The following is a 113937-nucleotide window of genomic DNA, read 5'->3' on the forward strand; positions in this document are numbered from 1 at the left end:
GCCGCCGCGCGGGCCGCCCCCCCCCCCCCCCCCCCCCCGGGCGCGCGGTCCCCCCGCCCCCACGACGAACGTCCTGATGACACCGAGCTTCGCGGGAATCCGCGATGCGTCGAAATGCGCGACCGTCCCGCCCGGTGTCGGACACATGTTCACGCTGGCGTAGAGCAGGCCGTCGGGCAGCGCATCGATGCCGAAGCGCGCACTGCCGTCGATCTTCGATGCGGCCTCGATACGCCGCAGCGGCTTGCCGATGATCGTGAACTGCGCCGGCAGTTTCAGATCCACCTTGCGCGGCATCGGCTGCCGCGCCGCCAGCGCCGTCAGTTCGCCGAAGCTCGCCGTGCGGCCCGACGGATGCGTGATCCTGCCGGCCACGACGCTGCAGTCGACCGCGCGCACGTCCCACTTCGCGGCGGCCGCGCTTACCAGCATCGCGCGCGCGGACGCGCCGGCCTCGCGCATCGGCGTCCACAGATCGTTGAGGCTTGACGAGCCGCCCGTCGTGTTCACGCCGAAATCGCGCGTGAACTTGCGCACCATCCAGACCGCGAGGCGCTTGATCTCGCCGTCATCGTCCGGGCGAAACCAGAGATCGTCGACGATGCTCTGCTGGTCGTTGTAGATCCCGTCGATCGGCCCGTTCTCGACCTTCACCTGCGGCCAGTCGGCGTCAAGTTCGTCGGCGAGCATCATCGCGAGGCCGGTGTGCACGCCCTGCCCCATCTCCGACTTGCACATCATGATGGTGACCGTGCTGTCGGCGGCGATCTTGACCCAGCCGTTCAGCGCGACCTGCGTGCCGGTCACGGGCAACGGCTTCGACGTCGTCAGACGCTGCGCCGGCGGCATCGCGCTCCAGCCGACGAGCAGGACACCCGCCGCGCCGGCACCACCGAGCAGGAAAGTTCTGCGCTTCATCATGCGGCGACCCGAGTGGAGTCCACGATAAAGGAGCGGCCCGATTCGCGCGGGGCGCCGTTTGTTCCGAACACTTATAGAACGTGCGAGCAGCGACGGGACTGAAATGCTTCATCTTAGTCCGTCCAGGCGCGGTTTCAGAGGCGCGCAGCAAGGTAATTGCAGCCGGTTACAACGGAATCCGGCGTGAATGAGCGCATCGACGTGACGCAACAGGCCCGAACGCAGCGGCTTCGCTGGATGATGCCCCCTCAGGCGGCGTCATCCCGCTTCGGAACAGCGGAGGTTCCACTGACGCAACGCGCGGATGTCGCGATCGAAGCCGAGAATGCTGATCGAGGCCGTATCGAGAACCAGATGCGCGCCGAGCGCCGCCGAATCGCCCATCCAGCAACCACCCAGTACGCGCAGGAAATGCGCATGCGAGAAGAGTGCGATGCGTCCCTGCATCGTCAGGAAACGCCCGATCAGCGCGCGGGCGCGCGCCTCCACCTGCACGAGGCTTTCGCCTTCGGGAATGGGCGAATCCCAGACAGACCAGCCCGGTACGGTCTCGCGGATCTCGGGCGTCGTCCGGCCTTCGTAGATGCCGTAGTCCCATTCGTGCAGATCCGGCTCGACCTCGGCACGCTCACCGAGGCCCGCCTCGCGACAGGTTTCGATCGCGCGCGACATCGGGCTCGTCAACACGCGGTCGAACGGCTGCGCGGCGAGCAGCGGGGCGAGCAGATGCGCCTGGCTGTGTCCGCGCTCCGTCAGCGCAATGTCGGTGCGGCCCGTGTGCTGGCCGGACAGGCTCCACGCAGTTTCGCCGTGCCGGATCAGCCAGAGTTCGACGTGTCCTTCGTAGCGCGGGTGAGTGGCAGTTGCAGTATTCATGGGAAAACTCTTCTGGACGGAAGGAGATCATCGGCGGCACGCGGTGACACAAGACGGCACATCCAGTGACACCGCAGGTTGACCGATTCTAAAGCGACCGGGCGACGCCCGCCGCCGTCAGGCACATGGCATGCGGCGTACGGCGCGATTTGTCCGGGGTGCCCGATAGCGTGCGCCATGCATTGATCGCGTGCTATGTTTCCGGTGATCCAGCGCCACCAGACCGCCCGCCTAGAAGGACACACCCCCGCTGATGGAGCACGCCTACTTCGAGTTGCTGCATTTTCTGACCGCGAATCCGTCATGGGCGCTGGCGGTCGTCGTGCTCGCCGCGTTCTTCGAAGCGATCGCCGTCATCGGCACGTTCGTGCCGGGCAGCACCGCGATGTTCATCGCCGGCGCGCTGGTGGGCACGGGCACGCTCAACCTCGGCTGGGTGCTGGTCTGCGCGATCGGCGGCGCCATCGCCGGCGACGCGGCCAGCTACTGGTTCGGCTGCCGTCACAAGACGACGATCGTGCGTCTGTGGCCGTTCAGCTCGCACCCCGGCATCCTGATCGCGGGCGAGAAATACTTCGAGAAACACGGCGCGAAGAGCGTTATCTTCGCGCGCTTCATCGCGCCGATACGGGCCATCGTGCCCGTCGTCGCGGGCATGATGGGCATGCCGCAACTGCGCTTTTTCGGGTTCAACATCCTGTCGGCGCTGCTCTGGGCGCCCGCGCATATCCTGCCCGGCGTGGTGTTCGGCGCTTCGCTCGAACTGGCGGGTGCGGTGTCGTTCCGGCTTGTGATCGTCGCGGCGATCTTCGTGGCGATCGGCTGGATGACGTTCAAGCTGACTGGCGTGCTCGTCTCGCACGCGCGCAACTGGACCGACGTGTCGCGCCAGCGCATGCTGCACTGGGCGAAGCACAACCCGCATGCGAGCGGCCGCCTCGTGCTGCGGGCGCTGAATCCGGACAACCCGGCCACGGGTCTGATCGTCGCCATTTCCATGCTGCTGCTGGTGGCGGGCGCGGTGTTCGTCTCCACGATGAACGACGTCGCGCGCGGCAATCCGCTGGTTCAGGTGGACATGTCCGTGTACCGGTTCCTGCGCTCGTTCCATGCCTCGTTCTACGACCGCGCGATCTTTCTGTTCTCGACGCTCGGCAGCGCGCTCACGCTGTCGATCCTCGCGCTTGCCGTCGTCATCTGGATGATCTTCGAGCGGCGCTGGCGCACGATCCTGTACTGGCTGATCGCCGTCGTGTTCTCCCAGGTGCTGATTCTCGCGATCCAGATTGCGGCACTCGGGCTGACGACGGCCTCCGTCGCTTCCAGCGTGCGGGCGTTTCCAAGCAATCACGTTGCCGGCGCCGTGGTCATCTACGGCTTTCTCGCGTTTCTGCTCGTGCGCCGCGTCGGCCTGCTCTCGCGGATTCTGGTGGCCACGACAACCGCGGCGATCGTAGCCGCGGTCGCGCTTTCGGGTCTGTATTCAGGGCTCTTTTCTTTTTCGGCCGCGCTCGGCGGCGCCGCGCTCGCCGCCATCTGGGTGTTTCTCGTGGCGCTGACCGCCGTCTGGCGGCATCCTTCAGACCCGCCCCCGCGACCGTTCATGCCGCTCGTGTTTCTTGTGCTGATTGGCCTCGCCGTCGTGGCGCAACTGGACGCCACCCGGCGCGATGAGTGGATGAATGCCGCGAAGCCGGCGCCGGCCATCGTCGTGACGACCGCTCAGTGGACCGACCGCATATGGCGCACGTTCTCGTGCTATCGCGCCGACATGGAAGGCGATCGCCATGAGCCGATCACGGTGCAATGGGCCGCCACCGCCGATCAGATACGCACGCAACTGCTAGATCGCGGCTGGGTGGCGGGCACGCCGCTTTCCGCGCGCAGCGTGCTCTCGCTTGTTTCGCCAGACGTGAGCGCCGTGGACCTGCCCGCGCTGCCGAAGCTGAACAACGGCGAACCGTCGACGCTCGTCTTCATCCGCCCCGATGCGGCCCGCGACCAGCGCGACGTCCTGCGATTCTGGCCGACGAATTACGCGATCGAGCATCGGCACGGCGTTGCGCCGACGCCGGTCTGGCTCGGCTCCGTGGTTCACGAACGGTTACGGCGCCCGACATGGCCGTTCAACGTGCTTCGTCCGGACCCGCGCATCGAACCGATGATCCTCGACCGGAGCACCACGTCGTCGTGGAGCGATCTGCAGATTGCAAGAAGCACGGGATGTAAGGGCGTGCCGGTAACGCTGGTCGCTTCGAGGGCGAGATGACGGCCTGGCCGGCCGCCATGCGCGGCGGCGGATCACGCGGCACAATAAGCAGGATTTAACGAACGGGCCGGTGTCCGTTCATCACAGGAGTCACAAGGTGGTCGAGTTTCCCGCAGCGGCGATTGCAACGTGGGGTGCGGCGGTGGTGTTCGGCAACGTGTTGCTGACGCGCCTCGGCGCGCCGCTGCCCGCGATTCCCGTGCTCATCTTTGCCGGTTCCGCGATCGGCAACGGGACGCTCTCGTTCACGCACATCCTGTTCGCCGCGGTGGCCGCCGCGATGCTCGGCGATTGCGTCTGGTTCAGCGCGGGGCGGCGCTTCGGGCATCGCCTCATCGAGGGTCTCACGCGTATCTCGCTGACGGTCGCAACCGGCGTGCGGCACGCGCGTGCGCTCTTCGAGCGCTTCGGCCTGCCTGTCGTCGCCATCTGCAAGTTCGTGCCGGGTCTCGCGCTCGTGACGCCGCCGCTGATGGGCACCACCTCCGTCGCCATTTCCGCGTATTTCGCGTGGGATGCCGCCGGCACGCTCGCGTGGGCCGCGTTCTGGCTGCTGGGCGGAGCGGTGTTCGAGCAGCAGCTGTCGAAGTTCATGGTTGTCGTCAGATCGCACGGCGCGACGATCTTCGACGTGATCGCCGCCGCCGCGGTGCTCTATGTTGCGTATCGCTGCTGGCAGCGCCTGAATTTTCGCAGGCGCATCGCGCATATGAAGGTTTCGCCCGAACAGCTCGACGCGATGATGCGCTCGCCGTCGCCGCCGGTCATCGTCGATGCGCGGCCGGAGTCGGTCCGCGACGAAGACCCGTGGCTCATCCCCGGCGCGCTGCTGCTCGATCTGCAATCCACCGAGCCGCTGCGCGCCAGGGTGCTCACGCGCGACGTGGTCGTGTATTGCTTCTGCGAAAACGATTCGACGTCGCGGAAAATGTGCGAGTACCTGCACAAGGAAGGTTTTTTTCACACGCGCTCGCTAACGGGCGGTCTCGACGCATGGCGTAGCTGCGGCTATCCGGTCAAGCCGATGCCACCTCGTATCGAGACGTTTCCCGCGGCGCTGGTGGGGACGTAGCGTCCTCGCAGGCCGTCGCCGTCAGCAGCACGGGAATCGACTTGGAGGTCGGCGTGCCGGCGCCATCGGCCACCGACGACAGCGGCACGAGCGGATTCGTCTCCGGGTAATACGCGCCGAGACAGCCGCGCGGAATGTCGTATTCGACCAGCAGGAATCCATTCACGCGACGCTCGATGCCGTCATCCCATACGCTCGTGATGTCGACGCGCCCGCCGGGCTTGAAACCCAGCATCGCGATGTCGTCCCGGTTCGCGAACAGCACGCGCCGCTGGCCGTACACACCACGGTAGCGGTCGTCGAGGCCGTAGATCGTCGTGTTGTACTGGTCGTGTGAACGTGTGGTCATCAGCGTCATCAGGCGCTCGCCGTAGAGCGCCCGCGCGCGGTGGACCGGCGTATCGAAGGAAATCGCGTGCACGATGAACCGCGCCTTGCCGCCCGGCGTGTTCCAGATGCGATCGCGTGCCGCGACGCCCAGATGAAAACCGCCTGGCTGCTTCAGCCGCTCGTTGTAACCGGTAAAGCCATCGATCACTTTCGCGATGCCGTCGCGGATCAATGCGTAATCGTCCGCGTGCGCGAGCCAGTCGACCTTCGCGCTGCCGAGCGTGGCGTGCGCCATGCGCGCGACGATCGCGATTTCCGACAGCAGATTCTCCGACGCCGGCTTGTTCATGCCGTACGAGATGTGGACCATGCTCATCGAATCCTCGACGCTCACGCCCTGCGCCACGCCCTTCTGCAGATCGATTTCGGTGCGGCCGAGCGTCGGCAGGATCAGCGCGTCCTGACCGTGCACGAGGTGGCTGCGGTTCAGCTTCGTCGTGATGTGTACCGTCAGCGCGCACGCGCGCATGGCGTCCCATGTGCGCGGCGTGTCCGGCGTCGCGATCGAGAAGTTGCCGCCCAGTCCGATGAACACCTTCACCCTGCCGTCGAGCATCGCCTGAATCGTGTTCACGACGTCGAGGCCGTGCTCGCGCGGTGGCTCGAAATCATAGCCTTCGCCGAGGCGGTCGAGGAACTGCTGCGTCGGCTGCTCCTCGATGCCGACCGTGCGGTCGCCCTGCACGTTCGAGTGGCCGCGCACCGGACACAGGCCCGCGCCGCGCCGGCCGATGTTGCCGCGCATCATCATCAGGTTCGACAGGATCTGCACCGTCGGCACGGAATTCTTGTGCTGCGTCAGGCCCATGCCCCACGTCGAGATCACCGCACGGCCTTTCACGTAGATATCGGCGAGCTTCAGCACGTCTTCGAACGGCACGCCCGATTCCGCGACGATCGCGTCCCAGCTTTCGGCGCGCAGGTCGTCCGCGAACGAATTGAAGCCAGCCGTGTGCTCCGCGATGAACTCGACGTCCAGCACGCGTTCCAGATTCGACGCGATGGCTTCGTCATCGAGTTCGATCACGCGCTTCGCGACGCCCTTGATCAGCGCGAAATCGCCGCCGACCTTCGGGCGAATAAAGACCGAACTGATTTTCGTGCTGCCCATCGTGATCATCTCGACCGGATGCTGCGGGCTCGCGAAACGCTCGAGGCCGCGTTCCTTCAGCGGATTGATCGATACGATGGTCGCACCGCGCTTCGCGCACTCGCGCAGTTCGCCGAGCATGCGCGGATGGTTCGTCGCGGGATTCTGGCCGAAGAGCAGCAGCGTGTCCGCATGCTCGAAGTCGTCCAGCGTCACCGTGCCCTTGCCGACGCCGACGGTGTGCGGCAAGCCGCGGCTCGTCGCCTCATGACACATGTTCGAGCAGTCGGGGAAGTTGTTCGTGCCGTACATGCGCACGAACAGCTGGTACAGAAACGCGGCTTCGTTGCTCGCGCGGCCTGACGTGTAGAACGCGGCGCGGTCGGGGTCGTCGAGCTGGTTCAGATGGCGGGCGATCAGGTCGAACGCGTCGTCCCACGAGATCGGCACGTAGCGGTCGCTGCTGGCAGCGTAGACGAGCGGATCGGTCAGGCGGCCGTGCTGCTCGAGTTCGAAGTCGGACTGCGTCATCAGGTCGGCCACCGTGAACTGCTCGAAGAGCGCAGGCGTGGCGCGCTTGCTGGTGGCTTCGGCGGCGACGGCTTTCACGCCGTTTTCGCAGAATTCGAACGTCGACGCATGTTCGCGATCCGGCCACGCGCAACCCGGGCAATCGAAGCCATCCGGCTGGTTCTGCGCGAGCAGCGTGCGATAGTTGCCGCCCGAGACCTTCTCCTTGAGAAGATTCAGCGCCACATATTTGAGTGCGCCCCAGCCTGCGGCGGGGTGCGTGTACGGCTCGATACGAGCTTCGGGTTTCTTCATGAACGTGTCGCCGGGTGGACGGATAAGCAGGCGGATGCGCCGATGAAGGGAAGCGTACTGTGTTCCAGAATGAACGCGGCACACAGAAATTGTGAAATTCGAGGAGTACAGTTGATGAAGTCCGGGCTACACTGGCGGCATTCCGTGCCTGGACTTTCTTCGCCGTGAAGCTTTACGAGAAACTCGCCGACGAAATCGAAACCGCCGTGCGCAACGGCGTCTTTGCGGCGGGCGAGCGCATTCCGTCGGTGCGGCAGGCCAGCCAGCAACATGGGGTGAGCATCAAGACGGTGCTACATGCGTATGCGCTGCTCGAAGGGCGCGGCGTGGTCGAAACGCGGCCGCAATCCGGCTACTTCGTGCGCGACATCGCCCGCACGCATGGCACGCTCGCGATGTCGCCGCAGGCGCCCGCTGTCGCTTCCGAGGTCGATGTGAGCCGGCTCGTGCTCTCCACGCTGCGCAGCATCCGCTCGAACGACGCGATGCCGCTCGGCTCGCCCTATCCCGATCCATCGCTCTTCCCGTGGCGCCGCATCAACCAGTACGCGAACGCGATTGCGCGACGGCACGCGAGCTGGAACCTGATGGACGACCTGCCGCCCGGCAATCCCGAACTGATCCGCCAGATCGCACGGCGTTACGCGGAAAACAGCGTGCCGGTCGATCCACGGGAAATCATCATTACCGTCGGCGCGACCGAGGCGATCAACCTCAGCCTGCAGGCGGTCGCGAAACCGGGCGACACCGTCGCCGTCGAATCGCCGACGTACTACGCGATGCTGCACGCGATCGAACGCCTCGGCATGCGTGCGATCGAAGTGCCGACGCATCCTGTCGAGGGCATCGATCTGGAAGCGCTTGCGCAGATCATCGCGCGCGAGAAGATCGCGGCGTGCATGGTCATGCCGAACTTCCAGAATCCGCTGGGCTTCCTGATGCCCGACGAGCGCAAGCGGCAACTGGTGGAACTGCTGGCCGCGCACGATATTCCGGCCATCGAAAACGATGTCTATCACGAGCTTTACTACGGCGAGGCCCGCCCTTCGACGCTCAAGCACTTCGACACGCGAGGGCTCGTTCTGCACTGCGCGTCGTTCTCAAAGAGTCTGACGGCTTCGTACCGGATCGGCTGGGCGATGCCCGGGCGTTATCGTGCGCAGGTCGAAAAGCTCAAGTTCCTGAATACGCTGACGACGCCTTCCGTGCCGCAGGTCGCCGTCGCCGACTATCTGCGTCAGGATGGCTACGACAGGCATCTGCGGCACGTACGTCGGGTGTATCGGCAACAGGCGCGCCTGATGACAGCCGCCGTGCAACGGTTTTTTCCAGCCGGCACGCGCACGTCGGCGCCGCAGGGCGGATATGTGCTGTGGGTGGAACTGCCGGAGCGCGTCGATTCAATGCGGCTCTATCAGGCCGCGCTCGCGCGCGGCATTACGATCGGGCCCGGCTACATGTTTTCGACGCGCAACGCGTTTCACCATTTCATCCGGCTGAACTACAGCTACGCATGGACGCCCGCGACGGAAACCGCACTGAAGACGCTCGGCGAACTCGTCGCGCAGATGGCTTGAGAGCACGCTAAAAAAACACAACGGAGACGCAGATGAACGATGAGATCGATCCCGCGCTGATTGCCGTGCTCACGCAACTATGGCGCGCCGCGCGGGAAACGCCGGAGCGTGCATGGTCGCTCGCGAAACTCTCCAAACAGGCGGGCCTGCCGATGAGCGGCTTGCGCCGTCAATTGACGGCGCTGGTCGACGGCGGGTTTGTCGAAACGACGTTCGATGAGGCGGGCACCGGCACGGCGCGTCTGAGCGATGCCGGACGCGCGTTGTGTGCCGGTCTGTTCGATACCTGAACCGGATAAATGTCATGACGCCGCGTCACAAGCCGTTCTTGCGAGAAAGGCCCGACTGCAGATTACCCGCAACCGGCCGGCTACCCATGCTCACGGCCGTACTGTTTCAGTTCCGCCAGCCGGCGCGGCGGGCCGCGTGTTCTTGATCCGGAATCGCAGACGGTTGCAATCACTCTTGACGTGTGCCGCGTAGGCTTGCGGATCACCGGCACGCAACGACTGATACTGCAAAAGCGTACGTTCCTGCTGGGTCCAGCCGTAATTCCAGTGGTAATCGAAATCCTTTGCATCAGGCATTGAAGCCCGCAGCTTCGCCTTGTAGCCCGCAACCTGATCGGCCGTGAACCCGCACAGCGCGCTTCCGAGATGCGCGCCGCGACCCGCCGCCTGAATGGCCTCATCGGTGCTGCGCACCTGGCCCCACGCGCCTGCCGAACATGCCGAGGCAATCAGCAACGCGGCAATCGTTACTCGTTGCGGATACATCATTCCGCCTCCGTTCGATGTGAAGTCCAGCATACTCCTTCAGCTTTCAGGAAACGGCATCGCCATGAATGTTGAACTGCTCGCTGAGTGCGGCATGCAGTGCGTCTGCCCGCTGCTGGAGACCGGATGTCCAGCCTGACGTCGTGCCGCAGAGTCGCTCGAGTTCGCGGCAGCGCTTCGCGAGCGCCGACTCCTGCACCACAAGGAATGCGCCCGCGCTGCTGTGCGCCCACTGACGCAACATCACGACGTCCTGACTTTCGATGATGCCGGCAAGCTTCGGCAGATCGGTCGCGAGATGGTCCTTGAGTATCGTCATGTAGCGTGACTTTTCATCGGCGGACATGGCGAGGGAAACGGACCCGTCATCGACACGCGCTGCGGGTGTTGCCGCCGGAGCCTCCGCTGGCGTCACTGTGCTCGCCGCAACAATCGCGCCGCTACGCACGAGTCCGAGCAGCGCCGTTTCCAGTTCCTTCAACGAAGCGGGCTTCGCGACGTACGCAGCGAAGCCGCGTTCCCGCCAGTCTTCGGCCTGCTCGCTGCTCGTCACCGCGCTGAACGCGAGAACCGGCACGTCCGGATGCGAGACGTGCAGTCTCGCCAGCAGTTCGTGTCCGTCCATCACGGGCATATGGATGTCGGTCAGCACGGCGTCCACTTCCATATTCTGGAGTGCGGCGAGCGCCTGTCGTCCGTCGCCGACGATGACCGGCCGGCAGCCCAGCGTATCGAGTTGCTCCGCGATCAGCGTCTGGTTGAGCGGATTGTCTTCAGCGACGAGGATGACAAGGCCATGCAGCGCCGCGTCGGGCGCTTCCACTTCGACAGGATGCTCGGACGTTGCCTCGACCTCGCCCGACGATTCGCTCAGCGCACGCTCGACGGTGGCGAGTATCGACCGGTGATTGAACGCGTTCACTTCGAACACGCCCTCGGCGTGACGCACCGCGCGATGATGTCCCGTACGCGTCATCCACACCACCGGCACAGCGCGCACCGCACGCAGCGCATCGATAGTGGCACGGTCGTACTCGCCGGTCACGATCATGAAGCTGGGTGTATTGGCGCGCAAAAACGCTTCGGCCGCGGGCTGCGCCAGCACGGTGTTCGTCAGCCAGCCGGCGCGCAACAGCCAGGTTTCCAGATACTTGCCGCTATCGCGTTCCTGACACAGGACCAGCGTCGTACCGCGCTGCACGGGCGCGGGCGCCTGCACATCGGCCGCGTCGTGCAGCGACACCAGCGGAATCATCACGGTAAACGCGGAGCCGACGCCGGGCACGCTTTCGACCGTGATATGGCCGCCCATCAGTTCGCACAGCCGCGCGCAGATAGACAGGCCGAGCCCGGTGCCGCCAAAGCGGCTCGACGTCGTCGCCTCCGCCTGAACGAACGGGCTGAAGATCCGCGATACCAGCACCGCGTCCATGCCGATCCCCGAATCGCACACGCGACACACGAGGATGTCGCGTTCCTGAACGTCGACCTGCATCTCGGCGCTAAACGTGATCTTTCCGCACGCCGTGAACTTGAACGCGTTGTTCAGCAGGTTATTGACGATCTGCGCGATGCGCGTCCGATCGCCGCGCAGCACCTTGTCGAGCGTCGCGGACAGATGCACGTAGAAGCGCACGGGCCGGTCCTGCACCATCGGCGCATAGGAAAGCGCGAGACTCTCCATGTCGTCGACCGGCCGGAACGTCTCTGCAACGAGCTTCAGTTCGCCCGCATCGATCTTTGAAAAATCGAGAATGTCGTTGACGATGCGGCGCAGCCCGTCGGCCGCCATCCCCAGCGCCCGCAGCCGTTGTTCATGCGCCCGCACACCCGGGCTTCGCGACAGCAGTTCGAGATTGCCCAGCAGCGCGTTGAGCGGCGTGCGGATCTCGTGACTCATCGAAGCGAAGAAGTTCGAGCGCGCGCGCATCATCGCTTCGGACGCCTGCTGCGCGGCACGAAGCTGCTGCTCGAGCGTCTGCTGCTCGGTGACATCGATGATCGCGCAGAACAGCACGTCCTCGCCGTCATAACGTGCGGGCGCGTAGGTAATCTGCAGGAACTGCGGCGCTGGATTGCCGGCTTCGGGCGGCCTCGCATGCACGATGAAACCGGCGATCTTCGCAATCGAGGAAGCCGGCACATCATGGCCGCCCTGCGCCCGAAACGCCGTGACGATGTGCGGCGGCAGCTTCGCCTCGCTTCCAGGCTGCAACAGCGCGACGGCCAGCTGGTTGAAGGTCAGCAGCGAATAGTCGCGTTGCCGGACAATGCACAATCCAACCGGCGTCGCGCTGACAAGAATGTGGTTGATCGTTTCGCTTTCGAGCGCGCGTTCCGTTTCAGCCTGCGACTGGCGAAGCAGGCGCAAGCCCCAGAACCGCGCCGTCAGCATGACGCCCGCGATCAGCACGAGTGCGAGCCCCGCGATCACCGTCAGCTGCACGCTGAGCGCGCCAAGCAAACCCGCGTACGAGACGAAGTACACGAGCGGGCCGAAACCGGGCTGCGTCGGCTCGACGAGCAGCACGCCCTCGCGCGAATAGACGAAGTGTCCGGACGTCACGCCGTTCGCGAGCCTGAGCAGGTGGCTGGACCGCTCGGCGGTGACGGCCGGCGACGACGCCACGAAGCGCCCGCCTTCGTTCAGCAAAAGGAGCGTGCCCGGGTCGGCCGGACGGGTCAGGCCGGTGAGGAAGGTTTCGACCGGAACGCTGGCGGCGACGAGCGTCGTGGGCGCGTCGTTTTCGTACACGGTCGTGACCGCTGTCATCACCTCGATGTTCTGCACGGGATCGACGTACGGGCCGATCCATACGCGCTCGCCAGGTGCCGGCACGGTGCGCCCCGTCTTCGACTGGAGTTGGCGCGTCAGCACGTCGCGCAACTGCGTCACCAGACTGACGTCGAGCGCGGATGGCTTGCCCGGCCCGGCTGCATCGAGGGCGGGAAGAATCACGCCATAGCTTTCGGCCACGCCCAGCAGATACGCGCGATGATCGAGACCGAACGCGAGTTGCGTGGCGAGCGTCGAGTCCGCGGATTCATACAGGCGGGCAAGCCGCTCATCCAGCGTGCTGCCCCACGCAGCGCGCGTGGCCGGCGGCGCCAGCACGTCGAAGTGCGCATCCGGCAGCTTGCCGAAACCGGTCGCGATGCCCGTCTCGCGCACCTGATCGGCGGCGCCGGCAGGCAACGGGCGCGGCGCCGCGATCGCGTCGTAGTAGCGGACGGTCAGCTCGGTGCGATGCAGGAACGAGCCTTCGCGCTCGAGCAGCGCGGAGACATCGGTCGCGTATTGCATGACGCGCCCGTGCCGATAGTCGAGATATCGCGCGGCGGCCAGCACGGCCACCAGGACCACCGACGCGACGACGATCGCCACCAGCGTGACGATCGTCGCGAAATAGAGATACCGTTGGCGCCGCGCGCTTCGGGCAACGGCCGCGAACGATTCAGCGAGCGAGTCCTGTGTGAGGTCGAGAATTTTCTGCATGACGCGGTCGTCAGATCAGTCCGTTCTCGTAGGCATAGCGGATGAGATCGGTGTTGGTCTGCAAGCCGAGCTTCTGCATCGCCATGGTCTTCTGGCTCGACACCGTGCTGACCGAGCGGCCCAGCTTGGTTGCGATTTCCGACAGCAGGGAGCCTTGCGCATAGAGCCGCACGACTTCGAGTTCGCGTGGCGTCAACTCGGTTGCGGGTGCGGCGTTGGCCGATGCCGAATCGAGCAGTGCACGGATCGAGGGCGAGTAGAAATGGCCGTCGCTGACGGTCACATGGATGCACGCGCGAACGGTTTCGTCGAGCTGGTCTTCCTTGCTGACGAAGGCGCGCGCACCCAGCTTCATCGCGCGCATGACGACGCCGGGGTTGGTCTGCGCGCTGACCACGACGATGCGCGTGTCGGGATAAAGACGCGACAGGCGCTTGAGCAGGTTGAAGCCGTCGATCGACGCGTCGCCGTGTCCCATGCTGAAGTCGGTCACGGCGACATCCGCTGGATTCTGCGCCAGCGCCTGCACCAGCTGGCTGCCGTTTGTGCACTCGCACACAACCTCGAAACCCGGTGCCCTTCTCAGGCAGTCCCGCAGGGCAACGACAATCAATGGATGATCGTCGGCAAGCGCGACGCGAATAGGCTTGACTGACATACCGTTGTTCCTTAGGACGACGGAGGGGAATGTGCTGGCTATTCTCGGAGGCAGTTTAGCCTTTTTATTAATCTTAGGAAATGTCTGATTCACAAATCTGAAATTGGCGAAGTTCTTTAGACTGCCGTTCACGGAATATCCGGTTTTACTGGAATATGAAGCGGGTAAGCGGGACGTTAAGAAATGTAATGGCCATCCCTCGCTGGAGTGATTTGCACGAGGTCGAACTCGCAAAAAGCGCCCCTCCGTTTTCAAGCCTGGCGGCCTCTGACGCCCGCACGGCTACCGGACTACATCGATAAAGATCGCCCGACACGTTATGTGCCGTGCATTCTCAATGGCACTCCTCGCCAGCGGTATCGTATTTTCCTTAAATTGGCGATCCGAATTTCAGATATTTCGCATAAAAGGCTGGCCGCGTTCCGCCTTATAGGACGGGCATCGGGTTATCAGCCGCCACGAATTACGATTGATCGGTGTGTCGAACTGACGCAACGCGTACGTAGCGGATGACGGCATCGCATTACAACGAATTGCCAGTCGGTGAGGCGCCAGGGCATCGATGCAGACGCTGAAGCGAAAGCAGAATTGATCTGATGGATCGGCGTTACTACCATCTCGACAGCACGTGGGGGACGGCTCAGGATGGATCTGTCAGCGCCCAGTAGTGTGGGCCGGCTGATCCAGGTAACAACGGCGTTTTAGCGGCCCGCCCAGGAATGGACGGGCTATTTTTTTGGTCGCCTGTCTCTGTCTGTCTCTGTCTGGCGCGGTCGGGACTCAGGCGCCGAACAGGTTCATCTGCCGGGCTGACGTGATCGCCGGTCGTTCGAGCGCGAGCAGACCCTGCTTGCGCTCGAGGCCGCCGGCGTATCCGGTCAGCTCGCCCGCGACCGAGAGCACGCGATGACACGGCACGATGATCGCCACCGGGTTGCGTCCGCTGGCGGCGCCGACGGCGCGCGCACTGTTGCCTTCGAGCCCGAGCCGGTCGGCGAGGCCGCCGTAGCTTTCGATGTGCCCATAGGGAATCTTCACGAGTTCGTGCCACACGCGCCGCTGGAACGCCGTACCTGACAGCTGCACATTGACCGTGAACACCTTGCGCTCGCCGGCGAAGTATTCGGCAAGCTCATCTTCGGTCTGGCGCAGTACATGCGCGATCTGGGTGTCGCGATTGTCGATACGCGCGTCGGGATAGTGCTTCTGGCCGACAAAATAGAGACCTGTAAGGGCGTCGCCTTCCGCACGCAGCAGGATGTCGCCGAACGGGCTCGCAATCAGGGTGCACTGCTTCATGGCTCTCTCATGGCTCTGGCAGCGGTTCCAGCTTCCATCAAAGGCTGCTTTCGGGCGCTTCCAGTTCTCATCACTCTAGCGCATCGTTCCGGCTCGCACCGCCCCCTGCCGCGAGCCGGGCGAGTTGGGCAAGAAGCGGATCGAACCGTCCGGGCGATTCCGCCCGACAGGGCGACGCCCCATCGCACAGCCCCGCGACACGACGATGACATCCGTACAGACGACCCGGGAAATGCAGGCACCGTGGCCGGGCACGCAAAAAGCCGGCCAGCCCGACGGACACTCGCGCTACACTGGCCTTGAACCGCGGCGCCGGGCTGCATGCGGTCCTTCGGGCAACGAAGCCGACGGCAGCGGGTGTCCGTGGGGATGGCCGCCCGGCGGACGAAGTTTGCCGCCAGCCCGTACAATGAATCGCTCAACAACGGAACGAGGACAATGTCGATGCGCACCACCGGCTCTTCCGGGGCAATGACCCTGCTCACCGAATACGACGACGCAACGGCGCGCGAACTTCGCTCGCTGCGCCTCGAATCGACTGAAGACGGCAAAGGCATTCTTCTGATCGAAGTCGATGAACGCAAGCCGGGAATCCACCGCGAAGTGCGTTACGAGATCACACCCGCGGAACTCATCGCAGCGATTCGCGCCCACGGCGCCGAATTGCCGGGTGAACAGCACAACCGTTAATTCACCCTGAACCGCCGGCACGGCGGGTTTCACCCCGGGCGGCAGCAGGCCCCGTACCTCGTGGTACGCGCCCCGCCTGGTACGTTCTTCAGCGGGGCCGGCCGGTACTGGCGGCGCCGCCGATCCTCGAAGGCAGACAATGGAATACGATCCGCAGAATGCGTTCGCCCGGATCCTGCGGGGCGAATTGCCCGGCATCCGCGTGTACGAAGACGAACTGACGGTCGCGATCATGGATATCATGCCGCAGGCCGATGGCCACGTACTCATCCTCTGCAAGGAGCCGGCCGCCGAAATTTTCGAGCTGTCGGAAGAAGGCGCGGCTGCCTGCATGCGGACAACCCGGCGGGTCGCGAAAGCGGTCAAGGCGGCCCTGAACCCACCCGGTGTGCTGATCGCCCAGTTCAACGGGCGCGCAGCCGGCCAGACCGTGCCGCACGTGCATTTCCACGTCATCCCGCGACGCGGGGGTGAAACGCTGAAACCGCACGGCACCGTGCCCGCGGACACCGAAAAACTTCGCGAGACCGCCGCGCTGATCGTTGCCGCCATGCCCGAAGGCGCTGTCTGACCGTCTGACCTTTTGAAACGGCGGTTCGTCCCCATCTGGCGCTGATGGCCGGTATGGAAACACGGCGGCCGCCTCTAGCGCCTCCAGCGGGCCGGGTGCGTCACGCGTCCGGCCCGCTGCGCTTCTCCGGCCTGGTGGCAGCCGGCCCGATCGTGAATTTCTTTTGTTTTCAAGTCACATTCCGGCACGCTTGCACGTCTCAAAAATGCGTCCATAATCCTTGAGTTACCTTCATTTCTGGCCGTAAGGCCGTGGATGTAAGCCGATGCTACATGACCTCGTCCAGCAGTACGGGCCGTTGCTGGTGTTTGCCAATGTGCTCGCCGCGTCGCTCGGGCTGCCTCTGCCCGCGATGCCGTCTCTCGTACTTTTTGGGGCAATGGCTGCGCTGCATCCGGGCTCCATCGGCGAACAACTGCTGCCGGTTCTGGTGCTGTCGATTTTCGCGACGCTGATTGGCGACAGCGCATGGTTCCTCGCCGGCCGCATCTACGGCGGCAACACGCTGAAGACGCTCTGCAAGCTTTCGCTGTCGCGCGATACGTGCGTGAAGAAGACCGAGCGCTTTTTCGGACGCTGGGGCGTGCGCGTGCTGGCCGTGGCCAAGTTCGTGCCGGGCCTGTCGATTGTCTCGGTGCCGATGGCCGGCGCGATGCGCGTGCCGTATCGCACGTTTCTGAGCTACGACAGCATCGGCGCGGCGCTGTGGTCCGGCGTCGGGTTGGCGATTGGTGCGCTGTTCGCGCCGCAGATCGACATGCTGTTTGCCGGTGCGAGCCGTCTTGGACGCATGACCGCGGTGGTCGTGGTCGCGCTGTTGCTGCTGTATGGCGCCTGGCGCTGGATCCGCCGGCGCCAGTTGATCAGGAAGCTGGCCACTGCCCGCATGGAAGTCGAGGAGCTCGACAAGCTGATCAGCGCGAATCAGACGCCCGTGCTTTTCGATATCCGCTCGCACGAAAAGCGCAAGCTCGATCCGTTCGTGATCCCGGGCTCGCAGTACGCCGACGAGCGTCAACTCTCGGAGATCATCGCGAAATATCCGCACGACCAGAAAGTAGTGATTTACTGCTCGTGCCCGAACGAGATTTCAGCGGCATGGATGGCGAAGCAGATGACCGAGGCCGGTTTCTCCGATGTCGTGCCGCTGCGTGGCGGCCTCGACGCCTGGCGCGATGCCGGCCGCCAGCTGGAGCCGCTGCCTGGCCCACCCGCCAGTCATGTCGACGACGCCGACATCGCACCGAAAGCGGCGTAACGCGCGGTCGCGCGACACCCACGGCGAGCCCGGCGCATCCGCGCTGGCACCGGCGCCGCATCACACAGAAAAGAGGAAGGAGCCGTCTGATGGCAGCGACTCAGGACAATGAAGGTCAGGCAATCGTAGCGGACGCACCGTTTTCGAACCTGAGCACCCGGCAGCACCAGATGTTCCCGGAACTCACCGACGCGGAAATCGACCGCCTGCGCAAATTCGGCGAAGTAACGCGCCGGGGCGCCGGTGAATATCTGTTTCTCACCGGCCAGACCGGCCCAGGCATGTTCGTGATCCTGTGCGGTGGCGTGCGGATAACCCGACGCGACGGACTTGGCCGCGAGTATCCGATAGTCGAACATGGCCGCGGCCAGTTCATGGCCGAGGTCGGGCAGCTATCCGGCAAGCCCGCGCTGGTCGACGGGTTGACGACGCGCCCCGTCGAGGTGCTGCTGATTCCGCCCGCGCGGCTGCGCGCGCTGATCGTCGCCGAGGCGGAACTGGGCGAGCGCATCATGCGCGCGCTGATTCTGCGCCGCGTCGCGCTGATCGAGAACGGCTCCGGCGGGCCGGTGCTGATCGGCAAGCGCAACGACCGCCGTCTTCTCGCGCTGGAAGGCTTCCTGTCCCGCAACGGTCATCCGCATTCGGTGATCGATGAACGCGACGAAGACGCGCTGCGGCTTATCGAGCAGTTCGCCGCGCGCCCCGAAGACCTGCCGCTCGTGATCTGTCCGGACGGCACGGTGCTGCATCATCCGAGCGATCCCGAACTGGCGACCGCGCTCGGCATGCTGCCCGAGCTCGACGCGTCGCATATCTACGACGTCGCGATTGTCGGCGCCGGTCCGGCCGGGCTCGCGACCGCCGTGTATGCCGCCTCCGAAGGCCTTTCGGTCATCGTGCTCGACAGCCGCGCACCTGGCGGCCAGGCGGGCGCCAGTTCGCGCATCGAAAATTACCTCGGCTTTCCGACCGGTATTTCCGGCCAGGCGCTGGCTGGCCGCGCGTTCGTGCAGGCGCAGAAATTCGGCGCGCACGTCGCGATTCCCGTGAAGGTGCGCGCGCTGCATTGCGACGAGCAACCGCACCGGCTGGATCTGGTGTGCGGCGGCAGCATCCTGTCGCGCACGGTGGTGATCGCGACGGGTGCGGTATACCGTCGCCCGCGGCTCGAAGGGCTCGAACGCTTCGAAGGTCGCGGCGCGTACTACTGGGCTTCGCCCGTCGAGGCGAAACTCTGCAAGCACGAAGAGATCGTGCTGGTCGGCGGCGGCAATTCGGCCGGACAGGGCATCGTCTATCTGGCGTCGCACGCAAAGCATGTACACGTGCTGATCCGCAAGAGCGGCTTCGAGTCGACGATGTCGCGTTACCTGATCGATCGTATTCGTTCGTTGCCGAATGTGACGGTGCATCCGCACGCCGAAATCGGCCACCTCGAAGCTGGCGAAAGCGGACTCACTTCGGTTGTCCTGAAGTCGCCGCTTCCGGACGGCACCGATCACTTCGACACGCGGCACCTGTTCCTCTTCACCGGTGCCGATCCGAACACCGAGTGGCTGCGCACCTGCGGGGTCGAACTCGACGCGAAGGGCTTCGTGCTGACAGGCATTGGTGCAGGCTCGGGCTGCGATCTGGCGACGACGGTCGAAGGCATCTACGCCATCGGCGACGCCCGCGCCGGGTCGACGAAGCGCGTGGCGGCCGCCGTCGGCGAAGGCGCGGCGGTGGTGGCGCAGATTCATCAGCTGCTCGCCGAGCGGGCCGGCGAAGCGATCGCGCTTGGCGCCTGAGCGAAGAGCACGCACCGCGTCTTGAAGACCGTCCCGCTTTCGGCTGCCCGCACGCTCCATCTGGCCGCTCAGGGTCTGCTCACGCCGCCGCGCCGCAAGGCGACGAAGGCGGACGTGCTGACGGCCATCCGCCGCATGGCGCAACTGCAGATCGACACGATTCATGTTGTCGCGCGCAGCCCGTATCTGGTGCTGTTCAGCCGCATCGGCGCATACGAACCGGGCTGGCTCGACGCGCATCTCGCCGGGGGCAGTCTCTTCGAATTCTGGTCGCACGAGGCGTGTTTCGTGCCGATCGAGGATTACGGCCTGCTGCGCCATCGCATGCTCGATCCGGCTGGCATGGGCTGGAAATACGCCGCCGGCTGGCACGCCCAGTACCGCGCCGACATCGATAACCTGCTCGATCACATCCGCCGCAACGGCCCCGTGCGCGCGGCGGATTTCGCGCGCGAAGGCGGCAAGGGCAACGGCTGGTGGGACTGGAAACCCGAGAAACGTCACCTGGAAGTGCTGTTCTCGACCGGTCAGCTGATGGTGTCGGCGCGTCACAATTTCCATCGCATCTACGATCTCACCGAGCGCGTGCTGCCCGGCTGGGACGACGCACGCGACCTGCAACCGGTCGAAGCCGTCGCGCGCGAGCTGCTGCTGCGCAGTTGCCGTGCGCTTGGCATCGCGCGCGCGGACTGGGTCGCGGATTATTACCGGCTGCCGCGCCGGCCGTACGTCGATGCACTCAGGGCGCTCGCCGACGAAGGCGAACTGATACCGGTACGCGTCGAAGGCTGGAAGCAGGACACGTTCGTGCATCGCGAGTTCGCGCCCTTGATCGACGATGCGGTCAGCGGCGCGCTCGCCTCGACGGTGACCACCGTGCTCTCGCCGTTCGACCCGGTCGTGTGGGACCGCAAGCGCGCCACCGCGCTGTTCGATTTCGACTACGCGATCGAGTGCTACACGCCAGCCGCGAAGCGCAAATTCGGCTATTTCGTGCTGCCTCTGCTAAGCCGCGGCAAGCTGGTGGGGCGCGTGGATGCGAAGGCGCATCGCACGGAAGGAGTGTTCGAGCTGAAATCGTTTCATCTCGAACCCGGCGTGCGCCTGAGCGGCCGGCTGACGAACGACCTGCGTCGCGCGCTACAGCGTTGCGCCGACTGGCACGGCACACCCGAACTGCGGTTCACGTCCGCGCCGAAGGAAGTGCTGGCGGCGTTCGATGCGCAAGCAAACCGACGCGACGAGATCAGTGAAACGCCGCCCACGCCATCGACAACGAAAACACGCCGGGCACAATCGACGCGCCGCGCTGCACTTTCGACGGATTGATCCACGCGAGTTTGCCGTTGCCGGGCGCCGCGCCAAAACCATCCGTCACGATTGCTGGAACATCGGCGGAACGATAGCGGAAAATAAAAACAGCTGGCATCGCGCCAGCCGTGTGCACACAGGAACAGCGCCGGTCTGAACGACCGGCGCACGGCGTGCGCGCCCTGGCGTTAGAGCCTGCCGCGCAGTTCGCGGGCGGTTTCGAGCAGACCCTGGTAGCCGGAGCGTGCATGCTCCGGCAGATCCGGATCGCCGACGAATGCGCCCAACGTTTCGATCAGGCTATACAGAATGCCCTTCGCCGCGCCCGCCGCGATACCGCCTGTCGACACCAGATGATCGACGTGGCTCACCGCTGCGTCGAGGTGCTCCAGATCCGGCCGCTCACCCGTTTCCTGCTTGTCCGATACTTCGCGCGTCATGATGGTCAATCGCTCCTGTTGAAGGACCCGTGGTAGATCTTTCATGTTGTTATATACCGATCGCACGCAGTCGTCCATCCGGCAAGCCCTGAACGTTGGGACGCCGGGGCGTCGGCCTGTCAGGGTGTCCAGCGATACGTCAGAAGTTCCGCGCGCGCATCGTCTTCGACCAGCACGACGTATTCGCCGCTCGCGCGCTGCACGGCGCGCAGACCGGGATACACAGCGACCCGGCACGACTTGCCGCCCACGTTGCGCGGCAGATGCAGCGCGGTGTCGTCGGGATAGTCGAAGCGGCTCATCGTGAACGCCTTGTACGACCATTCCTGTCCTGATCCGCGGTTGTAGTCGGGTGAAAAATGCTTCGAATAACTGAATATCTGATCGGGAGACGCCGGATCGAACGCGCCGTCATCGACGAACAGCAGCCCGTATAGTCGCCCGTTCACTGAGCGCGGGCTAGCGCGGTATAGCCCGCGCGAAACGGACAATGTCGGAGCGCGAACGCGGATGGCGCGCATGGCTCACTGAGCGCGAGAACGAAACGCATCCGGCTGCGAACCTCTGATTTTCGTTTCGATGATGACAAGGTGAACCGCGCCGGCCGGCGCGGTTCACCGGCCGCCGGCTCCCGGATATTCTCACCTTTCGTGGTCGAACGGATACCGTGACGCTCCCGAACTCTCTCACCTTCCCGCTCGCCCCGGGCATGCGTTGTGCATCTGTCGATCGTTCCTCCCGGCCAGCGACCGGGTACGATGTCTCTTTTGCCACCACCGGAGCCCGCGAACTTGCGACCTACCGAGTCCTCGGCACTCGATCTGCCTCTGCCATCGCGCAACTTTGCAACGACGCGCCGCATCCTGCTTGTCGTCCTCGCGGCAGCCGTGCTGATTCCGCTGGTCTGTCTGATCGGCTATGGCTATTACGACTACCAGCGCCGCGTCATCGACGCGAACGATGTAACCGATCGCCTTGTACGCGTGGCCCAGGAACACGCGCTGAAGGTGCTCGATCTGAATCACGAAATGGCGACGCGCATCGTCGATCTGCTCGGCGACAGCGGCGACGCCGAAATCCGCGCGCAGGAAGCGCCGATCCATCGGCGGCTCAGCATGATCGGCGGCGACTTCCCGCAGATCGCTGCGATTTCCATCTTCGGCGAGGAAGGCGATGTGCTCGCAACGAGCCGCTATTACCCGGTGCCGAAGGCGTCGGTAGCGAATCGCGACGACTTCCTTTCCGCACGCGCAATCCGGCCCGCGCCGTATTTCTCGTTACCGCTGCGCGGCATCATTGGCCAGGCGGACGTGTTCGTGACGGACATGGGCCGCACCTCCATGAAGGACGGCGGTTTTCTGGGTGTCGTTTCGATTGCGTTACAACGCAAATATTTCGCCGATTTCTACCGCGAACTCGTCAGCGACAATCCCGCTGTGACGATCGGCCTCTATCGCCGCGACGGCGGCACCCTGCTGCGCTATCCCGAAGGCAGGCCGGGCATCATGCCCGCCGCGAATACGCCGTTCACGACCGCGTTGCGCGACGGCCTGCTGTTCGGCCACCTTCGCATGACGTCGACGACCGACAACGCCGAACGTCTGCTGTCGTTTCGTCGCGTCGGCAACTATCCGGTTTATGTCGTGGCCGGCTATGCCACCGACGCGATCTTCAACGCGTGGTGGCGTCATGACCTGCTGATTGCGTCGATCACCGCGGTGCCGTGTTTTGCGGTGTGCATACTCGTGCTGTTCTCGCTGCGTCAGCTGCGCGCCGAACAGGTCGCATGGGAGCGCTGGCAGGCGGAAGTGGCGATGCGCCTGTCGGCGGAAGCGTCGAGCCGGCAAATGCGCCGGATGGGCGCGCTCGGCAATCTCGTCGCCAACGTCGCGCACGACTTCAACAATCTGCTGATGGTTGTCTCGACCAACATGGGGCTCGCGCGCCGCAAGGGCTTCAACAATCTCGAGAAAGAAGTGACGGCGGTCGAGCGTGCGACGCTTGGCGCGCAGTCGCTCGCGCGGCGCCTCCTGAGCGTCGCGCGCAAGCAGCCGCTCAAGCAGGAAGCCATCGACTTCGCCACCTGGATGCCGGCCGCCACGCACCTGATCCAGACGGCCGTCGGCGACAAGGTGCGGGTCAGTGTGCAGGCCGTGTCGGACCTGTGGCACGTCTTCGCCGACGCGACGGAACTCGAATTCGCGATCATCAACGTCGCGGTGAACGCGCGCGACGCGATGCCGCTTGGCGGACGCTTCGTCATTCGCGGGCAGAACGTACGCCTGACCGCGAGCGACACGCGCCTGCCCGATGGCGAATATGTCGTGATCTCGCTCACGGACGACGGCGAAGGCATGCCGGAAAGCGTGCTGAAACGCGCGTTCGAACCGCTCTTCACGACGAAGTTCAGTGGCGCCGGTACGGGCCTCGGTCTCGCGCAGGTGCTGGCTGCGTGCGAACAGGCTGGCGGCACGGCACGCATCGACAGCGTGCCGAAGCGCGGCACCACCGTGCGCCTGTACCTGCCTCGCTATCAGGGCGAGCAGGTTCCGGCGCGGCCTGTCGCGCCTGCCGCGCCGGCAACCGCCACCGCGATGCAGGGCGTCGTTCTGCTCGTCGAAGATAACGACGACGTGGCCGAGGGTGTCGCCGCGGTGCTGGAAGTGTTCGGGTGCAAGGTGCGCCACGAGTCCACTGCCGATGCCGCACTCGACGCGCTCAATGCCGGTGGAACCTTCGATCTCGTGCTGTCGGACATCCAGATGCCGGGCCGCCTGAGCGGGATCGATCTCGCCGAACGGATACAGCACACGTGGCCGGGTCAGCGCATCGCGTTGATGACCGGCTACGCCGACGAACTCGAACGCGCCCGGCACCTCGGCGTGCCGATTCTCGCCAAGCCGTTCGATATCGATGAACTGCGTGAACTGGTGGCGTGTACGCCTTGAGCGGGGTTTTCGTTTCGGGTGATTGAAGACTTCATGTGAGTACACACTTACGCTTTTAGTCTTTATTTCCGGGGCTTGTGCGCTGGGATTCTGGTTACGCGTCGGTGTGCTGCCGACGAGGCTTTATGCGCAAAAAGATTGCTGCCCGATGGGGTGCGGTGCATCGGGCTGGCCGGTCCGTAGAGCATGGCAGCACTCCAGACGCCTGATGTGCCGATGCCGCACACTCCCGAAAAACCTCACCTTATGGCCGTCTTCCGCCTCTCACAGGTGATGATCGGCAAGGGACACGGCACACCGCTCGCTCTGCCAGACGCGTGCGCGAAAGCGCGCCGCCGTCCTGCCGCTGCCTCTGCTTCGCCGCGCGCTGGCTGGCATCGCTCTAAACGCTGTCACCCTTTATCCATAAGGGTTTGAAGTCATCCCGCAGACAGCGAACCCAGGCCTGACGATCCCGTCCGCGAACCATGAAACGTGGTTCGTCCGGTCAGCCGGCTGCGTACATCAGCCGCGCCGCCCAGGCTGGATCAAGGCATCGTGCCGGCCTCCGCATTCCCCGCTCCCGAAAACCCTCACCGTTCGCCGCGAGGCGGTCTTCATGCACATTCACGCTTGCGGGTTCACCCTGCCGGGTGCCAGGATGCACGTGGTATTGGGACGCCGGCGCACGCCTGGACCGGCGTCCTTCTTCGCTGAAACACGCGCTCTTTGAGGAGATGTGCCGATGCAACCCGACGATCCGACGCTCCCGCCTGACCTTCCCCAGCACACCGACCAGCCTGACGACCCCGAACGCCGCCGCGTCCTGACCGGTCTCACGGCGGTCGGTATTGGCCTCGCACTGACAGGCTGCAAGACCGAACAGCTATCGGCGAGTGCCGGCGGCCCGCGTAGCACGGCCGACCTCCGGCTCGATGCCGCGCTCAATGACCAGGTTCGTCACATCGTCGTGATCTATGCGGAAAACCGCAGCTTCGCGAATCTGTACGGCAATTTCCCGGGCATCCTGCATCCGCTCGACGCGGTACCGGCCGATCACGCCGTGCAGCTCGACCGCGACGGCAAGACGCCGCTCGCGCAACTGCCAAAAATCTGGGGCGGTCTCGTGCCGCAGGCGCAGGAAGTGGATGGCAAGCGCTACATGATCGCGGAGCGCGACATCGTCGGTCTGCCGAACGGGCCGTTCCGTCTCGCCGACGCTGAGGGTGTACCACTGCCGAACGGCGTCATCACGCGCGATCTCGTGCATCGCTTCTATCAGAACCAGATGCAGATCAACGCGGGCCGCAACAACCAGTTTGTCGCGTGGGCGGATTCCGGCGGGCTCGTGATGGGCCATTACCGGAATTCGGCGGACTCGCTGCGTCTGTGGAATCTCGCGCAGCAATACACGCTGTGCGACAACTTCTTCATGGCCGCTTTCGGCGGTTCGTGGCTTAACCACATCTTCCTGATTTCGGCGCAGGCGCCGTTCTATCCGGATATCCACAACAGCCCCGCGAAGAAGCTTGTCTCGATAATCGAAGGCGACGACCCGACCGGCACGCGACTGAAACTCAGTGCGAAGTCCCCCGCGTCGGCACTCGAAGGGCCGCCGAAGTATGAAAACGACGGCCTCTTCACCGCGGACGGTTACGCCGTCAACACGATGGCGCCGCCCTACATGCCGAGCAACGTGCGTCCGGCCGAAGGCGGCGACCCGAATCTGGCTGATCCATCCAACCCGAAGGTGCTGCGGCCGCAGACGTACGCGACGATCGGCGACCGGCTGTCGGACAAGGGCGTGGACTGGGCGTGGTACAGCGGCGCGTGGCAGTACGCGCTCGACCATCAGGACACGGGCGCGGTGCCGGACTTCCAGTATCACCATCAGCCGTTCAACTACTTCGTGAATTTCGCGCCCGGCACGGATGCCCGCAGGCGTCATCTGCGCGACGCTGGCCTCGGCAACGATGCGTCGACAAACCATCTGATCGCCGACATCGACGCGGGGCGTCTGCCCGCTGTCACGTTCTACAAGCCGCAGGGCAACCTGAACATGCACGCGGGTTACGCCGATATCGAATCGGGCGACCGTCACATCACACAGGTCATCGAACATCTGCAGCGCAGCCCGCTGTGGCCGAATACGGTCGTGATCGTCACCCACGACGAGAACGGCGGCTGGTGGGACCCGGTCTCGCCGCCGAAAGGCGATCGCTGGGGTCCGGGCTCGCGCATTCCGGCGCTCGTCGTGTCGCCACTGGCGAAAAAAGGTTACGTCGATCACAGCCTGTACGACACCAACTCGATCCTGCGACTGATTACCCGCGTACACGGGCTCGCGCCACTGGACGGTGTGATTGCGCGTGACCGCGCGTTTGCGCAGAACGACAGGACGCCACCTGGCGATATGACCGCGGCACTCGATCTCGCGTAGCGGCTTGCGGGTTCGCCGCAGGCGGCCCGCAACGACTTTGCCTGTTCGATGACCGGGATACGGTTCCGGAGTTGATTCTGTAAAGTCCACGATAGACTTTTCGTCTATACTCGATGCCAGGCGGTCGCTTACCGGCGCGATCGCCATTTGCGACCTGTTGCGAGTGCGTATTTTCAATTCGAGGACGGAAGTCATGGAAATCAGGGAATTCGGTGTCGAACGCTGGATGGATCTCTACGAAAACCACTGCGAGTTGAATCTCGCGGAAACGTGCGTCGAGTCGTTGACGGTCGAGGAACTGCTGCGCATGTCCGGCCGGCAGGACAACATTCTTGACGAGATGCTGCCGCTCAAGCTGACGTACGGCGCCATCGACGGCACCGGGCGCCTGCGCTCAAACGTGGCGTCGCTATACGAACAGCAGAAGGTGCCGAACGTGCTGATCACGCACGGCGCGATCAGTGCGAATGCGCTGGTGTACGAGACGCTCGTCGAACCTGGCGACCATGTGATTTCCGTGCTGCCGACGTATCAGCAGCACTATTCGATTCCCGCGAGCTATGGCGCGAACGTCGACATCCTCGCGCTTCGCGAAGAGAACGGGTTCCTGCCCGACCTCGACGAACTGAAGCGCCTCGTCAAAAACAATACGCGCATTATCGCGATCAACAATCCGAACAATCCGACGGGTTCGTTGATGGACCGCGCCTTCCTCGAACGCTTCGTGGAAATCGCGCGTTCGTGCGGCGCCTGGGTGCTGTGCGACGAGGTCTATCGCGGCACCGATCAGGAAGGCGACGGTTTTACCGCGTCGATCGCCGACCTGTACGAGAAAGGGATCGGCACCGGCAGCATGTCGAAGACGTGGTCGCTCGCCGGCCTGCGCGTGGGCTGGATCGTCGCGCCGGTCGAACTGATCCACCGCGTGCAGATTCATCGCGACTACAACACCATCAGTGTCGGCATGCTGAACGATCTGTTCGCGAGCATTGCCCTCGAAAGCCGCGACGCGATCATCCGCCGCAGTCACGACATCCTGCGCACGAACCTGGCCATTCTCGACGCGTGGATCGCGAAAGAGCCCCTGCTCTCGTATGTCAAACCGAAGTCGGGCACGACGGCGCTCGTGCGGTTCGATCTCGACATGACGTCGCGCGATTTCTGCGTCGCGCTGCTTGAAAAAACCGGTGTGATGTTTACACCCGGTAGCGCGATGGACATGGAAGGCTATGTGCGCATCGGCTATACGAACAACCGCGAAGTGCTGGAAGCCGGGCTTGCGAAAGTGTCCGGGTTCCTGCGGGACATCGCGCGTTAGGGGTGACCGCGGCAATCGCGGATGCCGTTGTTTCCATCGATTGCTGCCAGTGTGCCGTCCCGGCGAAGACGCGTCACCCTGGCCGAACGGCCGGGTTTTCTTTCGCTCCGATCGCCGTTACGCTGTGTGTTCGACATTCGGGAGCCGGGTCATGCAACGTTTGAAAATTCCCGCCGTCTACATGCGCGGCGGCACCAGCAAAGGCGTGTTCTTTCGTGCGGACGTTCTGCCGCAGGATCCGCTCGCGCGGGACCAGCTGCTGCTGCGCATCACGGGCAGCCCCGATCGCTATGGCAAGCAGATCGATGGCATGGGCGGCGGCACGTCGAGCACCAGCAAGGTCGTTATTGTGTCGCGCTCGGCCCGCGCCGATAGCGATGTCGATTACTGGTTCGGCGCGGTGTCGATCGACACCGCGGTTATCGACTGGTCTGGAAACTGCGGCAATCTCTCGGCCGCGGTCGGGCCGTTCGCGATCAACGAGGGGCTGGTCGACGCGCCGGCCAACGGCATGGCAACCGTACGCATCTGGCAAGCCAATCTCGGCAAGCACATCATCGCGCATGTGCCCATGCACGATGGAGAACCGCTCGAGGCAGGCGATTTCGAACTCGACGGCATCGCGTTTTCCGGCGCGGAAATCAAACTCGAATTTATCGACCCGGCAGGCGATGAAGGTAAAAACGAAGCCAGCGCCAGTGGTCTGTTTCCAACCGGCGTGCGCATCCAGACGCTCGACGTACCTGGCGTTGGTGCGATCAGGGCGACGTTGATCAATGCGGGTAATCCCACTGTCTTTATCGATGCGTCAAGCCTCGGGCTCAGCGGCATCGAATTGCAGGCCGACATAAATCCGGACCGCTCGCTGCTGGACCGCGCGGAAGCCATCCGCGCGCACGGTGCGGTGGCGATGGGTTTGTCCGCGAGCGCGGACGAAGCAACCCGCCTGCGCCCCGCCACGCCCAAGCTGGCGTTTGTTGCACGCGCGGCATCCTACGTCGCGTCGGATGGCAAGGCGATTCGCCCCGATGAAATCGATCTCGTCACACGCATCTTCTCGATGGGTCAGTTGCATCACGCAATGACCGGCACGGGCGCGGTTGCGCTCGCCGTCGCGGCAGCGATTCCCGACACGATCGTAAGCCTGATTGCGCCGCCCGGTCCGGACGGCCTTGTGCGCTTCGGGCATCCGTCGGGCACGCTGACGGTCGGTGCCGAAGCCCACGAGGAAAACGGTGTGTGGATCGTGACAAAAGCAGTCGTCAGTCGTTCGGCGCGACGGTTAATGGAAGGCGTGGTGTGCGTGCCGGTCACCGGGAGCGTCGGGTGACCCGGGACGTGAAAATTCGTTGGGGGCCACAAAGGCGGGTAGGTCAGATCAGCGCATGAAGCGAACTGCGGCAAGAATCGGCCTCCCATTCGCAGGACTGTCCCGTCGCGCCGCCCCCGCCCGTATCATTCCCCGCAGGTCGTCGCATCCATCGCGGAATGCATCCCTGGCGAGGGAATTGAATCAATCCTCCTAAATTCATGGCGTTCGGCGCCGTTATACAATTCTCTGCCTCGCTCCGCGACCTCGTACGGAATGCGTTCCCATGCCGGCTAGTACATTTTCCGTTGAAGACGGCATTGTGTCTGCGTCGCCCGCAGCCAGCAATCTGGCAATACCGGCAGCTGACGCGCAGTGTCAGGCATTGACGCGCCTCGCGCGGGCTCATTTCGGCGTCGCAACCGCACTGGTTACCGTATCCCACGCTCATGGGCAGCGACTTCAGGCGCTCGACGGATTGCCGCCTGATGTGCTGCCGCCGAACCTGTCAGGTCCGCCGTTGCATGCAACCACGAAGACAGCCAAGGTGGTCGTCGTGCCAGATACATCGGATGACGAGCGTTTTGGCGGCGGACGAAGTGGCGGCGCCGCGCGCTGGCCGCGTTTTTACGCTACCTGCGGGCTGACGAGTGCCGACGGGCGCCACCTGGGCGCGCTGTACCTGCTGGATAAATTGCCTCGCAACCTCGATGACGCACAGCAGAATTTCCTGCGCGAACTGGCCGGGCTGATCGCCCACGGACTCGAACGCGAGCAGGCACTCGCCACGCTGCGTCACCGCGTCGGAAAACTGGAGGCCAGCGGGGAGCTCATGACGCTGGCGCTTGCCGGCAGCGAAACCGGCACCTGGGACCGCGATGTCGTCACGGGCAAAATCGACTACTCGCCTGCCTGGAAATCGATGCTCGGCTACGCGGAGCACGAGGTCAGCAACCGGATCGAAGACGCCTATCTTCGCGTGCATCCAGACGACCTCGCATACGTGCAGGCGACGATGCAAAGCCACTTCGAGAACAAAACCGACAGCTACGTGGTCGAGCACCGGATTCGCTGCAAGGACGGCAGCTACAAGTGGATCTGCAGCCGCGGCAAGGTAGTCGGGCGCGACAGCGATGGTCACGCACTGCGCATGGTCGGTACGTCGACCGACATTACTGCGTTGCGGGAGACAGCCGCGCAGCTACAGCAGTCCATCGAGATGGTCACGAATCTGACCAACGAGGTTCCGGGCATGGTCTTCCAGTACAGGCTGATGTCCGATGGACTTGCCTTCTTCCCCTATGCGAGCGAAGGAATCCGCAACATTTACGAGCTGACGCCGCAGCAGGCCGCGACGAGCGCGCAGACGATCGACGCGCTGATCGATGCACGCGATCGGGTCGCGTACCGGGAATCGCTTGAAGAATCGGCTGCGAGCCTGTTGCCGTGGCACCTGGAATACCGGGTGCGACTGCCGGAGCAAGGCTTGCGCTGGCGGCAAGGTGATGCACAGCCTCGACGGCTGGACGACGGCAGCACGCTGTGGCACGGCTTCATCACGGATGTGACCGATCGCAAGCACATCGAGGCGGAGTTACAGGAACTGGCAACCATCGATTTCCTGACGCAACTGCCCAATCGCCGCCACTTCATGGTCCAGAGCGAAGCGGAGCTGGCGCGCATCCGGCGCGCTGGCAGTAGCGTAGCCGCCGTACTGATGTTCGACCTGGACCACTTCAAGGCGCTCAACGACCGCTGGGGACACGCAGTTGGCGACAAAGCGCTCAGTCACTTCGCGGCACTGCTACGGGCCGAAGTGCGGGCCGGCGACATCGTAGGCCGCATCGGCGGTGAGGAATTCGCGATGGTGCTACCCAATACGGGTGCCGACGCGGCCATCACGCGCGCAGCATGTGTCCAGCAGCGTACCTCGCGAACCCCCATGCTGCATGGCGATGAGTTCATCGCGCTGACCGTCAGCATCGGCATCGACATCATGCGTACGTGCGACGTCGGCGTCGACCAGTCGCTGTCTCGCGGCGACAGGGCACTGTATCGCGCGAAGGAGCGGGGGCGGAACCGGATCGAGATTTATGGCGACCAGACCTGACAAAGATACATAAATATTGTGGTCGACGGCCTGTAAGTGGATGGTCCTGCCTTCGCCATGCATAGAGGCTCGACCGAGCGGAACGGGTCAACGCACACGGCGTTCGATCTTCTTCAGAGTGGCGGTTCGCGGTTAAGCGAGATATGCGGGTGTGCGAACGGCGGCTTCGGCCGGACACCTGCGCACCTGCTCGAATCGAGTAACGGCCGTTGCACCCTGGAAGCTCGACGGGTCGGAGAGGGTCGGCTACGGCTGACCGCATCGGGCAGTAGGCGGCCAATCTCAGCCGCTCACTGCTGCGCGCGCATGGTCACTCGAACGGCCACTCCGTGTGACGAGGCGGCCCTTCGACTGCCACAATAATCCATCTCTCACTGCTTGCCGGGGCTTGGCCGAACGTAAGCGCGTCCCCATCATCGTAGAGATTTAGTCGGTGAGTTTGGCTACTTTGGCGCCCACCAAATGAATGGTGGACAACTCTGCGCAATTCAAACGAAGCAAGCGGCCGAATTTTCGATCGAGTTCAAACGGCAGATCGTTGAGGCAACGCTCAAGCCGGGGCGTCGGCGGCGCCCAACCTATCGCTCGAGCGCGTAGTTGGTGCGCTGGCGAATACGCGCGAATCGGGAAATCACCAAAACTCTAGGCTAGGATGCCCTTGCCACCACAACCTAAAAAAGGAAGCTCGCCGATGGCCGTCGAGATCTCGTCCGATGCGGTGTCAGTGTATTTGCAACGCATCCGCGTTAATTTTCCCACGTTCCGGGCGTTCGGCAGCGGAGACCAGGGCGTCGACGCCACGGAGCGGGACTATAAGATGGAGCTTGTTCGACTTTTCCAAGAAGAGCTAGCGGGCTCCTTGTCGCAGTTCCCGGACGAACCGGCCGAGCAACGGCGGCTTGGCTTAAAGCTGGGCGAATTTTTTAAGCGGCGGTTGAGCGACGGCCAGTCACAGATATTGGTCAATTGGCGTTACTGGACCGCGCTCACGCGTCTCGACGGGGACGGTCAAAGCAAGCTCGCCGCGGCGGTGAGTGCGCTTTTGTATGGGAGGGACCCTATTGAGACGCGGGTCGACGCTTTTGTCCCGTTGCTCCAGGATCTGCTCGCTCGAGGTGGCGACAATCTGGAAGCCTGGCCGGCGAAATCCCGGATTCTCCCGACTTTCTTGCTGATGCTGTCGGACCATTGGCGTTATTGCATCGTCAAAACCGAAGAGTTCCGGCGCGCGGTCGAGGCGCTCGCCCGCGACAAGCTGCCCGCGCAGGCCATGACGGGCGAAGACTATCGGCGCCTGCTCGAATTTCTCGCGGCTCTTAAAGCCACTTTGGTCAATCACGGCCTACGGCCGCGCGACATGATCGACGTTCAAACGTTTATTTGGATCGGCGACGAAAAATACCAACTTGACTCGGAGGAGACCAAAAATGGGCGCGCGAAAAGCCCATCAGAAGTTGCTGCCGCGGCTTTGGTCGAGGATCTGGCGGAGTTGGAAAGCGAAGTTCCAGACATCACGGAACGAGACCAATTGACCAAAGCGCGGGTGGGACAGGGTCGGTTCCGCGCGGATGTCACGGCCCGATGGGGGCGGGGAGAAGCTTGCGCGCTCACGGGCATCGCGATCGACGAGATGCTCGTCGCCTCTCACATCAAACCGTGGCGCGACTCGTCAAACAGCGAACGGATGGATCCGATGAACGGCCTGTTGCTTGTGGCACACGCGGATCGTTTATTTGATCGGCATCTCATGAGCTTCAAGAAAGTCGGCGGGGACTACGTCAGCGTCGTTCATCCACGGCTGCGGCTAGACGCAAAAAGGGCTGGTATTGCCGAAGGCGTCAAGCTACAGATCACGCAATTGCGCTTGTCGGAAGAACGTCGTTTTGAACAATACATGAGCGAGCATTTCGGGAAGCATCTTGAACTGGTGGAGTCGGACAAAGCTAAAGGCCGATGAAGCCCGGTCCGGGCTGACGGACGGCCGCGCTGTTTGTCGAGGCCATACACGAATAGCGCACGCCCGAACGCTTGATCTGACGGCGGCAATTTACTGGAGAGTTTTTTTTGCGGCTGCAACAGCAAACTCATTTGCCGACGCCAAGCCGATGTTGAATGACGGCAAGACATCAGAAGCGGTCATTGACCATTGAAAGAGTCAGATGACCGAGAAGGGTCGAGATGCGCCTGATGTGTCCGGCGCCACGCGGCCAACAGGAGCCGACCTCGGTCAGCGATCCAATGGCCGCTCTCCAAAGCCCAATAGATATTGCGCTAGCCTTGGCGCGACCGACGACGTGATCGGGTTCCGTGTTGTGTATCTACGGCAGAGAGGAGGTGCTGGCGCCCCTCATCAAGAATTTCATCCGACAGCGCCGGGGCAATATCGGCCACAGCGCGCGAGAGCAGCAGCGTGCCAACCATCTGGCTGAACAGCGTGATCGCCTTGCTGCGACTGTCTTCTTTATTTCCATTCGTCTCTTCGATGACTCTCGTGAATTGTTCGAGGTTCACCGCGAGAGCTTCTGCGTATGCATCGCGCGCCACCTCGCCAAGTCGGCGGGCGTCGCCCACAAAACCCGACAAGGGACACCCCGCATCGATATCTGCGCGATGTTCGGGGGACAGGTACCACTGAATCCGTTGCTTGACCGGGTCGGCGTCGGCCGACCTCGCGTCTTCGATTATTGAAGCAAATGTATCCCCACCATCTTCCATGGCCTTGTCCACCACCGCGGCGACCAACGCGTCCTTTGATTTGAAGTGGTTGTAGAAGCCGCCCTGTGTAAATCCCGCCGCCTTCATCAACTCGGCGAGCCCGACCGCATCGACGCCACGCTCACGAAAGAGCTTCTCGGCGGCTGCCACGATCGCGTGCCGGTTTTCAATCGCCCGCTGCCTCGAAATACCCATCTTTTTCTCCTCGGCCAATCCCGACCCAATAAGATCCATCGAAAAATACAATGTCGATCACCATTGACATTGCCGTAACGCGCGTCCAGAATCCATCAAAATAACAATGTCATTCACCATTGTTTTAAGTATAGCCTTCTTTACCTGAATGTTCAGGCAGCAGGAGGCACAACAGCTTTACGACGCCTGACTGCGTCGTCCCCTGAGTCATGAAAGAGGCCTCTATATGGCAAAGACAACCCCTGAACAGAACAAGGCGCTCGTGCTGGAAGCGTTCGATACTCTGTTCAACAAACGCGATTACGTTGCAGCAGAGCACTTCTGGTCCGATAGCTACCTTCAGCACAGCGCCCATATCGCGCCGGGGCGCGAAGGCCTGTTCGATCTGATCCGCACGCTGCCCGATACCTTGCGCTACGAGAACCAGCTGATCGTAGCGGAGGGCGACTACGTCATCGCCCATGGCCGGTTCTCGGGAACGGGCAGACCCGCCGCGTGGATTGCAGCCGACGTCGTTCGCTTCGAAGACGGCAAGCTGGCCGAGCATTGGGACGTCCTGCAGGACGAAGCAACCAGCGCGGAATCCGCGAGCGGCCTGCCGATGTTCGGCGACCGGTTCGCTGCCTGAGCCCCAGGCACTGAAGCATTAACAAGGAAACGATCATGAAACTCACCGGAAACACAATCTTCATTACGGGCGGTGGCTCGGGCATTGGTCGCGGGCTGGCCGAGGCGCTCCACGCGCGCGGAAACAAGGTCATCATCGGCGGTCGCCGCCGCAGTCATCTGAATGAAGTGGTGGCGGCGAACCCGGGCATTGTCGGGGTCGAGCTAGACATCAGCGATTCCGCCAGCATCGAGCGGGTAGCGGCTCAAGTGATTGCGGACTATCCCGATCTCAACGTGCTGATCAATAACGCCGGTGTCATGCAGCCGGACCAGGCGGGCGGTCACATCGACGACGCGCTGCTGGTGTCAACGATCACGACCAACCTCATGGGGCCGATCCGCATGACGTCGGCGCTGATCGACCACCTCAAGACCAGGAATGACCCTGTCGTCGCCTATACCAGTTCGGTGCTGGCGTTCGTGCCGCTGGCCATGACGGCGGTGTACTCCTCAACCAAGGCGGCGCTTCATTCGTACATCCTGTCGCAACGCTTCATGCTGAGGGACACGCCCGTTCGCGTACTTGAGATCGCACCGCCCTGGGTGCGCACGGACCTCATGAACAGCCGCGAAGCTGAACAGGCGATGCCGCTTGAAGCGTTCATCGACGAAACGATGGCTGTCCTCGGAACGGATGTGGATGAGGTTCTGGTTGAAGGTGCAAGGCAATTTCGCGAGAACCCGGGACCCGATGAACACGGGTTCGTCAATGGCTTGAATGCACAGATGGCGGAAGTGATCGGCAGGTGAATTGCTGCCTGCGAGATACGTGATAGAGGCAAGCTCCAGGCAGGACAAGGCGCTCGGGACGGGATTGCATTGTTGCCGGGCGATTCTCGTCGCCTGGCCACAGCCGGCAGACAGAAGTCGCGGCGCCATCTCGGCGCGCATCGCCGTAGTTCAGGACGCTGCATCGAACAGACGACAGCCCACCGGCGCAGACCCGAGGTTGAGGAAACGATATGACGAATGATCTTTTGAAGCTGGCTATCGAGGCTCACGGAGGCCTTGCTCGCTGGAACGCGATCAGAACACTCGAAGCCGAAATGTCGATTACCGGCGGCATCTGGCATCTCAAGCAGAAGCCCGATATTTTCAGGCACGTTGTCGCGGTAATGGATACGCAAGCCCAGCGAGTCGAACTGCGGCCGTTTACAGCACCCGACCGACGCTCCCTTTTTACCCCGGGCCGCATCGCCGTCGAATCGACGGACGGGCGCGTACTGGAGAGTCGCGACGATCCGCGTTCATCCTTCGCTGGACATAGTCAACAGACGCCATGGGACAATCTTCATGCAGCTTACTTTTGCAGCTACGCGCTGTGGACCTATTTCAGCACGCCGTTTCTCTACACCTACCCAGGCGTGGTCACCGAGGAGTTGTCGCCATGGCGTGAAAACGGTGAGCAATGGCGGCGTCTGAAAGTAACGTTCCCAGGTTTCATCGAGACGCATTCGCGCGAGCAGGTTTCGTACTTCGCTCCGGATGGTCTGCTGCGGCGTCACGACTACACCGTGGACGTCATGGGTGGCGCTACGGGCGCAAACTACGCGTCTAACTACCGGGACTTTGATGGCCTGATGGTGCCGACGACCCGGCGCGTGTTCGCGCATGACGCTGATGGCCAGAAAATTGACGAGCCGCTGCTGGTTGCCATCGACGTTGGCACGGTCTCCTTTCGATAGCGCCCGGCAGCGCGGGAAGACAACCAGGGAGCATGGCGCCTGGTAAGAGGCGCTTGCCAGGGGCGTTACGACTCTTCGCAGGGGGCGAGGACGGACTCGCCCGGCGCGCTTTTGCCCGGCACGGCGCTGGCAGGAATCGGGCAGGGCATCAGTTTCCGCGCAGGGTTGGGCGAGATCGCGTCGGCGGCGCCTGCGCACCGGTTAGCGGAAATTATGTCCGGCTTTTTCGTCGTGCTTTAGGGAAGGGCCGTTGGACTTTATAAACGGGCGTTGCCGCCACGGCGATCCGAATGACGGCAAGGGGTCGATAGAACTCGTTCGTCGCACACTGGATTCCGACCACCATCCAGAGACCGACGGTGGCCACGAAACGCCCGGGCGTCTAACTCCTCCATTGCCGCCCAACTCCCCGACTGCAATGTTCGCGATACGAGTCTGGACATTGCAGAGATGAAGTCGCAGGTCGATCGGCAGAAGCCTGATGATTGTGTCGCGGTAACACAAATGAATCGATAGAGTTTATGAATGGGTAGGAATGGTTACCTGGCCAGTGAATAGAATTGCTCCGCTGCGATTTTTGTGCCGCCGTCGTTGTGCATCAGCCGTTTGCGGATCATGTGCGTGATTTCGATGTAGGACAGGATGATGCGCGCGCAGCGGAAATCCTTGAACCCCATCATCGGTATGATGATGCGTTTGATGGCGCCGTGGTCCTGCTCGACGATGTTGTTCAGGTATTTGTTTTGGCGGACCTTGACCGGCGTCGGTCGCCCGGCATCGAGCGCTTCGAGGGCGGCCAGATTGGCGCCGCTCTTGTTCACTGTGATCGTTTCGGGTACGCCGTTCTTATCAATCCAACGCGATGGAGCAGGACCATCGAGCGAGCAAACCAGGCGGTGTCGAACTCATGCACACGATAGCGAAACGGTAGATGAAGAATGACGGTGGTCGGAATAGTTCAGTCACCTTGCAGTTCTACGATCTTGCGAAATAAGCAATCCTGTTCGTGCCGTCTCGACTTTTCCTGATTTTCGTTACCGCGGCAGATCCGATCATGGATGGCCCGGCAGGACTCTGGCCTTATTTCGGGCAGTTGGTGGCGATGCAGGTGCGCGCGTGGCTGGTTGCACGGCCACTGGCGCGTTTGCAGTTGATGCAATTGGGGCTGGCGCTGGCGGCAGTGCTGCTCATCGGTGTCTCGTAGTACAGCTTGCCGGCGCGGTGCGCGGCGCCCGGCACCGCTACGTTTTTCAGTGGCGATCAACGTCGATCTTTTTGACCATTGATCCGCGCGACGCAATCAGGCGGTAACCGCTAGAATTGCGGCTTTAGCCTGGAATGCGCCAATGTCTTTTGCCTCGCTTGGCCTGATCGATCCCTTGCTGCGTAATGTGCAGGACCTCAATTACCAGACACCTACGCCGGTGCAGGCCAAGGCGATTCCTGCTGTGCTCAGTGGCAAGGACGTCATGGCTGCGGCACAGACCGGCACTGGCAAAACAGCGGGTTTTGCGCTGCCGCTGTTGCAACGGCTGGTGCAACACGGCCCGGCGGTGTCCAGCAACCGCGCGCGTGTCCTGGTGCTGGTGCCCACGCGTGAGCTGGCCGAGCAAGTGCTGCAAAGCTTTATCGATTACGGCAAAGGCCTCGACTTACGATTTCTGGCCGCCTACGGCGGTGTGAGTATCAACCCGCAGATGATGACGTTGCGCAAAGGCGTGGATGTGCTCGTTGCCACGCCGGGCCGTTTGCTGGATCTCAATCGCCAGAACGCAGTGCAGTTTGATCAGGTACAAACGCTGGTGCTGGATGAAGCCGACCGCATGCTTGATCTGGGCTTTGCGCGCGAACTCGACGCCGTCTTTGCTGCCTTGCCCGCTCAACGCCAGACCCTGCTGTTCTCTGCCACGTTTTCCGATGATATCCGCGCCATGGCGGCGGGCATTCTGCGCGGCCCGGTCAATATCAGCGTCAGCCCGCCCAATGCCACGGCCAGCAAGATCAAGCAGTGGGTGGTGCCGGTGGATAAAAAGAACAAGCCTGACCTCTTCATGCACCTTGTGGCTGAAAACAACTGGAAGCACGCGCTGGTGTTCGTCAAAACCCGCAATGGCGTGGATTATCTGGCGGCCATGCTGGATGAAGCGGGCTATGCGGTCGACACCATCCACGGCGATAAACCGCAACCCGCGCGCCTGCGTGCGCTGGAGCGCTTCAAGACGGGCGAAGTACATATGCTGGTAGCCACCGATGTGGCTGCGCGCGGGCTGGATATCGACGACCTGCCGCTGGTGATCAACGTTGATCTGCCGATCGTGGCGCAAGACTATGTGCACCGTATTGGCCGTACCGGCCGAGCGGGCGCCAGCGGCGTGGCGGTGTCCCTTGTGTGTGCCGATGAAGCGCCGCAACTGGCCGCGATTGAAGCGCTGATCCGGCAAACGCTACGCCGTGAAGAAGAGCCGGGTTTTGAGGCCGAACACCGCGTGCCGCAAACCAGCGCGACGGGCCAGATCATCAGGAAACCCAAAAAGCCCAAGAAGCCCAAAGTGCCGCAAGCTGCGCCGGGCGCCATGCAGGTGCTCAGCAAAAAACCGCGCCCGCAAAGTGGCGAAAACAAACGCAAACCTGCGGCGCAACGCGCTGTGGCCGCGGGTAAAGGCACAAGCTTGTCCAGCGGTAACCCATTCAGCGTGCAAAAGCCAAGCAGCAAACCCGCCAGCAAGCCAGCTGCGGGTTCACGTAAGCCGGCTGGCAAACCCGCTGGTGGCCGCGGCAAACGCCAACCCTGATCCGTACGAGTAACGCCAGCCCTGGAACAGGCTGGCGGTTGGCGGCCCGCTGGCAGACAGTGGCGCGGCTTCGGCGTGCATCAGGAGCAGGAGCTCTCCCCTTCCGAGATGGCCCGTGTTGTTGGTGGACACGATGTGGACAAGGAAAAAGCACTCGTGGAAGCCTACCGTGTTATCAACGGGATAGACGGTTTACTGAATACACCAGACCCAGCCCCCGCCCACGTGTCAATGAAGTTGCCGGGTTAATTGTCGACCGTGGATAAACGGCGCCGGTCGAAGGCAAGGACACGGCTCCAGACAGGAGACTGCCATAAGGGCTGGATTACCGGCCCTTATGTTTTTGGCTACTGCCAGCCTGGTTCCGTCCGACGCGTTTCACCGACCATAGGAACAGACAGCGCTGCCGACCGTACCGACTGATCCGCGTGCTAAAGCATTCGAGCTAAAACCCAGGAAGCTCCACGTATACCGGTGCGTAGCGCAAACCTGTGCCGCAAAACGCCTGCGCATCGTAATCAACACACTCGCAAAGCAACCCGCCAGCCTCATCCACAAAAGTTAGCGTTCCAAAACAAACGGTGCGCAACGCGACGCTGCGTTGCGCACCGTTCATCGGCTCCCGCAAACACTCACCTCTCGATCGATCTCAATATGTTTCGAGATGCAGACGTCCTTCGCGTTTGAGTGTTTTCCACAGCGGTTCCCATTCAAGCCCATTCTGTTCGGCGATATCGCGCAATGCCTGTAATACGCCGTCTTCCATGCCCTTCAAGCCGCACACGTAGATGTAGGTGTTCGCGTCACGAAGCATCTGCGCGACATCCGCTGCACGCTCGCGCATCGCATCCTGCACGTAGCGCTTCGGCTGACCCACCGTTCGTGAAAATGCCAGCGTCGTATCGATGAAATCACGCGGCAGGTTTACCAGCGGCCCGAAGTACGGCAACTCTTCCTTCGTCCGCGCGCCGAAAAACAGCATCAGCTTGCCGGTCGCGCCTTTCAGCCTGCGGCGGCGCCGGTACTCTGTCATCGCACGCATCGGCGCCGAACCGGTGCCCGTGCAGATCATCAGCAAATGCGAGTTCGGATGATTCGGCATCAGGAACGTGCTGCCGAACGGGCCGATCACATCGACCTTGTCGCCCTTCTTCAGATCGCACAGATAGTTCGAGCACACGCCATCCGCTGCATTGCCCTGATAGTCCTGGGTGACGCGCTTCACCGTGAGCGACAGATTGTTGTAGCCCTTGCGCTCGCCATCACGCGGGCTCGCGATCGAATACTGCCGCGCATGATGCGTCTTGCCGTCCTTCGTCGAACCCGGCGGCAGCACGCCGATCGACTGGCCTTCCAGTACCGGGAACGGCATCGTGCCGAAATCCAGCACGATGTGATGGATATCGCTTTCGGTCGATTCGTCCGTGAGCCGGTAGTTGCCGACCACCGTCGCCGACACCGGGTCTTTATGCGTATAAAGATTCACATACGGCCTGGCCGACGACCAGGGTGGCAGCGTCGAGCCGCGCACCGTATCCACCTCGATGCCTTCCGATGTCTCTGCTGATTCTTCCGTATCGCCAGCGCCAGGTTGAGGCGCGACTTCATCGAGCGCGGGGCTCGCCGTCGTGTTCTGCGTGGGCAGTTCGTCCCACGTGAACTGTTCGTCGATGCTGTACGCGTCGGCCTTCAGCACGTTGCGCCAGTTGTCGATGGCGCCCGTCGGACACGGCGGCACACAGGCCATGCATCCGTTGCACACATCGGCTTTCACGACGTAGTTGTTCGAATCGTGCGTGATGGCATCGATCGGACAGGTCTCTTCGCACGTGTTGCAGCGAATGCAGATCTCCGGGTCGATCAGATGCTGCCTGAGGACTGCGATTGGGGCTGGGCCATTCATGTTTTGTCTCCCCCTGCATCCGGCTGCGTCGCGATGGATGGCGGCGCAGCCGGGCGCCTGGTATTGCCGGGATAAATCAGTTGAAGCGCACGTATTCGAAATCGACCGGCTGACGGTTGATGCCCATCGCCGGCGGGGCGATCCAGTTCGCGAATTTGCCGGGCTCGACCACGCGGCCCATCAGCGACGCCACGTACGCACGGTCTTCCGGCGTCGGCAACCAGGTGGCTTCGTTCGCCTTCCATTCGTTTTCGTTGATCACGCGACCATCGGGTGCGACGCGCACGCCGGCGAACGTGCCGATCTGGCGATTGAACGCCTTGTGCGGCACAGTCATGCGGAAATCGATACCGGCCTTTTCAAGCACCTTGTTCCAGCGCCCGACGCCCGCCACCGAGTCCTTGATGTAGTCGTCACGCAGCACTTCGTTCATCGCGTTGAGCATCGGCACTTCGCGTTCGACGAGTTTGCCGTCCTGCACATCCAGCAGCTTGTAGTTCTGGCCGCCTAGCTGATGGTCGTCGTCGCGTTTCGTTTCTTCGTAACGGCCTTTCAGGCCCGAGCTGTAGAACGTCGCCGCGTTCGACGACTGGTCGGCGCCGAACAGGTCGATCGTCACCGAATAATGGAAGTTGATGTACCGCTGGATCGTCTCCAGATCAATGATGCCCGCGGCGCGCAGCTTGTTGATGTCGTCGGTCTTGAGCTCGTTCATCACCTGCGCGGTGCGCTGGATCACGCGCGACACGCCCGATTCGCCGACGAACATGTGATGCGCTTCTTCCGTGAGCATGAACTTCGTCGTGCGGGCGAGCGGATCGAAGCCCGACTCGGCGAGCGCCGACAGCTGGAATTTACCGTCGCGGTCCGTGAAGTACGTGAACATGAAGAACGAGAGCCAGTCCGGCGTGCGCTCGTTGAACGCGCCGAGAATGCGCGGGTTGTTGTCGTCGCCGGAGCGGCGGTCGAGCAGCGCGTCGGCTTCTTCGCGACCGTCGCGGCCGAAGTAGCGATGCAGCAGATAGACCATCGCCCACAGGTGACGCCCTTCCTCGACGTTCACCTGGAACAGGTTGCGCAGGTCATACATCGAAGGCGCGGTGAGCCCGAGGTGGCGTTGCTGTTCCACCGAAGCCGGTTCCGTGTCGCCCTGCGTCACGATGATGCGTCGCAGGTTCGCGCGGTGCTCGCCGGGCACGTCTTGCCACGCGGCTTCGCCCTTGTGCTCGCCGAAGTTGATCTTGCGCTCCGTGTCGCCGGGCGCGAGGAAAATGCCCCAGCGATAGTCCGGCATCTTCACGTGATCGAAGTGCGCCCAGCCGCCGGCATCGACGCTCACCGCCGTGCGCAGATAGACGTCGTAACCATGCGAGCCGTCCGGGCCCATGTCGCCCCACCATGACAGGAAGTTCGGCTGCCATTGTTCGAGCGCGCGTTGCAGCGTGCGGTCGTCGGCGAGATTGACGTTATTCGGAATCTTTTCGCTGTAGTTGATCGTGGACATGTCTGTTTCCTTGAGCTTGAGCGCGTGCGTTGCGGGATCGTTGAGCAGTGGATGTTCGATAAAACGCGTTACACGCGGTTCAGGTCGAACTGCGCCTTGCTGCCCTTGCCGTACACCTTGAGCGCGCCCTTCTCGCCCACCGCGTTCGGCCGGTTGAAAATCCAGTTCTGCCAGGCGGAAAGCCGGCCGAAGATGCGCGTGTTCATCGTTTCCGGCCCGTTAAAGCGCAGGTTCGCTTCAAGACCCGTCAACGCATCCGGCGACATCGCCGCGCGCTCTTCGATCGCCATCCGGATTTCGTCGGCCCAGTCGATGTCGTCCGGCGAAGCGGTCACGAGACCGAGACGCTCGGCTTCGACCGGTTTCACCGGCCTGCCGGTCTGCTCGCGCGCGGCCTGCATCGGTCCGGTTTCGTCGTAGAAGCGGCGGCCAAGGCGCGACTGCCCGGTGATCATCGGATACAGACCGAAGTTGACGTCGGAGAGCGTGATGGCGGGTTCTTCGTCTTCATTGCCCGGCAGCGCAGCCATGTAGGTGCGATCGGTCGCGAACGCCAGTTCGGCGAACGTGCCGGCAAAACAGGAACCCGGCTCGATCAGCGCGAAGAGCGAACGCGACGATACGTCGATGCGCGCCAGCGTGCGGCGCAGCATGCCAATCGTTTCGCGGACAAACCAGTGGTCCTTGTGCTGAAGCAGCGTGGCGTCGGCGGCGAGCAGTGCGCGGGCATCCCCTTCCGTCTTGAAGATCCACGTGCCGGTATCGAGCTCATTGGTGCGCATCGAGAGAATCGCGTCGTCGAGTTCGCGGGCGAACTGCAGCGGCCACCAGTTCGCGCCGGCCGCGACGATGGCGTCGATATCGGCGGGCTGGTGGCCCGACGGCGCTTTCGCGGTGAACGTCGCGGTGCGTTTCGTGCGGTCGATCATGACGTCGACGGTCGCATAGGCGAGGCCGTCTTCGCGATCCTGACGTTCGACGCGCGTCAGCGTCACGCCCTTCGCGTCAGCCGGACGGTCGCTCTGCGCGGCCAGTTCCAGCGCGCGCGCCTGCACGGTCTGTTTGAAGACGCTGGGCTTGACCACTTCGTCGACGAGGCGCCACTGCTTCGCGCGCTCGCCGCGCACGCCTTCGACGATCGTGCAGAAGATGTCGGCGCGGTCATGACGGACCTTGCGCTTGTCGGTGACGCGGGTGAGACCGCCGGTGCCGGGCAATACGCCGAGCAGCGGCACTTCAGGCAACGCGACGGACGACGAGCGATCGTCGACCAGGTAAATCTCGTCACACGCGAGTGCCATTTCGTAGCCGCCGCCGGCGCACGCACCGTTTACTGCTGCGAGAAACTTGATGCCCGAATAGCGCGACGTGTCTTCGAGACCGTTGCGCGTTTCGTTGGTGAATTTACAGAAGTTGACCTTCCATGCATGCGACGACAGGCCAAGCATGAAAATATTCGCGCCGGAGCAAAACACGCGGTCCTTGAGGCTCGTGACGACCACCGTGCGCACTTCCGGATGTTCGAAGCGGATGCGTTGAATCGCATCGTGCAGTTCGATGTCGACGCCCAGATCATACGAATTGAGCTTGAGCTTGTAGCCTTCGCGAATGCCGCCGTCTTCGGCGATATCGATGCCGAGTGTGGCGACCGGGCCATCGAATGTCAGCGACCAGTGTTTATAGCGTGACGGCTCGGTGCGATAGTCGACGCGCGGGCCGGCCGACGGCGCGGCGGGTGTCTGAACCGGCGTCGCACCTGCCGCGATGCCCTGCTCCACTGATTGAGCGACTGACATGGATGTCTCCTTCGTACATTGCGGATTGGTTGAATGTACGATAGTGCATCTTTTATGTCGAGTAAAGCACTTTAATGCTTATTACGGGTTTTCCCGGGCATGCGTTTTAGTTCAGTTCACGCGTCGGCATCAACATCGACGTCACTCCGAGGCGATCCGCGCCGCCAGCCGGTCTCGCAACGACAGATAGCATTCCGCCAGCGGCTTGCCGCTGGTGTCGAACGTCATGTCGGCGCGTCCGTAGAATTCGCCGCGGCCTTCCAGAATGCGCTTCAGGTCATCCATGGCTTCCTTGTTGCCGGACATCGGCCGCAGGTCGCCCTGGGCGATCACGCGCCGCATATGTTCTTCTGGCGTGGCCTGCAGCCACACGGTAAAGCAATGCGCGAGCAGCGCGTTCAGCGTGGTGGGCTCGGACACGAGACCGCCCGGAGAAGCAATCACCGCGCGGGGATGCTCCGCGATCACCGCTTCGAGCGCGCGGTGCTCGTAGCGCCGGTAAGCGCTCGCTCCGTACAGCGCGTGGATCTCCGCCGGCGGGCAGCCCGCCAGCTGTTCGATCACGCGGTTCAGCTCGACGAAGGGCATTTTCAGCTCGTCCGCGAGCATCCGGCCGAGCGTCGATTTCCCGGCGCCGCGCAGGCCGATCAACGCGATCCGGTTGCGCCGGTTGGGGTCTTGCGGCGCGGTGGCAAGCATCTCCTCGAGCGCGACGCGGGCACGCTTTAACGTGTCGTGATCGCGGCCGTACAGCAGCTCGCGGATGCGCAGCCAGTCGGCGGAAGACGTCGTTTCGTCGCCGACGATCTCGGCCAGCATGCAGTTTAGTGCCTTCGTGAGCTGACGGAGGAACAGCACCGATGCGTTGCCCACGCCGGATTCGAGGTTCGCGAGGTAGCGCTCGGAGACATCCGCTTCCTTCGCCAGCGCCTTGCGCGTCAGGCCGCGACGCGCGCGCAGCAGGCGCACGCGCTCTCCCATTCCGACCAGAAACGGATCGCGGGCTTCACGTGCGTCGTCGGGCGCGGTGTCGTGATCCGCAGGCTCGACCGGTTGCATGGCGGCGGTTTGTTTCATGTTGAAGCGTCCTCTGAGCGGATCTTAATGAATTATAGTGCTTGACATGCAGTTTGTCGCACGCTAAGTTTAATGCACATTTTCAAGACAGCCAGACGCGTGCGGCCTGCTCGCGTCACGGCGACGATCCGCGCTTGACGCGCGGTGGAGACACTTATGTCCCCCGACACATTTCGAACGCTGATTCGCGGCGTGACCAGCAGGATCGAGGCGCGCCCGCTCGATCAGGATCTCGCCGGCTGGCTGAACGCCGAGTATCCCGCCTCGGGCGCGGCCTGGGCCGAACTCGCCGACGCCTGCTGCGCCGGCGTGAAGGAAGGCTGGCTGTGCGAACGCGAAGCGGGCGGCATCCGCTACGGACGCATCTTCAAGGCGCTGCCGGACACACACGGCTTTTCGGTCGACGTCGTCAGCATGACCGACATCGCCGGGCCGCATCACGTGCATCCGAACGGTGAAATCGATCTGATCATTCCGCTCACCGGGGGCGCGACCTTCGACGGCCATCCGGCTGGCTGGTGCGTGTATGGACCGGGCACCGCGCACCGGCCGACGGTCGCTCACGGCAGCGCGCTCGTGCTCTATCTGCTGCCCGAAGGCGCCATCCAGTTCACGAAGCAGGAAGCCGCTGCCTGACGCGCGCCGCGTTCCGCATCCACGCTCATTGCATCGCGTTCCACGAAGCCGGCGCGACGAACCGCTCAACCGATCACTCAGGAAGGGGCATCTCATGGCCGCATTGCTAGAAAACTTTATCGCCGGCAAGTGGGTCGCCGGTGACGGCGAAGGCACGCTGCTGACCGATCCGGTGACGGGCGATGCGCTCGCGCGCGTCTCCAGCCAGGGCCTCGACCTGCCCGCGGCGTTCGACTACGCCCGCGAGCAGGGCGGCACCGCGTTGCGCAGCCTGACCTACGCGGCGCGCGCCGCCCTGCTCGCGGAAGTCGCGAAAGTACTGCAGGCGAACCGCGACGACTATTACGCGATCGCGCTCGCGAACTCCGGCACGACGAAGAACGACTCCGCGGTCGATATCGATGGCGGGATCTTCACGCTGTCGTACTACGCGAAATTCGGCGCGACGCTCGGCGACGTCCATGCGCTGCGCGACGGCGCCACCGTGAGCCTCAGCAAGGACCGGTCGTTCACCACGCAGCATGTGCTGACGCCCACGCGCGGCGTCGCGCTCTTTATCAATGCGTTCAATTTCCCGTCGTGGGGATTGTGGGAGAAGGCCGCGCCTGCGCTTCTCTCCGGCGTGCCGGTGATCGTCAAGCCTGCGACGGCGACCGCATGGCTCACGCAGCGCATGGTGGCCGATGTCGTGAAGGCCGGCATTCTGCCGGACGGCGCGCTTTCGGTGATCTGCGGCGGCTCGGCGGGCCTGCTCGACCCGATCGGCGCGTTCGATGTCGTCTCGTTCACCGGCTCCGCCGAAACCGCCGCGAAGCTGCGCGCGCATCCCGCGTTCATCGAGCACGGCGCGCGTCTGAACGTCGAAGCCGACAGCCTGAACAGCGCGATTCTCGCCGCCGATGCCGCGCCGGGCACCGAAGCGTTCGATCTCTTCATCAAGGAAGTCGTGCGCGAAATGACGGTGAAGTCCGGCCAGAAATGCACGGCGATCCGTCGCGCCTTCGTGCCGAAGCAGCATCTCGCCGCCGCCACCGATGCCCTCGTCGCGAAGCTCGCGAAAATCACTGTCGGCAATCCGCGCAACGAGTCGGTGCGAATGGGCGCGCTCGTCAATCGCGAACAGTACGGCAACGTGCAGGCCGGCATCGCGGCCTTGCGCGAGGAAGCGCGCGTCGCGTTCGATGGCTCGACCGTCGAACTCATCGACGCCGATCCTGCCGTTGCGGCATGCATCGCGCCGCATCTGCTGGTCGTCGACGACGCGGACACGGCCAAGCGCATTCACGACATCGAGGTATTCGGTCCGGTCGCGACGCTGTGCGCGTACACCGTCACATCTGCACCGGACACATCGCTGGAAGAAGCGCATGCCATCGCGCTCGCGCGACGCGGACACGGCTCGCTCGTCGCGTCGGTGTTTTCGAACGACGAAGCGCGTCTTGCGCGCATCGCGCTCGAACTCGCCGATACGCACGGGCGCGTCCATGCGATCTCGCCTTCGGTGGCACAGAGCCAGACCGGCCACGGCAACGTCATGCCGATGTCGCTGCACGGCGGTCCGGGCCGGGCCGGCGGCGGCGAGGAACTGGGCGGCGTGCGCGCGCTGAATTTCTATCATCGCCGCGCGGCCATCCAGGCGCCGGCCGCAACGAACGAAGCGGTACACCAGGCGACCTCCAGCGCGAATGCGTGACGCCGAAGCCTGCTCACCGGTAACCGTCCGACGCCAGAAGCCGGAGCAGGCACGAACCACTGAATCGACCCATACAACCGGTAAAAAGAATGTGTGACGGCTGCCCTCGCCCAGCCGGACGCGCGTCGCCCACGTCAGGAGACAAGCATGGAAGCCCTGGTAGAGCCGACCGCCGCAAACGGTCAACCCGCCGTCGAAGCGCCGCCCGTTCACTTCAATTTCGCAGCGCACCTTTTTGCGCTAAACGAAACGCGCGCCCAGAAACCCGCGTATATCGACGACAACGGCGTCACGCCCTACGGCGAACTCGAATCGCTTGCGCGCCGCTTCGCGAGCGCGCTGACGAAACTCGGCATTCATCCCGAGGAACGCGTGCTGCTCGTGATGCACGACACGACCGATCTGCCCGTCGCGTTTCTCGGCGCGCTGTATGCGGGCGTCGTGCCGGTCGTCGCGAACACGTTGCTCGCGCCCGCCGACTACACGTACATGCTCGATCACAGCCGCGCACGCGCGGTCATCGCAACGGGCGCGCTGCTGCCGACGGTCGCGCAGGCGCTCGCGGATGCGTCGAACGAAGGCTGCGTGCTGATCGTCTCGCAGCCGCAGGACGCGAATCTGCCAGGCGAGCATGTGTTTCGTCGGATGATCGACGAATCCACACCACGCGCGACGCCCTGGGCAAGCCACGCCGACGATATCGCGTTCTGGCTGTATTCGTCCGGCTCGACGGGCAAGCCGAAAGGCACGGTCCACACGCACGCGAACCTGTACTGGACGGCCGAGCTTTACGGCAAACGCGTGCTGGGTATCCGCGAGGACGATGTCGTCTATTCGGCAGCGAAGCTGTTCTTCGCGTACGGTCTCGGCAATGCGCTGACGTTTCCGCTTTCCGTTGGCGCAACCGCCATCCTGATGGCCGGCCGGCCGACGCCCGAGGCCGTCTTCGCGCAGCTCACGCGCCACAGGCCGACCATCTTCTATGGCGTGCCGACGCTGTATGCGGGCATGCTCGCCTCACCCGACCTGCCTGAGCGCGCGGACGTACGGTTGCGCGTGTGCACGTCAGCGGGCGAGGCGTTGCCGCGCGAAACCGGCGAGCACTTCACGGAGCGCTTCGGCTGCGAGATTCTGGATGGCATCGGCTCGACCGAGATGCTGCACATCTTCCTGTCGAATCGCGCGGGTCACGTGGCCTACGGCACGACGGGCACCGCGGTGCCGGGCTACGATGTCGAACTGCGCGACGAAAGCGGCCAGCCGGTTCCCGACGGCGAAATCGGCGACCTTTACATCCGGGGGCCGAGCGCCGCGCTGATGTACTGGTGCAACCGCGACAAATCGCGCGCGACGTTTCTCGGCGACTGGCTGAAAAGCGGCGACAAGTACCGTCGTCTGCCGGATGGGAACTACACGTATGCCGGCCGCAGCGACGACATGCTGAAAGTCAGCGGACAATACGTGTCGCCGATCGAGGTCGAGATGGTGCTGATGCAGCACGACGACGTACTCGAAGCGGCGGTCGTCGGCGTGACGCGCGACGGGCTCATGAAAACGCGTGCGTTCGTCGTGCTGAAGCGCGAAGCGGGCGCGAACGACGCGTTCGCCGCCGAACTGAAGGCCTTCGTGAAGGCACGGCTCGCGCCGCACAAATACCCGCGCGAAATCCTGTTCGTCGACGATCTGCCGAAAACTGCGACGGGCAAGATCCAGCGTTTCAAACTGCGCGAGGCGCCGTGAAGCACCGTGATGCACTCGCAACGGATACCATCGAAACCGCCTCACAATACGCGGTGAAACGCCGTTCAACTCTTCTGTGACTGTCTAATGGATCGGATCGCATGACCGCCTGCACGCCCCTGTCGACTGCCTTCGCCGAACTGCCTGCCGGCGCGGATCGCGGCGCGCTTCGCATCGAGTATCGATGGCTCAACCCGGAGCATGTCGACGCGCCGCTTGCCGTGTTTCTGCACGAAGGGCTCGGCTCGATCGCGATGTGGAAAGACTGGCCGCAAACGCTGTGCGACGCGCTGGGTTTCCGGGGTCTCGTGTATTCGCGCCCGGGTTATGGCCGCTCGACGCCGCGTGATCACGACGTCAAGTGGCCCGTCGATTTCATGCACCGGCAGGCGCACGACGTGTTGCCCGCGCTCCTCGATGCCCTTCAGGTCGACGAAGCCGAACGCGCGCGCATGTGGCTCGTGGGTCATAGCGATGGCGGCTCGATCGCGCTGCTCTACGCGGCGGCGTTTCCGCACGCGCTGGGTGGCGCGATCGTCGTCGCGCCCCATGTGATCGTCGAGCAGAAGTCCGTCGATGCCATCGCGCAGGCGAAGATCGCCTTTGAGACAACCGACTTCAAGCCGAAGCTCGCGCGCTATCACAACGACGTCGATTCCGCGTTCTACGGCTGGAACGACATCTGGCTCAACACCGACTTCCGGCGCTGGAATATCACGGGCGCGCTGCCCTCGATCACGTGCCCGCTGTTCGCCGCCCAGGGCCATGACGACGAGTACGGCACGATGGCGCAGATCGATCTGATCCAGCAGCACGTCGCGCACGTGCAGCTCGCAAAACTCGACGGCTGCGGACATTCACCGCATCGCCAGGCGCCTGAACTGCTGAACGCAAAGATCGCTGCGTTTGTGAAAAGCCGGTAGCCAATCTCCTGCGGTGAGCTTTTTCGGGAGGTGAGCGCGATCCCGTTTCGCGCTCACCTTTGTCATTCGGGCGTTCAGCCCTTTCCCTGCCTTCCTTCCCGTCGCATCATGTATGCCGTGCCGCGTTCGCTATGTGGCAGGCATCAGGCATCTTCATCATCAGTCATCGTATAACTTAACAAAAAGACGGAGAAACACCATGTCACTGTTAAATATACGGGTTAACGCGGCTATGAACGCACACTGGCAGGTGCATAATGCAATTAAGATGTACGATGACAGATAACATCATGTTTTGAACGGGACGTGGCTTCAACCCTGCCCTGCGACCTGTTCTGCCCGCCACTCGTCACCCAGCCGAAGGACAATTCATGATCGCTGCCTCGCCGTTTCAGCCTCTGCCCAACAGTTTTCGTCAGGCCGTACGCAACCGCGAGAAGCTCGTGGGGTGCTGGTCGTCGCTGGCAAGCCCGATCGTCACGGAAATGCTCGGCGTGATCGGCTTCGACTGGCTTCTGCTCGACGCGGAACATGCGCCGAACGACGTCATCACGCTCATTCCGCAGCTGATGTCGCTGAAAGACAGTCGCAGTGCGCCCGTCGTCCGGCCGCCGGCCAACGAGAGCGTCGTGATCAAGCGTCTGCTCGACAGCGGCTTTTGCAACTTCCTGATTCCGTTCGTCGACAGTGCGGCCGATGCCGCGCGCGCCGTCGCCGCGACGCGCTATCCGCCGCACGGCATACGCGGCGTGTCGGTCGGCCATCGCGGGAATCGCTTTGGCACCGTCGCCAATTACCTCGATATCGCGAACGACAACATCTGCGTGATCGTGCAGATCGAAAGCCGCACGGCCGTCGAAGCGATCGACGAGATCGTGGCCGTCGACGGCGTCGACGCGGTGTTCGTCGGTCCGTCGGATCTCGCCGCTGGCTACGGCCATCTCGGCAACGCGAACCATCCGGAAGTGCAGCAGGCCATCGAACGCGTCTTCGCGAGCGCGAACGCCGGCGGCAAGGCAAGCGGCATCCTGGCGCCGGTGGAAGCAGACGCCGAACGCTACATCGCGATGGGCTGCCAGGTGGTGGCCGTATGCGCCGATCTCGGTCTGCTGCGCAACGCCGCGCAGGCCGTGCACAGGCACTTCATCGCCGCCTGAACCCGACATGTCAGACACCCGATTCAACGACACACTGAACCCGACAGACCGAACGGAGGATCACATGCAATCAGCAGGCTTTATCGGACTCGGCATCATGGGCAAGCCCATGGCTGCGAATCTACTCAAGAACAACGTGTCGCTCGCGACCTTCACGCGCAGCGGCGTGCCGGACGACCTGAAGCAGGCTGGCGCCGTCGCCTGCGACAGCCCGGCGGCCGTCGCGGCGAAAGCCGACGTCATCTTCATCATGGTGCCGGACACGCCGGACGTCGAGCGCGTGCTGTTCGGCGAGGATGGACTCGCGGGCGCACTGCGCGCGGGCCAGACCGTCGTCGACATGAGCTCGATCTCGCCGATGGCCACGCGCGAATTTGCCGCGCGGGTGCGCGAAAGCGGCGCGGAGTATCTGGACGCGCCGGTCTCGGGCGGCGAAGTGGGCGCGAAGGCCGGATCACTGACGATCATGGTCGGCGGCACGCAGGCCACGTTCGACGCCGTGAAGCCGCTCTTCGACATGATGGGCAAGAACGTCACGCTGATCGGCGACGTGGGCGCAGGACAGGTGTGCAAGGTCGCCAACCAGGTGATCGTCGCGGCGACCATCGAGGCGGTCGGCGAAGCGCTGCTGCTGGCGTCGAAAGCCGGCGTCGATCCGGCACGTGTGCGCGAGGCGCTGATGGGTGGCTTCGCTTCCTCGCGGATTCTCGAAGTACACGGCGAACGGATGACGAAGCGCACGTTCGATCCGGGCTTTCGCATCGAGCTGCATCAGAAGGACCTGAACCTCGCGCTCTCGACCGCGCAGGCGCTCGGCGTATCGCTGCCCAACACGGCGACCTGTCAGGCGCTCTTCAACGCATGCGTCGCGCACGGCGGCAAGGCATGGGATCACTCGGCGATGGTTCGCGCACTCGAAGTGCTCGCGAATCACGAGATCGGCCAGCCCGCCAAAACGTGACGCCGCGTACCTGATTGAAGCGCGTGACGGGAGCCGCAAGGAACTGTATGAGGCTCCCGGAAATACTCACCGATGCGTCTGAATAAACATTTCCAGGCCGGGGAAACAGAAAAGGGGCGTGCGATCGCGACGCCACGCCCCTTCTTCAATGCGATGCTCCAACCTGCTGAACCTTCCGGACGAAGGTTCAGCAGCGGATTACCGCCCGGCTTTTCCCTCGACTGCCTGGATCGCCTTTGCGACGCCCGCGCCATAAGCTGGATCGGCCTTCGTGCAGTGCTCGATGTGCAGCGCCTGAATCGGCTTCGACACGCCCGCGATCGCGCGCGCGGTGTTGTCGAATAGCGTCTGCTTCTGTTCCGCCGACATCAGACGGAACAGCGCACCCGGCTGCGAGAAATAGTCTTCATCGACGCGATGATTCCAGTGATCCGCCGCGCCTTCCAGCGAAAGCGGTGGTTCGCGGAAATCCGGCTGCTCGATCCACTCGCCGCGCGAATTCGGATTGTACGAAGTTGCGCCGCCCGCGTTGCCGTCGACACGCATCTGGCCGTCGCGGTGATAGCTGTGCACGGGGCACTTCGGCGCATTCACCGGAATCTGGTTGTGATTCACGCCGAGCCGGTAGCGCTGCGCATCGCCATACGAAAAGAGACGGCCCTGCAGCATCTTGTCCGGCGAAAAGCTGATGCCCGGCACGATGTTGGCCGGATTGAACGCGGATTGCTCGACGTCGGCGAAATGGTTCTCCGCGTTGCGGTTCAGCTCGACATAGCCGACTTCGATCAGCGGATAGTCCTTCTTCGGCCAGATTTTCGTCAGATCGAACGGGTTGACCGGATACGTGGCCGCGTCCTTCTCCGGCATGACCTGCACGCACAGCGTCCAGCGCGGAAACGCTTTTTTCTCGATGCTTTCGTACAGATCGCGCATCGAGCTTTCGCGATCCTTGCCGACGAGCGCTTCCGCTTCGGCGTCGGTCAGGTTCTGGATACCCTGCTGCGTGCGGAAATGAAACTTGACCCAGTGGCGCTCGTTCGCGGCATTGATCAGGCTGAACGTGTGGCTGCCGAAGCCGTGCATGTGGCGAAACGACTTCGGAATGCCGCGATCGCTCATCACGATCGTCACCTGATGCAGCGCTTCGGGCAGATGCGTCCAGAAATCCCAGTTGTTTTCCGCGCTGCGCATGCCGGTGCGCGGATCGCGCTTCACGGCGTGATTCAGATCGGGAAAATTGAGTGGATCGCGCATGAAGAACACCGGCGTGTTGTTGCCGACCATGTCCCAGTTGCCCTCTTCCGTATAAAACTTGAATGCAAAGCCGCGGATGTCGCGCTCGGCATCGGCGGCACCCCGCTCGCCGGCAACCGTCGAGAAGCGGGCGAACATGGGCGTCGTCTTGCCGATCTCGGAGAAGATTTTCGCGCGCGTGTACTTCGTGATGTCGTGCGTCACCGTGAACGTGCCGAACGCACCGGAGCCCTTCGCGTGCATGCGGCGCTCGGGAATCACTTCGCGATCGAAATGAGCGAGCTTCTCGAGAAACCACACATCCTGCAACAGCGCGGGGCCGCGGGGGCCGGCCGTCTGGATGTTGTTGTTGTCGACAACGGGTGCACCAAATGCAGTGGTGAGCTTGTTCATGTCGTGTCCTGTCCTTGTGGGAAGATGGGCGCCTGGGGCGTCCGGTTCACGCAAACGCCGACGCGTGGATCATCGCGCCGACGTTGACTGGCACGCGTCGACCGCGACTTCCTGGACGATACACCGCATCGCCGCGACGTATCGCCATGCCGCTCACCGCACACCGGCCGGAGCTTCGCGCCACACCCTGAATCCATACCTGGTCGCCGTAATGGCAGGTCGTCGAGCGCCAGCACAGTACGACAGCCGTTGTGGACAGGCGTTCCAGCAACGTGATCACGGGTGGCTCGGTGTCGCGGCACGACGTCTGGTCGCGCCGCGGAGCGCGCGCCCGGTAGCGGGCATCCGGCTCGCGCGTACGGCGCCCGGACCTGCTTTCGTCCACAGGCGCCGCACACAGCGCTTCGAGCAGCGACAGCATCTGTGCCCACGGGTCGCGCTCCCATGTGCCGGCGGGCATTCCACGGCAAGGGCTGATCCGCGTGCGGGGATCGTTCTGGGACGGAAAATCCTGGATGTTCATCGGTCACCTCGTACGGGAGTGGCGGTCACAATCACGACGCCGCCATGCGTCTGGCTATTTCTGGAGACGACAAAAATGGGAACCACGCAAGAAGGCTTCCCGCCGCTCACGCGCGGGAAGCCACGAATTGATCGTAGTCGGTCTCACGTTCTGGATGTGATTAATTGTTGTGAATCTTTTGACCCCGCATTTAATTAAAACCCTCCAGCCATCCGGCCGGCGACAGACGCAGCGCGGAAGCCTCATCCCGATTCCACGAGGCGAGGCGGGGTTTCGTCTCCCGAATATCCTCACCTTTCTCAGTGCTCCGCGACCTGACGCTTTTGCACATTTTTAGCAGTGGTGTCAAAATAGAGTCATTGCGGTTTTGTGGATTGGGGCAGGCATGGCAGGCGTTCGACAGTTCGATGAAGACAGCGCATTTACGCAGGCGCTGGAAGTTTTCTGGCGCAAGGGTTTCCGCGCGACCTCGATGCTGGATCTGGCCGAGGCCACCGGCGTGCAGCGCGGCTCGCTCTACAACGCGTATGGCGACAAGGAAGAGATTTTCATGCGGGTGTTCGAGCGATACACCGAACGGTTTATCGCCGGTGCGCGTCAGGCGCTGAAGAAGCCCGACGTGCGCGATTCGTTGCTCGCTTTCTTCGCGTTTGTGATCGCCTCGCTGACGCAGGGCACGCCTTCGCGCGGCTGCCTGTCGACGAGGACCGCGATCGAAGTCGATCCGGATTCGCCGCGCCTGCGCGAGGCGCTGCAAAAGATGATCGGCGAACTGGAGGCCGCGGTACTCAGCGCGCTGGAAACGTCCGAAGCGAAAACGCGGCTCGCGATTCCAGCGGGGCAGGCGGCGAAGCTCGTGGTCACGATGACGCGCGGCATCGCCGTGATGGAGCGGGTCTATGGCGACACGAAATCGCTCAGACAGACCACGTCCGCGCTCGTCGATGCGCTGGTGCCGAAGCACTGACGTACACCGACGGGCACTTCCGCAGATAGCGCGCGAGCGCGGGCACCGCCTGGTGCTATCCAAACGCCGACGGCGCGTGAATGCGCAGATGACCTGCCGGCAGCGCGCACGTACGCATCAAGGACCGGAGTGGATCTCATGCCTCAAGCGTCTAGCGAAGCGACCTGGAGCGTGCGAACGATCAGACGTGCGCAGCCGCCAGCGCGACCGTGACATATTCGCGGAGGAACGCGATCCACGTCTTGATCTTCGCGTCGAGATATTCACGCGACGCGTACACGGCGTAAACCGTCATCTCCTGCGGCCTGCACTCGGGCAGCACGCGCACCAGTTCACCGCTTTCCAGCAGCGGTAGCGCGGAGAGCATCGGCAACGCACCGATTCCCATGCCGCTTGCGAGCGCGCCCGCAAGCGCATCCGGCGAATTCACACGTAGCTTGCCGGGCGGCAAGTCGATTTCCTCGACGCCATCCGGCGTTTCGAACTTCCAGTGGTCGACCGGAAAATACGGCGTGACGAGTTGCAGACACGCATGCTCGCGCAACGCCGCAACCGTAGCGGGCGCGCCATGACGCTCGATGTATTTCGGCGACGCGCACAGCACGCTCGGCATCGTGCAGATGTGCGCGGATATCAGCGCCGAATCCTGCAGATGCGTGGTCGTGATCTGAAATGACACGTCATACCCTTCGTCGAGCAGATTGGGAAGACGTTGCGACAGGGTCAGTTCCGCGCGCACCAGCGGATTCGCCTCGAGATATTCCGCGAGCGCGGGGATTACGTAGATATGGCCGAAGCTGAGCGACGCGTGAATGCGCAGCGCGCCCGATGGCGTGTCTTTCGCCTCACCGGCTTCGGCTTCAGAGAGTTCGACCAGGCCGAGAATTTCCTTGCAGCGAACCAGGTAGCGATTGCCCGCATCGGTCAGCGCAACGCGACGCGTCGTGCGATTGAGCAAACGCGTGCGCAGGTGAGCCTCGAGTTCGGAAATGGCGCGGGAGGCCTGCGCGGTCGTCACTTCAAGCTGCTGTGCCGCGATCGTGAAGCTGGCAATCTCCGCCACCCGCACGAAGATCTTCATGTTCCGCAGTATGTCCATCGCGCCCGGTCCTGTGTTGTTGACGCGAAAATATCACATGGGTCGTATTACTCGCCACGCAGCGCATCTTCGTACCCGGTTTCAAAGATTGCTGTCGAACAGCGATTGCTGCGTCGTTTGCGATACGGTTCGGGTCCACATCGCGCTCGAACGGTGTGACGTTTTCACGGCTGGGGATGTCGGGCCGCTTGCGGCTTCGATCGCGAGCAATGTTTCCTTCGCCTTCAGTCCGCCGGCAAAGCCGGTGAGATCGCCCGATGCGCCGATCACGCGATGGCACGGCGCGATGATCGAAATAGGGTTTCTGCCGTTCGCCGCGCCGACGGCGCGAACCGCCTTCGGGTTGCCGATTTGCGTCGCGATGTCCAGATAGCTGCGGGTCTCGCCGAACGGGATCGTCAACAGCGCGGCCCAGACCTTCTTCTGGAACGCCGTGCCGGCGAAATCCAGTTCGAGATCGAAACAGGTGCGTTCGCCGGCGAAGTACTCCTTGAGCTGGCGCTCCGTTTCATCGAGTACCGGATCGTGCTCGACTTCGACCATTTCGCCGAGCCGCACACGATTGGGCCGCTCGCTTTCCCAGAGAATGGCGACAAGGCCGCGTCCTTTCGAGACGAGTTTGAGCTTGCCGACCAGCGAATTCACGACCTTGTACGCGTATGACATTTGACCGCTCCGTTCAATCGTCGATTGAATTGAGGTTAGCCCTCCGTGATGAAAGCGCAAGCGACACCGTCGTGCAGAGGGTCCACCAGGTGGCGCTCAAAGTGCAGCGGGTAATCGATCATGCATGACCCGCCTGGGTTTCGGTTCGGCGAGCATCTCCTGGATATCCTCACCATCCTGGAAACACTCACCTGACGCCATCGCTTCGCAGCTCCCGAATTGTCTCACCTCTACGGACATCTCCTGGAATTCCTCACCATTGCGGCGATGCGATCCTGCTAGAACTTCACCTTCAGCTGAAACCCCAACGTGAACGGAAGATTGTCCGACGGGATCGGTGGAATCAGAATGACGTTCGCGCCGACGCGCCTGTATTCGAACATCAGGATCGGTGCGACCACCGGTCCGATTGTGTGATCGCGACCGAGACCCCAGTTGCCGTAGTTATAGCCCGAGATGATGCCGCCGATCACGGAGAGTCGCACGAAACCCCAGTGCGTGAAGTCGGGCGACCAGACGCCACCGCCGTACCATGAAGGACGCGACAGCGAATTGCGAAAGCCACCGGCCGTCAGCGCCCATTCGTTGTTCAGCCAGCATTCGACGCCGAGGCCGGGATTGAACTGCCGGAAATGCTCGTCGGGGTCCGGGTCGATGTGATACGACCCAATCATCACGTCGGCCCAGACGCCGCCCTTGCACCAGTCGGTTGCGTGTGCCGCGGTCGTCATGGTCAGACCTGCCGCCGCGGCCACCACCGCGCATGCCACCCTGTTCTTTTTGCGCCAGAAACGCATGTCCTCTCCGTCGTCGGTCGGATGCCGACGTGATCCATGTTCTTGTCCAGTGTTTGTGTCATCACCGTCGCGCACTGTACCTCAACGCGCAGTGCGCGAACTGGTGGGCACGCTCGGGAAAGCGGGCACGCGACCTGCGACGTGCCGCCCGGAGAGAACAATAACGGAGAACCGATGGCGAATCGGTGAAACGCGCGGCGCGGGCCCGCGCTTACAGGCCCAGATCCGACAGTCCGGGATGGTCGTCCGGACGACGGCCGAGCGGCCAGCGATACAGACGGTCCGCCTCGCGGATCGGCATATCGTTGATGCTTGCGTGACGACGTGCCATCAGGCCGTTCGCATCGAATTCCCAGTTTTCGTTGCCGTAGGAGCGAAACCAGTTGTTCGAATCGTCGTGCCATTCGTAGGCAAAACGCACCGCGATCCGGTTATCGGTGAATGCCCACAATTCCTTGATAAGCCGGTAATCCAGTTCCTTCGCCCATTTGCGACGCAGCAGGCCGACGATCTCCGCGCGGCCCGTGACAAACTCCGCGCGATTGCGCCAGACGCTTTGCGGCGTGTAAGCCAGCGCCACGCGCTCGGGATCGCGCGTGTTCCAGCCATCTTCTGCCCCGCGTACTTTCTGGATCGCCGTCTCGCGCGTGAAAGGCGGAAAGGGCGGACGGCTTTCGATCGGTTCGGTCATGACTTCTCCTGACGTTGGGTGGACACCCGTCGGACCGACGGGCGAGAGACCATGGAATCTGCTTCGAGCAACTGTCCGGCTGCGGCGCGTGCATCGAGCGCGGCATCGGCATCGCCACTGACAAGCGCCACGCCGATCGCGCCGTCGATCAGGATCAGCCATTGCCGCGACAGCCGCGCGGCGCGTGCTGTGCGCTGATCGTCCTGCCTGTTCTGCCTGCCCTGCCGGTTCTGCCTGTTCTGTTTGTCCTGCACGACGGCGTCTGGGGCGGTCGATGCCACGTAGTCGTCGCACATCTGGCGCACGAAGCGAAGCAGACGCGCTTTGTGTTCACGCGCGACGATGCGGATCGGATCATCAGCGGCCTCGATTTCGCCGGCTGCATTGAGAAACGCACAGCCATGAAAATCATCCGACGAGAACCACTCCCGCAGCACATCGAACATGCCGATGAGCCGCGCGCGTGGTGTCGTGCCCTGCGCCAGCGTGTTACCGGAGAACCAGTTCATCCAGCGTTCGTCGCGCCGTTCAAGCGCGGCGGCAACCAGCGCGTCCTTCGAGCCGAAATGCGTGTAGAAGCTTTTGCGTGCCGTGCCCGACTGGCGCACGATCGCATCCACACCGGTTGCGTGGATGCCGCCGGCGTAAACCAGCGCCTCGGCGGCGTCGAGCAGCCGCTCGCGTGCACGGGTTGTCGACGGATTGTCAGAAGAAGTCGTGGAAGTCGCCATGAACGAAAGGTAGAACGATCATTCTACCTTGTCAAGCATGGAATCTGGATGATGTCGGGCGCTTGCGTTATGGTGATGCTCTTCGAAACACGGATCGACGACATGCGCACACCCACGCTACGCGCCGCGCTCACGCGCACGTTTCTGCTCACAATGCTCGCGACAGCGGCGGCCTGCACGCCACTTCAGGTGGTAACGCACACGGTCAGCACGACAGAAACGCGCGTGCCTGCCGGGCGCTACACGCTCGATCCGAACCATTGCAGCATCACGTTCGATATCGATCACTTCAGGTATTCGCGCTTTACGATGCGATTCGATCGCAAAACCGCACAGCTCGACTGGAACCCTGGCGGGCTGGATAAAAGTGCGGTGACGGCGTCGATCGACGCGGCAAGCGTCGACACGAATGTGCCGCTTCTCGACAGGATGGTGAAGAGCGACCAGATGCTCGATGTCGTGCGCTACCCGGAGATACGTTTCGTGAGCACGCACTTTGAGCGAACCGGCGATTCGCGTGGAACGCTAACCGGCGATCTGACGATTCGCGACACCACGCAGCCAGTCACGCTCGACGTGACGTTCAACGGCTTCGCGCCCGATCCGCTCACGAAGCAGGACACGCTCGGCTTTTCGGCGGAAGGCCGTTTCAGCCGTTCGAAGTTTGGGCTTTCGACGTGGTATCCGGCTGTAGGCGACGACGTGCACGTGCGCATCCAGGCAGAATTTGTGAAGCCGCCCGCGGGAAGCTGAGCGCATCGGTTTTTGCCTATGTTCGTTGTTGTGTACGCGCGCGCTGGACGCACGCCCAACGCAACGCGAATCGACGACACTACAACGAATCAGGCCGAGGTCCAGTCGAGAATGACCTTGCCGCTTTCACCCGAGAGCATCGTCGCGAACGCACGCTCGTAATCGTCAACCGGAAAACGATGCGTGAGGATCGGCGAGAGATCCAGCCCGCTTTGCAGCATCGCAACCATCTTGTACCAGGTCTCGAACATCTCGCGGCCATAGATACCCTTGATCTCGAGACCCTTGAAGATGACCTGGGTCCAGTCGATCGCGGTTTGTGCCGGCGGAATGCCGAGAAGTGCAATCTTGCCGCCGTGATTCATCGCATCGAGCATGCTGGTGAATGCGCTCGGCACGCCGGACATCTCGAGCCCGACATCGAAGCCTTCGGTCATGTGGAGGTCTTCCATGACGTCGCGTAACGATTCACGTGAAACGTTGACAGCCCGCGTCGCACCCATTTTTCGCGCGAGGCCGAGCCGATAGTCATTGACGTCGGTAATCACGACGTTGCGCGCGCCGACGTGCTTCGCAATCGCGACCGCCATGATGCCAATCGGCCCGGCGCCCGTGATCAGGACATCTTCGCCGACCAGGTTGAACGAAAGCGCCGTGTGTGTCGCGTTACCGAACGGATCGAAGATCGCGGCGAGGTCGTCGGAAATTTCCGGCGGAATCCTGAACGCGTTGAAAGCGGGAATCACGAGATACTCGGCGAACGCGCCCTCGCGGTTCACGCCGACGCCGACCGTGTTGCGGCACAGATGACGACGCCCGGCGCGGCAATTGCGACAGAAGCCACACGTAATGTGGCCTTCGCCGGAGACGCGGTCGCCAATGGCGAAGCCACGCACTTCCTGACCCATCTCGACGATTTCACCGACATATTCATGTCCGACGTGCATCGGCACGGGGATCGTCTTTTGCGCCCAGTCGTCCCATTTCCAGATGTGAATATCCGTGCCGCAGATCGCGGTGCGTGTGATGCGGATCATCACGTCGTTGTGACCGACTTCGGGCTTTTTCACGCGCGTGAGCGTAAGGCCAGGCGCGCGTTCGAGTTTTGCAAGTGCTTTCATGTGATGGACTCCGTTTCAGATAACGCCAAGCGTTTTACCGACGCGCGCGAACGCATCGACGGCGCGACCGATCTGCTCCGGCGTATGCGCCGCGCTCATCTGCGTGCGGATGCGCGCACGGCCTTTTGGCACCACTGGAAACGAAAAACCGATGACATAGACGCCTTCGCGCAGCAGCGCGTCGGCCATGCGTGAGGCGAGTTGCGCGTCGCCAAGCATCACCGGGATGATCGGATGCTCACCCGGCACGAGCGTGAAACCGAGTGCGCTCATGGCGCTGCGAAAATGCGCGCCGTTGGCGCGAACGCGCTCGCGCAGCTTCGCGCCTTCCTCGCTGGCAAGCAGGTCGAGCACCTTCAGGGAGGCCGCGGCGATGCTGGGCGTGAGCGTGTTCGAAAAGAGGTATGGACGCGAGCGCTGCCGCAACAACTCGACGACTTCCCTGCGTGCGGCGACATAGCCGCCCGATGCGCCACCGAGTGCCTTGCCAAGCGTGCCCGTGATGATGTCGACGCGCGAGAGCACGCCACAATGCTCGGGCGTACCGCGCCCGTTCTCGCCGATAAATCCCACTGCGTGCGAATCGTCGACCATGACGAGCGCACCGTACCGGTCCGCCAGATCGCAGATGCCGGCGAGATCGGCGATGATGCCATCCATCGAAAACACGCCGTCAGTGGCAATCAGCTTGAATCGCGCGCCAGCGGCATCGGCCTCCTGCAACTTAGCTTCGAGATCGGCGAGATCATTGTTCCGGTAACGGAAACGCTTTGCCTTCGACAGACGCACGCCATCGATAATGCTGGCGTGATTCAGTTCATCGCTGATGATCGCGTCGGATTCGTCGAGGAGCGTCTCGAACAGGCCACCGTTCGCATCGAAACAGCTGGAGTAGAGAATGCAGTCGTCCGTCTGCAGAAACGCGGCGATCTCACGCTCCAGTTCCTTGTGCACCGTCTGCGTGCCGCAGATGAAACGGACCGATGCCATGCCAAACCCGTCCCGGTCGAGTCCGTCTTTTGCGGCGGCCACGAGCCGCGGATCGTTCGCGAGGCCCAGATAATTGTTGGCGCAGAAGTTCAGCACATCGGCGCCGCCCTCAAGACGAACGTCAGCCGACTGCGGACTGGCGATCACGCGCTCGGTCTTGTAAAAGCCGTCGTTACGAATCTGCTCAACCGTGCTGCGCAGATGGGCGAGAAAGGGTTCACGCATGAATCAGGCTCCTGAATGGCCCGGCGGATCACGCCGTGGCATTAGCTCGCGGACCGGCAGCCTGTTATAGTCGGCTGTCAGCTTTACCGGATTAATTCTATATTTCGAACCTAAGTTCGGTATATCGAACAACTTTAAACGATAGGTCACCCGATGGCAAGTTCCGGAACGCGCCGCACATCGACAGCGTCCCCTCTCACGCCCACGGCCCAGGCTGCGACGGTCGCCGCGCCTCCACGCGTGGGCGAGCAGATCCAGCGCCTGCGTGGCGAAAGGCGGATGACGCTCGACGATCTCTCCCGCGCAGCCGGCGTATCGAAATCGATGCTGTCGGAAATCGAGCGCGACAAGGCTAATCCCACGATCGCGGTGGCGTGGCGTCTCACGAACGCGCTTGGTGTCAGCCTCGATTCGCTGTTCGCCCAGCAGAAGCCGCCGGAAGCCATCGCCGTATCCGGACCACACGAAATTCCGACGCTGAGCGGCCACGACAGCCGCTATCAGTTGCGGGTATGGGGGCCGATCGAGCTCGCGGGCAAGTTCGAGTGGTACGAACTGACACTGCAGCCGGGCGGCGCGCTCGTCTCGAACGCACACGAGCCCGGCACGCGCGAACATTTGACGGTGCTGAACGGCACGATCGAAATCGACGCCGCGGGCACGAGCCGCAAGCTGAAGGCAGCCGACACGGCGCGCTACATCGCCGACGAACCGCACGCGATCCGCAATGCAGGAAAAGGCGAGGCAAAGGCCTTGCTGGTGGTGATTCACGGGTGAACCTCCGCGCTCATGCAACGCCTTCACGATAGCGCAACGGCAGCAATCTGACGCCTCGGCCGGATGGCCGAGGTTGCACCAACTACTGTATGTTTGTACAGTATAGGCAGATTGACCGGAGCCCAGAATGAACCACCCGAACGAGCATGACCTTGCCGCGCTGCGCTTCCAGGCGGCCGCGCGCGATCTCGAACACATCGTGCGTCACATCGCAGAGCGATATATCGCGCAGCAGGTACCGCTGACGTGGCGGCTGCTGCATGCAATCGAAGCGGAGGCGCTGGCCGATCTGGGCTTCGCGAGCCGCCACGACGCATTTTTGCTCGTGCTGTTCCAGCGGCCGGATAACCTGCCATACCCGGAAACCGACGATACGGTGGATTTCGGCGCATCGAACGCGTTGCCAGCGGTATTCGCCTTTGCGGTCAATGCTTATGAGAAGGCGCACGTCGCCTCGATGCAGTCTGCGGGAAAGCGGGCGGCGGCAATGCGCCCCAGCGCCTGGGGCGGCTAGGCGAAGGGTCTCGTCCGTTATGGTTGCATTGGAGGTCAGCAGGCGCGGTGCGCATCGGGGGGCGACGCATCGCGGAAAGCGTGCCTCAGAAGCGATGTCTTTTTATCCGTATTTGTGCGCTGAAGGCGCCCGAAGATCTGTGAGCCTGGGACCGATAGCGTGTTGACCTTGCGCTTCGCGTCTGGAAAACGCCATATGAATGCCCTACACTTCACGCAACTAACGGATATTCAATTATGGTCGCTTCGCCTCCTTCATCGCAACCACGACGGCAACCGGCCAGTACCGATCTGTTCGACCAGCAACGCGAAGACTGGCGACGCGATCCTCGCATCGCGTTCGACGCCTGGCTCGCGGGTCAGCAGTTCCGCCGCTCTTCGGCCGATGTGTATCGTGCGCAGTGGGGACTGTTTCTCGACTGGTTGAAGGTTCGTCGCAAAAGTCTTTCAACCGTCGACATGCATACCATCGCCGATTTCGTCGCTGGTCTCGATATCCGCAAACCGCAACGTGCCCGATATTTAAGGCTGATTGAGCGTGTGCTCGATCACGTCCGCGAAATCGAGCTGGCATCGACCAACCCCGCGCGCTTTATTGCCCAGGATGGAGACGCCGCATGGCGCAACGCCCGCGACAATGAACCAACCGGATTTCTCGCTTCGGTCGAACGATCGCTTCTGGTTGCACATCTGTTCTCGCCGCTCGCCGATCTCTCCGCTGCGGCCCGATGGCGTGAGCGTCGCGATCGCGCCTTGATCGCGGTTTTTCTCGGTGGCGGACTCAAGACCGGCGAAGCGCGAACGCTAACCATTAGTTGCGTGAATCCAGGCTCGCCCTGGGTTCTGGTCGAAGCCGCCAATCCTGCCTTCACGCGACGCGCCCGGCTCTCGCCGTTCGCCGTGGCCGTCATGGATGCATGGCTTGCCGAGCGGCGTCTTTCCGAACTGGCCGGCAATCTTGTGTTTCCGGCTTCGCCTTCGGGACGGCCGATGCACAAGGCGACGATGTTGCGATCGGTCGATGCGCTGATCGATGCCGCGGGCATTTCGGACGCACGTACAACACGCGCCAGTCCGCATACGTTGCGCAATACCTACGCGGCAGATCTGTTCGAAGCCGGTGTTGAGCCGGAACTCGTGGGTCAGTGGCTTGGATTCATGCAGCCCGTCTCTTCGAACCGGCTGCACCGCGCGTGGCAAAACTGGATGAACCTGCAGGACGCACCGGCGAGCGACATTCCAGATCCAGCCTCATCAACGCGTTCTATCTAGCGATCATGCCCGCCAGCCGGGCGTGCGCCGATTCCTGATCCCGAAAGGGCTCACCCACAGGCTCCCGAAATGGCTCACCTTTATCGCACGTCGATCGCGGCTCGACTGGCCGGGTGTTTGTGTTTTGTTGCCCGATTCGTTTTCTAGTTTGCCGTCGAAGCGGAAACGGTCCTGGCGGACAGAAACCGCGCCACCGCCTGAAGTCTGGAGTCGCCCATGCCCGACGAATGCTCGCATTCCGGACACTGCAGTTCGAAGCGGTGATCCACCTGCGACAACTCCGGTTCGCCATCCCCGCATTTCGGGCAGTGAAGCGGAAGGGCGACCTGAGCGTCGGCGAGGGTTCCGATCGCGCTTAGCTCGTCAGGCGTCAGGCGCCCGGCGCCGGCCAGCGCGCACAGCAAACCGGCAATGGCAGGATCGATACCTTCGTGCGAACGCAAGGCAGTCACTTCCTTGCTCAGTGCATCGATCTCATCTGACTGCTCGCGAACCTGCGCGTCCAGCCGGTCGCCGCGGGCCTTCGACGAAGCGATCTGCTGAATGAAATCGAATTCCTTGCGGCTCGCGTCACGTACGCCGGACTGGTACGTCGCCGCCACGCTGCGCAGCGAGTCGAGCTCGACCAGCATCGGTTTTACCCGACGTTCGGCTTCGGCGACGGCGTCCTTGATCTGCTGTGCATAATGTTCGGTGCTTTGCCGCATATCCGCGTGCAGGGCATCCATCCGGTCGCGTAATCCAGCGTTGGTGGTCTGCTCGGTATCGAGGCGCTTGCGAAGCGCTTCGGTTTCCGCTTCGAGACGTCGGACCATTGCCTGCAGACTTTCCTGATGCGCCGATCCGTGGGAATTCACGGCAGCGAGTTCCGTTTCCAGTTCGCGGATCCGGTTCCATGCAGCATCAGCGCGTATTTCCGCACGCTCGATCGCTTCCTCCGACGCGTCAAAGCGAATTTCCGCCTCGCGCGCTTTTTGCTCGGCGGCTTCAACCTGGTGTTGCATCGTCGCGCGGTCTTCGTCGAGCGTTGAGCGCGCGTGTGTCATCGCCGCCTGGAACAGCTCACCCAACAGTTCGCCGGCGCGGTCTTCGAGCGCCTTCGGTATTGCGCCCGCACCGACGCGCACCTTCGATGCACTTCGAATACGTTCCCAGAAACTGTCGATGTCTTTTGGAATGTCACTCGCGCTGCCCGTCTGGGTTAGCTCACGCACGGTCGCCATTGAAGGGCGAATACCCAGGTCGAAAAAGAGTCGCTTGCAGGCATGAAGCGACAGTTCCTGACGGCGCCCCCCGTTTGCCCGCATCTGTTCAAGTTCCTGACGAATGGCCTGGCGTTCTTCATCTGAATTCATTCATGCCTCAATGGAACGACGATCCAGCGAATCATAACAATTTACGTAGTAAACGATACGAATTTCAGTTCCTGACTTGCTTGACAGGTAAACAGTGCGTCAAGGGTCGCCTTTACCGCGTGTATAGCTCAACATCGAAGATTTACCGTGAAACAAATCGAAGAATAGTCAATAAGCATCTGTAAATAAAGAAGATTCTGCCTTTGCCAAAAAATCGGGGCTGTTTCACGAAGCGGGATGACAGGGGCGGTTTTGATGTCCGGTGTTGTTCCTGACGGCACCGCGGATCTTCGTTGAGAGTAATAGAAGTAAACACCCTTGAACCTAGGTTAAAAACGTTAACGCCCTGGCAAAGCTATACCAGGTAAGGGTTTGCGGGCGGTGAGGTGAGGCTTTGCGGGACAGTTGGTGAGCGATCCCGGGAGGTGACGGTGATGGGGTTCAGGGATACGGGTGAGAGGGTTCAGGACAGTGAGTGAGTGGCTTCGGGAGCTGTGCGTCAGGCAGGCCATTTCTATAGGTGAGTTTCTTCGGGAGCAGACCGGCCGGAACGCCCATAACGACCTGGAAACAGGATTCCGGGAGCCCAGAAGCAGTGGTGAGTGCTTGCGGGACGCGCATCGCCTCTTCGTTTTGCCTGATTTTCGAGTCGAAAAAGGCTGGTGGTGAGACATAACGGGACAGAACGGCATGCGAAGGTGAGGGTTTTCAGGGATTGGCCGCCGAAACGCGCCGGTTTTGGGCGACCCACGGCCTTGCGGTGAGTCTTTACGGGAGGTGTAGTGACGGTCAGCGCTGGATCGACGCGGGATTTCAGGTATCAATGACGGTCGGAACGGGTAAAGGTGAGGAGATTCGGGAGATATGTCAGAAAAAATGCTGAACCCGATGGTCTTATGGGCCGGGTGACAATGGTGAGGCTTTTCAGGAGCGAGATTGGGGGGGGCATTCTGGTCTGGTGATGCTTTTCGGGAGCAAGTTTGCAGTCACTTACCGGAAACACTGCGCTGACGTTGGTCAGTGAGTGTCTCTTTCAGGTTGCTCACGATGCAAAGGTGAGGAAATGCAGGAGATGGATGATTTTCTTCTGCCCCGCGTACCCGAAGCTTGGGTCTGGCCTTCCGGTGAGTATTTCCGGGAGCGTGATCGAGTGAAGATACCGGTTGACGAATCGAAGGTAAGTGCCGGTAACGATTGGGTATTTTTCCATGGCCGCTGAAAGGTGAGGTTTTTCAGGACCTCTCGTTGCTAACCTCGTCCGGTGTCGATCTTGCGCCTTGGGTGAGCTTTTTCGGGAGGGAAAACGGTCATCTGGACAGCCTGCTGGCCGGGAATCCCGTGCAAACGGGGCCTCGCGCACGTCAAAGGTGAGGCTTTTCGGGACCTTTCCTGCCGCCATCGATCGATTCAGCCGGATTCGAGACACTCTGAAGAGTATGGAATGCAAAAACCTCCGGCGATCCTGGCGACCGATGATGAAAATGGCCGAACGTGGGACGGTCCAGCTGACTTTTGTGATGCGAAACGCGAAAACCTGACGTTCACGACCAGTTTTCGCGCCTGCGTCGTAAAATTTCGACGATATTGACCGGTGAGCCGATACGGGAGCTGAAATTGCGGTGAGTGGAAGGCCAAAAACGGAGTGAATTTCGGGATCCGGCGACGGACAACGCTTGCTGCCCCGGGTGCATTCGGGCTGCGGTGAGGACTTACGGGAACGTTTCGAGGTGAGGTGCGGTTCGTAAACACACTTCACCGGCAATGGTGAGATGCGCGCTATAGACGTGCTTCACCGCAGCCGGTATGCTTTCGCCAAATCCCTCCTCGACCCGACGCATGGCCACGAAGCGCGCGAAGAAGACTGATGTGGTGAGCCCGAGCTCCGCGGAATTGCGCAAGGCCGTTGAGGCCATTGCCATTCAGCCCAAGAGCGGCAAGATCACCCTGCTTACCCGGAAGCTGTTCAATGTGCTGCTAGCCGTGGCTCAGCAGGCAGACGAATCTGGCGATACCTATCGCGCATTATTGTCCGACATCGTCGCGAATTCCGCGTTTGATTCGAACGATACGGCACTGGTCAAAGAGCATCTGCGACGGATGGTGTCGGTGCAGGTGGAATGGAGCACAGGTACCTCGAGCCAGAAGCCGGGCCGCAAGTGGGGTATTTCCACGCTGATTGCGGACGCCGAAATTCTCGAGGATCCGGCCACGCGGCGCGTGTGGGTCGAATTCTCGTTTGCGCCGAAAATCAAGAAGAAGCTGCTCGATCCAGTGCAGTACGCGCGGCTGAGTCTGCAGTTCCAGAGCCAGTTGCGCAGCAGCGCAGGTCTCGCGCTCTATGAAATCTGCGTGCGTTATCTGACGAACCCGAGCCATCTCACGATGCGCGAGGCGTGGGAATGGTGGCGCCCGATTCTGTCGGGCACGCCGGATACGGAAGCCGGTGACGAAGCGAAGCGCGAATACAAATACTTCAAGCGCGATTATCTGCGCCCCGCGATTGCCGAAGTGAATGCCGTGACCAACATCTTCGTCGAGCTGATCGAGCATCGGGAAGGTCGACGCGTCGGGGAGATCCAGTTTCGTGTCACGGAACGCAAGCAACCGATGCTCGCGCTTGACGAACATCCGAATGTCTTCGACAGCACGCTCGTCGACCGGATGGTGAAGATCGGCATTCCGCTAAAAGAGGCGCAGACGCTTTACGCCGATAGCGAGGAGAACCGGATTCGTGCGGCCCTGCAGATGACCGAGCAGCGCATGCGCAGCACGACGTTGCCACCCGTACGCAGCGCCCCGGCGCTCTTCAAGGACGCGTTGAAGAAGGGCTACGCTCCGCCAGTCGAAGTGCTGCCTTCGGTGGATGGCGTGAAGGGCATCACCGCGGCCGTGCCGGCGGATGACCTGAAGGCGCGCCTGCTGGGCGAATACTCCGCCTACCGTCGCAAGGAAGCGCGCGCACTGTATGACGAGCAGGGTGAGTCGGAACGGGATGTGGCGCGGCAGTCTTTCGAGGAAGACGAACTGCCGTCGCTGGGCGCGCATATGCGTGATGACTGGCGTCGTCGCGGCCTGGATTCGAAGCTGGCCGAGACCGCATTCTTTGACTGGCTGGCCCGCAAGACATGGGGCGATCCCACCGATGGTGATCTGCTCGCCTTCACGCTGAGCCAGTCCCGCGCTGCCTGATCCGGCGGTTTGCCAATGAGGGCTGCCCGCTGTAATGGCAGGCAGCCTCGGTCGGATCGAGGTTTACTTCGGCAGCAACATCTGTTCGATCTGCTTCAGGATGTCGTCGCGCTTTTCACGCGTCAGCCCGCGCAACCTGAGCTCCAGACGGTCATCACCGTATGATTTCAGGTCTCCGACCGTCATTCCGTCGAGTTTGATATCGAGTCGCTGGGCGTAGCGCTGGCGTCCTGTCGGCTTCGCGCTTTCCTGCGCCGTGGCCCGGCCTTTAACGATGTCCGCGACTTGCCGCGTGCTCAGATCATCTGAAAGAATCTTGTTGATCAGGCGCAGCGTGGCGTCAGCGCCGCGCGCACTGTGGTACCGGCCAACCTGATAGGCCATGTTCGAACCAAAGCGGTCTGGCCGGGCGACCATCTCATGCATGACTGCTTCGGGCAACTTCGCGATTGACAGCGCGACGGCCACAGTGGATTCATCGAGACCGAGATGTTCGGCGAGTTCTTTCTGGCTTTGAAAATGTTTGTCATCTAGAAAACGCTTCCAGACGACGGCGTTATCAAAGACAGTCTGCGAATCACGCTGAACGTTGAGGTCGTAGCCGAGTTTGTAGCTCTGGATACCGATCGGCAGATCGATGACGATCGCCTTGACGAAATCCTTGTTCGCCTCTTTCAACGCCCGAACGCGGCGGCCGCCATCGCTGACGAAATAACTGCCAGGATTGTCATAGTCAGGGATGACATGGATCGCCTGTTGTTGCCCCTGCTTTGCCAGATTGACTGCGAGTTCGGCAATCGATGATTTCAAATAGAAATGACGTGGATTGAACGGACTCGGCTTGATCGTTTTCAGTGCAAGCTCAATGACCTGGCCAGAACGGTATCCATGTTCGATGCGCCAGGCGTGGTACTCAGCCGATTCGCTCCCAGCTTGTGACAGTGCTGGTTCTTCCATCATCGGCACAACCGCGACGTCGGACTGGCTGGAGCGTCCCGGCACGTCGGCTGACTTCGCATCGCTACGCTGAACAAGGCCATCGATAGCGTTGAGTCGGTCGAGCGCGGTGCGTTTTTCACTGCTGGTCGTATCAGGGCGCGCCTGGAAGCCTTTAGCGAATTGAGAGGGTTTCATTCAGGGTCCTTTATGCGCATAAATTCAGGGGAGCAAGGCGGCGATCTCGTTCGCGCACGCCCGTATTTCAAGGCTGGCGAGTTTGGCGCCGCGGTCATTCATCTGCAGGACGGTCTGCCCCAGTGCCATTGCCTGTTTATAGGCTTCTCGGGTCGGAATCTGGGTTTTGAGCAGCGGAAATCCGAGTTCTTCGAGGGCCCGTTTCAGTTCGCGGGTCAGCATGCGCTTCTCTTCAGTCTTGTTGAGCAGGAAGACTGCGCGAAGGTCCTCATTCATGGCCTGAGCCTGCTGAATGAGTTTGACGAGACCGACGCTTGACCAATAGTCGGCGGGCGATGATGAGGTAGGAATGACGGCGACCGTCGCTGCGAGCAGAACGACGCCGGAGACTTTTTCGGTAATGGACGGCGGACAGTCGACAACAATGATGTCGTAGTCGCCGACGAATTTCTTGATCTCGCGATGGATCTGGCCGCCAGCTTCAGAGAGATTGACGACGGGAAACGGAATTCCCGATTCTCCTTCAGACGATGCGCTTGCCCAGTGAACGAGGGTGTTCTGACCATCGGCGTCTACAACGAGGACGCGCTTACCTTTTTCATGGAAGGCAGCGCCGAGATGCATGGCGATAGTGCTCTTCCCGACTCCGCCTTTTTGTTGCGTGACCGCGATGATTTCAGCTGCCAATTCTTCACCTCATTTTTAGACGCTGATGGATTTTACCGTGATGAATTTCGATTTCAATGATTTTCGTAGTTCAGACGCGACGAATTAGCTATTCGGCCAAGGTTTATGCGCATAAACGGGCTCCTGCGGGCTGATGGGTCACGGCAACCACGACTTTCGACATTTCGTTGGCCGGAGGCTGGGTTTTTGGCCGAGACGTACTGCGGTTATTTATTTTGTGGCGATGCGGTTCGCCATTTTGAGGAGACGTTGCGGATGTACCAACGTCTCTCTCACAAACGCGTACCCACCCTGATCTGCACACGGCATCCCCGCAGGTCTCAACAATCAGACTCGCGTTTATGCGCATAAACCAGAGGTCAATGAATCGTTATCGTGGAATGGGATCAAGACGGACAGATTTGTCCGCTGCCGGTAATACAGTCGTCAAGCTGCGAAACCAGAGAGCGGGCCGCGTGATTGCGAGTGCATCGAGTGCCCTGGCCGCGAGGCATGCATCAATGGTGAACCGCTAAAAAGGCGGCTTAATGTGACGGTTGGGAATGCGTCAATCCCCGGTCTTCTGGCTGGCACGATTGGCACCGGAACTGCTCGCTGTGGGAGACGTACCTCACGTTCAGCGAAAGGGCTTCGATTCGGGCCGTAACCCGTATTCACCCGTCGTCTTTGATGTGGCAACCAGCGCTTCGACAACAGGACGATATAAACCGCGAACGACCCACGGCCGTCGATCGGCCAGCAAATCGACACTCGACGCCCACCCACGTCTAAAGCACGGCGGCGTAAGCAAGCCGCGCAGAATTCACATCGAACGTCGATCCATCCGGTCGTCATCCCAGGAACCGTGGCCGCCTAAATCGGGCGGAATCGGTACACTTCCGGTTGCTCAACGACCCGCAGGCACTTCAAACCATGATCACGATCTATCACAACACTCGCTGCTCGAAATCGAGAGGCGCTTGCGATCTCGTCGCAAACGCCTTCAATCCGAAAAATGAACCAGTGGAAATCATCGAATATCTGAAGACCCCGCCTTCGGTTGCCCAACTGAAAGAGCTCAACCGCATGTTGGGTTGTTCCGTACGCGAGATGATGCGCGATACGGAAAAGGAATACACGGCGTTAGGTCTCGCTGCTCCCGAGTTGACGGATGATCAGTTATACGAAGCAATTGTGGCGAACCCGATCCTGCTACAACGCCCGATTGTCGTGCGAAATGGACGGGCGGTCATTGGCCGCCCGCCCGAGAACATCTCCGCGCTGTTTACCAGCGCGGATTGATCAGCAACGGTTGCGATAAAACATCGACTCAAACAAAAGAATAAGCGTGATGGCGCGCTTATCCTTTCGCGCCGAGCACGGCATCCTGAGTCACGATCTTTGCCGGAATGATATGCAGTTCAGCGAACGTGTCTGCAATTCGCTGTTGTGAGGCAAGTACGGCGGCGTCGACGGGCTTGTAGATGTGTTCGTAGTGTCGGAGTCCCGCTTCGATCACCTTTGCGTCGAGGCCCTGAATGGGAGCGAGCTGCGCCGCCGCTTCTGAATAATGACCACGGACCCAGGCGCCTTCCTTGTTGACTTCGTCGATCACGACGGCGAGCACATCGCTGTTGTCCCGAGCGAACGGCCGCGCGCTCAGGAAGAATTGATGGTGATCCACGATCCCGCTCGCGTCCGCAAGCAGTCGTGCATCTGGTTGCTGTTTTGCGGCTTCGAGAAAGGGATCCCAGATCGCCCACGCATCGATCGCGCCGCGCTCGAATGCAGCGCGCGCATCGGCCGGCGCCAGGAACACCGGCTGTACGTCCGCATACGGGACGCCCGCTTTCTGCAGCGCTGCGACCAGAAACCAGTGCACGTCCGAACCTTTGTTCAACGCAATTTTCTTGCCCTTCAGATCAGCAAGTGTGTGGATTGGCGCGTCCCGATGGACAAGGATGCCTTCGGCGTGCGGTGTCGGCACCTCGTAGGCGGTGTAGACAAAGTTCGCGCCCGCGGCCTGCGCAATAACAGGTGGCGCCTCGCCGACGTAGCCAAAATCGATCGCGCCGACGTTCAGGCCTTCCAGTAGCTGCGGGCCCGCCGGAAACTCGGTCCACTTCACCGATACGCCGAGCGGCGCAAGGCGTTTCTCGAGCGTTTGCTTCGACTTGAGCAGCACAAGCGTGCTCGCAGCCTTCTGGTAGCCAATGCGCAGTTCCCGCGCGGACGTGCCCGCGAAAACGGGCAGGGCAGACGCGGCCAGCGCGACGCCAGCGCCGACAATGAATGCACGACGTGTCGGTATAAAAGTTCGTGGCATAAGAGGATTTCTGACGTTATGACGGCCGCAACACGGACCGGTTGCGGCCAACGATAAGACGCCCCGCGCCAATTGCGAACTGATGGATTCGCATAAGCAAATCACGCGGCCCCTCTATGCCAACGATTGAAACAGACAACCGCGACACTCCGGTATCGTCCGGATGGCCAGGGTGTCGCGTTCTTCAGTGCCCGCTACAATCCGTCTGTGCCTCTCACGTAATGTCTTCAACCGACACAGGAAACGCCTTGCATCCATTGACCACTCTTGCGCCATGGGCAGCCCACGACACCCAGCTCATTCTTTCCTGTGTGCTGGGCCTCGCGATCATCATTGTCTTTATCAGCGCGCTCAAGCTCGCACCGTTTCTGTCCATTCTGGTCGGCACGTTCGCGGCGGGATTCACGGCGGGTTTGCCGCTCGAAGCAGTTGCAAGTGCGTTTAGCAAGGGCGCCGGCGCGTTGCTGGGGGACGTCGGTATCATCATTGCACTGGGCGCGATGCTCGGCGCGCTAATGGCCGATTCGGGCGCGGCCGACCGGCTCGTTTCCACGATTCTCAAGCACTCCACGCCGCGCCTGTTGCCATGGATGATGGCGCTCGTCGCCATCATTATCGGGTTACCGCTTTTCTTCGAAGTCGGGCTCGTCATGATGGTGCCGATCATCTTCGTGATGGCGCGCCGCTCGCAGCAACCCATCTTGCGCATCGCGATTCCCGCGCTGGCGGGCATGACAACCTTGCATGCGTTGCTGCCGCCGCACCCGGGGCCGCTGATCGCCGTGAGCGCACTCCACGCCGATCTCGGCATCACGCTGGGGCTGGGACTGATTGTCGCGATTCCCGCTGTGATTCTCGCCGGGCCGCTGTACGGCATGTGGCTGTCGAAGCGCATGCACGTCGTCGAGCCTGAGGAGATGGGCAAGCTGTTCACGGCCGAATCCAGCCAGCTGGAGCCGCCCGGCTTTGCGATTTCGCTGATCACGATCCTGCTGCCGGTCATACTGATGCTGGGCCGCACGGTCGCAAAACTGGGTCTGTCGCCGGAGACGTTTCTCTTCGATGCGCTCAACTTTCTCGGCGAGCCGCTCGTGGCGCTGGGCCTTACCGTGCTTTTCGCGATCGTCGCACTGGGCTGGTCACGCGGCATGCCCCGTGAGCGCGTCGGCGGCATTCTCCGCAAGAGCCTGCCGCCGATTGCCGCGCTGCTTCTGACCATCGGCGCGGGCGGCGGTCTCAAGCAGACGCTCGTCGTCGCCGGCATCAGCACGACCATTGGCAAGATCGCGGTCGGCGCGCATCTTCCGCTCATCCTGCTCGCCTGGTTGATCGCCGTCGCGTTGCGTCAGGCAACCGGTTCTGCCACCGTCGCCACGACCACGACGGCCGGCATCGTTGCACCTGTCGTCACTGGCCTGAGCGCGACGCACAATTCGTTGATGGCGCTTGCGATCGGCGCGGGCTCAGTCTTCTTCTGCCACGTGAACGACGCGGGTTTCTGGATGGTGCGCGAGTACTTCGGGCTGCAACTCAAGCAGACGGTCTTCGTCTGGTCGATTCTGCAAACGATTGTTTCGGTGGTCGGACTGGCCCTGACGCTTGTTCTATGGGGCGTGCTGACCTGAGGTGAGGTTCCGGCGCCGAAGCATGGCGCCCCTGCACGATGGAAGCGAAACGCGCGGCGAACCAGCAACGTTACGCGATTGCGATGCGCCACGCGCGTGCCATCCGCAGGCTGGCAGGAATTGCCTGCTGGGTGGCAACCGTGCGTGGCGCCGCGTCGCTAGACTGGTTGCATCAGCGTCAGGTGCGCCGCATGAAGATGTGGCGCACCAGCGAACGAACCCGGCGATCTGCAGAAGCGCGTCACGCCCTTTCCATTCCGCTCAGGAGTCTTTTTATGCTGGAGTTGCGACCATCCTGCGAATGCTGCGGCAAATCCCTGCCGCCCAGCGCAACCGACGCAATGATATGTACGTACGAATGTACGTTCTGTGAAGTTTGCGCGTTGAGCGTGCTACGCAATGTCTGTCCGAATTGTGGCGGCAATTTTCAGTTGCGGCCGAATCGCCCGAAGGCGATGCTGGCGAAACATCCGGCACGCACAGAGCGGCACGAAGCGAAGCTCGACGAAGCGTCGCATGCGGAGTATTTCGAGCGCTATCGCACAACACCACCGTCCAGGCGTTGAGCGATCCGGCTTGCCCGGGGTCGCGCAGCGCAAACCCGCGGCGAACCGTCGTCCATCAACCTGAGTTCGCCAGAGCCGAACCCGAAATGCGCCCAACGAGCACCAGAAAACTTATTGCTCGTCCCCAGCCTCAGGGTTGCTGGCGGTGCCGTTGATTTCCTGCGACGCCGCGCGCAGCAGGCTGATATGTCGCCGGTAGTTGCGGCAACCGCTGCATGTCGGCAAATGCACGCCGATGGCGACCCACTCGCCCGCTGTCAGCGGGCGGTCGAGCGCGTCGGATAACAGTCGCGTGATGTGCTTACACTTGCCCATTGATATCCTCGCTGGAAAAGCCTTTCTCGCTGAGGCAGGTGCGCAGTCGCAGCCGCGCACGGTAGATGAGCACGCTGCAGTGATTTGCCGTCATCTGAAGCTCGGTGCAGATGTCGGCCGTCTCCAGTTCGAGGAACTCACGCATCATGAACACGCGTCCGATGTTTTCCGGCAGACGGTCGAGACAGATCTCGAACAGTTCCCAGAACTGCTGCCGACGTAACGCTGTTTCGGGCGTCGGCCACGGTCGCGGTTTGGCCTGTGCCGACCAGTGCCCGTTCTCCTTGAACAGCTCCCGGTCGAGCGCGGATTCGTCGTCGAGTTCGGATTCGAGCGCCGACAGGTTCACGGTGCGGTGTCGCGCGCGCAACGTATCGACGAGCTTGTGACGCAGGATGCCGAATACCCAGGTCTTGTGCCCGGACTGTCCCTCGAAACGATCGGCCTGCGTCCAGGCTGCGGTGAGCGCCTCCTGAACGGCATCTTCCGCTGCGGCGGCATCGCGGAGCTGCAGGCGTGCAAACCGGAGCAGGTCGCGGCGCAGTTGCGCCAGGTAGGCCGGATCGTCGAAAGCGGGACGCATCGGGCCGGTCATACGCGCCACTCCAGACGGACGGTGCTTTCCGCGCGAATCCGCCCGGTAGCCCATGCGCACGAGGCATCGGACCGCGCCGGAGCAGCGCCCGGGATGCGCGACGGTGGTCGCTGTCCAGTGATCGTCGGTGTGAATGCATGACTGCTGCTGTCGCGGTCGGCGAAATCAATCGGGTTCATGTGTGCGTGTGCGATGACGGATGGGTGCCGACGTGGGCTCGACTGCGGGGCAAGCTCAGGAAGCGGCCCGACAGCATAACCGCACGAAGCGAACTCCAGCTCCGGACGCACAGCATGCCTTCTGCAACCGGAGCGGTCGCGGGCTGGTTCGCCCGTCATTCTCCCGCACCTTGCCGTGTCGCGAGACAAAATTCGGCGTGTCGCGGGCAGCGGTCCGGTTTTCAGTCATCTCACCTTGGTCGCGCGAATGGCGGCTTTATGACAGTTGGCTTGCAAATGATTTCCCGATCCGCGTCGCGATCTTCAACCTCGCGCTCAAACCGGACCACCGCCGCGAGCGCTGTTACAGGTCCTGATGCCGGACGCGCGTCACACCTTGCCGCCACCGTCGATTCCGCATCCCTGCCGCCACACCGCCTTGCCGCGCTCCGAGAGTTCGCCGCTGCTGTGCCCCGCATCGCCCTCGGTGCCCTTGACCGCCATGTCGCCGCCGGCCTGTTCCTGCGCTTTCTGCTCCTTGTGCTTGCGTGCTGCAACGGCTTCATCGTGTGACTTGCCTGCGTAGTTCAATGTCATGTCTCTCTCCTCTTGAAAAAACCACGGACCACAGAGATTCGATGCCGTCGCGCCTGCACAGGTTCACTTTTCTACGACGCAACCCGCCTGCGGACTGTTTCGTCTTTACCGCGGTTTTGGGGCCCGGAAATAGATGCCGGGCGTTTTCCTTGATGGGCAAGGTTTGCAGCTCACTTATCCACAAGGTTGTTCAACGAAACTGTGGATATCTCGGATGCGCTGCGAGTTATCCACCGCACGCCGTGGCGTGGGCGTCTCAGGACGTTTCCCTTTCTGTCGGCATCGGCTCCGCTGACCGCCTATGATTGAGCATCGAGACCTTTTCGCGCGGCGCGCGCTCCACCTGAGGAAACGAAGATGGCTTATCAGATCGCGGTTATCGTAGGCAGCTTGCGTCGGGATTCGACGAACAGGCAACTGGCCCGGGCGTTGATCTCGCTCGCGCCGGCCGATTTTTCGTTCGACTTCGTGGATATCGGCGGATTGCCGTTGTACAGCCAGGATTACGACGCGGATTACCCCCCGGTGGCGCGCGAGTTCAAACAGAAGATTCAGGCGGCCGACGGTTTGCTGTTCATCACGCCCGAGTACAACCGGTCGATTCCCGGAGTGCTGAAAAACGCGCTCGACTGGGGTTCGCGGCCGTGGGGAACCAGCGCCTGGGGCAACAAGCCGGGCGCGGTCGCTGGCACCTCGCCGGGTGCGACCGGCACGGCACTGGCGCAGCAGCATCTGCGCAACGTGCTCGCGTATCTCGATGTCGCGACGCTCGGCCAGCCCGAGATGTTCATCAAGCACAACGCGGCCACGATCGACGAAAACGGCAAGATTCTCAACGACGACACGCGCAAGTTCCTGCAGTCGTTTGTCGATCGCTATGTCGCGTGGGTCAAGACGCACGGCGGGACACGATAGGCATTCCGCTCCGCCGATTCACCGGTTATCGCGAGACCACGCGACAAAAAAGCGGCGCTTCCGGAAGGAGCGCCGCATGTCCCGCTACACGCTACACGCCGGACGAAATCGACAGACCTGACTTAAACGTGATGGTGACCCGTCACCCGATCCCAGCCGTGACGCACAGCCGCCTTGACGCGTTCCCACGTGTCGCCTTGAGGTGTCGTTTCCCAGTTGCGACGGGCTTCGGGTTCGATGTCGTCCCACTGACGGTCGCGGTAACGGACGTCCTGGCCCATCTTTGCACCGTAGTGATACGCGCCTGAGTAGTCTTCGTAACGCGCGTCTTCGGCTGCGTATTTTTCGTCGTAATGGCCGCGGAAGTCCTCTTCGTATTCGAGAAACTCGTCAGGCACCGGCGCACCAATAGCGTCAGCGTCAGCGTCAGCCGCAGGCGAGGCGGGCGTCATGTAGGCGCCCGATCCTGGCGCGGCAGCCATCGAGACCGCGCGTGTCGCGTCGTCGTACGGTTCCGGCGTGTCGTAGCCTGAAGATGTACCGCCCAGCGGCGCGTGATCGCGTGCCTCGACACGCGCCGGGTCGACTGGATCGAGCGGCTCCAGCATCGGGCGTTCAGTCGCCGGAGACACCGGCGGGACGGGGGAGAGCGGCGGCGGCACGGCGCCAGCCGCACCGATCCCGAGTTCGTCGAGCATCGACTGGTCGCGCGCCGTGGTCGCATCCATCATCGGTGAATCCCACGCCGGCGCCCGCTCGCCGATATCGACCGCGCCGAGTTTCGCCAGCGTGCGCCCGGCGAGTTCCGCGTGCGATTCGCTCGCTGCGCTCACACAAACGAGTACCGCGCCGCGCCGTACGGCGTCGGCGTAGCGGGCAGTGGTGGCGGGGTCGGCCGGGCGCGGCCCCGAAGCGAACAGGCTCGACAGGAACCGCTCGATGTTGGCCATGAAACCGTGGCCGGCCTCGAGATTAGCGGCTGGATCGATGCCGGCCCCGGATGGCGTGACCGGATTGGCCTGCAATTCGATGTCGGTACGCGCGAAACCGGTTTGTACGAGTGTGTCGCGTGCACCTTCGGCCTGGGTGTAGGTGTCGAATAACCCGATCACGGTGTGTCGCATGGCTGCCTCCCTTCGTTTTCACAGGGCCGGTCCGGTGGGTCCGGATCGCGCGGCGCGAGGCGCGTCGCTGCCCAGTCATGGAAGCGAACGCAACGACCATGCCGGGTCTGCAAAAGTCCCGCTACGAAGGGGCGCGCACGGTTTCGCGGCGGGCGCCGCGACGCCCCCTGATTCGGCGTCGACGCGCTTTTTACAACCGCCACGTAATTAGCACTGCGCATGGCATGGCGCCGGGTCAGCGGGTCATCCGGAACTACACTGCGGGATGCGTGGGCGAGAGCGTGCCTTGAATGGTCTGCAGAATCTTGTCGAGCAACGCGATATCGAACGGTTTCGACAGCACGCGCACGTCGACGTGACGCGCCCGGTCCAGTTCCTCGGCGTAGCCGGTCACGAGAATCACCGGCAGCTTCGTTTCGAACGCGAGCACGGCTTCGGCAAGGTCGATGCCGTTCATCGCGCCCGGCATGTGGATGTCCGAAATCACGAGATCGAACGGTAGCGGTTCGCCGCTGCGCGCCTGCTTTGCACGCGCTTCGTCGAACAGGCGTATCGCGGCGTCGGCGTTGAAGACACAGGTAATTTCGTGTCCCATCATCTGCAGCAATGCTTCGGTGCCGGCGGAGACTTCCTCGTTGTCCTCGACAAGCAGAATCCGCAAACCCTGGCGCACGGCAGCGGGTTTTTCCGCGCCGGGTTCCTCCGGGCGCGCGATCTGCGGCGCGGCCTCGGCGCGCGGCAGGTACAGACGCACCGACGTGCCCGCTCCAGTCGCGCTGTCGATTGCCGCGAGACCACCCGAGCGCTCGCAGAACGCGAACACCTGCGGCAGCCCGAGGCCGGTACCCATGCCCTTTGGCTTCGTCGTGAAGAGCGGCTCGAATGCGCGCGCGAGTACGTCAGGCGGCATGCCGACGCCCGTGTCCTCGAGCGAAATCTGCACGAAGTCGCCGGTGAGCGGAAAGCCGTCGTCGTGCCGGAACGCGACGTTGCCCGCGCGCACGGTGAAGCGGCCGCCGCTCGGCATCGCGTCACGTGCGTTGACGGCGACGTTGATCAGCGCGAGTTCGAGTTCGGCGACGTCGACGCGTGTGGGCCACACGCCCGCGCTCACGTCGACGACGAGCGCGACCTTCGCGCCAAGCGACGCGCCCAGCAGTTCGCGGCAGCCGGGCAACCAGCGTTCCACGACGATGGTTTCGTTGCGCAGCGGCTGCTTGCGCGCGACGCCGAGCAGTTGCCGCGTCAGCGACTGACCGCTTTTCAGCGCGCGCTCGATGGCGGACAGTTCACGATCGAGGCCAGGCGCGCCCCGCCGGCGGGCGATCTGCACGTTGGTCGAGACGATCATCAGCAGGTTGTTGAAGTCGTGCGCGACGCTGCCGACCAGATTGCCGAGCGCCTCCATCTTGCGCGACTGCCGGTACGCGGATTCGAACGAACGACGCATCGACACTTCCGCCTGCCAGCGCTCCCACCCTTCCTCTTCCGCGTGGAGACGCCTGAGCGAAAGCCAGATCACGCACCACAGCACGATCGAGGGCGTGAACATCGAGAGAACCAGCAGGCTCAGATGCCGGTACCAGCCGGCCCAGATCGCCGACGTGCGATAGCCGCACGACACATACACCGGATACGAGCCGACGCGCCGGAACGCGAGAATCATGCTGTCGCCGTCCACGCCGCGCATCTTGACGACGCCCGCGCGGCGGCCTTGCGCCAGTGCTTCCGTGAAAGGCGTGGGTGACGGTGCGTGCAACCGTTGCGGATATTGCGCGAGCGTGGCGCCGTCGGCGCGGGTGAGCGCGAGCGTCATCGGGGTGCCTTCGCCGCCGGGCAGTTCGCGATAGAACGCGTTGAAGTAGCCCGGCCGCAGCGCAACCGAGACCACGCCGGCAAACGCGCCGTTCTCGTCGTGACGGGCCACGCCGGTGTTGAACACCGTTTCACCGGCGACGTCGCCAGCCATTACCTTCGAGACGTGCTCCAGCACCTTGTTGTCGCGCAAGCCGGTGAAATCGGCACGGTCCGCGATCGAAACGGCCGGCACCGGATACAACCGGCTACTCACGAGCAGCTCGCCCGTGCCGCTGAAGATCGACACTGCGGCGATCTGCGGATAACCGCCGCCCATCGTGCGCAGCTTCTCGTGAATTCCCGCTTCGCGCTCGCGGATGCCCGCGTCGTCAAGACCGCTCACCAGGTCCACGACGCGCGCGTCGAGCGCCTCGTTCATGTCGAAAACCTTCAACGCGTGCTCTTCGGCGACGCGCACCGTGCGCAGCGTGACATCGGTTGCATCGGATTCGCGCGCTTTCAGGTCGCTCCACGCCATCGTCGCGACGTAAACGCACGGCAACACGACGGCCGCGATGAGCAGCGCGATCAACGTCAGGCGTCGCGCCGCGAAATGATGTTCGGGAGGCGCCGCCGGAAACAGCGGTTCGTCTTGCCGGCTGGCAGGCGCGCGGCTCGCCCGGAGCAGGTCGGGCCGTTCAGGATTCATCGTCGGCAGGGCTGGAAACGTCGGAAAACAGGGACACCGTGTCCAATATCATAAACGAGAAGAAAGTCCGGCTCGGATTGCGCGACGCACAATGGAAAAGGTTTTCCCGTACGCATACGGTTTTCGAGCGGTTTTTTCGCGAGGCAGCCGCAATCAGCGACGAATCCAGAAGCGCAAACGTACACAAAAGTATAAATTATAAATATTTACTATTTTTTGAAAAGATTTATTCGATTCAGCGCTATTCATGGGTGGATTCTGTCAAGTCGATCGATTTTGGCGCGTTGCTTTTTCGCTGAATTAATTCAAGAATCATTCCTGTGACAATTAGTACGTCCGCCATGCCCGGACGTATCTCCGGCGGGGCCCATCAGACAGTGCATGTGACATGCATGCTGGGGCCATCCGCGGATGCAGGCGCGGGGGCACCAGGTCTCAGGTCCAGAGGTCGTCTACTGCTGCGCCGTTCATGTACGGGGTAGGCTTCCATCATGTCGGATTCTGGCGTTGTCTTTTGCGCTCATGCACCTTGTTGTGCGGGCGCCTGTTCCTCGCATGCCGGCTTTTGCGGCGCGGTCACCTTCGTTCGATCCCTTTCTGACTGTTTATCCGCATGGCCGGTCCGGCGGCGGCTCAAGAACGGCGTCGCGCTGCCGTTAACCCGATTGAGCCTATAACGTCTACCGACCGCCGCCATGTCCTTGCCTATTGTGATTGCCGACGACTCGCTTCTTGCCCGCAAGGTGCTGACCAAAGCCCTTCCGCAAGACTGGGATGTCGATATCGCCTACGCATCGAACGGCGTCGAGGCGCTCGACCTGTATCGGGCCGGCAAGGCTTCCGTCATGTTCCTCGACCTGACGATGCCCGACATGACGGGTTTTCAGGTGCTGGAAGCGCTGCAGCACGAAGATCTCAATACGTTCGTGATCGTCGTGTCCGCCGACGTTCAGCCGATGGCGCAGGCGCGCGTGCGCACGCTGGGTGCCATTGCATTCGTCGCCAAGCCGGTGACGCCCGAGGCGCTACTGCCCATCCTCAAGGAGTACGGGTTGTATGTCTGAGCCAGCCCTGAACGAAGAACAGCGCGACGCGCTGCAGGAGGTCGCCAACCTGGCGATGGGCCAGGCCGCGACCCGTCTCGCGACGCTGCTCGATACGTTTATCGAGCTGTCGGTGCCGCGCGTGCGCGTCGTCGACGTGCGCGAGGCGGCTGCGGCGCTGCGCGACATGACCGGTATCAACGAGGCCGTCACGGCGGTGCGGCAGGGCTTTCGCTCCGACATCAAGGGCGAGGCGCTGGTGATCTGCCGCAGCGACAGCATCGCGCAGCTGTGCGCGCTGGTGAACGACCCGTATGCCGGTTCGGCGTACGAAACCGTTTCGCAGGAAGAGCTGGTTTACGACGTGGCGAACGTGCTGACGGGCGCCTGCGTGTCGTGCATTCTCGACCAGCTGGGCCGCACGCCGGTGTTTTCGGCGCCGGGGCTGCTGGGCGCGTCCATGTCGCTCGACGATGTGTTCCAGCCGAAGGTGCTCGCGTGGGAAGTCGCGCTGCTGGTCGAAGTGAATTTCGCGCTGGAAGACCAGAGCTTCCGTGCCCACCTGGTGATGTTGATGGCGGAAGAGTCGATCCGTCACATGAATGAGGCGCTCGACGCGCTGCTGTCCAGCCTATGAATGAGCCGTCCGCGTCCTTGAGCGATCTGGTTGTCGAGCGCGTTGGTTTCGGCATCTTCGTGCTCGATCGCGAAATGAACGTGCTGATGTGGAACCGGTTCATGCACGACCACAGCGGCCTTTCCGCGGAACAGGTGGTCGGAAAACCGATTTTCGCGAGCTTTCCCGAACTGCCGCGCGTGTGGCTCACGCGCAAGCTCGAAAGCGTGTTCCAGCTGGGCAGCTTCGCGTTCAGTTCGTGGGAACAGCGGCCGTATCTGTTCAAGTTCGACCATGACCGGCCGATTACCGGCGGCGTCGACTTCATGCAGCAGGATTGCACCTTCATGCCGCTCACGCGCGACCGCGAAGTCGTGGCTGTCTGCGTGACGATTTCCGATGTGACAGCCGTGAGCATCGTGCAGCGCGAACGCGAGGAAGCGGTCGCGAAGCTGCAGGAATATGCCGATCGCGACGGCCTCACGGGCATCGCGAACCGGCGCTATTTCGAGTCACGGCTGCGCGACGAATACACGCGCTGGCAACGGTACGGCGGCGACCTGTCGGTGCTGCTCTTCGACCTCGATCATTTCAAGAAGATCAACGACCGGTTCGGCCACGTTGTGGGCGATACGGTGTTGCGCGTGATGGCGCAGCGCGTCGCGGAGGTGGTGCGGGTACAGGACACGTTCGGCCGCTTCGGCGGCGAGGAATTCGCGCTGCTGCTGCCGTGCACGCCGCTCGAGGACGCCATGCTGGTCGCGGAAAAAATCCGCTGCAAGATCGGCGATACGGCCATCGACGTCCAGGGCACGCTCGTGCCGGTGACGGCGAGCGTCGGCGGCGCGTGCGCGCGTACCGGCGTGCCGGCCTACGAAGTGCTGATCAACGAAGCTGATGCCGCGCTCTACAGCGCGAAGCGGCAGGGGCGCAACCGGTCGGTCGCGTTCAACTGAGTCCCATCGCCCGCCTGAAGCGCGTGAGAATCAGCGCTGTCTTTCTGGTGGCGCTGCACACGGGTGAGTGACTCCGGGGGGATGTTCGCGTTGACCCGATAAAGCGGAAAACCGCTGGAACCCGCGGTCCTGGCGTGACCTTTGCCACGGCATTGTTACGCCGGCCTGTCTTGCCGACGTGTTTTCAGCGGCGAAGGCCAAAGATTGTTATACTTTTCGGCGTTTCCGGCATCCCAGCCGGAATGTTTCGCGCGTGTCCGCGCGCGCGGACGACATGCCCTGCGTCCGGCCACCTGGCCAGGAACAGCGGGCGCCTCAGCGGAGATCGTCTTGGCCGTTTCCAACCTTGTCGTGGACGAAACAGAAACCGACGCAGCCGCCGTTACCTCGGGCAGCTCGTTCTATCTCGCAATGCGCATCCTGCCGGCTGCGCAGCGCGACGCGATGTATCAGGTCTACGCTTTCTGTCGCGCGGTCGATGACATCGCCGACAGCGACATGCCACGTGCCGAACGTGCGGCCGCGCTGGAGCGCTGGCGTACCGACATCGACGCGTGCTACGCGGGCACGCCGCGCGCTTCGTTGCGCGCGCTGACCCGGCACATTCACACCTTCAATCTGCAGCGCGAGGATTTCCACGAGATGATCAACGGCATGGCGATGGACGCCGCCGAAGACATCTGCGCGCCCGACGAAGCCACGCTCGACCTGTACTGCGACCGCGTCGCGAGCGCGGCGGGGCGTCTGTCGGTGAGGATATTCGGGATGCAGGACGCGCCGGGCCGCGAACTCGCGCATCACCTGGGCCGCGCGCTGCAACTCACCAACATCCTGCGCGACATCGACGAAGACGCCGGCATCCATCGCTGCTATCTGCCGCGCGAACTGCTGGCGCGCGAAGGCATCGCGACCACCGACCCCGATACGATCGCCGACGATCCGTCGCTGCCGCGCGTCTGCGCCGCGCTCGTCGCGCGTGCGCGGGCGCATTTCGCGAAGTCCGACGAAATCATGGATGCGCAGCCGCGTCGCGAAGTCCGCGCGCCGCGCATCATGTCGGGCGTCTACCGGTGTCTGCTCGAGCGCACCGTCGACCGTGGTTTTGACATCCCGCGCACGAAAGTCAGCAAGCCGCGCGCGCGGCTGCTGTGGATCGTCGCCCGCTACGCGCTGTTCTGATGGTCAAACTTGTCCATGTGATCGGCGCGGGCCTCGCTGGCCTCGCAGCCGCGGTACAGCTGCAGCGCCGCGGCGCGCAGGTCGTGCTGCACGAGGCCGCCGCGCAGGCCGGTGGACGGTGCCGTTCGTATTACGCCCGGACACTCGGCGCGACGATCGACACGGGCAACCATCTGATCTTCTCCGGCAATCAGGCAACGCTGGGTTATGCGCGCGCAATTGGCGCCGCGGACGAACTGGTGGGCCCCACGCAGCCCGAGTTTCCGTTCATGGATCTCGCCTCCAGCGAGCGCTGGACCGTCAAGCTTTCGCCCGGTCCATTGCCGCTGTGGGTGTTCGACGCGAATGCCCGTGTGCCGGACACGAACTGGGCGGACTATTTTTCGATGCTGCCGCTGCTGTTCGCGAAGCCCGGTCGCTCGATGGCGCAGACCATGCGCTGTAACGGCGTGCTGTGGGACCGGCTGCTGGGTCCGCTGTTTCACGCCGTAATGAACGTGGAACCGCGCGATGCCACCGCGCAACTGGCGGGTGCCGTCGCGCGCGAGACGTTTGCTGCGGGCGCCCGGGCATGCCGTCCGCTCGTCGCGCGTAACGGGCTTGGCAGCGCGTTTGTCGATCCCGCGTTGCGTCTGCTGCAGCATGGCGGTGCACAGATCAAGCTCGGCTCGCGGCTGAACGATCTGACGTTTTCCGAATCCGGGCGCGTCGCGTCGCTGCATTTCGCCGACGAAAGCATCGCGCTGGGCGCCGACGAAGGCCTGGTGCTCGCCGTGCCGCCGAACGTCGCGCAGTCGATCGTGCCCGGCTTGCAGGCGCCGCAGCGCTTCAGCGCGGTCGTCAACGTGCACTTCGCCATCGAACCGCCGTTCGGCTTGCCGCTGGTGATGGGCCTCATCGGCTCGACCGCCGGATGGCTGTTTGCGTTCGACGGCCGTCTGTCGGTCACGATCCATGGCGCTGACCATCTGACCGGCACGCCACACGAAGAACTCGCGAAGACAGTCTGGGCCGAGGTCGCACACGCGGCCGGCTTGCCGGCTGACCCGATGCCGGTATGTCAGGTCGTGATGGATGAACGCGCGACGTTCGCTGCCGTGCCCGACCAGGAAATGCTGCGCCCTGCCACGCGCGCGCGCTGGAATAACCTCATGCTCGCGGGAGACTGGACGGCCACCGGTCTGCCCGCGACGATCGAAGGAGCGATCCGCTCCGGCCAGAAGGCCGCGGACCTGCTTCTGAATGAACCGATGGAACGCCGATGAACGATTTATCCCAGGTCCCGCCGATGGATGGTGAGACGCCCGCCTCAATCCCTGCTTCGAGCCCTGCTGACACCGTCGATACTGCCGTGTCGCAGGACCTGCTGGAAAGCGCGATCGCGCGCGCGACCGACGCGATCCTCGCCGATCAGCGCGCCGATGGCCACTGGGTCTACGAACTCGAAGCCGACGCCACGATTCCCGCCGAATACATCCTGCTCGTTCACTACCTGGGCGAAGAGGCGAACCCCACGCTCGAACAGAAAATCGGCCGCTATCTGCGCCGCATCCAGCTGGCGGACGGCGGCTGGCCGCTCTTCACCGACGGCGCACTCGACGTCAGCGCGAGCGTGAAGGCGTACTTCGCGCTGAAAATGATCGGCGACCCGGAGGACGCGCCGCACATGCGCCGTGCCCGCGAGGCGATTCTCGCGCACGGCGGCGCGGAAGCGTCGAACGTGTTCACGCGCATCCTGCTCGCGCTCTTCGGCGTCGTGACGTGGTACGCGGTGCCGATGATGCCGGTCGAAATCACGCTGTTGCCGAAGTGGTTCCCGTTCCATCTGTCGAAGGTGTCGTACTGGGCACGCACGGTGATCGTGCCGCTGCTGGTGCTCAACGCAAAGCGTCCGGTCGCGCGCAACCCGCGCGGCGTGCGGATCGACGAACTGTTCCGCGGTGCGCCCGTCACGACCGGCCTGTCGCCGCGTGCGCCGCATCAGCACAAGGGCTGGTTCAGCTTCTTTCGCGGCGTGGACGGCGTGTTGCGCGCCATCGACGGCCTGTTCCCGAAGACATTGCGTCAGCGCGCGGTGAACGCGGCGGTGGCGTTCGTCGACGAACGGCTGAACGGCGAAGACGGTCTCGGCGCGATTTTTCCGGCGATGGCGAACGCCGTCATGATGTACGACGTGCTCGGCTATCCCGCCGATCATCCGAACCGCGCGATCGCACGCCGTTCGATCGAAAAGCTGCTCGTCGTTCACGAAGACGAAGCGTATTGCCAGCCGTGCCTGTCGCCGGTATGGGACACGTCGCTCGCGGCGCACGCGCTGCTCGAAACCGGCGACGCCCGTGCCGAAGAGGCCGCGCTGCGCGGTCTCGAATGGTTGCGTCCGCTGCAGATTCTCGACGTGCGCGGCGACTGGATTTCGCGTCGCGCGGACGTGCGGCCGGGCGGCTGGGCATTCCAGTACGCGAACCCGCACTATCCGGACGTCGACGATACGGCCGTGGTCGCGCTGGCGATGCATCGCGCCGCGGCGCTGACGCAGTCGAACGTGGACAACACCGCGATTGCGCGCGCCCGCGAGTGGGTCGTCGGCATGCAGAGCAGCGATGGTGGCTGGGGCGCGTTCGAACCGGAAAACACGCAGTACTACCTGAACAACATTCCGTTCTCCGATCACGGCGCGCTGCTCGATCCGCCGACGGCGGACGTGTCGGGCCGCTGCCTGTCGATGCTCGCGCAACTTGGCGAAATGCCGTCGACGAGCGAGCCGTCGAAGCGCGCGTACGACTACATCCTGAAGGAACAGGCGTCCGACGGCAGCTGGTATGGCCGCTGGGGCATGAACTACATCTACGGCACGTGGACGGCGCTGTGCGCGCTGAACGCCGCCGGCATCAAGCATGACGACGTGCGCATCGCGCGCGCGGTGCAGTGGCTCGTGAAGATCCAGAACGAAGACGGCGGCTGGGGCGAGGACGGCACCAGCTACAAGCTCGAATATCGCGGCTACGAGCAGGCGCCGAGCACGGCATCGCAGACCGCGTGGGCGCTGATGGGCCTGATGGCCGCCGGCGCGCTCGACCATCCGGCGGTTGCACGCGGCATCGAGTACCTGCAACGCGAGCAGCGCGATCACGGCCTCTGGGACGAAACGCGCTTCACCGCGACGGGCTTTCCACGCGTGTTCTATCTGCGTTATCACGGCTATCGCAAGTTCTTCCCGCTGTGGGCGCTCGCGCGCTACCGCTCGCTCAGGCGCAGTGGCGGCACGCGTGTCATGGTCGGCATGTGATGGCGGTGTCGCGAAACACGCAGGCGCGTGGCGACAGGTTGCCCGTGATCGTCGTGGCCGGCATGGCGTTCGAAGCGCGCATCGCCCGCGGTGAAGGCGTCGAGGTGGTTTATGCGGCGCGCGCCGATCTGCTCGAACGCGCGCTGAGCGCGGCCGTCGCGCGTGGATGCAGCGGCATCCTCAGCTTCGGCACGGCCGGCGGTCTGGCGCCGGACCTCGAGCCGGGTACCGTGATCGTCGCGGACGCAGTCGAAGGACCGTTTGGGCGCGTCGAGACAGACGTCGACTGGTCGGGGCGGCTTGCGCTCGCGATCGGCGCGTCGCCGTTGCGTGCGCGGCTGCGCCGGGGTGTTCAGGCGGCGGTCGCCGCGCCGCTCGTCAGCGCACAGGACAAGCTCGCGCTCAATCGTGCGACGGGCGCGCTCGCGGTCGATATGGAATCGCATATCGCGGGCGCCATCGCCGCCGCGAACGGCGTGCCGTTCGCCGTATGCCGGGCGATTGTCGATCCGGCCTGGCGCACGTTGCCGTCGGCCGCAACGGCTGGCCTGCGCGACGACGGCCAGACAGCGATCGCGCCAATTCTGCGCGAGCTGCTCCGGCAGCCGTCGCAACTGGGCGCGCTGCTCCAGGTCGCGGCGGACGCACGCGCGGCCCGGCAGTCGCTGGTGCGGGTGCGGCACGCGCTCGGCACGGCCGGCGCGTTGCGCGCTGCTTGATCTGGCAAGGACCGGCACCTCCGCGGTCAGTCCCTCCTAAAGCAGCTGACTTCCCTCTTGAGATACGAGCACATCGAAGCCGATACGATGCACTGAGTCCGAACCGGGCTTTTTCTGATCGCGAACAGAGACCCGCAGGTGTCAATCCATGCCAGGACGGGTCAAGCATCGTTATCCGTCACCGCGGTAACCTGCAGGTTTTGCCATGCGACAGCAAGTTAGCCTGATGCAGGCGAGGCTGGTTCGTTCCGCCTGACCGGGACGAACCCGACCTGCAGCCCGAACAGTCTCGCAACGCTGTTGAGCGAGTCGACGGTCGGATTGCCGGTCCCACGCTCGATGTCCTGGATGACCCGGCGGCTGACACCCCGGTGCGCGGCGAATTCCGCCTGGGTCAGGCCCGTCATCTGTCGCATCGCCTTCATGGCTTCGGGAATACTCATATCGCCCCGGCCGATCCTTTCGTAGAAAGCGCGGCGCAAGGCGTTCTGCTCGTCACGGGAGGGTCGGGTCCGACGGGGCATGATGGGCCTCTGGGGGTTGAAGGGCTTTGAGCTGTCGGACCTGCGTAGCTACGTGTTGCGCCAGGAACCCGATGACGTCGTGATCGACGCCCTGTGCTTCCATGATGTCGGGCAGGCGTTCGATCTGCACGGCAAACCGGCTTAACTCATGGGCTAGCATCCGGCGCTCGTGGTCGGGTACAGCCAGCGCCGCGAGCACGTCGCCCCAGTCCGTCAGCTCAACCCGGGTATCTGGTCGATACCACCTCAGTACCCGTGGAACCAGCTGGGGATCAAGGTACATCGGCGCGAAATCGAACAACGGCGTGAGCTGGACTTTGCCTTCGACCCGTTGCACAGCCGTGTTGCGAGCGTGATTGTCGGTATTGCACATCGCCAGATTGAGCACGTCCCGCCTGATGAATTCGAGCGTTTCGGCTGCTGGATCGGTCACGACCCTGCGGATTCCGGCTACGACCTCGAAGAGGCTCGGGCGCAGGTCGAAGCCGGACAGCCCCAGAATGGATGCGACGCTTTCCTGATGGATGCGCACGACCTTCCCGTCGCGCGCGATCCGGTCAAAGCGCGGAATCAGCAGAACGTCGCCGTGAAGGGTTGGCAATTCCGGATGTGTACGGATACCGAGCGCGGCGGCCACCCGCATGTACGCCGCTTCATTGCGCAGGACCTTGTCATCGGCCGGGCTATTTCCGCGCGGCAGTTTCGCGATCAGGTGCTGGGTGGCATCGGCATCGGGCAGGACGGCATCACCATGCAGCAAGCCCGCCCGGTCCCGGGTTAGCAGATATTTCGGCGCCGCACCCTGGACCCCCGTGGTGCCGGTGCCCAGCATCCCGTGCAGGAACATCCTTTCCTTGAATTCCGCGCTGCGCACGACGACGTCGTCGATTGTCAGGCCAGGCAGGCCACGCGCGGCCGGGTGTCGCGCCACGTGAGTCTCAAAATAGTCGACTGCCTCGGCAACCCGGATCCGGCCGACCGGATTGAAGGCGCCCGCGCAGATCAGTGGAAAGTCCGCACCAGGGCCATCCGGTAGTTTCAGCTCGCCCAGCAGGAAGCGACGACCCGCCCCCTGCGGGACGAGGTCGTAGAGGAAGGCGGGCATGGTCCGAGCCGCGCGGATGTCCATATCAACGGGCTCGGCCAGTGACAGGGGGGCGTCCGTATGTTCAACGGCATACATGACCAGATGATTCCACTGGCAAAGGCCGTCGTTGAGTTCGATCTGTGCGCAGTCGACCCAGCGGTCGTCCAGGAATATCTGCAGGGTGCAATCCATGAGGGAACTCCTTATGCCTCATAAATGTAGCACGATAGAGCCATGAATTGCTTATGCGCCTCTTATAAGAGTTTTTCTGGCCGAATCAGCGGCTGAATAGTCTGGTGCGACACTGGCTATCACCCAGTAGTGAAAGCCTTCCTTCGAACGTAGCCTGGCCCCTACGACAGCCCGACAGGTTCGCACCTGTCGGGCTGTTTCCGTTGCATCTCGCAAAACGCGCGGCTTATTGCACGGCCGGCTTCGGCAACGGTGCGACCTCGGGCGTCTGGTTATCGGCGGGCGGCGTCGAGCCCGATGCACCCGAAGCAGGCGTCTCGCCCGGATCGGTGTAGTTCGGCACATCCGGTGGCGCGTTGGGCTGCGTGCCGGAAGCCGGTGCCGGCGCGGTCGAATCCGCGGCGCCTTCGCCCGGATCGGTGTAATCGGGCAGGCCGCCAGGCGCAGCACCCGAAGCGCCTGAAGCCGGCGCTGCGCTGGAATCGTCCGGCTCGCCGTAATCCGGCAACGCGGCCGGCGACGTGCCCACGGCACCCGCTGCACGCAGCAGCGAGATGCGCTGCTGCGTGTACGCGTCGCGGACGAACGAATACTTGTCGAGCGCCGCCTGCGAAAGCAGATCGGTCGCGCCGAGCAGGTCGGCGCGCTTGCTGACGAACTGCAACCCATACATCGGATTGCGCACCGCCGGCTCCGCGTAATTCAGCGGATTGAAGCGGAAATCGACCGCGAATCCAACGCTATCGCGGAACGAACTCGGCCCGAACAGCGGCAGTACCAGATACGGACCCGACGGCACGCCCCAGCGTCCAAGCGTCAGTCCGAAGTCCTGATGATGTTTTGGCAGGCCGGCTGGCGTCGCCCAGTCGAGCAGCCCGAAAATGCCGAAGGTCGAGTTGAACGCGAAGCGCATGACGTCTTCGGTTGCGTCGGTGATGTGCAACTGCATCAGGTTGTTGGCTGCGTTGCCCAGATCGCCGAGATTCGAGAAGAAGTTGCTGATGGCCGTGCGCAGCGGACCCGGCGTGACCTTCTGGTAACCCTTCGCGATCGGTTGTGCAACGTAGGTATCGAGTGAGTCGTTGAACTTGAAGACGGCCCGGTTCATCGGTTCCAACGGATCGCCGGGTTTGCGGTCAGGGCCAGTTGCACAGCCGCTGGCAACACACGCGACGACCAGCGCCAGCGCGGAGGTTTGCATCTTCATCCGTCAATCCCGTGGTGTTTTTTCGTAGCGCGCCTGGGGCGCGGTTTTCCCATCAGTACAGGCTGGAATACCACAGCGCCGACAAGCGTGCAGAACAGCGACAGCGCGAGCAGTTTGCCCATGCTCGATGTGCCCGGATGGTGCGACAGCCAGAGGCTGCCGAACGCCGTCGCCGTGGTCGCGGCGCTGAAGATGACGGCGTGCGTCAGGCTCGATTGCAGGAGCCCGGTCTGGCCGTTTCGCCAGGCCATCACGAAGTAGATCTTGAACGCCACGCCGACGCCCAGCATCAGCGGCAACGCGATGATGTTCGCGAAGTTGAGCGGCATGTTGAACACGACACACAGCTCGAGTGTGACCACCGCGGAAACGAGCAGCGGAATCAGGGTGCGCAGCACGTCGCCGAAACGGCGCAGCGTGATCCAGAGCAGGATCGTGATCGACAGCACGGCCCAGCCGGCCGCCTGCATGAACGCCTTGATGATCGTGTCGGCGGAATGCAGGATCGAGATCGGGCCGCCGATCGCGCCGGGTTCGGCCGCTTTCACCGCGTGTGCGAAGCGGCGCAGCATCACGTCGTCGCCGGGATCGGCGCCGGGCACAACCTTCGGCGAGATGTCGACGAGCGCGTGGCCGTCGGCCGAAACCCAGTTGCGCGCAATCTGCGCCGGCACGGTTTCGCGCGTGATCGGCGTGGGCTGCAGCAACGCGCCCAGCTGGCCGAGCGCGATCTTCAGCGGCGCGGACATCGCCCGTTCGGCGCGATCGCGCGTGGCGGCATCGGCGGCGGCGAGCTTCGTCAGCGTGGCCGACAGATGCTGCGCTTCGGCGGCGCCCGGACCCGGATGGTCCCCAGCGGCCAGCGCGAGCTGGCCGGCGGCGCGTTTGAGCGCGGCGACGCGGTTCGCGTCCGTGGCAGGCGGCGCGGGCGTTTGCGTGAGCGCCGGCAGCAGTTGCTGCGCCGCGCTCGCAATCAGCGCGAGTTTCTGCGGCTGGTCGGCGGGAATGAACGTGTCGAGCGTCGTCACACGGCCGACTTCCGGCAGCGCCGACAGTTTCGCCGCCATCTGGTCGGCGGCCGCGAGCGTTGGCGCGAGCACGTGCACGTTATTGACCGACGCCTCCGGCGCGTCCTGCAGCGACAGCAGCGTCGCCATCGATTCCGTGTGCGGATCCTTCAGATGCAGCGGATTGAAGTCGAAGCGCAGATGCAGCAGCAACGGCAACGCGCCGACGATGACGATGAGCGTCGTGATCAGCACGGGCTTGCGGTTGCGGTCGAGAAAATCGTCGACCGGCGCGAGTTGCCGGAAGCCGGGCGCGACCGGCTCGGGCAGTGGCGCGAAGACCTTGAGGAGCGCCGGCAGCAGCGTCATGTTCGTGAAATACGCGACGAACATGCCGACGCCCGCGATTTTCCCCAGTTCCGACACGCCGCGATAGGCCGTCGGCAGGAACGAGAAGAAGCTTTCGGCGACGGCCACGGCCGCGAGCGTGAGCGGCACGCCGATGCTGTGCGCCGTGTTCAGCAGGGCGGCCGGCAGGCGGTCGTCGTGGTTACGCTCCTCGCGATACTTCACGCCGAACTGCACGCCGAAATCGACCCCCAGCCCGACGAACAGCACCATGAACGCGACCGAGATCATGTTGAGCGCGTCGACCATCATCAGCCCGAGCGCGGCGGTAATCGCGAGGCCGACGAAAAGTGTGATGAATACCGCGAGGATCAGCCGTTTCGAGCGCAACGCGAGCCAGAGAATCACCAGCACGACGAGCATGGTGCCGATGCCGTTCACCACGGCGCCGTCTTTCACCGAGGCGAATTCTTCGTCCGCGAGCGGCTGTTCGCCGGTCAGGCGGACGGTCGCGCCGTACTGCGTATCCAGATGCAGCGACGCGGCGGTCGCGCGAATGTCCGCCGAGGCGCGCGCGCCGGGTTCGAGCGCGCCGAAATCGACGACCGGCTGCACGGTGACGAAGGCACGCGCCGGTTCTTTGGCCGCGTCCTTGTCCACCAGCGCGCGCCACGAGAACACGGACGGCTGGCCGGCGAGCACGCCGTCGAGCACGGTTGCGCTTTTCGACAGCAGGTGGCTCATGTCGGCGAGCTTGATCTGGCCGATCTGCAACGGCAGCAGCAGGCTCGTGGTGAGCACGCCGGCGAGGCCGGTCAGGCTCGGATCGTGCGCGAGCGAATTGATCAGCGGGCGCGCCTGCGCGAGCTGCGTGGTGGTCGACTGAACCTGGTTCAGTGGCAGGAACAGCATCCCGTTGTGCTCGAAGAACGGGCCGGCCTCGGGCTGCGAAACCGCGACGAATTCCTTCGACTGCTTCTGCAGCGCGGCCGTGAGATCGCGGGCGGCGGCATCGGCGAATTCGGGCGCACGGGCTTCGACGACGACGAGAACGGTCTGGCCCCGGTCAGGGAAGGCCGCATCCATCGCGTTTTCGAGGCCGGACCATTGCGCGTCGGTTTCGACCAGACGGCTGATGTCGGTATTGATCTTGAAGTGATGCGCGACGTAGATGCCGCTTGCGACGGCGAGCAGGATCGAGAGCGCGATGACCCACAGGGCATGGCGCACCGACCACGCAACGAGGCGGACGATGGATAACTTCAGCATACAGGCGGGAGAGTCCCTGTCGTTAATGGCGTATTCGGCGAAAGGGCACAAGTATACAGACGCGGCAGCCCCGCGCGCGGAGGGAGGCGGGATGGCGCAGTCAAAATCGGTATACTGGCCCTCAATGGTTCCCGCTGGCAGTTCAGCGGATCATTTTCCTTCCTGTTCCGAAGAGCGTATGAAACGTTATCTGTCTGCATTTGTTGTTACCGCCCTGGTGTCCACTGCGGCCTTCGCACAAAGCGCGCCCGATGCGGTCGTGAAAGCCGCGGTCGAAGGCACGGTCAACGCAATGAAGGCCGATCCGCAGGCACGCGGCGGCGACATGGGCAAGATTACGCAGGTCGTCGAGACGCACTTCGTGCCTTCCACGAACTTCCAGCGCACGACCCGCATCGCGGTCGGCAAGGCGTGGACGACCGCGACGCCCGAGCAGCAGAAGCAGCTGTACGAGCAGTTCCAGAAACTGCTGGTGGGCACCTACGCGGCATCGCTGTCGCAGTTGCGCGACCAGGACGTCAAGTTCAACTTCCTGCCGTCGACGGCCGCGCCGGGCGCCAGGGACGCCGTCGTGCAGTCGCACGTGATCAGCAATGGTGGCGATGACGCGATCGGCTACCGGCTGGAAAAGACGGCCAGCGGCTGGAAGATTTACGACATCAACATGATGGGCGCCTGGCTCATTCAGGTGTACCAGACGCAGTTCGCCGATCAACTCGCGAAGGGTGGCGTCGACGGGCTGATCAAGTTCATGATCGCGCATAACGCGCACAGCGCGGGGTAAGCGGTTGCGGTCGACCTGCGGCTTCGGCCGTCTCGACGACTGGCTCACGGCGCATAACTAAACTCCCATTGCTGGTAACTGTGAACCTGCGCAAAAGCGTGCTGGTCCGCCCGGAATCCGGCGACCTTGACCGGCTGGCGCGGCGAGGCGCTGCGTACGCCCATCACGCCGCCCTCCGGCGCGGGAATCGGCACGAAGGGTTGCCCTGTGACCGGGTCTGGATAAAGCCGGCGAAGATAACGGCGCATCACGGGGTAGCGAGGGTCGTGCAGCAGATCGCTGAGCTGCTCAGGATATCGCCGGGCGCCCACAGGCGTACTTTGCCAGTATTGCCGGATCGCGTCCCGATACAGATTGCCGGTGTAAAGCAGCTCCGCCTCACGGGCGCGCTGGTTCGACGTCCGCATGTCCTCCAGCAGCTTGCCAAGACCCAGCGTGATGAACAGCACCATCAGCAGCGCCCAGAAATACGCGACGCCCTGCTGACGCGCCGAGCCGCGCAAACGGATCACCACGAACTGTACTCTGTGCCGTCGAGCGCCTTGCCTCTGGCGCCGCTCTTCACGTCGACGAGCGTTTTGTCATCTTCATCGGCGCCCGGCACCGGCACCCAGCCATCGGCGCGGTTGGTCACCGGATCCAGCGGCAATGCACGCAGATAGTGACGCTCGATCAATGCGGAAAGTTTTTCCGGATATTTGCCGGTATCGCTGTAGTACTCGTCCAGTGCCCGGCGCAGGACCGACAGATTCTCTTTCAGGGCCGCTTCCTTTGCGCGGTCGGCCTGATGGACATAGCGCGGCGCGACGATCGAGAGCAGCGTCGCCACGATCGCCAGCACCACCAGCAATTCAATCAGCGTAAAGCCACCGTTCTGCGTTTGCATGGACACTCCTTTTCACCACTGTCGATAAGCGATGCCGTTGCTCCCTGTCCTGTCGCTCAGCGAAAACACGTCGTACACGTCATCTTCCTGTTGAGGGTCATCTGCATCGCTCCTGTAGCTGCGCTTGCCCCAGCTGTCCTGAGCGGGCAAGGACGGTGTCCGGTTCATCGGATCGCGCGGCACGCGGCGCAGGAAATAGATCTTCCGGCTTTTCGGATCGCGTTTGTCCTCCACGCCGGCTACCAGTTCGTCGAGCGAGCGCGGGTAACCGGTCGAATCAATGGAGCGCGCAATCTGGCCTTCGTCGCCAGCCTGTTTGTAGGCATCGATCGCGGTCCGGATTTCGCGGAGTGCCTGCTTAAGTTCGCGCTCTTTCTCGCGCTGCTCGTGGAGCTTGACGAACGGTGTCGCGACCGAAGCGATGATCGCCACCAACGCGACAGTGACGATCATTTCGATCAGGGTGAAGCCCGATTCGAGATGCTGCTGCTTCATCTTACGGGGACACCGCAATCTGCTTGGGTACTGCCACGGCGACAGCCATCCGCGCATGGTTTTCCTTCTCTACCTTCAGATTCTGTAGCGACAGGTTGAGCAGCCCGCCAGGCGCCTGATCCGCCTGAAACGTGATCATGGCGAGCGAGCCATCGGCCGCCGGCACCTTGCCGATCGAAATATGCAGACTATTGCCATCCTGCTTCGCATCGAGCGCCACGCCCGCGCGCGGCTCAACCTTGATGAGCCGGATCCCGGGCTGGTCCAGCACGAGATCGAGTTCCGCGTTCTCAAAACCGGGACCTGCAGCGAGCAGATTGACGGTGAAGTCTGTTTTCGGTACGGCCTTCGAGGGCACCGCCAGGTCGAAACGCACAGTGGGCGTCCGATCCTGCGCTGCTGCGGGGACGGAGAGGGCCCGCAGCGCAGTGGATGACGCGATCGCAGCGGCGCCCGGTGACGACGCCGGCGGCGTGAGACCTGCGGGATCCACCTCAGACGCAGGCGCAGGCAGGCTGTCCGAATCGCTGTAATGCGCGGCAGGCGTCAGACGCAGCGGCTGCGTCGACACCTGCTCGGCGGTTCCGCTCGGGAATGTCTGTGCATACGAACCCGGCATTGCCAGTGAGCGCGTCACATGTGGCGTGATCAGCAGGACAATTTCGGAGCGTGTGCTGCTGTCGCTGTCATTCGAAAAAAGCCGCCCGATCACCGGAATTTTTCCAAGACCGGGAACGTGGGTACCCGATTCCTGCGTGTCGCTTTTGATCAATCCAGCGAGCGCCTGGGTTTCGCCCTCGTGCAGACGCAAGACCGTATTCGCGTTGCGTGTGCCGATCTGGTATGCCAAAAGGCCGGTGGAAGAAGAACGGACCTCCTTGACGATATTGCTGACCTCGAGCGCGACCCGCATCGTCACATCGTTGTCGACGTGAATTTCCGGTTCCACCTCCAGCTTCAGGCCGACGTCGAGATAATTAACCGATTCGGTGATCGCGCTGGACGTCTGGTTCACCGTGGAGGTAATCACGGGCACCTTGTCGCCGATCAGCACACTGGCCTTCTCGCGATTGAGCACACGAATGCGCGGATTGGCCAGCGTGCGCGTGTTGCTGCTGGTCTGGCGCAGATTCAGGACAGCAAGCGGATCGGGAAAGGTCAGCGGGAAGCTGTTCCGGTTCAGGTCTTTCAACTGATCGATAGTCAGTGCCGCAGGCACGCCGGCCGGCCCAATCATGCTCGCGCTGATACTGGTGGGAAACTGGATGCCCAGGTTGAGCAGGTCGTTGGAGTTAACTTCCAGCACCTCCACGTCGAGAATCACCTCCGGGCTGGCGATGTCGTACAGGTCGAGCAGACGACCGACGGTGTCCTGCACGGATTCGGTGTCGCGTATCACCAGCATCTTCAGCCGGTCGTCCACGTAGATCGACTTCGGCGCCACTACGGTGCGCAGCATGTCCTGTACTTTCTTTGGATCGGCGCTGTTCAGGTAGTAAGACCGCACGACCAGATCGTCATAACGCTTTCGTTTCTCGTCGGTGGCTGGGTAAATGAGTACCGCGGAATCGTTCAGTACCTTCCTGTCGAGTTGCGAGGTCTGCAGGATCAGGTTCAGCGCGTCGCTGATCGTGGTATTCCTTGCGTAGATCGTGGTCCGCAGGTCGGGGCTGACGTCCTTGTCCAGCACGAAGCTGATGCCCGATGTCTGCGTCAGGATCGAGAGAACGGACCGGATATCGACATCCTTCAGTTCCAGCGTGACAGGCTTTTGCAACGACTGGTTCAACGCGGGCAGCACCATCGCATCGCGCGTGTACTGCGCGTCGATCTGCTGCAGCAGCGCGCGGGCCTGCGCATCGCCCGGATTTTCAGCCAGGATGGCGTTCAGCAGTTGCCGCGCAGTGACGGCATCGCCTTTGCCGAGCGCGGATCGGGCCTCCTCGAGTTCCGCTTTTTCGCGCTGCTCGCGTGCTATCAGCACAATGCCGCGCGTTGCTTCCGTATTTCGCGGGTCGTAGCGCAGCACGTCCTGATAGCTGGCCAGCGCTTCGTCCGCATAGCCGTTGTAGCGCGCGGCTTCGGCTTTGCGCATGAGCGACTGCACTTGATGATCACGTTGCGCGATGAACTTCATCCGGTACTGTTCCGGATTTTCCCGTGACGCCTGCTGCATCCGCTCCAGGCCCTCATCGACCTTGCCTTCGCTGATCAGCCTGTTTCCGTCTCGCCAGTTGCTGTAGCCGGCGCATCCGGCGATCGGGCATACGGCTGCTCCGGCGCATACCACCAGCGTGAGCCGGTGCGCGTGACGGAGGGCGCGCCTGTACAGACTTTGCTGCCAAAACTGCTCGTTACTCATCCATCTGCCTGTCAGTCAGCCTGTCGTTGTTGTGCCGGAAGGCTTGCGAGAAAGCGTTGCCCGACCTGAACCGGCGCAACGTCGCCTGGACGCGGATTCGCGGTGCTGCCCATCGCGATCAGGCGCGTCTCGCCTGTGCGCAGATGGCGCAGCGTGACATCCGTTGTCGAAATCGCCTGAACGCGCCAGTTGCCGTTCAGCACTTCACCTGCGCTCACAACGACCGCATCTCCGCTCGACGCGAAAAAGACCTGCACCTTGCCGTCCTTGATCATGCGGCCCAGATAGACCACGTCCGGTTGCGCCAGCGCGGCCGGCAGGGGCGGCAACGGAGGCAGCGGATTCGTGTCCGGCGGTGCACCCGGTGGCGGCAAGGGCGGGAGTGCCGATGCCTGCCCGACGACCGCCTGCTGCTCAACAGACTCGGGCAACACGGGCCGACGCCAGGGTCGGTCGTCCGGATGGACGATTTCCTTCGCCGTGATCTGCCGCGCCGCTCTGGAGGAAGGCCGAGCCGGTGCAGGCAGCGACAGCCCGACAGGTTCAGGGCGGAGCAGCAAGGCAACAGCGCTCACCATCGCCGCCACCAGCAACCATTGCACCGGTGTCGAAACGGTCAGCTTCATGCGGCCGCCTTCGGGCGCAACCGGTAGTAAAGATTGACATCCAGCTTCTGCTCGACCAGGACGATCCCGTCGGTGCCCTTCGCAAACGCGAGACGCGCAACAGACAGGTTCGGGAAGGCATTCAGCATCGTTTGCAGGAACCTGCGTTGCTGTGCTTCGTCGCCTCTTACGTTCATGCGCAGCGCGAGCCGTCTGACGGGCAGTGCGGGGATCTGGTCGTAGCGATAGTCGATGCGCGTGATGACGACACGGGTCTTGTCTGCCAGCAGGTTCAACGCGCGAAGCTGGTCCGCGTATTTTTCGAATTCGGGCAGGGACGCCACAAACTCATGCGTCAGATCGCGCGGTGCTGATCGCGGCGTAGCGCGGCGCGGCTGCGCCGGCTCAGACGCCGTCTGCCGCGCCAGTTGCGACATCATGTGCCGCGTTTCCGCGCGCAGTGGCCAATCGACCGTCGCGGTCAATGAGGCCCACAAGGCCAGAAGACCCATCGCAGTCGTGTGTTGCCACTCCACCCGGTTCACGCCGCATGCGAGGTACCAGAACATTTTCTTCCGAAGCAGCTTTGCGTTCACGGCCGCACCCATTCAGCGACCAGCGCAAACGAAATGCCGCCAGACGCCACGGCCGGCAGTCCAGACGGCGCCGCGCCCATGGTTCGCTGCATGTCGGCTCCGTCGGTTCGCGTCTGGCTGACGAGTTGCACCGAAGACCACGAAGAATCCTCCTGAAGCTTCGCGATCAGATCGAACAGGTCCGCGGGCCGCTCAGCCACACCACTGATACGCACGCGCCGGACCGTGCTCGCGTCCGGTTCGAGCGTGAGCAGATCGACGCCAGGCCGGGTCACACGCTGAAGACTGTCCAGCACGTCGTTCCACGGATAGCGCATCTCCGCAAACACCTGATCGAGCGCCACAGGTGGCGCGACTTGATCTTGCTGTCCGCTTGTCGGAGCGTTGCGAGATGCCTCCCGCGCTTGCCCGATCAGGTACTCGCGCCGCAGCAACAGGTCACGCCGCCACCACAATGCATGGGCGCAACCCGCCAGCGCGACGATGCACACGGCGGCCGAAGGCCAGGCCCACCAACGGGCGCCTGCGAAATTCCAGCGCAACCGGGCCATTCAGAACACTCCGCACAGCGCGTATGCAACGCGCACGTCGTCCCCGGGCACGAGGCCCTGTAGCGCCAGTTCTCCATTCGCTGGCGCTGCCATGTTTCGCGCAGGGAAAAAGCGCGTCACGTTTTGCTGGATATAGGCTCTCCGCTGATCAGAAAACGGCTGGACCGATAGCGACGTAACGTGTCCATGGTCGTAGCCGACGCGTATCAGACGCTGCCCCTCGACAAGCGCCAGTACGCCGGCCTCGTTCTTTACCAGTGAAAAGAAGCGATTCCAGACGACGCCCAGCGTTGGGGTGATCCGTCGGGTGCGACATTGGTGACGTGGCGCAAATTCAGTGAGTTCGTTGACGATTTCAACTGGAATCAGCGCCGCGACCCGGGGCTGGCCGAACCGGAGCGGTGCAAGGCGCAACCGGAACGCGGAAAACGGAACATCCTCACCGGGACACTGCTGTGCGAACAACGCCGCAGCCAGCGTGCGGCAAAACGATCTGTTCGCGAGGCGCTCGTCCCACGGCAATAGCAGATAACGCACGTAGTCGATGCCAACGACCCACTCGATCCCGCCCCGTAGCGGATGCGCGTGCAACCATTCGGTCAGTGCGGTGAGGGCTGCGGAAACGGTGTGATTGCCATCGTGGCTCGGCACGGCGGACGGCAGAATAGCCTTTATCCGCACCACAGGGCGAAACCCGCCCTTCACCCGGCAGACCGCCAGCCATGTCCCGCCGAGATAAACGCGAAGGCGTTCGGGTCGGCGGATCCCGACAGGCAACCTGCGCATCCTTTTCGTCAGTTCGATCAGCCAGCTAATCGGCAAACGTGACACGGTTGATCTCCTCCAGCGTGGTTTGCCCGGACTTCACCGCATCGACCGCCTGTTCGCGCATGGAGCGCATGCCGCGGCTGCGCGCCATCTCCTTGAGCTGGCCGACCGGCGTCTGCTGCAGAATCGCTTCGCGCAGGCCGTCGTCCAGGACCAGCACTTCGGCCAGCGCACGACGGCCGCGATAACCGCTGCCGCGGCAATGCGCGCAACCCGTCCCTTTCGTCAGGCGTCCGTTCGCGAGCTGGTCGTGCGTCAGGTGCGAATCCTGCAGGAGCGCGTCGTCAGGCGAAAACGGCACGGCGCAGTGAGCGCAGACAAGCCGCACGAGCCGCTGCGCCACCACGCCGTTCAGCGCCGTCACGAAGCTATATGGATCGATCTGCATATGACGAAAACGGCTCAGCACGTCGAACACATTGTTCGCGTGGACCGTGGTGTAGACCAGATGACCCGTGAGGGCAGCCTGAATCGCGATCTCCGCCGTTTCGCGGTCACGAATCTCGCCCACCAGAATCCGGTCGGGGTCGTGCCGCAGGATCGAGCGCAGCCCGCGCGCGAAGGTGAGTCCCTTCTTTTCGTTCACCGGAATCTGCAGGATGTCTTCGAGTTGATACTCGACGGGATCCTCGATGGTGATGATCTTGTCGTCGCCCCGCTTGATCTCGGAAAGCGTCGCGTACAGCGTGGTCGTTTTGCCGGAGCCGGTCGGCCCGGTCACGAGCAGCATGCCGTACGGCTGGTTCGCCAGTCTTCGCATGACGCGGCGTGTCGGCGCATCGATGCCGAGCATGTCGAGATTCAGTTGCGCCAGGTCGGTTGTTAGCGACTGCCGGTCGAGAATCCGGAGTACCGCGTCCTCGCCGAAAAGCCCAGGCATGATCGACACGCGAAAATCCACTTCGCGCGCCTGCATGGACACCGAAAACCGCCCATCCTGCGGAATCCGCTTTTCGCCGATATCGAGTTCCGCCATCACCTTCAGACGTGAAACGACCTGCTCGGCCAGACCGGCGTCCGGCAGCACGCGGGCGGTGGAAATCACGCCGTCGATCCGGTATTTGATCGTCAGCCCGCGCAGGGCGTTTTCAAAATGGATGTCCGAGACGCGGTTACGATGGGCATCGTAGAGCGTTGAATTCACGAGGCGCACCACCTGGCTTTCGTCGCTGGCGATCGAAGCCAGTGAAATCTCTTCGACGTCCTGCGCGCCGGTATCCGGTCCGTCGAGCCGGATCAGTTGCGATAGCGCCTCCTGATGACCGTCAAAACGCGCAAGGAACGCTTTCAGCTCAAGCGGATGGGCAAAAGCCAGATCGAAGTAGCCCACTATCCGGTAACTCGCGAGTGAAATCAGCGTGTCATTCCATGGATCGTCGCAGACGAAGATCAAAGCGGACTCGCTACTCTCATTTTCCTCTGCATTGCCTGTCGCCTTGCTCAGGACCACGCAGTTTTGCCTGAGGCATTCCGCGTAACTGAACACCGAGAAATCCGGCGTCATCGCTTCCATCTGCGCGAGCTGCTGCACTGGCATCCCGCTTTCGCTCGCGGCATAACGCAACGTCTCGTCAGGAGAAAATCCGCCGAGCTTTTCAAGCGCCGTCAGAACCGGCTCACCGCCGGTAATCGCGAGCGTCCTCGCCCGCACGAGCAGTGTTGTCCGCTGCGCGTCTTTTGCGAGCGAGTCTGCCATCGCGTTGCTCATTGCAGGCTCCCAGCCAGGTCGAAGACAGGCAGATACAGCAGAATCACGATCAAGCCGATTCCCAGTCCCATCACCAGCATCAAGACCGGCTCGACCAGACGGGCGAAGCGGTCGACCCATTGCGCGATTTCACGCTCGTGAAACAGCGCTGCCTGTTCCAGCATTCCGGCGATCTGCCCGTTGCGCTCGCCGGCGCGCAACAGGCGCAATGCGACCGAAGTCATCAGGCCTTCCTGTTGCAGACTGCTGCTCATTTTCTGGCCTTGCGCAACACCCAGCATCGAGCGCGTAAGGCCAGCCTGAAGCACGGGAGGCAGCAGATCTCGCGTCATCTCGAGCGAAGGCAGCAACGCCACGCCGCCTTGCAACAGCATGCCTAGCGAACGGTAGAAGCGTGCCAGTTGCATGAGGTTCAGCATCCCGCCGATCCACGCGATGCGCCCGAGCAGGGCGAGACATCGCTGCTGCACGGCGGGGCGCATCGGCAACGCGACAGCGGCGCTGAGCATCACCGCGAGGCAGGCCAGCGATGCCACCGTGTGATCGTTGACGAAAAGCCCAAAGCTGATCAGCCATTGCGACAGTAGCGGTAACTCCGCGTGCGTCATCCCTTCATAGACATGTCCAAAGCGCGGTGCCAGAAACCAGATCAGAAAGAACGCGACGGCGGCTCCCGTGACGAGCAGCATCACCGGATACAGCGAAGCCGAAATCATCTTTTGCCGCACGAGGCTGACCTGGCCGTGATATTCCAGATAACGCTCTAGCGCCTGTGTCATTCCGCCCGTCTGCTCGCTCGCCGCCACCATGGCGACAAACAGGCTGGAGAAACAGTCCGGGTGCGCGCCCAGCGCGGCCGAGAACGACTTTCCTTGCTGCATCAAGCGAATCAGCTCAGGCAGGACGTAGTGACTTTTCTCCTCGGCCGCAGCGCGGGACCGGTTGTGCCGCCAGCGCTCGTCCAGCGTTTCCAGTGCCTCGGTCAGCGCCAGCCCCGCGCGCAGGAGCGCCAGCAGTTCGTAGACAAACAGCGATAAATCAAAGCGACTGCGCCGGAACAGGGCGGCAAGAGAAAAGTGCCGATGGGAAAAGCCAGCGCCGCCAGCGCCGCCAGCGCAAACCTCGACCATCTGCACTCCGGCTTGCCTTGCGCGTTGTACGGCTTCCTGCTGCGCATCGTCAAGGTTCCCTGCGAGCAGATCGAACTGCTGCAGTTCGCCGCGTGCATTCAGACCGAGCAATACAAATTTGTTCACGAGTCTCGATCGCCCAGTTGTCAAAGCGTGCCGTGCTGCTGGCTCAATTATGGATATCAGCGTTTTCGTTTTCGCCCGCCGGGTGCTTGTCCGCGCCATACGAGACGATGTCGTAGTCCGTATTGCGTACGCCGGGGTAAACGTAGTGGTAGGGCATGCCCCACGGGTCCGGCGGCGCGGGTTTGGTCAGATACGGGCCATTCCACCCCGGCGTGCCGTCGGTGGGCGGCGATACGAGCAGCGTCAGTCCTTCCTGTGACGTGGGGTAGCGACCGATATCCAGTCGCAACTGCTCGACTGCTTTGCCCAAGACATTGATCTGCGCCTTTGCCGTGGTCACCTTTGATTTGTCCACGTTGGCAAACAGTCGTGGCCCGACGATACCCGCCAGCAACCCGATGATCACCAGAACAACCAGCAGTTCGAGCAGCGTGAAACCTCGCTGACCAGCCAATTTTGTGTTTTGCATAGTTTTGCTAACTGTTGTGTCGATCCACATCGGACGATGTACTACCGGTAGCGCGAAAGACGAAATGAAAGCATGCAGGGCATCGTTGCGGCTTGCAATGCCTTTCACTTTATTTGATGTTTTGTTTGATTTTGATTCTGCTAATCGTTGGTATTGCTTACGATCATGGATATGTCTTTAAGCGATATGTAATATCGAACACCAATTAGGTAATGCATAGCATGTGAGGCCGGCTGACTGGCTCCGACGCGCGTCGTGATCAGAAAAATCTTAAAGAAGAGGGATGGATATGGTGAGGAGCACGAGGTTGTCCGAAGGCTTGGCGGAAAAATCGCGCCATGTACGAAGCGGCGTAAGCCTGGCGGCCAGCATCGTTTCACTGACGTTTTCTGTCACGGCGTTTTCTGCGAGTAACGCCAGCTATACGTATGACGCACTGGGAAGACTCACCACGGTGGTCTACGTCGACGGCGCGAAGCGCACCGTCATCAACTACGGCTACGACGCCGCTGGAAACCGCACCAGCACCTCGACCGTCCCGTCTTCATAGGGGTCCGCGTCTGTCGTAACACCATGCACCTGCGTTAGCAGAGCGCATGGAGGCGCGCCGCATCTGATCGCCCCGTTTTCTCTTGAATGCGCTTATCCCTTGCACGCAAGGGAGGGGCCGCTTCGCGCCCAGATCGGGCGGCAACAAAAAAGCACATCAACAAACAACTCCGAGGAAATGCTCGATGTCCGAGACCTCATTGATGGAAGAGAGCGCGATCGATCGCCGCGCTTCCCGCTGGTTCAGTATGATTCGCCCCGTCGCGCTTACCGCATTCACGGGCATCCTGACGTTATTCGTGAACGTGGCACAGGCCGGCAACGTCCAGTTCTCCGCTACTACGCCCGCAGTGGTCGATACCGACCCGGTCGCGATCGCGCAGCAGACCCAGCGCCAGGCGCCCATCCGCCGGGGCCGTGAGCCGAAACTGCTGCGCGCCGGCCCACTCCAGCCGGGCCAGGAATTTGCACCGCAGCCGAACAGCCTGCGAGCAGTCATGCCGCCGGTCACAGAGGCGCAAGCTACCGCGCACGACGAACAGGTCGCGCGCGAACTGCCGCCAGGCATCAATGCCAACGAGACGATCGAAACGCTTCCGAAACTGGACACGAAACGCACGCCAGCGGCTTCCGGCGACATCCACCTGCAGAACTTTGCCGAGCCGAAGAAGGCGCTGTTGCGCGGCTCCGGCGTCACGGGCGCCAACGGCATCGTCACCAACGATGCGCCTCCCGGGCCCGCGTCGATCGAGGAACTTGCTCGTGCGCTGCGCTACAACCCGGACCTGATCTATCAGTACATCCGCAACAACATCGACATCGACCCGGTGCGCGGCATTCACAAAGGCGCGCTTGGCGCGGTACTCGACAACCAGGGCAGCGCGTTCGACCAGGCACAACTGATGGTGTCGCTGCTGCGCGTGTCGGGTTATGACGCGCGGTTTGTGCGCGGCGTGATCAAGCTCAGCGCGCAGCAGTTCACCGACTGGTACGGCCTGCCGGCTAACAACGTATGTGCCGTGCTGAATCTGATGGGCCAGACCCAGGTGCCGGTCTACAGCATCAGCGCGACACAGGCCGGCAGCTGCCCGGGGCTGAACGCCGCGATGACCGATATCTCGATCGAGCATCTGTGGGTTAAGACCAATATTGGCGGCACGTGGTACACGTTCGATCCCAGCTACAAGCCGCACGTGCTCAAGTCCGGCATCGATCTGGGCGTGACAGCCGGCTACAGCGCGGCGACGTTTCAGAAGAACGCGACAACGGGTGCCACGATCACCCCCGATCTGGTGCGCGGCCTGAATCGCGCCGGCATCCGCGCGGATCTGCAGATGGCCGCAAGCACGCTCGCGACATGGATCCGCAAGAACAAGCCGACTGCTACCCTTAGCGACATCATTGGTGGCAAGGCGATCGTTCCTTTCTATGCCGGCGTTGTCCGGCAGAGCCAGAACCCGCTGCTCGATACGCGCTGGAGTCCCGAGGAATGGACCGACATTCCGGTCGGCTTCAAGCCCACGGTGCGCGTGCTTTATCAGGGCATCGACCAGACCTTCACGTCGGACGCGATCTACGGCAAGCGCCTGACGATCACATACAACACATCGAACCAGCCCCTGCTCAAACTGGACGGTCAGCAGATCGGCGGCGCGGGAAGTCCGGTTGCGCCGGGGGCCGACAGTGTCATCAGCTTTATTGTCTGGCATAACGCGTACCCCAATGCCGATTCCGACCATGCGTTCGACCAGCATATCAAGGGCGGCGGCAGTTATCTCGTCGTCAATGGCTGGGGGCCGACCGGTCGCGGGCTGTCGCAAAGCTATCTCAAGTATCTGGAGAATATTCGCGCGGCCGGCAACGCCGATACCAGCGAACCGGTGCTAGGCGCGAGCCTTGGCGTGCTGGGCGCGCAATGGGTGTCGCAGACAACGGCGAGCGCGTCGATCACCGATCGCCTCGCGAACGCGTACACGGTGCAGCAGCATCAGGTGGGCATTGCAGGGTTCAAGGACGGACCGTATGTCGACCTCCCGAGCAATATGAGCTCCACCATCCAGATGGCAGGTAACGCTAACCTGGAACGGGCGGTGTTCGACAGCAACGGGATGCACCTGTCGATACTCGAATCGACCGCGGTCAATCAGACTTCGGGTGTGTCGGCGGTATCGACGGTGAAGCTGCTCGATCTGGCGCAGAGCCAGGGGCAAACCATCTACAACACAGGTGGCGGTCATTACGCGAACGTGATCCAGCCCGCGCTGGCGAATTGCCAGGCGCACCTCGGCAACTTCCAGAGTTACCTGAACCAGGGCTACCGCCTGCTGATTCCCGCGAACTGTCAGTTGACCGAGAACAGCTGGAAGGGTGCCGGTTATTTTGTTCTGGGATCGGGCAGCGTGCGCCTGCTCGGCGCGACCATCAGCGGGGGGCTTTCGGGTGGGTACTTTACGAAGGTGACCCCTGCGGTGACCTACAACTCCAACGCGATCAACAATTCGAAAACGCCTCAGACGTACATCAATTACGCGGGCCCCGCGCTGACCGGTGGCGATCCGATCGACATGGTGCACGGCAATTTCCTGTATGAACATCAGGACATCAAGACGGGTTACGGCGAGTCGCCCGACAGCCTGACCTTCCAGCGCCTCTATAGCAGTGGGATGAAGAATCAGGGCGGCATACTCGGCAAGGGCTGGACGCATAACTACGACATCCGTCTGCGCACGGCGTCCGATGGTTTCCTCGCCATGGGCGACCGGCTCGCGCTCGACGCAGTCGGTACGATCGTCGAACACAAAGCATCGCTTGATCTGCTGAATGATCCGCTCGCCCCGGCTGAGAAATTCCTGAGCGCGGTGATCGCGCAGCGCTGGTTTGGCGATCAACTGGTCGACAATACCCGCATCGCGACGTTCGGCCTGAATAGCGATGTGTTCGTGCGCTTGCCTGACGGCAGCTTTAATGCGCCGCCCGGCAAGGCCGTGCAGCTGGAAGTCAACGGCGGCGGCGCGCAGTACACGACCCTCAGCGGCGCGCGCTATTCTTTCAGTATCGACAAGGCAACCCGCTATTCGCAACCGGATGGTCATGCGATAGATTTCACATGGAACGGCGATCTGCTCACGCGGGTCGACAATAATGTCGGCCGCAGTCTGACGCTGACGTACGCAAACGGTCGCCTGCAAAGCGTCAGCAGTGCGCAGCAGACCGTACGCTACGCGTATGACGGTAGCGACAATCTGATTAATGCGACCGATCCGGACGGCTTCACGACGCGCTTCGAATACGACCAGCCCGGACGGATCGCGAAGTTCTATCAGCCGGGGTTTCCCGGCACGCCGGTCGTCAGTAATACCTATGACACGCTGGGTCGCGTGAAGACGCAGACGAGCGCCGCGGGCAATCTGTTCAACTACTATTTCGCCGGCTCACGCAGCGAGGAAATGGGCCCGGGAGGATCGACCCGCACGAATTACATCGACGGCGAGGGCAACCTTCTGCAGGTCGGTGACCCGATGGGCAACTGGACGATCAAAGACTACGACGGCCAGAACCGGCTGATGCGTGAAACGCGTCCCGAGGGCAACCGCACCGAGTATGCGTACGATGACGCGACCTGCGCGGCGACTTCGGCCAGGTTTGTGCAGGGTTGCTCGCATAATGTCGTGACGGTGTCCCGGTATCCCCGGCCGGGTACCAGCGACCCGGTCTTGACCCAGCGCTTCACGTACGACCCGACTTACGGGAGGGTCGCCACGGCGACGGATGCCCGCGGCCAGGTCACGACGACCGCATATGTCTATCCGGGTTTGGTTGCCAGCGTCAAGCGGCCTGCGGTGACTGGGGTGGTGCCAGTCAAGAGCATCACATACGAGTCCGTAAGGCCCTCGGGCGGTGGCAATATATTGCTCTACCGACCGGTACGTGTGGCCGAAACGGTCGACGCAACGCGGACTGTCTCGACGACGATCAGCTACGCAGCCGACTACACGCCGGCAACGGTCACCGAGGATGCTGGAGGTCAGGCGATCAAGACCGTCACCACGTTCGATAGCGAGGGCCGGCTACTGACCAGCAAGCGCGATGGCGTCGCGACCGTCACGAACGCGTATGACAAACGTGGCAACGTAACCCGCACGAACGCGAACCTGCTCGCGAGCGATGAGGTCATCGCCTACAACGCTGACGGTCGCGAGATCAGCCGCGGCGTGGCAATCACCGGCGGGGCGATGGTGATGTGCCGGCGCTACAACGCGATGGGCGACGTCACGCGCGTGTGGGGTCCGGCGAAGACCGCGAGCGTGACCACCTGCCCGGTGGAGAGCGCACCGACGCCGATCACCGATACGGCCTACGACGACCATCACCGCCCGTTCCGGGTGACCCGCTATCTGGCTGCGGCGGATGGCGGCAACCGTGTGACCGAGACGGCCTATAACGCGGACGACAGCGTGAAGAGTGTGCGCAAGGCGGCGGGCACGGCGCTCGCGCAGGACTACGTGAGCTACATCTACAACCCGAACGGGACGGTAGCGCTCACCACCGACGCGAGAGGCAACACGACGGACAACCTGTACGACGGCCACGACCGGCTGTACCGCACGTACTATCCGCTGGAGGGCCGTCCCGGGTACGCCGACTCGAACAACTACGAGCAGTACACGTGGGATGCGAACGGCAACCTGATCACGCTGAGGAAGCGCGACGGCCAGTCGGTGAGTCAAACCTTCGACGCGCTGGACCGGCTGGCGACGCGCACGTTCCCGGGCGGGGTGGGCAACGTGCAGTACAGCTACGACCTGCGCGGACTGAAGACCGCGTCGCAATACACCGACGGCAGCCATACGGTGACGAACAGCTACGACGCACTGGGGCAGCTCACGCAGACGAGTGCGGCGGGTCGCACGCTGCGCTACAGCCACGACGCGGCGGGCAACGTGACGGACATCGCGTGGCCGGACGGCTTCCACGTGGCGCTCACGTACGACAGCTACGGTCGTCCGGTGCAGCTGCTGGAGAACGGCACGACGAGTCTGGCGAAGTACAGCTACGACACGCTGAACCGTCGCACGCAGGTGGATCTGGGCAACGGCACGCGCACCGAACTCGCGTACGACAGTCAGGGCTGGCTGCAGAGCCTGAACCACCGCTTCACGAGCAGCACCGAAGACTGGCTGGCGACCATCACGCGCAACCAGCTGGGGGATATCAAGCAGGCTGGCGTGACGAACAGCCGGTACGCGTGGACACCGGCGGTATCGACCGCTGTGTATACGGCGAACGCGCTGAACCAGTACACGAACGCGGCGGGCAAGGCGGTGACGTACGACCGCAACGGCAACCTGACGGGCGACGGGGTGTGGACGTACGGCTACGACCTGGACAACCGGATGAAGACGGCGAGCCGGTCGGGCACGAGCGCGACGCTGGGCTACGATCCGGAAGGGCGGATGGTCCAGACGACGGTGAACGGTGCGCAGACGAACCTGCTGTATGACGGGCAGAATCTGGCGGCTGAATACGACGCGACGGGCAGGCTCACGCGGCGATATGTGTTTGCTCCGGGCGTGGATGCGCCGCTGGTGCAGTACGAAGGTGCGGCGACGAATGCGAAGAGCTGGCTGTACGCGAACCAGCAGGGCAGCGTGGTGGCGCTGGCGAACGGCACGGGTGCGACGATTGCAAGTCAGGCGTATGGGCCGTTTGGCGAGACGGATGGCACACTGGCGTCGCGCTTCGGGTATACGGGGCAGCAGTATCTGGCGTCGTTGGGGCTTTACTATTACAAGGCGCGGATGTATTCGCCCACACTCGGACGATTCCTGCAGACGGATCCGGTGGGGTACGCGGATGACCTGAACTGGTATGCGTATGTAGGCAACGATCCGGTCAATCTCACCGATCCGACGGGGATGATGGCGGCATCGGGGTTTGCTTCGACGAGTAGCACGCCGATTGCCCTTGCAAATGTTCCAGTCCAGCCATCAACTAATGTCGGGACGAAGCTTGAAGCGCCGACGTTCACCATGCCGAAGTCGGAGACGGGCAGTTCTACTGTAGTTGCACAACGCGGTCGGCCGTTTACAGGCGATGCGGGAAGCTATTACGTACATCCACTCACAGGTGACGGGCGACGGTATGGGGACGATGGAAAGCCTGTTCTAGATTTCGATATCAGCCATTCACATGGGGAAATGATTCCTCATATACACATTTGGCGAGATGGAAAGCGTGGTGACGGCGAATCAGTATTTTGAACTCGAGGGAAACCATGGACGTCTTTTTTGCAAAAAGTAGAGCTGCAGTAGAACGGTTTATAAAAATTCAAGCTGTTGTTAAAGATGCAAGACTGTGGATAAACGGTGGCGTCAACATCGATGGCCTTGATGTGGAAGGGTTGGAAATTTCGAAATTCAGCGTGGAATTCGACTTGACGGAAGGAGACCAATACGACGCGATGGTTGGAACCATAGAAGACCATTACGAAGGTTGTCACATATGGATTGAGGCGTAGTTGCCGGAATCTACGCGTTCAAGCAGTTTAACGACGTTGTCGTCGAGCTCCGCTTGACTCCGGGTAAGGCGGGGTCATTGCATGAAGAAATACACGTGGGATGCGAACGGCAACCTGATCACGCTGAGGAAGCGCGACGGCCAGTCGGTGAGTCAAACCTTCGACGCGCTGGACCGGCTGGCGACGCGCACGT

At 62.7% G+C, this 113937-nt stretch carries 94 protein-coding genes and 1 pseudogene; 47 read left to right on the forward strand and 48 right to left on the reverse strand.

Annotated elements, in window-relative coordinates; genetic code table 11:
• Both LPA37_RS14150 and LPA37_RS14155 read right to left on the reverse strand, forming a co-directional pair.
• Positions 1 to 921: molybdopterin cofactor-binding domain-containing protein (locus tag LPA37_RS14150; protein WP_229012923.1), on the reverse strand; the 921-nt coding region annotated here is incomplete at its 3' end.
• Between the two features lie 258 nt (positions 922 to 1179).
• Entirely contained in the window at positions 1180 to 1797 is a 618-nt protein-coding gene (locus LPA37_RS14155) for a histidine phosphatase family protein (RefSeq protein WP_229012924.1), read from the reverse strand.
• A 253-nt stretch (positions 1798 to 2050) separates the two neighbouring features.
• Between LPA37_RS14155 and LPA37_RS14160 the strand changes: the two genes are divergently transcribed.
• Both LPA37_RS14160 and LPA37_RS14165 read left to right on the forward strand, forming a co-directional pair.
• Positions 2051 to 4066 carry a VTT domain-containing protein gene (locus LPA37_RS14160; RefSeq protein ID WP_229012925.1) on the forward strand — a complete coding sequence of 672 codons (2016 nt, stop codon included), beginning with the start codon at positions 2051 to 2053 and terminating at the stop codon, positions 4064 to 4066.
• Positions 4067 to 4136: 70 nt separating this feature from the next.
• Positions 4137 to 5138 carry a VTT domain-containing protein gene (locus LPA37_RS14165; protein WP_229012926.1) on the forward strand — a complete coding sequence of 334 codons (1002 nt, stop codon included), beginning with the start codon at positions 4137 to 4139 and terminating at the stop codon, positions 5136 to 5138.
• Here the strand turns inward: LPA37_RS14165 and LPA37_RS14170 are convergent.
• Positions 5083 to 7443 (reverse strand): FdhF/YdeP family oxidoreductase, encoded by a 2361-nt coding sequence (locus tag LPA37_RS14170; RefSeq protein WP_229012927.1) that lies wholly within the window; start codon positions 7441 to 7443, stop codon positions 5083 to 5085. The two genes, LPA37_RS14165 and LPA37_RS14170, sit on opposite strands and share 56 nt — an antisense overlap.
• A 164-nt stretch (positions 7444 to 7607) precedes the next feature.
• On the opposite strand from LPA37_RS14170, the gene LPA37_RS14175 reads away from it, so the two are divergent.
• Positions 7608 to 9020, forward strand: coding sequence for an aminotransferase-like domain-containing protein (locus LPA37_RS14175; RefSeq protein WP_228983842.1), 1413 nt, complete (start codon positions 7608 to 7610; stop codon positions 9018 to 9020).
• Between the two features lie 32 nt (positions 9021 to 9052).
• Positions 9053 to 9310 (forward strand): helix-turn-helix domain-containing protein, encoded by a 258-nt coding sequence (locus LPA37_RS14180; protein WP_228983836.1) that lies wholly within the window; start codon positions 9053 to 9055, stop codon positions 9308 to 9310.
• A 90-nt stretch (positions 9311 to 9400) separates the two neighbouring features.
• Here LPA37_RS14180 and LPA37_RS14185 read toward each other — a convergent pair whose 3' ends face one another.
• From LPA37_RS14185 to LPA37_RS14200, 4 genes are all read right to left on the reverse strand, one after another.
• Positions 9401 to 9799, reverse strand: coding sequence for a hypothetical protein (locus LPA37_RS14185; protein WP_228983835.1), 399 nt, complete (start codon positions 9797 to 9799; stop codon positions 9401 to 9403).
• A gap of 43 nt (positions 9800 to 9842) precedes the next feature.
• Positions 9843 to 13292 (reverse strand): ATP-binding protein, encoded by a 3450-nt coding sequence (locus LPA37_RS14190; protein ID WP_228983832.1) that lies wholly within the window; start codon positions 13290 to 13292, stop codon positions 9843 to 9845.
• 10 nt (positions 13293 to 13302) lie between these two features.
• Positions 13303 to 13950 carry a response regulator transcription factor gene (locus LPA37_RS14195; protein ID WP_090535419.1) on the reverse strand — a complete coding sequence of 216 codons (648 nt, stop codon included), beginning with the start codon at positions 13948 to 13950 and terminating at the stop codon, positions 13303 to 13305.
• A gap of 780 nt (positions 13951 to 14730) precedes the next feature.
• Positions 14731 to 15249 (reverse strand): methylated-DNA--[protein]-cysteine S-methyltransferase, encoded by a 519-nt coding sequence (locus tag LPA37_RS14200; protein ID WP_228983830.1) that lies wholly within the window; start codon positions 15247 to 15249, stop codon positions 14731 to 14733.
• A 444-nt stretch (positions 15250 to 15693) separates the two neighbouring features.
• On the opposite strand from LPA37_RS14200, the gene LPA37_RS14205 reads away from it, so the two are divergent.
• The 5 genes from LPA37_RS14205 (at position 15694) to LPA37_RS14225 (ending at position 20890) form a co-directional block, all read left to right on the forward strand.
• Positions 15694 to 15939: a hypothetical protein gene (locus LPA37_RS14205; protein ID WP_228983880.1), complete on the forward strand. Its 246-nt coding sequence runs from the start codon at positions 15694 to 15696 to the stop codon at positions 15937 to 15939.
• A 139-nt stretch (positions 15940 to 16078) separates the two neighbouring features.
• Entirely contained in the window at positions 16079 to 16510 is a 432-nt protein-coding gene (locus LPA37_RS14210) for an HIT family protein (RefSeq protein WP_228983829.1), read from the forward strand.
• 265 nt (positions 16511 to 16775) lie between these two features.
• Complete coding sequence (locus tag LPA37_RS14215) at positions 16776 to 17768, forward strand: DedA family protein/thiosulfate sulfurtransferase GlpE (protein ID WP_228983828.1); 993 nt, start codon at positions 16776 to 16778, stop codon at positions 17766 to 17768.
• 89 nt (positions 17769 to 17857) lie between these two features.
• Positions 17858 to 19561 carry an FAD-dependent oxidoreductase gene (locus LPA37_RS14220; RefSeq protein ID WP_228983827.1) on the forward strand — a complete coding sequence of 568 codons (1704 nt, stop codon included), beginning with the start codon at positions 17858 to 17860 and terminating at the stop codon, positions 19559 to 19561.
• Between the two features lie 21 nt (positions 19562 to 19582).
• Positions 19583 to 20890 carry a winged helix-turn-helix domain-containing protein gene (locus LPA37_RS14225; protein WP_228983826.1) on the forward strand — a complete coding sequence of 436 codons (1308 nt, stop codon included), beginning with the start codon at positions 19583 to 19585 and terminating at the stop codon, positions 20888 to 20890.
• A 170-nt stretch (positions 20891 to 21060) separates the two neighbouring features.
• On the opposite strand, the gene LPA37_RS14230 is transcribed toward LPA37_RS14225, so the two are convergent.
• Together LPA37_RS14230 and LPA37_RS14235 are read right to left on the reverse strand one after the other, a co-directional pair.
• A complete protein-coding gene (locus LPA37_RS14230; RefSeq protein ID WP_228980759.1) occupies positions 21061 to 21312 on the reverse strand; it encodes a hypothetical protein in 252 nt (83 codons plus the stop codon).
• A gap of 119 nt (positions 21313 to 21431) precedes the next feature.
• Positions 21432 to 21761 carry a hypothetical protein gene (locus tag LPA37_RS14235; protein ID WP_228980755.1) on the reverse strand — a complete coding sequence of 110 codons (330 nt, stop codon included), beginning with the start codon at positions 21759 to 21761 and terminating at the stop codon, positions 21432 to 21434.
• A 342-nt stretch (positions 21762 to 22103) separates the two neighbouring features.
• On the opposite strand from LPA37_RS14235, the gene LPA37_RS14240 reads away from it, so the two are divergent.
• The 6 genes from LPA37_RS14240 (at position 22104) to LPA37_RS14265 (ending at position 33373) form a co-directional block, all read left to right on the forward strand.
• Complete coding sequence (locus LPA37_RS14240; protein WP_407672526.1) at positions 22104 to 24260, forward strand: hybrid sensor histidine kinase/response regulator; 2157 nt, start codon at positions 22104 to 22106, stop codon at positions 24258 to 24260.
• Positions 24261 to 24984: 724 nt separating this feature from the next.
• A complete protein-coding gene (locus LPA37_RS14245; RefSeq protein ID WP_228980751.1) occupies positions 24985 to 26679 on the forward strand; it encodes an acid phosphatase in 1695 nt (564 codons plus the stop codon).
• A 193-nt stretch (positions 26680 to 26872) separates the two neighbouring features.
• On the forward strand, positions 26873 to 27997 hold the full coding sequence (locus tag LPA37_RS14250; protein WP_229012929.1) for an aminotransferase: 1125 nt from the start codon (positions 26873 to 26875) through the stop codon (positions 27995 to 27997).
• Positions 27998 to 28148: 151 nt separating this feature from the next.
• A complete protein-coding gene (gene prpF, locus LPA37_RS14255) occupies positions 28149 to 29327 on the forward strand; it encodes a 2-methylaconitate cis-trans isomerase PrpF (protein ID WP_229012930.1) in 1179 nt (392 codons plus the stop codon).
• A 265-nt stretch (positions 29328 to 29592) separates the two neighbouring features.
• Positions 29593 to 31416, forward strand: coding sequence for a sensor domain-containing diguanylate cyclase (locus LPA37_RS14260; RefSeq protein ID WP_229012931.1), 1824 nt, complete (start codon positions 29593 to 29595; stop codon positions 31414 to 31416).
• A 691-nt stretch (positions 31417 to 32107) separates the two neighbouring features.
• A complete protein-coding gene (locus LPA37_RS14265; RefSeq protein ID WP_229012932.1) occupies positions 32108 to 33373 on the forward strand; it encodes an HNH endonuclease in 1266 nt (421 codons plus the stop codon).
• 314 nt (positions 33374 to 33687) lie between these two features.
• On the opposite strand, the gene LPA37_RS14270 is transcribed toward LPA37_RS14265, so the two are convergent.
• Positions 33688 to 34326, reverse strand: coding sequence for a TetR/AcrR family transcriptional regulator (locus tag LPA37_RS14270; RefSeq protein ID WP_229012967.1), 639 nt, complete (start codon positions 34324 to 34326; stop codon positions 33688 to 33690).
• 226 nt (positions 34327 to 34552) lie between these two features.
• Here LPA37_RS14270 and LPA37_RS14275 point away from each other — a divergent pair, with 226 nt between their 5' ends.
• From LPA37_RS14275 to LPA37_RS14285, 3 genes are all read left to right on the forward strand, one after another.
• A complete protein-coding gene (locus LPA37_RS14275) occupies positions 34553 to 34954 on the forward strand; it encodes a nuclear transport factor 2 family protein (RefSeq protein ID WP_229012933.1) in 402 nt (133 codons plus the stop codon).
• 35 nt (positions 34955 to 34989) lie between these two features.
• Positions 34990 to 35745 (forward strand): SDR family oxidoreductase, encoded by a 756-nt coding sequence (locus tag LPA37_RS14280; protein WP_229012934.1) that lies wholly within the window; start codon positions 34990 to 34992, stop codon positions 35743 to 35745.
• Between the two features lie 212 nt (positions 35746 to 35957).
• The gene (locus tag LPA37_RS14285) at positions 35958 to 36680 is read left to right on the forward strand and encodes a hypothetical protein (RefSeq protein WP_229012935.1); all 723 of its coding nucleotides are present in this window, start codon (positions 35958 to 35960) and stop codon (positions 36678 to 36680) included.
• Between the two features lie 539 nt (positions 36681 to 37219).
• Here the strand turns inward: LPA37_RS14285 and LPA37_RS14290 are convergent.
• Positions 37220 to 37534, reverse strand: a pseudogene (locus tag LPA37_RS14290) (DDE-type integrase/transposase/recombinase); the annotation flags it as partial.
• Positions 37535 to 37686: 152 nt separating this feature from the next.
• On the opposite strand from LPA37_RS14290, the gene LPA37_RS14295 reads away from it, so the two are divergent.
• Complete coding sequence (locus LPA37_RS14295; protein WP_228980714.1) at positions 37687 to 37884, forward strand: hypothetical protein; 198 nt, start codon at positions 37687 to 37689, stop codon at positions 37882 to 37884.
• 142 nt (positions 37885 to 38026) lie between these two features.
• Positions 38027 to 39472 carry a DEAD/DEAH box helicase gene (locus tag LPA37_RS14300; protein WP_229012936.1) on the forward strand — a complete coding sequence of 482 codons (1446 nt, stop codon included), beginning with the start codon at positions 38027 to 38029 and terminating at the stop codon, positions 39470 to 39472.
• 649 nt (positions 39473 to 40121) lie between these two features.
• Here the strand turns inward: LPA37_RS14300 and boxA are convergent.
• The 4 genes from boxA to LPA37_RS14320 form a co-directional block, all read right to left on the reverse strand.
• Entirely contained in the window at positions 40122 to 41375 is a 1254-nt protein-coding gene (boxA, locus tag LPA37_RS14305; protein ID WP_229012937.1) for a benzoyl-CoA 2,3-epoxidase subunit BoxA, read from the reverse strand.
• A 76-nt stretch (positions 41376 to 41451) separates the two neighbouring features.
• Entirely contained in the window at positions 41452 to 42879 is a 1428-nt protein-coding gene (boxB, locus tag LPA37_RS14310; protein ID WP_228980708.1) for a benzoyl-CoA 2,3-epoxidase subunit BoxB, read from the reverse strand.
• Between the two features lie 68 nt (positions 42880 to 42947).
• Positions 42948 to 44675: a 2,3-epoxybenzoyl-CoA dihydrolase gene (gene boxC, locus LPA37_RS14315; protein WP_229012938.1), complete on the reverse strand. Its 1728-nt coding sequence runs from the start codon at positions 44673 to 44675 to the stop codon at positions 42948 to 42950.
• A gap of 141 nt (positions 44676 to 44816) precedes the next feature.
• Positions 44817 to 45752 (reverse strand): helix-turn-helix transcriptional regulator, encoded by a 936-nt coding sequence (locus tag LPA37_RS14320; RefSeq protein ID WP_407672527.1) that lies wholly within the window; start codon positions 45750 to 45752, stop codon positions 44817 to 44819.
• 156 nt (positions 45753 to 45908) lie between these two features.
• On the opposite strand from LPA37_RS14320, the gene LPA37_RS14325 reads away from it, so the two are divergent.
• From LPA37_RS14325 to LPA37_RS14350, 6 genes are all read left to right on the forward strand, one after another.
• On the forward strand, positions 45909 to 46388 hold the full coding sequence (locus LPA37_RS14325) for a 4-hydroxylaminobenzoate lyase (RefSeq protein ID WP_229012939.1): 480 nt from the start codon (positions 45909 to 45911) through the stop codon (positions 46386 to 46388).
• Positions 46389 to 46482: 94 nt separating this feature from the next.
• Positions 46483 to 48081: a 3,4-dehydroadipyl-CoA semialdehyde dehydrogenase gene (locus LPA37_RS14330; protein ID WP_229012940.1), complete on the forward strand. Its 1599-nt coding sequence runs from the start codon at positions 46483 to 46485 to the stop codon at positions 48079 to 48081.
• Between the two features lie 147 nt (positions 48082 to 48228).
• On the forward strand, positions 48229 to 49821 hold the full coding sequence (locus tag LPA37_RS14335) for a benzoate-CoA ligase family protein (protein WP_229012941.1): 1593 nt from the start codon (positions 48229 to 48231) through the stop codon (positions 49819 to 49821).
• 101 nt (positions 49822 to 49922) lie between these two features.
• Positions 49923 to 50744 carry an alpha/beta fold hydrolase gene (locus tag LPA37_RS14340; protein WP_229012942.1) on the forward strand — a complete coding sequence of 274 codons (822 nt, stop codon included), beginning with the start codon at positions 49923 to 49925 and terminating at the stop codon, positions 50742 to 50744.
• Between the two features lie 371 nt (positions 50745 to 51115).
• Complete coding sequence (garL, locus tag LPA37_RS14345) at positions 51116 to 51901, forward strand: 2-dehydro-3-deoxyglucarate aldolase (protein WP_228980693.1); 786 nt, start codon at positions 51116 to 51118, stop codon at positions 51899 to 51901.
• A gap of 64 nt (positions 51902 to 51965) precedes the next feature.
• Positions 51966 to 52862: a 2-hydroxy-3-oxopropionate reductase gene (locus LPA37_RS14350; RefSeq protein ID WP_228980692.1), complete on the forward strand. Its 897-nt coding sequence runs from the start codon at positions 51966 to 51968 to the stop codon at positions 52860 to 52862.
• A gap of 198 nt (positions 52863 to 53060) precedes the next feature.
• Here LPA37_RS14350 and LPA37_RS14355 read toward each other — a convergent pair whose 3' ends face one another.
• Together LPA37_RS14355 and LPA37_RS14360 are read right to left on the reverse strand one after the other, a co-directional pair.
• A complete protein-coding gene (locus LPA37_RS14355) occupies positions 53061 to 54509 on the reverse strand; it encodes a catalase (protein ID WP_228980689.1) in 1449 nt (482 codons plus the stop codon).
• Between the two features lie 46 nt (positions 54510 to 54555).
• Entirely contained in the window at positions 54556 to 55032 is a 477-nt protein-coding gene (locus LPA37_RS14360; RefSeq protein ID WP_228980686.1) for a DUF3331 domain-containing protein, read from the reverse strand.
• A 385-nt stretch (positions 55033 to 55417) separates the two neighbouring features.
• Between LPA37_RS14360 and LPA37_RS14365 the strand changes: the two genes are divergently transcribed.
• Positions 55418 to 55999 carry a TetR/AcrR family transcriptional regulator gene (locus LPA37_RS14365; protein WP_229012943.1) on the forward strand — a complete coding sequence of 194 codons (582 nt, stop codon included), beginning with the start codon at positions 55418 to 55420 and terminating at the stop codon, positions 55997 to 55999.
• Positions 56000 to 56180: 181 nt separating this feature from the next.
• On the opposite strand, the gene LPA37_RS14370 is transcribed toward LPA37_RS14365, so the two are convergent.
• From LPA37_RS14370 to LPA37_RS14390, 5 genes are all read right to left on the reverse strand, one after another.
• The gene (locus LPA37_RS14370) at positions 56181 to 57098 is read right to left on the reverse strand and encodes a LysR family transcriptional regulator (protein WP_229012944.1); all 918 of its coding nucleotides are present in this window, start codon (positions 57096 to 57098) and stop codon (positions 56181 to 56183) included.
• Between the two features lie 81 nt (positions 57099 to 57179).
• A complete protein-coding gene (locus tag LPA37_RS14375) occupies positions 57180 to 57764 on the reverse strand; it encodes a methylated-DNA--[protein]-cysteine S-methyltransferase (RefSeq protein WP_229012945.1) in 585 nt (194 codons plus the stop codon).
• Positions 57765 to 58042: 278 nt separating this feature from the next.
• Complete coding sequence (locus LPA37_RS14380; protein WP_228980651.1) at positions 58043 to 58561, reverse strand: hypothetical protein; 519 nt, start codon at positions 58559 to 58561, stop codon at positions 58043 to 58045.
• Between the two features lie 211 nt (positions 58562 to 58772).
• A complete protein-coding gene (locus LPA37_RS14385) occupies positions 58773 to 59252 on the reverse strand; it encodes a nuclear transport factor 2 family protein (RefSeq protein WP_229012946.1) in 480 nt (159 codons plus the stop codon).
• Complete coding sequence (locus LPA37_RS14390; protein WP_228980649.1) at positions 59249 to 59983, reverse strand: TetR/AcrR family transcriptional regulator; 735 nt, start codon at positions 59981 to 59983, stop codon at positions 59249 to 59251. The genes LPA37_RS14385 and LPA37_RS14390 overlap by 4 nt, the downstream gene beginning before the upstream one ends.
• A gap of 102 nt (positions 59984 to 60085) precedes the next feature.
• Between LPA37_RS14390 and LPA37_RS14395 the strand changes: the two genes are divergently transcribed.
• The gene (locus LPA37_RS14395) at positions 60086 to 60736 is read left to right on the forward strand and encodes a YceI family protein (protein WP_228980647.1); all 651 of its coding nucleotides are present in this window, start codon (positions 60086 to 60088) and stop codon (positions 60734 to 60736) included.
• Positions 60737 to 60825: 89 nt separating this feature from the next.
• On the opposite strand, the gene tdh is transcribed toward LPA37_RS14395, so the two are convergent.
• Both tdh and LPA37_RS14405 read right to left on the reverse strand, forming a co-directional pair.
• A complete protein-coding gene (gene tdh / locus LPA37_RS14400; RefSeq protein WP_228980641.1) occupies positions 60826 to 61857 on the reverse strand; it encodes an L-threonine 3-dehydrogenase in 1032 nt (343 codons plus the stop codon).
• A 15-nt stretch (positions 61858 to 61872) separates the two neighbouring features.
• The gene (locus tag LPA37_RS14405; RefSeq protein WP_228980640.1) at positions 61873 to 63072 is read right to left on the reverse strand and encodes a glycine C-acetyltransferase; all 1200 of its coding nucleotides are present in this window, start codon (positions 63070 to 63072) and stop codon (positions 61873 to 61875) included.
• Between the two features lie 153 nt (positions 63073 to 63225).
• On the opposite strand from LPA37_RS14405, the gene LPA37_RS14410 reads away from it, so the two are divergent.
• The 3 genes from LPA37_RS14410 to LPA37_RS14420 all read left to right on the forward strand — a co-directional run bounded on the left by LPA37_RS14410 (position 63226) and on the right by LPA37_RS14420 (position 65634).
• Positions 63226 to 63849, forward strand: coding sequence for a helix-turn-helix domain-containing protein (locus LPA37_RS14410; protein WP_407672528.1), 624 nt, complete (start codon positions 63226 to 63228; stop codon positions 63847 to 63849).
• A gap of 127 nt (positions 63850 to 63976) precedes the next feature.
• The gene (locus LPA37_RS14415; RefSeq protein ID WP_229012947.1) at positions 63977 to 64363 is read left to right on the forward strand and encodes a DUF2471 family protein; all 387 of its coding nucleotides are present in this window, start codon (positions 63977 to 63979) and stop codon (positions 64361 to 64363) included.
• 236 nt (positions 64364 to 64599) lie between these two features.
• Positions 64600 to 65634: a tyrosine-type recombinase/integrase gene (locus LPA37_RS14420; RefSeq protein ID WP_228980636.1), complete on the forward strand. Its 1035-nt coding sequence runs from the start codon at positions 64600 to 64602 to the stop codon at positions 65632 to 65634.
• A gap of 143 nt (positions 65635 to 65777) precedes the next feature.
• Here the strand turns inward: LPA37_RS14420 and LPA37_RS14425 are convergent, their stop codons facing one another.
• Complete coding sequence (locus tag LPA37_RS14425) at positions 65778 to 66989, reverse strand: DNA-binding protein (protein WP_229012948.1); 1212 nt, start codon at positions 66987 to 66989, stop codon at positions 65778 to 65780.
• A 1836-nt stretch (positions 66990 to 68825) separates the two neighbouring features.
• Between LPA37_RS14425 and LPA37_RS14430 the strand changes: the two genes are divergently transcribed.
• Positions 68826 to 70178, forward strand: coding sequence for a replication initiation protein (locus LPA37_RS14430; RefSeq protein WP_228980621.1), 1353 nt, complete (start codon positions 68826 to 68828; stop codon positions 70176 to 70178).
• Between the two features lie 63 nt (positions 70179 to 70241).
• Here the strand turns inward: LPA37_RS14430 and LPA37_RS14435 are convergent, their stop codons facing one another.
• Complete coding sequence (locus LPA37_RS14435; RefSeq protein WP_228980619.1) at positions 70242 to 71312, reverse strand: ParB/RepB/Spo0J family partition protein; 1071 nt, start codon at positions 71310 to 71312, stop codon at positions 70242 to 70244.
• A gap of 24 nt (positions 71313 to 71336) precedes the next feature.
• The gene (gene parA / locus LPA37_RS14440) at positions 71337 to 71999 is read right to left on the reverse strand and encodes a ParA family partition ATPase (RefSeq protein ID WP_228980617.1); all 663 of its coding nucleotides are present in this window, start codon (positions 71997 to 71999) and stop codon (positions 71337 to 71339) included.
• A 912-nt stretch (positions 72000 to 72911) separates the two neighbouring features.
• Between parA and arsC the strand changes: the two genes are divergently transcribed.
• Positions 72912 to 73280, forward strand: coding sequence for an arsenate reductase (glutaredoxin) (gene arsC, locus LPA37_RS14445; protein ID WP_228980615.1), 369 nt, complete (start codon positions 72912 to 72914; stop codon positions 73278 to 73280).
• Between the two features lie 58 nt (positions 73281 to 73338).
• Here the strand turns inward: arsC and LPA37_RS14450 are convergent, their stop codons facing one another.
• The gene (locus LPA37_RS14450) at positions 73339 to 74304 is read right to left on the reverse strand and encodes a sulfonate ABC transporter substrate-binding protein (protein WP_229012949.1); all 966 of its coding nucleotides are present in this window, start codon (positions 74302 to 74304) and stop codon (positions 73339 to 73341) included.
• Positions 74305 to 74552: 248 nt separating this feature from the next.
• Here LPA37_RS14450 and LPA37_RS14455 point away from each other — a divergent pair, with 248 nt between their 5' ends.
• Both LPA37_RS14455 and LPA37_RS14460 read left to right on the forward strand, forming a co-directional pair.
• Positions 74553 to 75929 carry a GntT/GntP/DsdX family permease gene (locus LPA37_RS14455; RefSeq protein ID WP_228980611.1) on the forward strand — a complete coding sequence of 459 codons (1377 nt, stop codon included), beginning with the start codon at positions 74553 to 74555 and terminating at the stop codon, positions 75927 to 75929.
• Between the two features lie 275 nt (positions 75930 to 76204).
• Positions 76205 to 76495 (forward strand): DUF1272 domain-containing protein, encoded by a 291-nt coding sequence (locus tag LPA37_RS14460; RefSeq protein WP_228980765.1) that lies wholly within the window; start codon positions 76205 to 76207, stop codon positions 76493 to 76495.
• Positions 76496 to 76606: 111 nt separating this feature from the next.
• Here the strand turns inward: LPA37_RS14460 and LPA37_RS14465 are convergent, their stop codons facing one another.
• The 3 genes from LPA37_RS14465 to LPA37_RS14475 form a co-directional block, all read right to left on the reverse strand.
• The gene (locus tag LPA37_RS14465; protein ID WP_228980609.1) at positions 76607 to 76810 is read right to left on the reverse strand and encodes a zf-HC2 domain-containing protein; all 204 of its coding nucleotides are present in this window, start codon (positions 76808 to 76810) and stop codon (positions 76607 to 76609) included.
• On the reverse strand, positions 76797 to 77405 hold the full coding sequence (locus tag LPA37_RS14470) for an RNA polymerase factor sigma-70 (protein ID WP_228980607.1): 609 nt from the start codon (positions 77403 to 77405) through the stop codon (positions 76797 to 76799). Before LPA37_RS14470 ends, LPA37_RS14465 begins: the two co-directional genes overlap by 14 nt.
• A gap of 548 nt (positions 77406 to 77953) precedes the next feature.
• Positions 77954 to 78160 (reverse strand): hypothetical protein, encoded by a 207-nt coding sequence (locus LPA37_RS14475; RefSeq protein WP_228980603.1) that lies wholly within the window; start codon positions 78158 to 78160, stop codon positions 77954 to 77956.
• 357 nt (positions 78161 to 78517) lie between these two features.
• Between LPA37_RS14475 and LPA37_RS14480 the strand changes: the two genes are divergently transcribed.
• A complete protein-coding gene (locus LPA37_RS14480) occupies positions 78518 to 79075 on the forward strand; it encodes an NADPH-dependent FMN reductase (protein WP_228980601.1) in 558 nt (185 codons plus the stop codon).
• A gap of 122 nt (positions 79076 to 79197) precedes the next feature.
• On the opposite strand, the gene LPA37_RS14485 is transcribed toward LPA37_RS14480, so the two are convergent.
• Together LPA37_RS14485 and LPA37_RS14490 are read right to left on the reverse strand one after the other, a co-directional pair.
• Positions 79198 to 80199 (reverse strand): hypothetical protein, encoded by a 1002-nt coding sequence (locus LPA37_RS14485; RefSeq protein ID WP_228980599.1) that lies wholly within the window; start codon positions 80197 to 80199, stop codon positions 79198 to 79200.
• 253 nt (positions 80200 to 80452) lie between these two features.
• Positions 80453 to 82705: a hybrid sensor histidine kinase/response regulator gene (locus LPA37_RS14490; protein ID WP_228980597.1), complete on the reverse strand. Its 2253-nt coding sequence runs from the start codon at positions 82703 to 82705 to the stop codon at positions 80453 to 80455.
• Between the two features lie 695 nt (positions 82706 to 83400).
• Here LPA37_RS14490 and LPA37_RS14495 point away from each other — a divergent pair.
• From LPA37_RS14495 to LPA37_RS14525, 7 genes are all read left to right on the forward strand, one after another.
• The gene (locus tag LPA37_RS14495; RefSeq protein ID WP_228980595.1) at positions 83401 to 83769 is read left to right on the forward strand and encodes a response regulator; all 369 of its coding nucleotides are present in this window, start codon (positions 83401 to 83403) and stop codon (positions 83767 to 83769) included.
• Positions 83762 to 84385 carry a chemotaxis protein CheC gene (locus tag LPA37_RS14500; protein WP_228980593.1) on the forward strand — a complete coding sequence of 208 codons (624 nt, stop codon included), beginning with the start codon at positions 83762 to 83764 and terminating at the stop codon, positions 84383 to 84385. The genes LPA37_RS14495 and LPA37_RS14500 overlap by 8 nt, the downstream gene beginning before the upstream one ends.
• Entirely contained in the window at positions 84382 to 85320 is a 939-nt protein-coding gene (locus LPA37_RS14505; protein ID WP_228980590.1) for a GGDEF domain-containing protein, read from the forward strand. The genes LPA37_RS14500 and LPA37_RS14505 overlap by 4 nt, the downstream gene beginning before the upstream one ends.
• 330 nt (positions 85321 to 85650) lie before the next feature.
• Entirely contained in the window at positions 85651 to 86499 is an 849-nt protein-coding gene (gene hpnD, locus LPA37_RS14510; RefSeq protein WP_228980585.1) for a presqualene diphosphate synthase HpnD, read from the forward strand.
• Positions 86499 to 87764 (forward strand): hydroxysqualene dehydroxylase HpnE, encoded by a 1266-nt coding sequence (gene hpnE, locus LPA37_RS14515; RefSeq protein ID WP_228980580.1) that lies wholly within the window; start codon positions 86499 to 86501, stop codon positions 87762 to 87764. The genes hpnD and hpnE overlap by 1 nt, the downstream gene beginning before the upstream one ends.
• On the forward strand, positions 87761 to 89785 hold the full coding sequence (gene shc / locus LPA37_RS14520; protein WP_229012950.1) for a squalene--hopene cyclase: 2025 nt from the start codon (positions 87761 to 87763) through the stop codon (positions 89783 to 89785). The genes hpnE and shc overlap by 4 nt, the downstream gene beginning before the upstream one ends.
• A 62-nt stretch (positions 89786 to 89847) precedes the next feature.
• Positions 89848 to 90504 carry a phosphorylase gene (locus LPA37_RS14525; protein ID WP_229012969.1) on the forward strand — a complete coding sequence of 219 codons (657 nt, stop codon included), beginning with the start codon at positions 89848 to 89850 and terminating at the stop codon, positions 90502 to 90504.
• Between the two features lie 218 nt (positions 90505 to 90722).
• On the opposite strand, the gene LPA37_RS14530 is transcribed toward LPA37_RS14525, so the two are convergent.
• The 4 genes from LPA37_RS14530 to hpnN all read right to left on the reverse strand — a co-directional run bounded on the left by LPA37_RS14530 (position 90723) and on the right by hpnN (position 96138).
• On the reverse strand, positions 90723 to 90947 hold the full coding sequence (locus LPA37_RS14530; protein WP_229012951.1) for a helix-turn-helix domain-containing protein: 225 nt from the start codon (positions 90945 to 90947) through the stop codon (positions 90723 to 90725).
• A gap of 52 nt (positions 90948 to 90999) precedes the next feature.
• Positions 91000 to 92307 (reverse strand): type II toxin-antitoxin system HipA family toxin, encoded by a 1308-nt coding sequence (locus LPA37_RS14535; RefSeq protein ID WP_229012952.1) that lies wholly within the window; start codon positions 92305 to 92307, stop codon positions 91000 to 91002.
• A 226-nt stretch (positions 92308 to 92533) separates the two neighbouring features.
• Positions 92534 to 93514, reverse strand: coding sequence for an MlaA family lipoprotein (locus LPA37_RS14540; protein WP_228980572.1), 981 nt, complete (start codon positions 93512 to 93514; stop codon positions 92534 to 92536).
• Positions 93511 to 96138, reverse strand: coding sequence for a hopanoid transporter HpnN (gene hpnN / locus LPA37_RS14545; protein ID WP_229012953.1), 2628 nt, complete (start codon positions 96136 to 96138; stop codon positions 93511 to 93513). The genes LPA37_RS14540 and hpnN overlap by 4 nt, the downstream gene beginning before the upstream one ends.
• Before the next feature lie 178 nt (positions 96139 to 96316).
• Here hpnN and LPA37_RS14550 point away from each other — a divergent pair, with 178 nt between their 5' ends.
• Positions 96317 to 96922, forward strand: a complete 606-nt coding sequence (locus tag LPA37_RS14550; RefSeq protein ID WP_228980565.1) for an MlaC/ttg2D family ABC transporter substrate-binding protein — start codon at positions 96317 to 96319, stop codon at positions 96920 to 96922.
• A 44-nt stretch (positions 96923 to 96966) separates the two neighbouring features.
• Here the strand turns inward: LPA37_RS14550 and LPA37_RS14555 are convergent, their stop codons facing one another.
• The 11 genes from LPA37_RS14555 to gspG all read right to left on the reverse strand — a co-directional run bounded on the left by LPA37_RS14555 (position 96967) and on the right by gspG (position 106708).
• Positions 96967 to 97437 (reverse strand): type II secretion system protein, encoded by a 471-nt coding sequence (locus tag LPA37_RS14555; protein ID WP_229012954.1) that lies wholly within the window; start codon positions 97435 to 97437, stop codon positions 96967 to 96969.
• Complete coding sequence (locus LPA37_RS14560; protein WP_229012955.1) at positions 97431 to 97808, reverse strand: type II secretion system protein; 378 nt, start codon at positions 97806 to 97808, stop codon at positions 97431 to 97433. The genes LPA37_RS14555 and LPA37_RS14560 overlap by 7 nt, the downstream gene beginning before the upstream one ends.
• Positions 97809 to 97820: 12 nt before the next feature.
• Entirely contained in the window at positions 97821 to 98303 is a 483-nt protein-coding gene (locus tag LPA37_RS14565; protein WP_229012956.1) for a type II secretion system protein, read from the reverse strand.
• Between the two features lies 1 nt (position 98304).
• Positions 98305 to 100665 (reverse strand): general secretion pathway protein GspD, encoded by a 2361-nt coding sequence (locus LPA37_RS14570; protein ID WP_229012957.1) that lies wholly within the window; start codon positions 100663 to 100665, stop codon positions 98305 to 98307.
• A gap of 11 nt (positions 100666 to 100676) precedes the next feature.
• Positions 100677 to 101291: a hypothetical protein gene (locus LPA37_RS14575; protein WP_229012958.1), complete on the reverse strand. Its 615-nt coding sequence runs from the start codon at positions 101289 to 101291 to the stop codon at positions 100677 to 100679.
• Positions 101288 to 101839: a hypothetical protein gene (locus tag LPA37_RS14580; RefSeq protein WP_229012959.1), complete on the reverse strand. Its 552-nt coding sequence runs from the start codon at positions 101837 to 101839 to the stop codon at positions 101288 to 101290. Before LPA37_RS14580 ends, LPA37_RS14575 begins: the two co-directional genes overlap by 4 nt.
• A gap of 23 nt (positions 101840 to 101862) precedes the next feature.
• Complete coding sequence (locus LPA37_RS14585; protein ID WP_229012960.1) at positions 101863 to 102417, reverse strand: PilN domain-containing protein; 555 nt, start codon at positions 102415 to 102417, stop codon at positions 101863 to 101865.
• A complete protein-coding gene (locus tag LPA37_RS14590) occupies positions 102418 to 103068 on the reverse strand; it encodes a hypothetical protein (RefSeq protein WP_229012961.1) in 651 nt (216 codons plus the stop codon).
• A gap of 160 nt (positions 103069 to 103228) precedes the next feature.
• Positions 103229 to 104941: a GspE/PulE family protein gene (locus LPA37_RS14595; RefSeq protein WP_229012962.1), complete on the reverse strand. Its 1713-nt coding sequence runs from the start codon at positions 104939 to 104941 to the stop codon at positions 103229 to 103231.
• Between the two features lie 8 nt (positions 104942 to 104949).
• Positions 104950 to 106209 (reverse strand): type II secretion system F family protein, encoded by a 1260-nt coding sequence (locus LPA37_RS14600; protein ID WP_229012963.1) that lies wholly within the window; start codon positions 106207 to 106209, stop codon positions 104950 to 104952.
• Positions 106210 to 106252: 43 nt separating this feature from the next.
• Entirely contained in the window at positions 106253 to 106708 is a 456-nt protein-coding gene (gspG, locus tag LPA37_RS14605) for a type II secretion system major pseudopilin GspG (RefSeq protein ID WP_407672529.1), read from the reverse strand.
• A 277-nt stretch (positions 106709 to 106985) separates the two neighbouring features.
• Here gspG and LPA37_RS14610 point away from each other — a divergent pair, with 277 nt between their 5' ends.
• From LPA37_RS14610 to LPA37_RS14620, 3 genes are all read left to right on the forward strand, one after another.
• Entirely contained in the window at positions 106986 to 107228 is a 243-nt protein-coding gene (locus tag LPA37_RS14610; RefSeq protein ID WP_229012964.1) for an RHS repeat domain-containing protein, read from the forward strand.
• Between the two features lie 184 nt (positions 107229 to 107412).
• Positions 107413 to 113487: an RHS repeat-associated core domain-containing protein gene (locus LPA37_RS14615; protein ID WP_229012965.1), complete on the forward strand. Its 6075-nt coding sequence runs from the start codon at positions 107413 to 107415 to the stop codon at positions 113485 to 113487.
• 14 nt (positions 113488 to 113501) lie between these two features.
• On the forward strand, positions 113502 to 113744 hold the full coding sequence (locus LPA37_RS14620; RefSeq protein WP_229012966.1) for a hypothetical protein: 243 nt from the start codon (positions 113502 to 113504) through the stop codon (positions 113742 to 113744).
• Positions 113745 to 113937 lie beyond the last annotated feature (193 nt).

Origin of the sequence: Paraburkholderia gardini (assembly GCF_907164545.1) — a bacterium.
Lineage (GTDB): Bacteria > Pseudomonadota > Gammaproteobacteria > Burkholderiales > Burkholderiaceae > Paraburkholderia > Paraburkholderia gardini.

Coding starts and splice junctions, on each gene's coding strand:
- LPA37_RS14365 (WP_229012943.1), top strand. CDS start 55,418: ATGGCAGGCGTTCGACAGTTCGATGAAGACAGCGCATTTACGCAGGCG.
- LPA37_RS14550 (WP_228980565.1), top strand. CDS start 96,317: ATGAAACGTTATCTGTCTGCATTTGTTGTTACCGCCCTGGTGTCCACT.
- LPA37_RS14230 (WP_228980759.1), bottom strand. CDS start 21,312: ATGACGCGCGAAGTATCGGACAAGCAGGAAACGGGTGAGCGGCCGGAT.
- LPA37_RS14395 (WP_228980647.1), top strand. CDS start 60,086: ATGCGCACACCCACGCTACGCGCCGCGCTCACGCGCACGTTTCTGCTC.
- LPA37_RS14425 (WP_229012948.1), bottom strand. CDS start 66,989: ATGAATTCAGATGAAGAACGCCAGGCCATTCGTCAGGAACTTGAACAG.
- LPA37_RS14500 (WP_228980593.1), top strand. CDS start 83,762: ATGTCTGAGCCAGCCCTGAACGAAGAACAGCGCGACGCGCTGCAGGAG.
- LPA37_RS14190 (WP_228983832.1), bottom strand. CDS start 13,292: ATGCAGAAAATTCTCGACCTCACACAGGACTCGCTCGCTGAATCGTTC.
- LPA37_RS14570 (WP_229012957.1), bottom strand. CDS start 100,665: ATGAGTAACGAGCAGTTTTGGCAGCAAAGTCTGTACAGGCGCGCCCTC.
- LPA37_RS14450 (WP_229012949.1), bottom strand. CDS start 74,304: ATGCCACGAACTTTTATACCGACACGTCGTGCATTCATTGTCGGCGCT.
- LPA37_RS14620 (WP_229012966.1), top strand. CDS start 113,502: ATGGACGTCTTTTTTGCAAAAAGTAGAGCTGCAGTAGAACGGTTTATA.
- LPA37_RS14410 (WP_407672528.1), top strand. CDS start 63,226: ATGGCAAGTTCCGGAACGCGCCGCACATCGACAGCGTCCCCTCTCACG.
- LPA37_RS14375 (WP_229012945.1), bottom strand. CDS start 57,764: ATGTCATACGCGTACAAGGTCGTGAATTCGCTGGTCGGCAAGCTCAAA.
- LPA37_RS14540 (WP_228980572.1), bottom strand. CDS start 93,514: ATGAAGATGCAAACCTCCGCGCTGGCGCTGGTCGTCGCGTGTGTTGCC.
- LPA37_RS14250 (WP_229012929.1), top strand. CDS start 26,873: ATGGAAATCAGGGAATTCGGTGTCGAACGCTGGATGGATCTCTACGAA.
- LPA37_RS14245 (WP_228980751.1), top strand. CDS start 24,985: ATGCAACCCGACGATCCGACGCTCCCGCCTGACCTTCCCCAGCACACC.
- boxB (WP_228980708.1), bottom strand. CDS start 42,879: ATGTCCACGATCAACTACAGCGAAAAGATTCCGAATAACGTCAATCTC.
- LPA37_RS14205 (WP_228983880.1), top strand. CDS start 15,694: ATGCGCACCACCGGCTCTTCCGGGGCAATGACCCTGCTCACCGAATAC.
- LPA37_RS14355 (WP_228980689.1), bottom strand. CDS start 54,509: ATGAACAAGCTCACCACTGCATTTGGTGCACCCGTTGTCGACAACAAC.
- LPA37_RS14220 (WP_228983827.1), top strand. CDS start 17,858: ATGGCAGCGACTCAGGACAATGAAGGTCAGGCAATCGTAGCGGACGCA.
- LPA37_RS14285 (WP_229012935.1), top strand. CDS start 35,958: ATGACGAATGATCTTTTGAAGCTGGCTATCGAGGCTCACGGAGGCCTT.
- LPA37_RS14595 (WP_229012962.1), bottom strand. CDS start 104,941: ATGGCAGACTCGCTCGCAAAAGACGCGCAGCGGACAACACTGCTCGTG.
- LPA37_RS14580 (WP_229012959.1), bottom strand. CDS start 101,839: ATGTTCTGGTACCTCGCATGCGGCGTGAACCGGGTGGAGTGGCAACAC.
- LPA37_RS14470 (WP_228980607.1), bottom strand. CDS start 77,405: ATGACCGGCCCGATGCGTCCCGCTTTCGACGATCCGGCCTACCTGGCG.
- LPA37_RS14430 (WP_228980621.1), top strand. CDS start 68,826: ATGGCCACGAAGCGCGCGAAGAAGACTGATGTGGTGAGCCCGAGCTCC.
- shc (WP_229012950.1), top strand. CDS start 87,761: ATGAACGATTTATCCCAGGTCCCGCCGATGGATGGTGAGACGCCCGCC.
- LPA37_RS14360 (WP_228980686.1), bottom strand. CDS start 55,032: ATGAACATCCAGGATTTTCCGTCCCAGAACGATCCCCGCACGCGGATC.
- LPA37_RS14530 (WP_229012951.1), bottom strand. CDS start 90,947: ATGAGTATTCCCGAAGCCATGAAGGCGATGCGACAGATGACGGGCCTG.
- LPA37_RS14180 (WP_228983836.1), top strand. CDS start 9,053: ATGAACGATGAGATCGATCCCGCGCTGATTGCCGTGCTCACGCAACTA.
- LPA37_RS14460 (WP_228980765.1), top strand. CDS start 76,205: ATGCTGGAGTTGCGACCATCCTGCGAATGCTGCGGCAAATCCCTGCCG.
- LPA37_RS14160 (WP_229012925.1), top strand. CDS start 2,051: ATGGAGCACGCCTACTTCGAGTTGCTGCATTTTCTGACCGCGAATCCG.
- LPA37_RS14335 (WP_229012941.1), top strand. CDS start 48,229: ATGGAAGCCCTGGTAGAGCCGACCGCCGCAAACGGTCAACCCGCCGTC.
- LPA37_RS14585 (WP_229012960.1), bottom strand. CDS start 102,417: ATGGCCCGGTTGCGCTGGAATTTCGCAGGCGCCCGTTGGTGGGCCTGG.
- LPA37_RS14320 (WP_407672527.1), bottom strand. CDS start 45,752: ATGAAACAAACCGCCGCCATGCAACCGGTCGAGCCTGCGGATCACGAC.
- LPA37_RS14200 (WP_228983830.1), bottom strand. CDS start 15,249: ATGAAGCAGTGCACCCTGATTGCGAGCCCGTTCGGCGACATCCTGCTG.
- tdh (WP_228980641.1), bottom strand. CDS start 61,857: ATGAAAGCACTTGCAAAACTCGAACGCGCGCCTGGCCTTACGCTCACG.
- LPA37_RS14505 (WP_228980590.1), top strand. CDS start 84,382: ATGAATGAGCCGTCCGCGTCCTTGAGCGATCTGGTTGTCGAGCGCGTT.
- LPA37_RS14490 (WP_228980597.1), bottom strand. CDS start 82,705: ATGAATCCTGAACGGCCCGACCTGCTCCGGGCGAGCCGCGCGCCTGCC.
- boxC (WP_229012938.1), bottom strand. CDS start 44,675: ATGTCAGTCGCTCAATCAGTGGAGCAGGGCATCGCGGCAGGTGCGACG.
- LPA37_RS14560 (WP_229012955.1), bottom strand. CDS start 97,808: ATGCAAACGCAGAACGGTGGCTTTACGCTGATTGAATTGCTGGTGGTG.
- LPA37_RS14485 (WP_228980599.1), bottom strand. CDS start 80,199: ATGCGACACACCGTGATCGGGTTATTCGACACCTACACCCAGGCCGAA.
- LPA37_RS14575 (WP_229012958.1), bottom strand. CDS start 101,291: ATGAAGCTGACCGTTTCGACACCGGTGCAATGGTTGCTGGTGGCGGCG.
- LPA37_RS14275 (WP_229012933.1), top strand. CDS start 34,553: ATGGCAAAGACAACCCCTGAACAGAACAAGGCGCTCGTGCTGGAAGCG.
- LPA37_RS14155 (WP_229012924.1), bottom strand. CDS start 1,797: ATGAATACTGCAACTGCCACTCACCCGCGCTACGAAGGACACGTCGAA.
- LPA37_RS14340 (WP_229012942.1), top strand. CDS start 49,923: ATGACCGCCTGCACGCCCCTGTCGACTGCCTTCGCCGAACTGCCTGCC.
- LPA37_RS14390 (WP_228980649.1), bottom strand. CDS start 59,983: ATGGCGACTTCCACGACTTCTTCTGACAATCCGTCGACAACCCGTGCA.
- hpnE (WP_228980580.1), top strand. CDS start 86,499: ATGGTCAAACTTGTCCATGTGATCGGCGCGGGCCTCGCTGGCCTCGCA.
- LPA37_RS14370 (WP_229012944.1), bottom strand. CDS start 57,098: ATGGACATACTGCGGAACATGAAGATCTTCGTGCGGGTGGCGGAGATT.
- arsC (WP_228980615.1), top strand. CDS start 72,912: ATGATCACGATCTATCACAACACTCGCTGCTCGAAATCGAGAGGCGCT.
- LPA37_RS14475 (WP_228980603.1), bottom strand. CDS start 78,160: ATGACATTGAACTACGCAGGCAAGTCACACGATGAAGCCGTTGCAGCA.
- LPA37_RS14385 (WP_229012946.1), bottom strand. CDS start 59,252: ATGACCGAACCGATCGAAAGCCGTCCGCCCTTTCCGCCTTTCACGCGC.
- LPA37_RS14170 (WP_229012927.1), bottom strand. CDS start 7,443: ATGAAGAAACCCGAAGCTCGTATCGAGCCGTACACGCACCCCGCCGCA.
- prpF (WP_229012930.1), top strand. CDS start 28,149: ATGCAACGTTTGAAAATTCCCGCCGTCTACATGCGCGGCGGCACCAGC.
- LPA37_RS14195 (WP_090535419.1), bottom strand. CDS start 13,950: ATGTCAGTCAAGCCTATTCGCGTCGCGCTTGCCGACGATCATCCATTG.
- LPA37_RS14420 (WP_228980636.1), top strand. CDS start 64,600: ATGGTCGCTTCGCCTCCTTCATCGCAACCACGACGGCAACCGGCCAGT.
- garL (WP_228980693.1), top strand. CDS start 51,116: ATGATCGCTGCCTCGCCGTTTCAGCCTCTGCCCAACAGTTTTCGTCAG.
- LPA37_RS14535 (WP_229012952.1), bottom strand. CDS start 92,307: ATGGATTGCACCCTGCAGATATTCCTGGACGACCGCTGGGTCGACTGC.
- LPA37_RS14265 (WP_229012932.1), top strand. CDS start 32,108: ATGGCCGTCGAGATCTCGTCCGATGCGGTGTCAGTGTATTTGCAACGC.
- LPA37_RS14280 (WP_229012934.1), top strand. CDS start 34,990: ATGAAACTCACCGGAAACACAATCTTCATTACGGGCGGTGGCTCGGGC.
- LPA37_RS14300 (WP_229012936.1), top strand. CDS start 38,027: ATGTCTTTTGCCTCGCTTGGCCTGATCGATCCCTTGCTGCGTAATGTG.
- LPA37_RS14435 (WP_228980619.1), bottom strand. CDS start 71,312: ATGAAACCCTCTCAATTCGCTAAAGGCTTCCAGGCGCGCCCTGATACG.
- LPA37_RS14480 (WP_228980601.1), top strand. CDS start 78,518: ATGGCTTATCAGATCGCGGTTATCGTAGGCAGCTTGCGTCGGGATTCG.
- boxA (WP_229012937.1), bottom strand. CDS start 41,375: ATGAATGGCCCAGCCCCAATCGCAGTCCTCAGGCAGCATCTGATCGAC.
- LPA37_RS14495 (WP_228980595.1), top strand. CDS start 83,401: ATGTCCTTGCCTATTGTGATTGCCGACGACTCGCTTCTTGCCCGCAAG.
- LPA37_RS14565 (WP_229012956.1), bottom strand. CDS start 98,303: ATGAAGCAGCAGCATCTCGAATCGGGCTTCACCCTGATCGAAATGATC.
- LPA37_RS14210 (WP_228983829.1), top strand. CDS start 16,079: ATGGAATACGATCCGCAGAATGCGTTCGCCCGGATCCTGCGGGGCGAA.
- LPA37_RS14185 (WP_228983835.1), bottom strand. CDS start 9,799: ATGATGTATCCGCAACGAGTAACGATTGCCGCGTTGCTGATTGCCTCG.
- LPA37_RS14350 (WP_228980692.1), top strand. CDS start 51,966: ATGCAATCAGCAGGCTTTATCGGACTCGGCATCATGGGCAAGCCCATG.
- LPA37_RS14325 (WP_229012939.1), top strand. CDS start 45,909: ATGTCCCCCGACACATTTCGAACGCTGATTCGCGGCGTGACCAGCAGG.
- hpnN (WP_229012953.1), bottom strand. CDS start 96,138: ATGCTGAAGTTATCCATCGTCCGCCTCGTTGCGTGGTCGGTGCGCCAT.
- LPA37_RS14260 (WP_229012931.1), top strand. CDS start 29,593: ATGCCGGCTAGTACATTTTCCGTTGAAGACGGCATTGTGTCTGCGTCG.
- LPA37_RS14405 (WP_228980640.1), bottom strand. CDS start 63,072: ATGCGTGAACCCTTTCTCGCCCATCTGCGCAGCACGGTTGAGCAGATT.
- gspG (WP_407672529.1), bottom strand. CDS start 106,708: ATGTGGATCGACACAACAGTTAGCAAAACTATGCAAAACACAAAATTG.
- LPA37_RS14525 (WP_229012969.1), top strand. CDS start 89,848: ATGGCGTTCGAAGCGCGCATCGCCCGCGGTGAAGGCGTCGAGGTGGTT.
- LPA37_RS14215 (WP_228983828.1), top strand. CDS start 16,776: ATGCTACATGACCTCGTCCAGCAGTACGGGCCGTTGCTGGTGTTTGCC.
- LPA37_RS14415 (WP_229012947.1), top strand. CDS start 63,977: ATGAACCACCCGAACGAGCATGACCTTGCCGCGCTGCGCTTCCAGGCG.
- LPA37_RS14465 (WP_228980609.1), bottom strand. CDS start 76,810: ATGGGCAAGTGTAAGCACATCACGCGACTGTTATCCGACGCGCTCGAC.
- LPA37_RS14380 (WP_228980651.1), bottom strand. CDS start 58,561: ATGCGTTTCTGGCGCAAAAAGAACAGGGTGGCATGCGCGGTGGTGGCC.
- LPA37_RS14270 (WP_229012967.1), bottom strand. CDS start 34,326: ATGGGTATTTCGAGGCAGCGGGCGATTGAAAACCGGCACGCGATCGTG.
- LPA37_RS14615 (WP_229012965.1), top strand. CDS start 107,413: ATGTCCGAGACCTCATTGATGGAAGAGAGCGCGATCGATCGCCGCGCT.
- LPA37_RS14330 (WP_229012940.1), top strand. CDS start 46,483: ATGGCCGCATTGCTAGAAAACTTTATCGCCGGCAAGTGGGTCGCCGGT.